The sequence below is a fragment of the Ovoidimarina sediminis genome (assembly GCF_032586175.1).
Lineage (GTDB): Bacteria > Pseudomonadota > Alphaproteobacteria > Rhodobacterales > Rhodobacteraceae > Ovoidimarina > Ovoidimarina sediminis.
Genome location: NZ_JAWHTE010000003.1, coordinates 110,164 through 222,161, shown reverse-complemented (window position 1 = coordinate 222,161; position 111,998 = coordinate 110,164). Strand labels below are relative to the sequence as shown.

Annotated in this window: 108 protein-coding genes, 1 pseudogene and 1 riboswitch (2 of these 110 only partly in view); of the genes and pseudogenes, 49 read left to right on the top strand and 60 right to left on the bottom strand. The window is 66.9% G+C overall.

Annotated features, from left to right (window positions below; translation table 11 throughout):
* The 7 genes from RXV90_RS05615 to RXV90_RS05585 form a co-directional block, all read right to left on the bottom strand.
* On the bottom strand, positions 1–74 hold the start of the coding sequence (locus tag RXV90_RS05615; RefSeq protein ID WP_316647441.1) for a 2-dehydro-3-deoxy-6-phosphogalactonate aldolase. Its footprint begins 532 nt before the window's first position; only the first 74 of its 606 coding nucleotides appear in the window; it begins with the start codon at positions 72–74; the stop codon falls past the left edge of the window.
* Positions 71–970 (bottom strand): 2-dehydro-3-deoxygalactonokinase, encoded by a 900-nt coding sequence (locus RXV90_RS05610; protein ID WP_316647440.1) that lies wholly within the window; start codon positions 968–970, stop codon positions 71–73. The genes RXV90_RS05615 and RXV90_RS05610 overlap by 4 nt, the downstream gene beginning before the upstream one ends.
* Positions 970–1,737, bottom strand: coding sequence for an SDR family NAD(P)-dependent oxidoreductase (locus tag RXV90_RS05605; protein WP_316647439.1), 768 nt, complete (start codon positions 1,735–1,737; stop codon positions 970–972). Before RXV90_RS05605 ends, RXV90_RS05610 begins: the two co-directional genes overlap by 1 nt.
* Positions 1,738–1,815: 78 nt before the next feature.
* Positions 1,816–3,894, bottom strand: a complete 2,079-nt coding sequence (locus tag RXV90_RS05600) for an alpha-galactosidase (protein ID WP_316647438.1) — start codon at positions 3,892–3,894, stop codon at positions 1,816–1,818.
* Positions 3,894–4,742, bottom strand: coding sequence for a carbohydrate ABC transporter permease (locus RXV90_RS05595; protein ID WP_316647437.1), 849 nt, complete (start codon positions 4,740–4,742; stop codon positions 3,894–3,896). The genes RXV90_RS05600 and RXV90_RS05595 overlap by 1 nt, the downstream gene beginning before the upstream one ends.
* Positions 4,743–4,858: 116 nt before the next feature.
* Complete coding sequence (locus tag RXV90_RS05590) at positions 4,859–5,800, bottom strand: carbohydrate ABC transporter permease (protein WP_316647436.1); 942 nt, start codon at positions 5,798–5,800, stop codon at positions 4,859–4,861.
* A gap of 109 nt (positions 5,801–5,909) precedes the next feature.
* Positions 5,910–7,166 carry an ABC transporter substrate-binding protein gene (locus RXV90_RS05585; protein ID WP_316647435.1) on the bottom strand — a complete coding sequence of 419 codons (1,257 nt, stop codon included), beginning with the start codon at positions 7,164–7,166 and terminating at the stop codon, positions 5,910–5,912.
* Between the two features lie 154 nt (positions 7,167–7,320).
* Between RXV90_RS05585 and RXV90_RS05580 the strand changes: the two genes are divergently transcribed.
* Both RXV90_RS05580 and RXV90_RS05575 read left to right on the top strand, forming a co-directional pair.
* The gene (locus tag RXV90_RS05580) at positions 7,321–8,133 is read left to right on the top strand and encodes an IclR family transcriptional regulator (RefSeq protein WP_316647434.1); all 813 of its coding nucleotides are present in this window, start codon (positions 7,321–7,323) and stop codon (positions 8,131–8,133) included.
* Positions 8,134–8,135: 2 nt separating this feature from the next.
* Complete coding sequence (locus RXV90_RS05575) at positions 8,136–9,191, top strand: ABC transporter ATP-binding protein (RefSeq protein ID WP_316647433.1); 1,056 nt, start codon at positions 8,136–8,138, stop codon at positions 9,189–9,191.
* A gap of 62 nt (positions 9,192–9,253) precedes the next feature.
* Here RXV90_RS05575 and gabT read toward each other — a convergent pair whose 3' ends face one another.
* Positions 9,254–10,624, bottom strand: a complete 1,371-nt coding sequence (gene gabT / locus RXV90_RS05570) for a 4-aminobutyrate--2-oxoglutarate transaminase (protein WP_316647432.1) — start codon at positions 10,622–10,624, stop codon at positions 9,254–9,256.
* 228 nt (positions 10,625–10,852) lie between these two features.
* Between gabT and RXV90_RS05565 the strand changes: the two genes are divergently transcribed.
* The 4 genes and pseudogenes from RXV90_RS05565 to RXV90_RS05550 form a co-directional block, all read left to right on the top strand.
* Complete coding sequence (locus RXV90_RS05565; protein ID WP_316647431.1) at positions 10,853–11,416, top strand: cupin domain-containing protein; 564 nt, start codon at positions 10,853–10,855, stop codon at positions 11,414–11,416.
* 85 nt (positions 11,417–11,501) lie between these two features.
* Positions 11,502–12,470, top strand: coding sequence for a carbon-nitrogen hydrolase family protein (locus tag RXV90_RS05560; protein ID WP_316647430.1), 969 nt, complete (start codon positions 11,502–11,504; stop codon positions 12,468–12,470).
* 50 nt (positions 12,471–12,520) lie between these two features.
* On the top strand, positions 12,521–15,280 hold the full coding sequence (locus tag RXV90_RS05555; RefSeq protein WP_316647429.1) for an aminotransferase class I/II-fold pyridoxal phosphate-dependent enzyme: 2,760 nt from the start codon (positions 12,521–12,523) through the stop codon (positions 15,278–15,280).
* A gap of 28 nt (positions 15,281–15,308) precedes the next feature.
* Positions 15,309–16,763: pseudogene (locus RXV90_RS05550) on the top strand (biotin carboxylase); the annotation flags it as partial.
* A gap of 67 nt (positions 16,764–16,830) precedes the next feature.
* On the opposite strand, the gene RXV90_RS05545 reads toward RXV90_RS05550, so the two are convergent.
* The gene (locus RXV90_RS05545; RefSeq protein ID WP_316647428.1) at positions 16,831–18,768 is read right to left on the bottom strand and encodes an acyl CoA:acetate/3-ketoacid CoA transferase; all 1,938 of its coding nucleotides are present in this window, start codon (positions 18,766–18,768) and stop codon (positions 16,831–16,833) included.
* 99 nt (positions 18,769–18,867) lie between these two features.
* On the opposite strand from RXV90_RS05545, the gene ybeY reads away from it, so the two are divergent.
* The 4 genes from ybeY (at position 18,868) to metK (ending at position 23,102) form a co-directional block, all read left to right on the top strand.
* Positions 18,868–19,350: an rRNA maturation RNase YbeY gene (gene ybeY, locus RXV90_RS05540; protein ID WP_316647427.1), complete on the top strand. Its 483-nt coding sequence runs from the start codon at positions 18,868–18,870 to the stop codon at positions 19,348–19,350.
* A gap of 40 nt (positions 19,351–19,390) precedes the next feature.
* Positions 19,391–20,302: a hemolysin family protein gene (locus RXV90_RS05535; protein WP_316647426.1), complete on the top strand. Its 912-nt coding sequence runs from the start codon at positions 19,391–19,393 to the stop codon at positions 20,300–20,302.
* A 5-nt stretch (positions 20,303–20,307) separates the two neighbouring features.
* Positions 20,308–21,831: an apolipoprotein N-acyltransferase gene (lnt, locus tag RXV90_RS05530; RefSeq protein ID WP_316647425.1), complete on the top strand. Its 1,524-nt coding sequence runs from the start codon at positions 20,308–20,310 to the stop codon at positions 21,829–21,831.
* A gap of 33 nt (positions 21,832–21,864) precedes the next feature.
* A riboswitch (SAM-SAH riboswitch) is annotated at positions 21,865–21,914 on the top strand.
* A 6-nt stretch (positions 21,915–21,920) separates the two neighbouring features.
* A complete protein-coding gene (gene metK / locus RXV90_RS05525) occupies positions 21,921–23,102 on the top strand; it encodes a methionine adenosyltransferase (protein ID WP_316647423.1) in 1,182 nt (393 codons plus the stop codon).
* A gap of 88 nt (positions 23,103–23,190) precedes the next feature.
* Here the strand turns inward: metK and rpsD are convergent, their stop codons facing one another.
* The 4 genes from rpsD to RXV90_RS05505 form a co-directional block, all read right to left on the bottom strand.
* Positions 23,191–23,811 carry a 30S ribosomal protein S4 gene (gene rpsD / locus RXV90_RS05520; RefSeq protein WP_316647421.1) on the bottom strand — a complete coding sequence of 207 codons (621 nt, stop codon included), beginning with the start codon at positions 23,809–23,811 and terminating at the stop codon, positions 23,191–23,193.
* A 203-nt stretch (positions 23,812–24,014) separates the two neighbouring features.
* Positions 24,015–25,085 (bottom strand): Hint domain-containing protein, encoded by a 1,071-nt coding sequence (locus RXV90_RS05515; RefSeq protein WP_316647420.1) that lies wholly within the window; start codon positions 25,083–25,085, stop codon positions 24,015–24,017.
* Positions 25,086–25,565: 480 nt separating this feature from the next.
* On the bottom strand, positions 25,566–26,528 hold the full coding sequence (locus tag RXV90_RS05510) for a GSCFA domain-containing protein (RefSeq protein ID WP_316647418.1): 963 nt from the start codon (positions 26,526–26,528) through the stop codon (positions 25,566–25,568).
* A 158-nt stretch (positions 26,529–26,686) separates the two neighbouring features.
* Positions 26,687–29,242, bottom strand: coding sequence for an adenosylcobalamin-dependent ribonucleoside-diphosphate reductase (locus RXV90_RS05505; RefSeq protein WP_316647417.1), 2,556 nt, complete (start codon positions 29,240–29,242; stop codon positions 26,687–26,689).
* A 118-nt stretch (positions 29,243–29,360) separates the two neighbouring features.
* Between RXV90_RS05505 and RXV90_RS05500 the strand changes: the two genes are divergently transcribed.
* The 4 genes from RXV90_RS05500 to RXV90_RS05485 all read left to right on the top strand — a co-directional run bounded on the left by RXV90_RS05500 (position 29,361) and on the right by RXV90_RS05485 (position 32,068).
* Complete coding sequence (locus tag RXV90_RS05500) at positions 29,361–29,795, top strand: DUF1489 family protein (RefSeq protein WP_316647416.1); 435 nt, start codon at positions 29,361–29,363, stop codon at positions 29,793–29,795.
* Positions 29,796–29,937: 142 nt separating this feature from the next.
* Positions 29,938–30,651, top strand: coding sequence for an aminoacyl-tRNA hydrolase (gene pth, locus RXV90_RS05495; protein ID WP_316647415.1), 714 nt, complete (start codon positions 29,938–29,940; stop codon positions 30,649–30,651).
* Complete coding sequence (locus tag RXV90_RS05490) at positions 30,648–31,688, top strand: DUF2332 domain-containing protein (protein WP_316647413.1); 1,041 nt, start codon at positions 30,648–30,650, stop codon at positions 31,686–31,688. Before pth ends, RXV90_RS05490 begins: the two co-directional genes overlap by 4 nt.
* The gene (locus tag RXV90_RS05485; RefSeq protein WP_316647412.1) at positions 31,685–32,068 is read left to right on the top strand and encodes a DUF2237 family protein; all 384 of its coding nucleotides are present in this window, start codon (positions 31,685–31,687) and stop codon (positions 32,066–32,068) included. Before RXV90_RS05490 ends, RXV90_RS05485 begins: the two co-directional genes overlap by 4 nt.
* Here the strand turns inward: RXV90_RS05485 and RXV90_RS05480 are convergent.
* The 10 genes from RXV90_RS05480 to RXV90_RS05435 all read right to left on the bottom strand — a co-directional run bounded on the left by RXV90_RS05480 (position 32,065) and on the right by RXV90_RS05435 (position 41,730).
* Positions 32,065–32,541: a helix-turn-helix transcriptional regulator gene (locus RXV90_RS05480; protein ID WP_316647411.1), complete on the bottom strand. Its 477-nt coding sequence runs from the start codon at positions 32,539–32,541 to the stop codon at positions 32,065–32,067. The two genes, RXV90_RS05485 and RXV90_RS05480, sit on opposite strands and share 4 nt — an antisense overlap.
* Before the next feature lie 27 nt (positions 32,542–32,568).
* The gene (locus tag RXV90_RS05475) at positions 32,569–32,991 is read right to left on the bottom strand and encodes a hypothetical protein (RefSeq protein ID WP_316647409.1); all 423 of its coding nucleotides are present in this window, start codon (positions 32,989–32,991) and stop codon (positions 32,569–32,571) included.
* Positions 32,992–33,092: 101 nt separating this feature from the next.
* On the bottom strand, positions 33,093–33,602 hold the full coding sequence (locus tag RXV90_RS05470; RefSeq protein WP_316647407.1) for a hypothetical protein: 510 nt from the start codon (positions 33,600–33,602) through the stop codon (positions 33,093–33,095).
* 136 nt (positions 33,603–33,738) lie between these two features.
* Complete coding sequence (trpB, locus tag RXV90_RS05465) at positions 33,739–34,959, bottom strand: tryptophan synthase subunit beta (protein WP_316647602.1); 1,221 nt, start codon at positions 34,957–34,959, stop codon at positions 33,739–33,741.
* Positions 34,960–35,618: 659 nt separating this feature from the next.
* Positions 35,619–36,377, bottom strand: coding sequence for an SDR family oxidoreductase (locus RXV90_RS05460; protein WP_316647406.1), 759 nt, complete (start codon positions 36,375–36,377; stop codon positions 35,619–35,621).
* Complete coding sequence (locus RXV90_RS05455) at positions 36,378–37,301, bottom strand: carbohydrate ABC transporter permease (RefSeq protein WP_316647405.1); 924 nt, start codon at positions 37,299–37,301, stop codon at positions 36,378–36,380.
* Between the two features lie 9 nt (positions 37,302–37,310).
* Positions 37,311–38,417 carry a carbohydrate ABC transporter permease gene (locus RXV90_RS05450; RefSeq protein WP_316647404.1) on the bottom strand — a complete coding sequence of 369 codons (1,107 nt, stop codon included), beginning with the start codon at positions 38,415–38,417 and terminating at the stop codon, positions 37,311–37,313.
* A gap of 56 nt (positions 38,418–38,473) precedes the next feature.
* Positions 38,474–39,076: a bacteriochlorophyll 4-vinyl reductase gene (bchJ, locus tag RXV90_RS05445; protein WP_316647403.1), complete on the bottom strand. Its 603-nt coding sequence runs from the start codon at positions 39,074–39,076 to the stop codon at positions 38,474–38,476.
* Positions 39,069–40,694, bottom strand: coding sequence for a magnesium-protoporphyrin IX monomethyl ester anaerobic oxidative cyclase (gene bchE, locus RXV90_RS05440; protein ID WP_316647402.1), 1,626 nt, complete (start codon positions 40,692–40,694; stop codon positions 39,069–39,071). The genes bchJ and bchE overlap by 8 nt, the downstream gene beginning before the upstream one ends.
* Positions 40,695–40,815: 121 nt before the next feature.
* Positions 40,816–41,730 (bottom strand): transferrin-binding protein-like solute binding protein, encoded by a 915-nt coding sequence (locus RXV90_RS05435; protein ID WP_316647401.1) that lies wholly within the window; start codon positions 41,728–41,730, stop codon positions 40,816–40,818.
* Between the two features lie 161 nt (positions 41,731–41,891).
* Here RXV90_RS05435 and RXV90_RS05430 point away from each other — a divergent pair, with 161 nt between their 5' ends.
* Complete coding sequence (locus tag RXV90_RS05430) at positions 41,892–43,169, top strand: tetratricopeptide repeat protein (protein ID WP_316647399.1); 1,278 nt, start codon at positions 41,892–41,894, stop codon at positions 43,167–43,169.
* A 6-nt stretch (positions 43,170–43,175) separates the two neighbouring features.
* Here the strand turns inward: RXV90_RS05430 and RXV90_RS05425 are convergent, their stop codons facing one another.
* From RXV90_RS05425 to RXV90_RS05415, 3 genes are read right to left on the bottom strand one after another with little or no spacing between them, the layout of a single operon-like run.
* Positions 43,176–44,753 carry a GMC family oxidoreductase gene (locus RXV90_RS05425; protein WP_316647398.1) on the bottom strand — a complete coding sequence of 526 codons (1,578 nt, stop codon included), beginning with the start codon at positions 44,751–44,753 and terminating at the stop codon, positions 43,176–43,178.
* 11 nt (positions 44,754–44,764) lie between these two features.
* Positions 44,765–46,702, bottom strand: coding sequence for a DUF2207 domain-containing protein (locus RXV90_RS05420; protein WP_316647396.1), 1,938 nt, complete (start codon positions 46,700–46,702; stop codon positions 44,765–44,767).
* 2 nt (positions 46,703–46,704) lie between these two features.
* Complete coding sequence (locus RXV90_RS05415) at positions 46,705–47,268, bottom strand: LemA family protein (RefSeq protein WP_316647395.1); 564 nt, start codon at positions 47,266–47,268, stop codon at positions 46,705–46,707.
* A gap of 394 nt (positions 47,269–47,662) precedes the next feature.
* On the opposite strand from RXV90_RS05415, the gene RXV90_RS05410 reads away from it, so the two are divergent.
* The gene (locus RXV90_RS05410; protein WP_316647601.1) at positions 47,663–48,130 is read left to right on the top strand and encodes a type II toxin-antitoxin system PemK/MazF family toxin; all 468 of its coding nucleotides are present in this window, start codon (positions 47,663–47,665) and stop codon (positions 48,128–48,130) included.
* A 170-nt stretch (positions 48,131–48,300) separates the two neighbouring features.
* Here RXV90_RS05410 and RXV90_RS05405 read toward each other — a convergent pair whose 3' ends face one another.
* The gene (locus RXV90_RS05405) at positions 48,301–49,068 is read right to left on the bottom strand and encodes an NAD kinase (protein WP_316647394.1); all 768 of its coding nucleotides are present in this window, start codon (positions 49,066–49,068) and stop codon (positions 48,301–48,303) included.
* 178 nt (positions 49,069–49,246) lie between these two features.
* Here RXV90_RS05405 and glyA point away from each other — a divergent pair, with 178 nt between their 5' ends.
* Both glyA and RXV90_RS05395 read left to right on the top strand, forming a co-directional pair.
* A complete protein-coding gene (gene glyA, locus RXV90_RS05400) occupies positions 49,247–50,539 on the top strand; it encodes a serine hydroxymethyltransferase (RefSeq protein ID WP_316647393.1) in 1,293 nt (430 codons plus the stop codon).
* Positions 50,540–50,555: 16 nt separating this feature from the next.
* Positions 50,556–51,302 carry an alpha/beta fold hydrolase gene (locus RXV90_RS05395; protein ID WP_316647600.1) on the top strand — a complete coding sequence of 249 codons (747 nt, stop codon included), beginning with the start codon at positions 50,556–50,558 and terminating at the stop codon, positions 51,300–51,302.
* A gap of 264 nt (positions 51,303–51,566) precedes the next feature.
* On the opposite strand, the gene RXV90_RS05390 is transcribed toward RXV90_RS05395, so the two are convergent.
* From RXV90_RS05390 to RXV90_RS05380, 3 genes are all read right to left on the bottom strand, one after another.
* Positions 51,567–52,487, bottom strand: coding sequence for a trypsin-like peptidase domain-containing protein (locus RXV90_RS05390; RefSeq protein WP_316647392.1), 921 nt, complete (start codon positions 52,485–52,487; stop codon positions 51,567–51,569).
* Between the two features lie 132 nt (positions 52,488–52,619).
* Entirely contained in the window at positions 52,620–54,419 is a 1,800-nt protein-coding gene (gene lepA, locus RXV90_RS05385) for a translation elongation factor 4 (RefSeq protein WP_316647390.1), read from the bottom strand.
* 52 nt (positions 54,420–54,471) lie between these two features.
* Positions 54,472–55,293, bottom strand: coding sequence for a class I SAM-dependent methyltransferase (locus tag RXV90_RS05380; RefSeq protein ID WP_316647388.1), 822 nt, complete (start codon positions 55,291–55,293; stop codon positions 54,472–54,474).
* Between the two features lie 87 nt (positions 55,294–55,380).
* Between RXV90_RS05380 and RXV90_RS05375 the strand changes: the two genes are divergently transcribed.
* The 3 genes from RXV90_RS05375 to RXV90_RS05365 all read left to right on the top strand — a co-directional run bounded on the left by RXV90_RS05375 (position 55,381) and on the right by RXV90_RS05365 (position 57,437).
* Positions 55,381–56,277, top strand: a complete 897-nt coding sequence (locus tag RXV90_RS05375) for a sulfotransferase domain-containing protein (protein WP_316647386.1) — start codon at positions 55,381–55,383, stop codon at positions 56,275–56,277.
* Positions 56,274–56,549: an acylphosphatase gene (locus RXV90_RS05370; RefSeq protein ID WP_316647384.1), complete on the top strand. Its 276-nt coding sequence runs from the start codon at positions 56,274–56,276 to the stop codon at positions 56,547–56,549. Before RXV90_RS05375 ends, RXV90_RS05370 begins: the two co-directional genes overlap by 4 nt.
* Before the next feature lie 129 nt (positions 56,550–56,678).
* Positions 56,679–57,437 (top strand): hypothetical protein, encoded by a 759-nt coding sequence (locus RXV90_RS05365; RefSeq protein WP_316647382.1) that lies wholly within the window; start codon positions 56,679–56,681, stop codon positions 57,435–57,437.
* 6 nt (positions 57,438–57,443) lie between these two features.
* On the opposite strand, the gene RXV90_RS05360 is transcribed toward RXV90_RS05365, so the two are convergent.
* Complete coding sequence (locus RXV90_RS05360) at positions 57,444–57,578, bottom strand: hypothetical protein (protein ID WP_316647381.1); 135 nt, start codon at positions 57,576–57,578, stop codon at positions 57,444–57,446.
* Between the two features lie 1,236 nt (positions 57,579–58,814).
* Between RXV90_RS05360 and RXV90_RS05355 the strand changes: the two genes are divergently transcribed.
* Complete coding sequence (locus tag RXV90_RS05355) at positions 58,815–59,147, top strand: DUF6455 family protein (RefSeq protein ID WP_316647379.1); 333 nt, start codon at positions 58,815–58,817, stop codon at positions 59,145–59,147.
* Positions 59,148–59,157: 10 nt separating this feature from the next.
* Here the strand turns inward: RXV90_RS05355 and RXV90_RS05350 are convergent, their stop codons facing one another.
* From RXV90_RS05350 to RXV90_RS05340, 3 genes are all read right to left on the bottom strand, one after another.
* Positions 59,158–59,661 carry a BrnA antitoxin family protein gene (locus tag RXV90_RS05350; protein ID WP_316647378.1) on the bottom strand — a complete coding sequence of 168 codons (504 nt, stop codon included), beginning with the start codon at positions 59,659–59,661 and terminating at the stop codon, positions 59,158–59,160.
* A gap of 9 nt (positions 59,662–59,670) precedes the next feature.
* Positions 59,671–60,057: a type II toxin-antitoxin system Phd/YefM family antitoxin gene (locus RXV90_RS05345; RefSeq protein ID WP_316647377.1), complete on the bottom strand. Its 387-nt coding sequence runs from the start codon at positions 60,055–60,057 to the stop codon at positions 59,671–59,673.
* A 146-nt stretch (positions 60,058–60,203) separates the two neighbouring features.
* Entirely contained in the window at positions 60,204–60,620 is a 417-nt protein-coding gene (locus RXV90_RS05340) for a VOC family protein (protein ID WP_316647375.1), read from the bottom strand.
* A gap of 332 nt (positions 60,621–60,952) precedes the next feature.
* On the opposite strand from RXV90_RS05340, the gene ihfB reads away from it, so the two are divergent.
* Genes ihfB through RXV90_RS05320 form a run of 4 tightly spaced genes read left to right on the top strand, consistent with a single transcriptional unit; the run spans position 60,953 to position 62,711 of the window.
* Positions 60,953–61,240, top strand: a complete 288-nt coding sequence (gene ihfB / locus RXV90_RS05335; protein WP_316647372.1) for an integration host factor subunit beta — start codon at positions 60,953–60,955, stop codon at positions 61,238–61,240.
* 16 nt (positions 61,241–61,256) lie between these two features.
* A complete protein-coding gene (locus RXV90_RS05330) occupies positions 61,257–61,607 on the top strand; it encodes a lipopolysaccharide assembly protein LapA domain-containing protein (protein ID WP_316647370.1) in 351 nt (116 codons plus the stop codon).
* A gap of 19 nt (positions 61,608–61,626) precedes the next feature.
* Positions 61,627–62,262: a phosphoribosylanthranilate isomerase gene (locus RXV90_RS05325; RefSeq protein ID WP_316647369.1), complete on the top strand. Its 636-nt coding sequence runs from the start codon at positions 61,627–61,629 to the stop codon at positions 62,260–62,262.
* A complete protein-coding gene (locus RXV90_RS05320) occupies positions 62,262–62,711 on the top strand; it encodes a GNAT family N-acetyltransferase (RefSeq protein ID WP_316647599.1) in 450 nt (149 codons plus the stop codon). Before RXV90_RS05325 ends, RXV90_RS05320 begins: the two co-directional genes overlap by 1 nt.
* Here the strand turns inward: RXV90_RS05320 and RXV90_RS05315 are convergent.
* The 3 genes from RXV90_RS05315 to RXV90_RS05305 are packed head-to-tail and all read right to left on the bottom strand — an operon-like array spanning position 62,708 to position 66,089.
* Positions 62,708–64,201: an FGGY-family carbohydrate kinase gene (locus RXV90_RS05315; RefSeq protein WP_316647368.1), complete on the bottom strand. Its 1,494-nt coding sequence runs from the start codon at positions 64,199–64,201 to the stop codon at positions 62,708–62,710. The genes RXV90_RS05320 and RXV90_RS05315 overlap by 4 nt on opposite strands.
* Positions 64,198–65,286 (bottom strand): M42 family metallopeptidase, encoded by a 1,089-nt coding sequence (locus RXV90_RS05310; protein ID WP_316647367.1) that lies wholly within the window; start codon positions 65,284–65,286, stop codon positions 64,198–64,200. Before RXV90_RS05310 ends, RXV90_RS05315 begins: the two co-directional genes overlap by 4 nt.
* Complete coding sequence (locus RXV90_RS05305) at positions 65,283–66,089, bottom strand: BtpA/SgcQ family protein (protein WP_316647366.1); 807 nt, start codon at positions 66,087–66,089, stop codon at positions 65,283–65,285. Before RXV90_RS05305 ends, RXV90_RS05310 begins: the two co-directional genes overlap by 4 nt.
* 92 nt (positions 66,090–66,181) lie before the next feature.
* Between RXV90_RS05305 and RXV90_RS05300 the strand changes: the two genes are divergently transcribed.
* On the top strand, positions 66,182–67,207 hold the full coding sequence (locus RXV90_RS05300; protein WP_316647365.1) for an aldo/keto reductase: 1,026 nt from the start codon (positions 66,182–66,184) through the stop codon (positions 67,205–67,207).
* Positions 67,208–67,218: 11 nt separating this feature from the next.
* Complete coding sequence (locus RXV90_RS05295) at positions 67,219–68,052, top strand: amidohydrolase family protein (protein WP_316647364.1); 834 nt, start codon at positions 67,219–67,221, stop codon at positions 68,050–68,052.
* Between the two features lie 207 nt (positions 68,053–68,259).
* Here RXV90_RS05295 and RXV90_RS05290 read toward each other — a convergent pair whose 3' ends face one another.
* The 5 genes from RXV90_RS05290 to RXV90_RS05270 form a co-directional block, all read right to left on the bottom strand.
* A complete protein-coding gene (locus tag RXV90_RS05290; RefSeq protein WP_316647363.1) occupies positions 68,260–68,970 on the bottom strand; it encodes a CDP-alcohol phosphatidyltransferase family protein in 711 nt (236 codons plus the stop codon).
* A 69-nt stretch (positions 68,971–69,039) separates the two neighbouring features.
* Positions 69,040–69,639, bottom strand: a complete 600-nt coding sequence (locus RXV90_RS05285) for a cytochrome P460 family protein (protein WP_316647362.1) — start codon at positions 69,637–69,639, stop codon at positions 69,040–69,042.
* Between the two features lie 108 nt (positions 69,640–69,747).
* Positions 69,748–70,686 carry a tyrosine recombinase XerC gene (locus tag RXV90_RS05280; protein ID WP_316647361.1) on the bottom strand — a complete coding sequence of 313 codons (939 nt, stop codon included), beginning with the start codon at positions 70,684–70,686 and terminating at the stop codon, positions 69,748–69,750.
* Positions 70,686–71,384: a DUF484 family protein gene (locus RXV90_RS05275; RefSeq protein ID WP_316647359.1), complete on the bottom strand. Its 699-nt coding sequence runs from the start codon at positions 71,382–71,384 to the stop codon at positions 70,686–70,688. The genes RXV90_RS05280 and RXV90_RS05275 overlap by 1 nt, the downstream gene beginning before the upstream one ends.
* Positions 71,385–71,530: 146 nt before the next feature.
* On the bottom strand, positions 71,531–72,235 hold the full coding sequence (locus RXV90_RS05270) for an O-methyltransferase (protein WP_316647357.1): 705 nt from the start codon (positions 72,233–72,235) through the stop codon (positions 71,531–71,533).
* Positions 72,236–72,439: 204 nt separating this feature from the next.
* On the opposite strand from RXV90_RS05270, the gene RXV90_RS05265 reads away from it, so the two are divergent.
* Positions 72,440–73,132: a hypothetical protein gene (locus RXV90_RS05265; RefSeq protein WP_316647356.1), complete on the top strand. Its 693-nt coding sequence runs from the start codon at positions 72,440–72,442 to the stop codon at positions 73,130–73,132.
* 290 nt (positions 73,133–73,422) lie between these two features.
* Here the strand turns inward: RXV90_RS05265 and fsa are convergent, their stop codons facing one another.
* Positions 73,423–74,076, bottom strand: a complete 654-nt coding sequence (gene fsa, locus RXV90_RS05260; protein ID WP_316647355.1) for a fructose-6-phosphate aldolase — start codon at positions 74,074–74,076, stop codon at positions 73,423–73,425.
* A gap of 109 nt (positions 74,077–74,185) precedes the next feature.
* Positions 74,186–74,590 (bottom strand): hypothetical protein, encoded by a 405-nt coding sequence (locus tag RXV90_RS05255; protein ID WP_316647354.1) that lies wholly within the window; start codon positions 74,588–74,590, stop codon positions 74,186–74,188.
* A gap of 283 nt (positions 74,591–74,873) precedes the next feature.
* Between RXV90_RS05255 and RXV90_RS05250 the strand changes: the two genes are divergently transcribed.
* From RXV90_RS05250 to RXV90_RS05215, 8 genes are all read left to right on the top strand, one after another.
* On the top strand, positions 74,874–75,518 hold the full coding sequence (locus RXV90_RS05250; RefSeq protein WP_316647353.1) for a LysE family translocator: 645 nt from the start codon (positions 74,874–74,876) through the stop codon (positions 75,516–75,518).
* Positions 75,519–75,525: 7 nt separating this feature from the next.
* Positions 75,526–77,715: a primosomal protein N' gene (locus RXV90_RS05245; protein ID WP_316647352.1), complete on the top strand. Its 2,190-nt coding sequence runs from the start codon at positions 75,526–75,528 to the stop codon at positions 77,713–77,715.
* A gap of 93 nt (positions 77,716–77,808) precedes the next feature.
* On the top strand, positions 77,809–78,012 hold the full coding sequence (locus RXV90_RS05240) for a hypothetical protein (RefSeq protein WP_316647351.1): 204 nt from the start codon (positions 77,809–77,811) through the stop codon (positions 78,010–78,012).
* A 351-nt stretch (positions 78,013–78,363) separates the two neighbouring features.
* A complete protein-coding gene (locus RXV90_RS05235; RefSeq protein ID WP_316647350.1) occupies positions 78,364–79,593 on the top strand; it encodes an MFS transporter in 1,230 nt (409 codons plus the stop codon).
* Positions 79,594–79,658: 65 nt separating this feature from the next.
* A complete protein-coding gene (gene msrA / locus RXV90_RS05230; protein WP_316647348.1) occupies positions 79,659–80,309 on the top strand; it encodes a peptide-methionine (S)-S-oxide reductase MsrA in 651 nt (216 codons plus the stop codon).
* Between the two features lie 7 nt (positions 80,310–80,316).
* On the top strand, positions 80,317–80,874 hold the full coding sequence (locus RXV90_RS05225; RefSeq protein ID WP_316647347.1) for an AAA family ATPase: 558 nt from the start codon (positions 80,317–80,319) through the stop codon (positions 80,872–80,874).
* A 35-nt stretch (positions 80,875–80,909) separates the two neighbouring features.
* Entirely contained in the window at positions 80,910–81,773 is an 864-nt protein-coding gene (locus RXV90_RS05220) for a 50S ribosomal protein L11 methyltransferase (RefSeq protein ID WP_316647345.1), read from the top strand.
* Positions 81,774–81,899: 126 nt separating this feature from the next.
* A complete protein-coding gene (locus RXV90_RS05215) occupies positions 81,900–82,244 on the top strand; it encodes a hypothetical protein (RefSeq protein WP_316647344.1) in 345 nt (114 codons plus the stop codon).
* A 106-nt stretch (positions 82,245–82,350) separates the two neighbouring features.
* Here RXV90_RS05215 and RXV90_RS05210 read toward each other — a convergent pair whose 3' ends face one another.
* Positions 82,351–84,630, bottom strand: a complete 2,280-nt coding sequence (locus RXV90_RS05210; RefSeq protein WP_316647343.1) for an NADP-dependent malic enzyme — start codon at positions 84,628–84,630, stop codon at positions 82,351–82,353.
* A 149-nt stretch (positions 84,631–84,779) separates the two neighbouring features.
* On the opposite strand from RXV90_RS05210, the gene RXV90_RS05205 reads away from it, so the two are divergent.
* Positions 84,780–85,868: a cupin domain-containing protein gene (locus RXV90_RS05205; protein WP_316647341.1), complete on the top strand. Its 1,089-nt coding sequence runs from the start codon at positions 84,780–84,782 to the stop codon at positions 85,866–85,868.
* 137 nt (positions 85,869–86,005) lie between these two features.
* Positions 86,006–86,164, top strand: coding sequence for a hypothetical protein (locus RXV90_RS05200; RefSeq protein ID WP_316647340.1), 159 nt, complete (start codon positions 86,006–86,008; stop codon positions 86,162–86,164).
* Between the two features lie 5 nt (positions 86,165–86,169).
* Here RXV90_RS05200 and RXV90_RS05195 read toward each other — a convergent pair whose 3' ends face one another.
* Positions 86,170–87,186 (bottom strand): ribose-phosphate pyrophosphokinase, encoded by a 1,017-nt coding sequence (locus tag RXV90_RS05195; RefSeq protein ID WP_316647339.1) that lies wholly within the window; start codon positions 87,184–87,186, stop codon positions 86,170–86,172.
* A 109-nt stretch (positions 87,187–87,295) separates the two neighbouring features.
* On the opposite strand from RXV90_RS05195, the gene RXV90_RS05190 reads away from it, so the two are divergent.
* Entirely contained in the window at positions 87,296–87,895 is a 600-nt protein-coding gene (locus RXV90_RS05190; RefSeq protein WP_316647338.1) for a 2-hydroxychromene-2-carboxylate isomerase, read from the top strand.
* Positions 87,896–87,920: 25 nt separating this feature from the next.
* Here RXV90_RS05190 and RXV90_RS05185 read toward each other — a convergent pair whose 3' ends face one another.
* Complete coding sequence (locus RXV90_RS05185) at positions 87,921–88,097, bottom strand: hypothetical protein (RefSeq protein WP_316647336.1); 177 nt, start codon at positions 88,095–88,097, stop codon at positions 87,921–87,923.
* Positions 88,098–88,247: 150 nt separating this feature from the next.
* On the opposite strand from RXV90_RS05185, the gene RXV90_RS05180 reads away from it, so the two are divergent.
* The 3 genes from RXV90_RS05180 to RXV90_RS05170 are packed head-to-tail and all read left to right on the top strand — an operon-like array spanning position 88,248 to position 92,559.
* Positions 88,248–90,167 (top strand): BTAD domain-containing putative transcriptional regulator, encoded by a 1,920-nt coding sequence (locus RXV90_RS05180; RefSeq protein ID WP_316647335.1) that lies wholly within the window; start codon positions 88,248–88,250, stop codon positions 90,165–90,167.
* A 59-nt stretch (positions 90,168–90,226) separates the two neighbouring features.
* Positions 90,227–91,054: an MBL fold metallo-hydrolase gene (locus tag RXV90_RS05175; protein ID WP_316647334.1), complete on the top strand. Its 828-nt coding sequence runs from the start codon at positions 90,227–90,229 to the stop codon at positions 91,052–91,054.
* A 38-nt stretch (positions 91,055–91,092) separates the two neighbouring features.
* Positions 91,093–92,559: an FAD-binding oxidoreductase gene (locus RXV90_RS05170; protein ID WP_316647332.1), complete on the top strand. Its 1,467-nt coding sequence runs from the start codon at positions 91,093–91,095 to the stop codon at positions 92,557–92,559.
* A 72-nt stretch (positions 92,560–92,631) separates the two neighbouring features.
* Here RXV90_RS05170 and RXV90_RS05165 read toward each other — a convergent pair whose 3' ends face one another.
* The gene (locus tag RXV90_RS05165) at positions 92,632–93,174 is read right to left on the bottom strand and encodes an adenine phosphoribosyltransferase (RefSeq protein ID WP_316647331.1); all 543 of its coding nucleotides are present in this window, start codon (positions 93,172–93,174) and stop codon (positions 92,632–92,634) included.
* A gap of 80 nt (positions 93,175–93,254) precedes the next feature.
* On the opposite strand from RXV90_RS05165, the gene RXV90_RS05160 reads away from it, so the two are divergent.
* The gene (locus RXV90_RS05160) at positions 93,255–94,001 is read left to right on the top strand and encodes a DsbA family protein (RefSeq protein ID WP_316647330.1); all 747 of its coding nucleotides are present in this window, start codon (positions 93,255–93,257) and stop codon (positions 93,999–94,001) included.
* On the opposite strand, the gene RXV90_RS05155 is transcribed toward RXV90_RS05160, so the two are convergent.
* Positions 93,993–94,661: an MIP/aquaporin family protein gene (locus RXV90_RS05155; RefSeq protein ID WP_316647329.1), complete on the bottom strand. Its 669-nt coding sequence runs from the start codon at positions 94,659–94,661 to the stop codon at positions 93,993–93,995. The genes RXV90_RS05160 and RXV90_RS05155 overlap by 9 nt on opposite strands.
* 110 nt (positions 94,662–94,771) lie before the next feature.
* Here RXV90_RS05155 and phaR point away from each other — a divergent pair, with 110 nt between their 5' ends.
* Positions 94,772–95,332: a polyhydroxyalkanoate synthesis repressor PhaR gene (gene phaR / locus RXV90_RS05150; protein ID WP_316647328.1), complete on the top strand. Its 561-nt coding sequence runs from the start codon at positions 94,772–94,774 to the stop codon at positions 95,330–95,332.
* A gap of 11 nt (positions 95,333–95,343) precedes the next feature.
* The gene (locus tag RXV90_RS05145; protein WP_316647327.1) at positions 95,344–96,414 is read left to right on the top strand and encodes a hypothetical protein; all 1,071 of its coding nucleotides are present in this window, start codon (positions 95,344–95,346) and stop codon (positions 96,412–96,414) included.
* On the opposite strand, the gene RXV90_RS05140 is transcribed toward RXV90_RS05145, so the two are convergent.
* From RXV90_RS05140 to RXV90_RS05115, 6 genes are all read right to left on the bottom strand, one after another.
* A complete protein-coding gene (locus RXV90_RS05140) occupies positions 96,372–96,518 on the bottom strand; it encodes a hypothetical protein (protein ID WP_316647326.1) in 147 nt (48 codons plus the stop codon). The two genes, RXV90_RS05145 and RXV90_RS05140, sit on opposite strands and share 43 nt — an antisense overlap.
* A 27-nt stretch (positions 96,519–96,545) precedes the next feature.
* Positions 96,546–96,746 (bottom strand): hypothetical protein, encoded by a 201-nt coding sequence (locus tag RXV90_RS05135; RefSeq protein ID WP_316647325.1) that lies wholly within the window; start codon positions 96,744–96,746, stop codon positions 96,546–96,548.
* 51 nt (positions 96,747–96,797) lie between these two features.
* Positions 96,798–97,388: a hypothetical protein gene (locus RXV90_RS05130; protein ID WP_316647323.1), complete on the bottom strand. Its 591-nt coding sequence runs from the start codon at positions 97,386–97,388 to the stop codon at positions 96,798–96,800.
* Positions 97,375–100,347: an isoleucine--tRNA ligase gene (ileS, locus tag RXV90_RS05125; protein WP_316647322.1), complete on the bottom strand. Its 2,973-nt coding sequence runs from the start codon at positions 100,345–100,347 to the stop codon at positions 97,375–97,377. The genes RXV90_RS05130 and ileS overlap by 14 nt, the downstream gene beginning before the upstream one ends.
* 180 nt (positions 100,348–100,527) lie before the next feature.
* Positions 100,528–101,535, bottom strand: a complete 1,008-nt coding sequence (locus RXV90_RS05120; protein WP_316647320.1) for a YcjF family protein — start codon at positions 101,533–101,535, stop codon at positions 100,528–100,530.
* Positions 101,532–102,947, bottom strand: coding sequence for a YcjX family GTP-binding protein (locus tag RXV90_RS05115; RefSeq protein ID WP_316647319.1), 1,416 nt, complete (start codon positions 102,945–102,947; stop codon positions 101,532–101,534). The genes RXV90_RS05120 and RXV90_RS05115 overlap by 4 nt, the downstream gene beginning before the upstream one ends.
* 87 nt (positions 102,948–103,034) lie before the next feature.
* On the opposite strand from RXV90_RS05115, the gene truA reads away from it, so the two are divergent.
* Both truA and RXV90_RS05105 read left to right on the top strand, forming a co-directional pair.
* The gene (truA, locus tag RXV90_RS05110) at positions 103,035–103,823 is read left to right on the top strand and encodes a tRNA pseudouridine(38-40) synthase TruA (protein WP_316647598.1); all 789 of its coding nucleotides are present in this window, start codon (positions 103,035–103,037) and stop codon (positions 103,821–103,823) included.
* A gap of 330 nt (positions 103,824–104,153) precedes the next feature.
* Positions 104,154–104,297: a hypothetical protein gene (locus RXV90_RS05105; RefSeq protein WP_316647318.1), complete on the top strand. Its 144-nt coding sequence runs from the start codon at positions 104,154–104,156 to the stop codon at positions 104,295–104,297.
* A 45-nt stretch (positions 104,298–104,342) separates the two neighbouring features.
* On the opposite strand, the gene RXV90_RS05100 is transcribed toward RXV90_RS05105, so the two are convergent.
* Complete coding sequence (locus tag RXV90_RS05100; protein WP_316647317.1) at positions 104,343–105,155, bottom strand: DUF4198 domain-containing protein; 813 nt, start codon at positions 105,153–105,155, stop codon at positions 104,343–104,345.
* A 55-nt stretch (positions 105,156–105,210) separates the two neighbouring features.
* Between RXV90_RS05100 and RXV90_RS05095 the strand changes: the two genes are divergently transcribed.
* Complete coding sequence (locus RXV90_RS05095; protein WP_316647315.1) at positions 105,211–106,386, top strand: HupE/UreJ family protein; 1,176 nt, start codon at positions 105,211–105,213, stop codon at positions 106,384–106,386.
* 191 nt (positions 106,387–106,577) lie between these two features.
* Here the strand turns inward: RXV90_RS05095 and RXV90_RS05090 are convergent, their stop codons facing one another.
* The 4 genes from RXV90_RS05090 to glgC form a co-directional block, all read right to left on the bottom strand.
* Complete coding sequence (locus RXV90_RS05090) at positions 106,578–108,209, bottom strand: alpha-D-glucose phosphate-specific phosphoglucomutase (RefSeq protein ID WP_316647314.1); 1,632 nt, start codon at positions 108,207–108,209, stop codon at positions 106,578–106,580.
* A 21-nt stretch (positions 108,210–108,230) separates the two neighbouring features.
* Entirely contained in the window at positions 108,231–110,315 is a 2,085-nt protein-coding gene (gene glgX / locus RXV90_RS05085; RefSeq protein WP_316647313.1) for a glycogen debranching protein GlgX, read from the bottom strand.
* Complete coding sequence (glgA, locus tag RXV90_RS05080; RefSeq protein ID WP_316647312.1) at positions 110,315–111,739, bottom strand: glycogen synthase GlgA; 1,425 nt, start codon at positions 111,737–111,739, stop codon at positions 110,315–110,317. Before glgA ends, glgX begins: the two co-directional genes overlap by 1 nt.
* 71 nt (positions 111,740–111,810) lie before the next feature.
* Positions 111,811–111,998, bottom strand: partial view of a glucose-1-phosphate adenylyltransferase gene (gene glgC / locus RXV90_RS05075; protein ID WP_316647311.1) — the final stretch only. The gene runs 1,078 nt beyond the window's last position; only the last 188 of its 1,266 coding nucleotides appear in the window; its start codon lies beyond the right edge, outside the window; its stop codon occupies positions 111,811–111,813.

Sequence of the window (111,998 nt, the reverse complement as noted above, 5' to 3'; positions counted from 1 at the left end):
ATGAGGGCGGCCGCGGCGGGCACGGCCTCTTCCGGGGTGATCCCGCGCAAGATGGCGATGAGCGGTCGGGTCATACGGAATCTCCCAGTTTTACCAATGCGTTGGCGAGGCCGAGGCGGGTCATCGCATCACCGTCGCGGCGGGCGCAGTCGACGCCCTGCCCGCCCAGCGCCTGTGCGTATGGGGCCGAAGACGCCTCGGATCCCACGATCAGGATCCGCTGGCCCAGCCAGTAGGGCCGCGCGGCGGCCAGTTCCGCCCCGATCAGCAGGCCCGACAGGCGGGCGCGCGCGGCGGGCTTGTTTTCGCCTTCGAGAAGGGCGGTGGCGCGGATCGAGAAGAAGCGGCTTGCAAGCGCCTCGGGCCGGCTCATGGCGTCTGCGACGGCGGCCTCGAAGGCGTCCGGGTCCCAGCCCTCGCCGATGGAGTGGCGCAGAACCGAGGAATGGGCGAGAAGCGCGAAGAGTTCGCCGGTCATAAACGTCCGGAAAGACACGATTTCTCCGGCCGAGATCTGTGCCCACTTGGTATGCGTGCCCGGCAGGCAGACCACCCCGTCGAAGCCCGGATCGGCCGTCAGAACCCCCGCGATCTGGGTTTCCTCGCCCCGCATCACATCCGCCGGGCTGTCCTGTTTCACGCCGCCCAGAACGCTGACGCGAAGGCGCGGATCGCGGGCCGGGGCGCGCACGCGGCGCACCTCGCGCGGGTCGCAGGGCACCGGGGTGTAGGGCGCTTCGACCCAGCCCTGCCGCGCGCCGACCATGCCGCAGGCGACAACATCGACCGGGCCGGAAAGCCAGCCCTCGACGAGATCCAGGAGCGCAGGCTCGAAGCCGGATTTTTCAAGCGATCCCATACCCTTATCGGATCGCGCCTCGGCCAGAACTTCGCCCGAGCCTGATATCGCCCAGGCCCGGAGCGCCGATGTGCCCCAGTCCACCGCGATCCGTTCGGGCGCGATCGCCATCAGCCCGTCACCACCACGCCGCCATCGACGACAAGCGCCTGGCCGGTCATCGCGCGGCTGGCCGACGAGGCCAGAAACAGGCACGGCGCGACGATGTCGTCGGGTTTGAGATGTTCCTTGAGACACATGCGTGACATGTGCGCGGCCAGATCATCTTCGGTCGCCCACATTTCCAATTGCTTGTCGGTGAGAACCCAGCCCGGCATCAGTGCGTTCACCCGCACGCCGTCGGGCCCCCATTCGCGCGCCAGAGAGCGCGTCATCCCGTTGATCCCGGAATTCGCGGTGGTGTAGGAAACGTAGCCGGCGTTGCCCATCATGTAACTGATTGAACTGAAATTGATAATCGAGCCGCCGCCGGCCGCGATCATGCCCGGGGCGACGGCCTGGCAGGCGAAGAAATAGGCCTTCAGGTTGATGTCCTGCGCCCAGTCCCAGAATTCTTCGTCTATTTCCAAGGCCTTATGGCGCTTGTCATTGGCCGCGTTGTTGACGAGGGCGGTGATGGGCCCGTGCGCCTCCGCCGCCTCGCCGATGCAGGCCTTGAGCCGCGGGATGTCGGTGATATCGCATTGTAAAAACAAGGGCTTGTTGCCGTGCTTGTCGCCCATCTCCTCGGCGAAGCCCGACGCGTCGGAGCGTTGGACGAAGGCCACGCGCGCGCCCTGGGCCAGGAAGCCTTCGGTCAGCGACGCCCCGATGCCGGAACCGCCGCCGGTGATGAAAACCGATGCCCCGTCGAGATCCGTAAAGCGATAGTCCGTCATGTTAACCTTCTCTAGCTGTCTGAATCCGGCTGTACACTCGGCGTACACACCCCGTACACCGGGCGTACACAGATTTGTCTATCGTCGCCCGTTAACCACCCAAATCGACCCCGGAAAGGCCCACGGAAGGGATATCCCGTGGCTCATAAGATAGCGACTCGACACTATCTCGGCCCCCGCCTTCAGTGCCGGCTGCCCCCGTGACAGCCCCGTCACGTCGTCACGGTTGAGAAGCGTGATCTCGTAGGACGCCTCCGGATCGAGCCCGGTGAGCCGCAGGGGCCGGGGCGCGATCTGGGCCGAACTGGCCGCGCGGCCCGCGAAAACCACGAACTGCCCGCCATCGCGCGAGATGTGCTGTTCGGCGATGATCGCGGGGTCCGGGCTGTCGAGGCGATGAATGTCGGCCGTCATCAGCCAGCCGCGATTGTCCGTCCACCAGGCCGTGACGCGGGCCAGAACGTCGGCCTCGTGATCGGTGAGTTCGCGGGGGTCCATCTCGAACCCCATGTGCCGCATCGCCGCCACCCAGGCGCGGAACGAGATGTCGAGGATGCGGCCCGAGGTGTGGCAGGTGCGGGGCCCCACATGCGATCCGGTAACGGCGGCGGGCAGGAACATCGCCGCATCGGCCTGCATCCTCAGCCGTTCGAGCGCGTCGTTCGAATCCGACAGCCACAGGCGCTGGGTGCGGCCGAGGATGCCGAAATCGATGCGGCCGCCTCCGCTTGCGCAGCTTTCGATCTCGACCGTCGGAAACGCGGCGCGGAGCCTGTCGAGAAGCGCATGGGTGCCGCGGGTCTGGGCCGCGTCGGGGTAGGGCAGAACGCGGTTGTGATCCCACTTGATGTAGTCGATCGCGTAGCGGCCGAGGAGGGCGGAGATCTGGCCGAAAAGCTCTTCCCGCACATCGTCGCGGCTCATGTCGAGCACGTATTGCTGGCGGCCCGGGATCTGATCCGCGGCCCCGAGGCGCCAGTCGGGATGGGCGCGGAAGGCCGCGCTGTCGGTGTTGATCATCTCGGGCTCGAACCAGAGGCCGAAGGTCATGCCAAGCCCGTGGATGTGATCGATCAGGGGGGTGAGGCCGTCGGGGTATTTGCGGGGGTCGATCGTCCAGTCGCCGAGCGACGTGGTGTAGTCGTCGCGTGTGCCGAACCAGCCGTCGTCCAGCACGAAGCGTTCCGCGCCAAGCCGGGCCGCGCGGGTGGCGATATCCTTCAGTTCCTCGAGGTCGTGATCGAAATAGACCGCTTCCCAGCAGTTGTAATGCACCGGGCGCGGGGCGTCCGGCCTGGCCCATGTCACGATCCGGTCGCGCAGGTGGCGCTGGAAGCTCACGGCGCAGCCGTTCAGGCCCTTGGCGGAATAGACGGCGTAAAGCGGCGCGGTTTCGAACCGCGTGGCGGGGGTGCGTTCGGTGCCGGGGGCGTGGCCCCACTGGATCTGGCGGCGGCCATCGGGCAGTTCCTCGGCGATCATGCGGTGCCCGCCGGACCAGCCGTAGTGAAAGCCCCAGGCCTCGCCCCCGGTATGGGTCGCGCCGCGGCCCGGGACGATCAGGCCCGGAAAATGCTCGTGCCCGGTGCGGCCCGTGCGGTTTTCGCGCAGGCGGATGCCGGGGGACCAGGGGGTGCGGATCGGCTGGAACTCTCCGCACCAGCGGCCGGCGAGGTCGATCATCTCGTCGGAAAGCTGGGGGGCGGGGAGGACGGGGGCGGCGAGCCAGTGGAGACGAACGGGCGCATCGGCGGCAAGCGCCGTCGTGGCGGTAAGGATGTGGGTGCCGCGGTCGATCGCGAAGCGCGCGGTCAGGGTGAGGCCCAGCGCGGTGTCGCGGCTGACCAGCGCAAGCGTTCCGTCGCCGGTTTCCGCCGCCTCGAAGCGGAAGGCGGGAAGAAGCGGCGCACCGTCTTCGGCGTGAAGCACGAGGCCCGGCTGGCCGGGAAAGCTTTGCGCGGCTTCGGGGCAGATCGAGAGCGGCGGGGTCCGGTCGAGCATGCCGCCGGTCATGTCGATCTCGCCGGCGCGGGCGATCACGGCGAGGTCTTCGCTGTCCGGAAGCGGCGGGCCCCAGTAGATAACCTCGGGCAGCCCGCCCGCGCGCATGGCGAGGGCGAGCGTCTGGCGCCCGTCATCCAGACGCCAGCACTCCATTACTTCACGGCGCCGAGGGTGAGGCCCGCGATGAAATGCTTCTGCATCAGGAAGAACATCGCGACCGGCGGCAGGGCGGCGACGATCGAGCCCGCGCTCATCAGGTGATAGGCGGCGCGGTATTGCGCGTTGAACGAGGTGATGCCGGCCGTCACCGGCTGGCTTTCGACGCCCTGGGTCAGCACCACGGCCCAGAAGTAATCGTTCCAGATGAAAGTGAAGATCAGCACCGACAGCGCGGCGATGGCGGGTTTCATCAGGGGCAGGACGACGAACCAGAAGATCCGCCATTCGGAAATGCCCTCGACCCGCGCGGCCTCGATCAGGGGGAAGGGAAGGGCGCGGATGAAGTTGCGCATGAAAAGGGTGCAGAAGCCGGTCTGGAAGGCGATGTGGAACAGGACGAGCCCGGTTTTCGTGTTGTAGAGGCCGAGATCGAGGGTGAGGTCGCGCACCGGGACCATTAGGATCTGGAACGGCACGAAATTGCCCGCGACGAACATGAAGAAGATCCAGAGGTTCGCGCGGAACTTGTAGATGCCGAGGGCGAAGCCGGTCATGCAGCTGAGCGCCACCGCGCCGATCACCGTGGGCACGGTGATGAAGACCGAGTTCAGAAGGTAGCGCGGCATATCGCTTTCGAGGAAGACCTTGCCGTAATTGGTGACGCCTTCGAAGGTGGAGGGCAGGCCCCAGTAATTGCCGGTGGTGAAATCGGCGTCGGGTTTCACCGAGAACACCGCGACCGCGAGAAGCGGCGCGAGCCAGAGGATCAGCGCGACGGGCAGAAGCGACTGGTAGGTGATCTGCCAGCTGCGCGATGTCTTTTCGATCGGGGTGGGAAACATCTTTTACGTCTTTCTGGCTGCGGAGGGGGCGACATGAGTATTTCCGCCAAAATGAAGATCAGGCGCGGCGCCCCCCTTCATTTTGGCGGAAATACTCAAACGGCCGGACGGTGCCATCAGCGGGCCCCCTTCTCTTCGCGGTACATCGACCACAGGAAATAGGCGATGAAGCAGAGCATGATGAGGAACAGGACGACCGCGATGGCCGCGCCATAGCCCATGCGGAAGCCGTATTCCGAGAGCGCCACCTCGAACATGTAGAAGGCGAGCACGCGGGACGAGCCGAAGGGCCCCCCTTGCGTCATGATCGAGATCAGATCGAACGAGCGGAGCGCGCCGATGATCGTCACCACGAAGGCGATGAAGGTGGCGGGCTTCAGCTGCGGGACGATGATGTACCAGAGCATCTTCCAGCCCTTGGCGCCGTCAAGCCGGCCCGCCTCGATCTGTTCGGGATCGACGGCGTTGAGCCCGGTGAGATAGAGGATCATGCAATAGGCCGTCTGCGGCCAGAGCCCGGCGGCGATGATCCCGTAGGTGACGAAGCGCTCGTCGCCGAGCACGTTGATCGGCCCCAGCCCGACCCAGCCGAGGAAGGTGTTCAGAAGCCCGAAGGTCGGGTCGTAGAACCAGGTGAAGACGAGGCCGACGACGACCTGGCTGATCACGAAGGGGAAGAAGAAGAGCGACTTGTAAAGCCGGATGCCCACAACGGTCTGGTTGAGGAAGAGCGCGATGAGAAGCCCCGCGGGGATCGCCAGCAGGTAGAGCACGAGCCAGATGATGTTGTTCTTTAGCGAGGTGTAGAAGGCGTCGCGATCGACGAATTCCCAGTAGAGATCCTCGTAATTCTGCAAGCCCACATATTCGGCGGGGCTGAGCCCGTCCCAGTCGTAAAGCGAGATGTTGAAGGACTGGAAGACCGGGAAGATCACATAGAAGAGGAAGAACAGAACGCCGGGGGCGAGAAACAGCCAGGGCGTGATCGCGATCTGGTTGCGGTGGAACCAGGAGCGGTTGTCGAGCGCGGCGGCCTCGGAGACGGTGGCGACGGTCATCTGCTGTCCTCCCAGCGAACCCTTCCCGAAAGTCGTGCCGACGTCCGGTTCCGGACGTCCGGCATGTGCGCGCGCGCCCCGGTCCAGGGGCGCGCGCGGCTGGCTTGGCTTACTTGTAGATCCGCTGGCGCGCGCGCTCGAGGCGGGCGAGGATCCGGTCGAGGTTGTCGGGCTTGACCATGAATTCCTGGAAGCCTTCCATCGACGCCTTCGCCATTTCCGCCGGTGCGTCGCGATCCCAGAACTGGGCCACGCCGCCGGGCGAGTTGGACGAGAGCATCGCGAAGCCTTCGTTCAGGAACTTGTCGTCATCGACCGAGGACTGCGCGTTGACGGGCAGCTGCCCGAGGTTCGCGCCGTTGTTGATCTCGGTCTGCACGTCGGCCGACACGACGAAGCGCAGGAACTCGCGCGCCGCCTCCTTGTTCGCGGCATTGGCCGGGATGTGGAAGGTATCGGTCGGCGCGTCTTCGGCCAGTTCGACATCGGGGTTGATCGCCGGGAACTGGTAGAAGTCGATCTGATCGTCGGTAAGCCCCGCGTCGCGGAGCGGCGCCACCACGAAGTTGCCCATCAGGTAATGGGCCGCGTCGCCATTGACCATGAAGGGCAGGGCTTCCTGCCAGGAATAGGTCTGGTGGTTGTCGATGAAGGCGCCCATGTCGATCAGTTCGCGCCAGTTGGCGAAGGTCTGCTTCACCCGGTCGTCTTCCCAGCTGATTTCGCCATTGGCGAGCGCCATGTGGAAATCGAACCCGTTGGTGCGCATGTTCAGGTAGTCGAACCAGCCGCCCGCCGTCCAAAGGAACTTGGTTCCGATGGCATAGCACTTGCGGCCCGAATCGAGGATCTTCTGGCAGTTCGCCTTGAACGCGTCCCAGGTCGACGGCTCGGACAGGCCCAGCTCGTCATAGATGTCCTTCCGGTAATAGACGCCCCACTGGTAGTAGGTATAGGGCACGCCCCACTGCTTTCCGTCGATCGTCATCGCCCCCTTGGTCGAGGCGAGGTTTTCGGCGATGGCGGGTTCGGCCCAGAGATCGGAGACGTCTTCGAACAGGCCCGCATCCACGTAGGGCTTCATCCGGTTCGCGGCGTACCAGGTCGCCACGTCGGGCGGGTTCGCCGTCAGGAAGTTGCGGATCTGGGTCTTGTATTCCTCCCGGTCGATGACGGTGGTCTCGATCTTGAGATCGGGGTGCATCGCCTGGAAATCGGAGATCATCTTTTCCATCGTCGCGCGCGGGGCGGGGTTCGACGTGTCGAGGAAGATCTTGAGGTCGCCGGTCAGTTCGGCCTGTGCCGGCCCGGCCATGACCGCAGCCGCGGTCAGCGCCGCAAGCGACGCCGTGAAGATGGAACGCATGGTGTCCTCCCTGTGTGTTCCAATCGTGCGAGCTTCAAGGTTTCATTATTTGAAACTCGGTTTTGGATATTGAAATCATAACCCGACTGTGCCTAGACTTGTCAACAGCCGCGAGAGGAAAAGCGTATCACGATTTCCGCGGCGGGGAGGGCAGATGGCGAAAGCGGCGCCGGATGGCGGCACTGTCGGCAAGGCACTGGAGGTGCTGGATCGGGTCGCGGCCTATGGGCGGCCGGTGCGCTTTGGCGAACTCCTTGAAAACAGTCCCTTTCCCAAGGCTTCGCTCTACCGCTTCCTGCAGACGCTGACGGGGCAGGGGATGCTGGCCTACGATCCGGACCGGCAGACCTATGCCCCGGGCATCCGGCTTGTCCGGCTGGCCCATGCCGCCTGGCAGCAATCCTCTCTCGCCCCCGTGGCGCGGCCGCATCTGGACGCGCTTTCGGCGCGAATCGGGGAAACCGTACACCTTGCGCAGCTGGATAACGGCCACGTGCTTTACGTCGACAAACGCAATGCGCGCGACCCGATCGAGATGTTCAGCCAGGCCGGCAAGGTGGGCCCGGCCTATTGTACGGGCGTGGGCAAGGCGATGCTGGCCCACCTTGACGAAGAGGCGCTGGATCTGGCGCTGTCGATGCAGTCGTTCCACCGCTTCACCGAGCATACGCTGACGACGCGGCGGGCGCTGAAGGACGAGTTGAAGGCCATTCGCGAGCGCGGCCATGCCTATGACCGGGAAGAGCACGAGCCGGGGATCATCTGCATCGCCAAGCCCATTCTCAGCCGGTCGGGCCGGGTGCTGGGGGCCCTGTCGGTCACCACCTCGACCGAGCGCACCGATCTTCAGGGGCTCGACCGGCTGGCGCCGGATCTGACGCAGACCGCCGAAGCCATCGCCCGGGAGGCCGAAAGCTGGCAGTTCCCGGATCAGAAACTTTCACCACAGTCAAAGGGGGCGGCGTAGCCATGTCCGGCGTAACACTGGAAAATGTGATCAAGCGCTACGGCGAGACGCAGGTGATCCACGGGGTCGACCTGACGATCGAGGATGGCGAGTTCTGTGTGTTCGTCGGCCCCTCGGGCTGCGGGAAATCCACGCTTCTGAGGATGGTGGCGGGGCTTGAGGAAACCAGCGCGGGCACGATCCGGATCGGCAGCCGCGACGTGACGCGGATGGATCCGGCGGAACGCGGCGTGGCGATGGTGTTTCAGACCTACGCGCTTTACCCGCACATGACGGTCGAGGAAAACATGGGCTTCGGGCTGAAAATGACCGGGCATCCGAAGGATGAGATCAGGACGAAGGTGACGGAGGCGAGCCGGATCCTGAAGCTGGACGATTACCTGAAGCGGAAGCCCGCGGCCCTGTCGGGCGGGCAGCGGCAGCGGGTGGCGATCGGGCGGGCGATCGTGCGGGGGCCGGAGGTGTTTCTGTTCGACGAACCCCTGTCGAACCTCGACGCGGAACTGCGCGTCGAGATGCGGGTGGAGATCGCGCGGCTTCACAAGGAAATCGGCGCGACGATGATTTACGTGACCCACGACCAGGTGGAGGCGATGACCTTGGCCGACAAGATCGTGGTGCTGAGGGGCGGGAATATCGAGCAGGTGGGGGCGCCGCTCGATCTCTACCGCGACCCCGACAACCGGTTCGTGGCGGGGTTCATCGGCTCGCCGTCGATGAATTTCCTCGACGCGGTGGTGACGGGCGGCGCGGTTGAGGTGCCGGCGCTGGGCCGGCACGTCGAGGTGGCGGCCAGCCTGCCCGCCGAAGGCACGGCGCTGACGATCGGGCTGAGGCCCGAGCACCTTGAGCTTCGGCCGGGCGACACGATGAGCGTGGAACTGACCGAGGCGCTGGGCGGTGTCTCCTACGCCTATCTGAACGCGGGCACGGGCGAGCGGCTGATCGTGGAGGAGCGGGGCGACGAACGATCCTCTGCCGGGGATCGCGTGGGGCTGAGTTTCGAGGCGTCGCGGGCCTATCTCTTCGAGCGGGAGAGCGGGCTGCGCATCCGCTGAGCCGATCCCCCGGACGGAAAGACGCCCCGAAGACCCGCCGGTCTTCGGGGCGTTTTCATGTCTCAGGCGTTGTTCTCGTCGGCGATGGCATCGGCGAGCGCGGCCTCGAAGATCGAAAGCCCTTCGTCGATGATCGCGTCGGAGGCCGTGAGCGGCACCATGATGCGCACCGCGTTGCCGTGCATCCCGCAGGAGAGCAGGATCAGCCCGCGCTTCAGGGCGTGGGAGATCACCGCCTTGGTGAAGGCGGCATCCGGCGTGGTGGTTTCGAAATCGGTGACGAACTCGACGGCGAGCATCGCGCCGAGGCCCCGGATATCCCACATCCGGTAGGGGGCGACGCGGGCGCCCATGTCGGAGAGCCGCGCGCGGAAGACCTCGCCAAGGGCCGTCGAGCGGGCGAGGAGGTTTTCACTCTCCAGCGCCTCGATCGCCGCAAGGGCCGCCGCGCAGGCGACGGGGTTGCCGCCATAGGTGCCGCCCAGGCCGCCCGGATCGAGCGCGTCCATCACATCGGCCCGGCCGATCACGCCGGCCAGCGGATAGCCGCCCGCCATGGATTTCGCGACCGTGATGAGATCGGGCACGACGCCGGAATGTTCGATCGCGAACCAGGTGCCGGTGCGGCCGAAGCCCGCCTGCACCTCGTCCGAGATCAGGAGGATGCCGTGCTTGTCGCAGACCGCGCGAAGGGCCTGGAAAAGCTCTGCCGGAACCGGGTGATAGCCGCCTTCGCCGAGCACCGGCTCGAGGATGATCGCGGCGACGCGATCGGGCTGGGCGTCGGTCAGAAACAGCATCTCGAGCGCGCGGAGGCTGTCGTCGACGGTGATCTGATCGCGGGTCGACGGGAAGGGCACGCGGAAGATATCGGCCGGGAAGGGCCCCACGTCCTTCTTGTAGGGCGAAACCTTGCCGGTCAGCCCCAGCGTCAGAAGCGTGCGGCCGTGATAGCCCGCGGTGAACGCGATGACGCCCGGCCGCCCGGTATGGGCGCGCGCGATCTTCACCGCGTTTTCCACCGCCTCGGCGCCCGTCGTCACCAGAAGCGATTTCTTCGGGAAATCGCCCGGGGCGAGCGCGTTCAGCTTTTCGGCCAGCGCCACGTAGGGTTCGTAAGGCACGACCTGGAACGAGGTGTGGGTATAGAGATCTTCCTGCGCCTTCGCGGCCTCGATCACCTTCGGGTGCCGGTGGCCGGTGTTCAGAACCGCGATGCCGCCGGCGAAATCGATGAAGCGGTTGCCTTCGACATCCCAGAGTTCGCTGTTCTCGGCCCGGGCCGCATAGACCGGCGCGGCGGAGGCCACGCCGCGCGCGACGGCGGCGTCGCGGCGCTTGATGAGCGACGCGTTGGTGAGCGCGGGCGCCGGGGCCGGCGCCGTCGCTTTCTTTTTCGGGGCTTTGGGTTTCTTGGCGGTGGTGGTGGCCATGGCGCTCTCCGTTTGGTGAAGCCTGTCGCAAATGATTAGAATTTCGTGGCAGCGTTTAAGATACTTGTCAATATCGACGCCTGCGGCGCCGATCCGCGCGCGCCGGGCTGACGCCCGCCGCGCTTTTGAGCATTTGAGCCAAAATGAAGGGGGCAGTTTTTTTCTGGCGTTTTCCGGAAGCGGGGTTATTCTCATCACGAGTGTTTGATATTCTTAACGGAAGCGGGCATGGAAATCGGAACACGGCTTCGGAGCGTGCGCGAGGCGCGGGGCCTGTCGCAGCGGGAACTGGCGGCGCGGGCGGGGCTGACGAACGGCACGATCTCGCTGATCGAACAGAACAAGTCCTCCCCTTCTGTGGCGTCGCTGAAGAGCCTTCTCGATGCGATCCCCATGTCGCTGTCGGAGTTCTTCGCCGAGGTCGAGGAGGCCGATGCCGCGCCGAAATACTTCTATGCCGCGGGCGAGTTCACCGAACTCGGGCCCAGCGATCACGGGCTCGACGACCTTCTGAGCCTGCGGCAGCTGGGCAATGCCGCGCGCCACAGCCTTCAGATGCTGCACGAAACCTATCCGCCCGGCGCCGATACCGGGCCCGACATGCTGAGCCACGAGGCCGAGGAGGCAGGAATCGTGATTTCCGGCATCATAGAGATCACCGTGCGCGATCAGCGGCGCGTTCTGAACGCGGGCGACGGATACCTGTTCGATTCGCGCCTGCCGCACCGGTTTCGCAATATCGGCGACGCCCCTTGCGTGATTGTCAGCGCATGCACGCCACCCACCTTCTGAGGAACCTCCCGGCAATCCGGTTGTTCCCCCTTTCCAAGCTGTTAGAGTCGATGCCCATGCATCAGACCGTCCCGGAGTTTCCAAAATGACCCCTTTCGCGATTGCCGGCGTCCAGATGCACGTGGCCGCGCTTCATTCCAACGTCGAGGCCATGCGCCACCGGATCGAGGTGCTGATGGCACGTTTTCCGTGGACCCAGATGGTGCTGTTTTCGGAACTGGCGCCCTATGGCCCCCTCGACCGTTATGCCCAGCCTTTTCCGAACGAGGCGCTGGCGGCCTTCCAGGAAGATGCGCGGCGGTTCGGGATCTGGCTGATCCCCGGATCGATGTTCGAGAAGCGCGAGGACGGGCGGATCTTCAACACCTCGGTGGTGATCAACCCCGAAGGCCAGATCGTGGCGAAATATTCGAAGATGTTCCCCTTCCTGCCGTATGAGCACGGCATCGCCTCGGGCACGGAATTCTGCGTCTTCGACGTGCCGGAGGTGGGGCGGTTCGGCTTGTCGATCTGCTATGACATCTGGTTTCCGGAAACGACGCGGCAACTGACGAGCCAGGGGGTGGAGGTGCTGTTGCACCCCGTCCTGACCGGGACGACCGACCGGGATGCCGAGCTTGCCATCGCGCGCGCCACGGCGGCGCAGTTCCAGTGCTACGTCTTCGATGTGAACGGCCTTGGCGCGGGCGGCGTGGGCCGGTCGCTGGTGGTCGACCCGGCCGCCACCGTGCTGCACCAGTCGGCGGGGCAGGAAGACATGTTCCCGATTGAGGTCGATCTCGACCTTGTACGGCGGCAGCGGGAGACGGGGCTTCGCGGCCTCGGCCAGGTTCTGAAAAGTTTTCGGGATCGTGCGGCCGATTTTCCGGTCTATGATCGGGGCAGCGGGGCGGATGCCTATCTGCAGACGCTGGGGCCGCTTGAGATCCCCAGGCAGGGCTCGCGCGCCGGCACCGCGGCGGCGGATCCGCGCACGGCGCTGGCCGGAGACAGCGAAACACCGGTTGGGGCGGAACCCATCGCCATGTTCAAGGGGCGCACCGGGTCGGATTGACAGGGGCGTGCGGGGCGGAAGACCCCGGCGAACCGGAACGGGAGGAAGACATGAACCTTCACGATGGCGCAACCGATCTGCCGTCGATCGGCGATTATTTCAGTGCCTCGCAGCTGAGGTCGGACCGGTGGAGCGCGCTGCGCGAAGCCGTCGAGGCCCTGAGCCACGGCGAGTTGAAGGATGCCGCGCGGGAGCGGCAGCTGCTCAGGGCGCAGAGCCTGTTCGAGGCGCTGGCCCCGATCGAGGATTACTGGGCCTTCCCCGGCAAGGCCGCGTTCGAGCATATGCGGCGCCTGCTTGAATCGCGCAACATCGACGACCTGGCGGTGTCGGTGCGGCGGGCGAGCCGGGCGCTGGCCTCGGGCGCCTACCGGCGGCGGACGATCCCCCTGATGGCCGACGAGGTGGATGGCGAGGATTTCGAGGATGAATCGAGCCTCGCGCCAGAGGCGCGGGCGCTTGGGCGGCCCTATTTCGAGGTGCTGATCGTCGACAACGTGAACGAGCACCAGGACAGGTGGCTGCGCGCCAGCCTGCAGCGGATGCGGCGGACCGAGGACACGTTCATCTATGAACCCGTGGTGGTGCCGTCGCTGGAAGACGCGCTGATCGCCATTCTCTTCAACCACAACATCCAGGCCGTGGTGGTGCGGCCCGGCCTGATGCTGAAATCGAAGAACGCGCTGCCGATCCTCACGCGCTATATCAGCCAGGCGTCGAATGACGAGGCCGTCGATGGATTGCAGCCAAGCCAGTACGGGCCGGAATGCTGCCGGCTGATCGCAAAGGTGCGGCCCGAGCTTGACGCCTACCTGGTGACCGACCGGTCGGCGGAGGATATCGCGGCGCTCGATTTGGGCAAATGCCGGCGGGTGTTCTACAATCAGGAAGATTTCCTGGAACTGCACCTGAACATCCTGCGCGGTGTGAACCGGCGCTACAAGACGCCGTTCTTCACCGCGCTGAAGGAATATTCGAAACAGCCCACCGGCGTGTTTCACGCGATGCCGATCAGCCGGGGGAAATCGATCAGCCGGTCGCACTGGATCCAGGATATGGGCGCGTTCTATGGGCCCAACATCTTCCTGGCGGAAACCTCGGCCACGTCGGGCGGGCTCGACAGCCTTCTGGAGCCGCGCGGGCCGATCAAGGAAGCGCAGGATATGGCTGCGCGCGCCTTCGGCGCGAAACAGACCTTCTTTGCCACCAACGGCACCTCGACCTGCAACAAGATCGTGGTGCAGGCGCTGGTCAGGCCCGGCGATATCGTGCTGGTCGACCGCGACTGCCACAAGTCGCACCATTACGGGATGGTGCTGGCCGGGGCGAGCGTGGCCTACATGGACAGCTATCCCCTGCACCAGTATTCGATGTACGGGGCGGTGCCGCTGCACGAGATCAAGCACACGCTTCTGAAATACAAGGCGTCGGGGCAGTTGGACCGGGTCAGGATGGTGCTTCTGACGAACTGCACCTTCGACGGGCTGGTCTACAACGTCGAACGGGTGATGGAGGAATGCCTTGCCATCAAGCCCGACCTCATCTTCCTCTGGGACGAGGCGTGGTTCGCCTTCGCCCGGTTCAGCCCGTTCTACCGCCAGCGCACCGCGATGAATGCCGCGAACTACCTGCGCGAGCAGTTGCGCACGGCGGATCACGCGGCGGCCTACGAGGCGCAGCAGCGGGATCTGAAGGATGCCGATGAAGAGACGCTTCTGAACACCCGGCTCATTCCGTCGCCGCAGGCGCGCGTGCGGGTCTATGCCACGCAATCGACGCACAAGACGCTGACGTCGCTGCGGCAAGGCTCGATGATCCACGTCAATGACCAGATGTTCAAAGGCGAGGTCGAGCAGGCGTTTCACGAAGCCTACATGACCCACACCTCGACCAGCCCGAATTACCAGATCATCGCGTCGCTCGACGTGGGCCGGCGGCAGGTGGAGCTTGAAGGGTTCGAGTTCGTGCAGCGGCAGGTGGAAAGCGCGATGGCGATCCGCCGTGCGGTGGCCTCGCACCCGCTTCTGTCGAAATATTTCAAGGTTCTGACACCTGCCGACATGATCCCCGACAGCTACCGCGAAAGCGGGATCGAGGCCTATTACAGCGCCAAGAACGGCTGGTCAGATGCCTGGGATATCTGGACGAAGGACGAGTTCGTGCTGGATCCGACGCGGGTCACGCTGGCCGTGGGCGGCACCGGATGGGACGGGGATACGTTCAAGACCCGCATCCTGATGGATCGCTACGGCATCCAGATCAACAAGACCTCGCGGAACACCGTTCTCTTCATGACGAATATCGGCACGACGCGGTCGTCGGTCGCCTACCTGATCGAAGTGCTGGTGGAGATCGCCAAGGAACTCGACGATCTGATGGACGACGCCTCGAAGATGGAGCGCAAGGGCTTCGAGCGGCGCAAGAAAAGCCTGGTCGAGGACGTGCCGCCCCTGCCGGATTTCTCGCGCTTCCACGATGCGTTCCGATCGACGAGCGGGGAAACGCCCGATGGCGATATCCGATCCGCCTTCTTCCTCGCCTATGACGAGGAGAAATGCGACTACCTCGATCTGCATGGGGAACTGACGGAACGGGTGAACGCGGGCGAGGAGCTTGTTTCGTCAAGCTTCATCATCCCCTATCCGCCGGGCTTTCCGATCCTCGTTCCGGGGCAGGTGATCAGCCCCGAAATCCTCGAATTCATGCGCGCGCTCGACGTGAGCGAGATCCACGGCTACCGGCCCGACCTGGGCCTGCGGGTATTCACCGCCGAGGCGCTTGAAGAACACCAGTCGGCCCGCGCAAACTGAGACCAGATAAAGGGACAGGGAGAGACAGGACATGCCGAAGAAGACATTGAAGAACATCTCCGAAATCCGGAGATACTTTCACACCAACACCGACCCGATCTATTTCGTGTCGGCCACCAACTTCAACCTGCTGGGGCTGGATGAGTGGGTGAAAAACTTCAAGTATATCAGTTACATGGACTGTTTCGACGGGCGACATCCGAACGTTCTGGTGCCGTCCGAAATCCCCCATGACGAGTTTCAGTCGATCGAGGACATCAACAACTACCTGCTTCAGCACAAGGAAGTGGTGGATTACGTGAAGACGCGCGGCGGCAAGCCCAATTTCGTCTTCCTGATGTTCGATGAAGAGACCGAGAAGCTGGCCAAGCAGCTGGGCGGCAAGGTGTGGTTCCCGAAGGCGAAGCTTCGGACCTCGATGGACAACAAGATCGAAACCGTCCGCGTGGGCAACAAGGCGGGCGTGCCCTCGGTGCCGAACACGCTGGCGGAGGTGAAAAGCTACGAGGATCTGCAGAAGATCTGCGAGAAGGCGGGGCTGGGGAACGACCTCGTCCTGCAATCGGCCTTCGGCGACAGCGGGCACACCACCTTCTTCATCAAATCCGAGGCCGACTTCCGCAAGCACGAGCACGAGATCGTCGGCGAAGGCGAGATCAAGATCATGAAGCGGATCGATTGCCGGGGCTCGGCGATCGAGGCCTGCGCGACAAGCCAGGGCACCATCGTCGGCCCCCTAATGACCGAACTCGTGGGCTTCAAGGAACTGACGCCTTATCGCGGCGGCTGGTGCGGGAACGAGATCTTTTCCACCGCCTTTCAGCCCAAGCAGCGGCAGAAGGCGCGGGAGCTGACCTTCAAGTTCGGCGAACAGCTTCGGAAAGAGGGCTATCGCGGGTATTTCGAGCTGGATTTCCTGATCGACAAGAAATCGGGCGAACTTTACCTGGGCGAGCTGAACCCGCGCATCACCGGCGCGTCCTCGATGACGAACCACGCGGCGTTCGCCCATGCGGATGCGCCCCTGTTCCTGTTCCACCTGCTCGAATTCTCGGGCAAGCCCTTCAAGCTCGATGTCGAGGAGCTGAACGCGCGCTGGGCCGATCCCGACATGATCGATTCCTGGTCGCAGATGGTGATCAAGCACACCGACGACAGCGTGGATATCATCACCCATGCGCCGGAATCTGGGATCTACCGGATGAACAAGGACGGCACGGTCAGCTATGACCGCTTCGACTATCACCGCCGGGCGGTGGAAAGCGAGGACGAGGCGTTCTTCCTGAGGATCCTCGCGCCGGGGGATTACCGCTACGAGGGCGCCGATCTGGGGATCCTGGTCACCCGCGGGCGGTCGATGACGAACAGCTTCAAGCTGACCGAGAAGTCGAAGCGCTGGATCGACGGGATCAAGAACGCCTATTCGGCGCGGCCGCTGCCATCGGCGCAGGCGCTGGCGGACCCGGCGTTCAAGATCATGTAAGGGCGGGGGGGGGGGCGCGCGCCCCCGGGGCGACGGGGCCGGGCCTCGCCCGGCGCCGCGCCCCGCCTTACCGCTTCAGAAAGGCCTGCGCCTCCTCCGCCGTCTCGAACACATGCGGCGCGCGGTCCCGCTCGAAGGCCTGCCCCAGCTTTCGCCGCATGAAGGCCGATCCTGAATAGCGCGTCACAGTGCGATAGAATCGGTCCTCCAGCCCGTTCACCATCGCCACGTAATCGCGTTCCACCTCCTCGTCGATCCGGGTGCCGTCATAGTTCACGATCACGTCGACCCGGGCCTTGAGCGGGGCGCAGATCTCCTCAACCCGCTCCCGGATCGCCTCGATATCGGCCATGCCGCGCACCCGGAACTTCTCGAAATTGATGAAAAGCGTCCCGCTGTCGCGGTCGAGCGCGATGCGGTCGGCAAGATCGAGGTGCAGAAGCTCCGCCGCCAGCCCCATCGGCGCGTCGCGGAAGATCCGCGCATCCATTTCCGCGATCTCCCCGATTTCGGGCCGGAAGGTGAGCCGCGCCAGCACATCGCGCTCCACGTCGATCCCCGGCGCAACCTCCACCAGCGTCACGCCTTCGGGGCGAAGCTCGAACACGGCGCGTTCGGTCACGTAGAGCACGGGCTTTCGCTGCCCCTGCGCCTCGGCGCCTGAAAACGTGATCTGCCCCACCGCATCGACGAACTTGCCGGTGCGGCCCTCGGCGGTGATCCGTGCGCGCCCGTCCTCGGCCACGAAGCCGAGGCCCCCCGCCGTCAGCGTGCCGGTGAACACCACCCGCCGCGCGTTCTGGCTGATGTTGATGAAGCCGCCCGCGCCCGCAAGCCGTGGCCCGAAGCGCGAGACGTTGACGTTCCCCGCCCGGTCCACCTCCGCCATCCCCAGAACGGCAAGGTCGAGCCCCCCGCCATCGTAGAAATCGAACTGCGCGTTCTGCGGCACGATCGCATCGGTGTTCACCGCCGCCCCGAAATCAAGCCCGCTCGCGGGTTGCCCGCCGATCACCCCGGGCTCGCAGGTCAGCGTGATGTGGTCGAGCATGCCTTCCTCGCCCACCACCGCGGCCACGCCCTCGGGCATCCCGATGCCGAGGTTGATCACCCCGTTCACCGGCAATTCGAACGCCGCGCGCCGCGCGATCACCTTTCGCGCATCCAGCGGCATCGGCTGCGTATCGCCGGGATCGGCGCGGTAACGCCCTGAAAACGTGTGGGAATAGGGGGTGGCAAAGGTTTGCATGTGGTGTTCGGGTTCGGCCACCACCACCGCATCCACCAGCGCGCCGGGGATCACCACGTCGCGCGGGTTCAAGGCGCCCCGCGCCACCGTCCGCTCCACCTGAACGATCACCACGCCGCCCGAATTCCGGACCGCCATCGCCTGGGCGAGGTTGTCGATCACCAGGGCCTCGCGCTCCATCGTGCAATTGCCCGCCGGATCCGCCGTGGTGGCGCGCAGCAGCGCCACGTTGATCGGGCGCGCGGGGTAGAACAGATAATCCTCGCCCTTCAGCGTCATCCGTTCCACCACTGGCTCTGTCACCGGCTCCGTGATCGGGCCGCCGCCCACCCGGCCGCCCTCGCGCGCGGGATCGACGAAGGTGCCAAGCCCCACCCGCGTCACCTGCCCGGGCCGCCCGGCGGCGATGTCGCGGTAGAGGTGGCTGATCACCCCCTGGGGCAGGTTGTAGCCTTCGATCTTCCCCTCGACGGCCAGCGTCGCGACCTTCGGGATCAGCCCCCAATGCCCCCCGATCACCCGCGCCAAGAGGCCCTCATGGGCCAGGTGATTAAGCCCCCGGTCCTTCCCGTCGCCCTGGCCCGCGGCGAAGAACAGCGTCAGGCCGCGCGGCGCGCCTGTTTCGACGAACCGCTGTTCCAGCGCGATCAGAAGCGCCTCGGGCACCCCGATCCCCACGAAGCCCGAGGTCGTGACGGTATCCCCGTCATGGATCAGCTCGGCCGCCGCCGCCGCGCTTACGATCTTCTTCTTCATGGCCGCTCCCCCCGACACCTGCCTGTCCCGAGGCTAGCGCAAGGCGGCCCGTCCCGGAAACCGCTTTGCTCCCCCCGCGCCGGGCGCTACTGGGGGGGAATGATCGACGTCGTTATCGAAGATCCGCGCTGGCAGGCGCTGGGGCTCGAACCCCTGGCCACCCGCGCCGTGGCCGCCACGCTCACCCGTCTTGGGCTGGGCGAGGAATGGGAGGTCGTGTGCCTCGGCTGCGACGACGCGCGCATTGCCGCGCTCAACGCCGATTTCCGCGGCAAGCCGCGTGCCACAAACGTGCTGTCCTGGCCTTCCGCAGAACGCGCCGCCGATCGGCCGGGCGGGGCGCCGGTGCCCCCCGATCCGCTGGAGGGCGAGGAGCTGGGCGATATCGCGCTGGCCTACGACACCTGTGCGCGGGAAGCCGCCGAGGCGGGCCTGTCTCTCGATCACCATACCACGCATCTTATTGTTCACGGAGTGTTGCATCTTCTCGGCTACGATCATGAAAGCGAGGCCGATGCGGCCCTTATGGAAGGTCTTGAGGTCGAAATACTTGCCACACTGGGGGTGTCGAACCCATATTAGGGCAATTGGCGCCCCGGGCGCCGCTTCTTGGAAAGGACAGATGGGCGAAGGACAGGACGGGTCTTCTAGCGCGGCGCGGGGCGCGCCGATGTCAGAACAGACCGGGACAGGCGACGACGCGTCGGATGACAGTCAGTCGCAAGGTTTATTAACGCGATTCTTTTCAGCGTTCTCCGGGCCGGAGGACACAGAGATCGCCGGGGCCGAGGCCGAAGACAGGCCTGCGCCCAATGGCGTGGCCCTTCCCGGCATCATGAACCTGCACCGCATGCGCGTCGAAGACGTGATGCTGCCGCGCGCCGATATGGTCGCGGTGCCGGTGGATATCGACAAGTCGGAACTGGTGGAAATCTTCCGCAAGACCGCGCTTACGCGCATACCGGTCTATGAAGGCACGCTCGACACGCCGCTTGGCCTCATCCACCTCAAGGATCTGGCGCTGAAGCACGGCTTCAACGGCAATGGCGAGATGAACCTGCAATCCATGCTGCGCCCGCTTCTTTTCGCGCCGCCGTCGATGCCGATCGGCGTGCTGTTGCAGAAGATGCAGTCCGATCGCATGCACATGGCGCTGGTGATCGACGAATACGGCGGCGTCGACGGGCTTGTCACGATCGAGGATCTGATCGAACAGGTCATCGGCGAGATCGAGGACGAACACGACATCGCCGAGGGCAAGTTCTGGACGGAGGAAAAGCCCGGCTGCTACCTCGCCCAGGCCAAGACCCCGCTTGAGGAGTTCGAGGCCGAAATCGGCATGCGCCTTCTCGACGATGACGATGACGAGGAGATCGACACGCTGGGCGGCGTCGTCTTCATGCTTGCGGGCCGCGTTCCGGCGCGGGGCGAGGTGATCCGCCACCCCGACGGGCCGGATTTCGAAGTCGTCGACGCCGATCCCCGGCGCATCAAGCGCCTGCGGGTGCGGATGAACGCCGGGGCGAAGGGCTGAGGCCAGTGACCCCCGACAGGGTAAGCCAGCGGCTCCTCGGGTTCGGGCCGCGCGCCCGGCTGGGGTTCGCGGCGCTTCTGGGCGCGCTCGCGGCCCTGGGCCAGGCGCCGTTCGATCTCGCCTTCCTCGCCCTCGCGGCCTGGGCGGGTCTTTTCGCCCTTCTCGCCACCGCGCCCACGGCCCGCCGGGGCGCCGCCCTCGCCTGGGCCTTCGGGGCGGGGCATTTCGCCCTGGCGCTTCACTGGATTGTCGAGCCGTTCTTCGTCGATGCCGCCCGCCACGGCTGGATGGCGCCCTTTGCGCTTGTCTTCCTCGCCGGCGGCCTTGCGCTTTTCTGGGGCGGGGCCGGGTGGGTCGCCCTGCGCCTTGCGGGCGACCGGCCGATCCCCCGCGCCATCGCCGCCGCCGGTGCGCTTGCCCTCGCAGAATGGCTGCGCGGCTGGGTTTTCACGGGCTTTCCCTGGGCTGCGCCCGCGCAGATCTGGGCCGACGGCCCGGCCCGCGCGATCTTCGCCTGGACGGGCAGCGAGGGCTTCACGCTTCTTACCCTCCTTGCCGCCGCGCTGACCGGCGCGTGTCTCGCCCGCCGCCCGGCCCTCGCCGTTCCGGCCGGGGCGGCGCTCGTCCTGCCCGCCCTCGGCATCGGCAGCCTTCTGATGCCGCCGCCTGTCACGCTGCCCCCGGGCCAGCCGGTGATCCGCCTTGTCCAGCCCAACGCGCCCCAGCACGAGAAATGGGATCGCGACCACGTTCTGACATTCTACCAGCGCCAGCTGTCCTTCACCGCCGCGCCGGGCCGGCCCGACCTTGTCGTCTGGCCCGAAACCGCGATTCCCTGGTCGCTCGACCGCGCGGACGAGGCGCTGCGCCAGATCACCACGGCCTCGAACGGCATTCCCGTCGCCCTCGGGCTTCAGCGCCGGGGCGAAGACGGGGGCTGGCACAACAGCATGATCGTGACCGACGGGGCAGGGCGGGCGGACGCGGTTTACGACAAGCACCACCTCGTGCCCTTCGGGGAATACATGCCGCTTTCGGGCCTCGCCCAGGCCGCCGGTATCGCCGGGCTCGCGGCGAACAGCCTCGCGGGCTTCGCCCCCGGCCCCGGCCCCGTCACCCTCGATCTGGGCCGCGCGGGCCGGGCCCTTCCGCTCATCTGTTACGAGCTTATCTTTCCCCGCAACATCCGAGGCGCGGCGGAGCGGCCCGATTTCCTGCTTCACATCACCAACGACGCCTGGTTCGGTGAAACCGCGGGGCCGCAGCAGCATTTCGCCCAGGCCCGGATCCGCGCGGCGGAATTCGGGCTTCCCGTGCTTCGGGCCGCCAATACCGGCATCTCGGCGCTCATAGATCCGGCCGGCCGCGTGCTTGTCAGCCTGCCCTTGGGCGAAGAGGGTTACATCGACGTCGCCCTGCCCGCGCCCTATGCGCCCACGCTTTATGCACGATCTGGCCCGCTTCCCTGGGTGGCCGCAGCACTGTTTCTTCTGCTGCTCGCAGGGCGTCCCCGCAGAAAACCGGATTGACCGCGCCCGCGCGCTTCTCTAACCCGTTGATCTGCACCGTCACAACGGCTTCCTGGCGTGGCGGATCGAACTCTAATGGAGCACCATTCATGTCCCGCCAAGATTACATCTTCACCTCCGAAAGCGTTTCGGAGGGTCATCCCGACAAGGTCTGCGACCGTATCTCCGACGCCGTCCTCGATGCGTTCCTCACCGAACAGCCCGACGCCCGCGTCGCCTGTGAAACCTTCGCCACCTCGTCGCTCGTGGTCATCGGCGGCGAAGTCGGCCTGAAGGATCAGGAACGGCTAAAGGATTACATGGGCCGGATCGGCCAGATCGCCCGCGATTGCATCCGCGACATCGGCTATGAACAGGACAAGTTCCACTGGAACACCTGTCACGTGCTGAACTTCCTGCACGAACAATCCGCGCATATCGCCCAGGGCGTCGATGCGAAGGACAACAAGGACGAGGGCGCGGGCGACCAGGGCATCATGTTCGGCTATGCGGTGAACGAAACGCCCGATCTGATGCCGGCCCCGATCCAGTATTCCCATGCCATCCTGCGCCGCCTTGCCGAGGCGCGGAAATCCGGCGCCGAGCCGACCCTGCGGCCCGACGCGAAATCGCAGATCTCGCTGCGCTACGAAGGCGGAAAGCCGGTCGAAGTTACCTCGATCGTGCTCTCCACCCAGCATGAAAGCGAGGATCAGTCTTCCGACGATATCCGCGCGATCGTCGAGCCCTACATCCGCGAGGTCGTGCCGGGCGAATGGCTGACCGACAAGACGGAATGGTGGATCAACCCCACCGGCACCTTCGTGATCGGCGGGCCCGACGGCGATGCGGGGCTCACGGGCCGCAAGATCATCGTCGACACCTATGGCGGCGCGGCCCCCCATGGCGGCGGCGCGTTTTCCGGCAAGGATCCGACGAAGGTCGACCGGTCCGCGGCCTATGCCGCGCGGTATCTCGCGAAGAACGTGGTGGCGGCGGGGCTTGCCGATCGCTGCACGATCCAGCTCAGCTATGCGATCGGCGTGTCGAAACCGCTGTCGATCTATGCCGACCTGCACGGCACGGGCGAAATCGATCCGGTGGCCATCGAACAGGCGATCCCGAAGGTGATGGATCTGAGCCCCCGCGGCATCCGCGAGCATCTTGACCTGAACCGCCCGATCTACCAGCGCACCTCGGCCTATGGCCATTTCGGGCGGAAGCCCGATGCCGATGGCGGGTTCAGCTGGGAAAAGACCGATCTCGCCGAGGCGCTGAAGAAGGCGCTCTGAGCGGGCCGGTTCGCCGCCCCGCCCCACCCGAACGAAAAAGGCCGCGGCAAACGCCGCGGCCCTTTTTTGTCCCGACTGACGGCGTGCGTCAGTTCTTCGCGTAATATTCGACGACGAGGTTCGGTTCCATCATCACCGGGTAGGGCACGTCGCCCAGCGCCGGGGTGCGCACGAAGGTCGCCACCATCTTCGAATGATCCGCCTCGATGTAATCGGGCACATCGCGCTCGGGCAGCTGAACGGCCTCCAGCACGACGGCAAGCTGCTTCGACTTGTCCCGCACCTCGATCACATCGCCTTCCTTCACGCGGTAGGAGGGGATGTTCACGCGGCTGCCGTTCACCTTCACGTGGCCGTGGTTCACGAACTGGCGCGCGGCGAACATGGTCGGCACGAATTTCGCGCGATAGACCACGGCGTCAAGCCGGCGCTCCAGCAGGCCGATCAGGTTCTCGCCGGTGTCGCCCTTCACCCGGGCCGCTTCGGCATAGATGCGCTTGAACTGCTTTTCGGTCAGGTCGCCGTAATAGCCCTTCAGCTTCTGCTTGGCGCGCAGCTGGATGCCGAAATCGCTAAGCTTGCCCTTGCGGCGCTGGCCGTGCTGGCCGGGGCCGTATTCGCGGCGGTTGACCGGGGATTTCGGACGCCCCCAGATGTTTTCGCCCATCCGGCGGTCGATCTTGTACTTGGCAGACGTGCGTTTCGTCACGGCTGATCTCCTTCTCATTCAAGTCCACTTCACCTTGCCCGAAAAAGGTATCCGCTTTTCGGGGTGAAGCGCGTGGAAGGGCGTTGTCCTCCTCCCCGGATTTTGCCGGGGCGACAGGCATCCCCTCGCGGGGGCCACCAACACCAATGAAGCGGCGCTTATACAGGGGTTCCGGGGCATGTCAACAGCGCCGGAGGCGGGGATCAGAACGCCGCCGCCTCGTGGCGCAGGATCGCGGCTTCCGACCGCGTGAGTTCCCGCCGGGCCGCGGCGCCGTAGCCGTGCGGATCGCTTTCGATCCCCGGCACGATCTCGGCCAGCCGCGCCCTCTGATCCGGGCTTACCGTGTCGAGATTGGTCGAGGCCGGGTGGAAGCTTTCGGTTTCCACCCCGTTCGCCCAGACCACGTGGTGCCGGGGCAGAAGCAGATGCACGTATTCCACCTCGCGCAGCGTGTGGTCGCGGGAGATCGTGCGATCGTTCATCAGGTCGTCGGCGGCCACCAGCACCTCGTCGGTGTTGAAAAGCGCGCGCGCCACGGCGCCCCGCACCAGCACCTTGTGCCGCGGCGAGACGACAAGATCGTCATTCGGGTCGCCCGAGCCCAGCGCGCCCGCGCGGATCCGGATGGGTCTGAGTTCGGGCATCGCGTAAAGCCGCGCGCCGCTCATCCGGCGGCGGCCGATCCAGACGATCTCCTGCGCGCCGCCGTCGACGGTGTCTATCCGGTCGCCTTCCGCCAGATCCTCCACCGGCACCTCGCCCGCAGGCGTGCGAAGCCGGGTGCCGCGGGTGAAGCAGATGACGCCGGTGGGGCTTTCGGTGATCCGGTTGAAATGGCCGCTATGGGCGATGCCCTCGGCGACCCAGAGCATGCGGCCCGAGGGCGGCATCGCGCCCACGAACATCAGAAGGGGGCGGGCAAGCTCGGCCACCTCGACCAGCATGGCCGACCAGATCCGGCGGCCATCGGTCACCTTGAAGGCATGGTTCAGAAGCGCGTCGTCGAAGGTGCCGCCGCTCTGGGCGCGCAGCGGCGCCATGTCGGCGCCGAGGATCCGCCGCGCGGCGGCGGCGGCGCGGGCCTGAAGCGCCTCCTGTCCAAGCGGATGATCGAGCGGCAGGATATCGGCGGGCCCGTCCACCCGTGTGGGGGTTCCCGTCCAGCTCCATGTCACGCCCGGTTCGAGCGCCGAAAGCGGCGCGCCGCGCAAGCCGTCGACTTCGGTTTGCGACCATGAGATGACAAACGTGCAATCCCTGCCCGTTCGCATTGCCTGAATATCCGCCTGCTATTTTCTTTTTTGTTGTCCCCTCTTAGCAAACCCGGGGCGATCTGTGAATCCCCTGAAGCGAACAATCTGCGGGTTTGACTCTGCGGCAGGCCCGTACGGGCGTCTGACCGAACCGCCGCCGTCCCCGCCCGGGCCGCTGGCGTGCCTGTTCGACGCGCTGCCGCGCTCTCCCGCGTCTGTCCGCGGTGCCGCCGCAAGCGCCTCGAGCAGGGGCTGCTCTTCCAAGGCAGCTGTCTGTCCGTCCGGTGTTCTGCCGTGTTCGCCCCCGGCGCAATCTCGTTTGCCCGAACCACGCCCATGCCCGCCCGGGCCGCTGCCGCGTTCTCTCGAGGCAACCGGGTGCCCGTCTTCGACGCCGCCGCGCCTGCCCCAGCGGCCGCATGGCTCGCCCAGGGCGCCGCCGGGCCGGTCCGCCGGCCGCAACTGGTTTCAGCGGCGGCCCCTCTCTGCCTTCCGCCCTCAGGCCTCCGCCATCAGGGGCGCTTCCGCCGGGGCCGCGGCATAGGCCGTCAGCATCCGTGCCACCACCGTCTCGACGACCTTCGGGCGCACATGCACATTGTCCTCTCCGAAGGCGCTGAGGCCCGCCGTCGTCACGGTCTCGTAGCTCGGGAAATAATCGACGCCCGGAAAGGCCCCTGCCACCTCTTCCGCCACCACGCGCAGAAGCGCCTTGGAATAGGCATTGGCCGTCACCGCGTCGCCGCCGGTGAACGTCAGCTGCAATGGCACGGGCGAAACCGTCAGAACCACATTGCGCGCGCCCCCCGACCGCAGCCGCCCGACAAGATCGAACACCAGCGACTGGCAGGCCGCATGCCCCAGGCGCCGGAAGGCGAACCGCCCGGGATGGGCGCGCAGGAACCGCGCGGGCGGCGCTTCGTTCAGCCAGATCGCGTCTTCCAGATCATACCAGCATTCGATCAGCCCGAGCGTCACGATCGCCGTCCCGGCCCGCGCCAGCCCGGCTTGATAAAGCGCCGCGATCTCCGCCCGCCGCGCCAGCGCGCGCTCTTCCGTCACGGCGCGCGATCCGGTGGCCAGAAGCGCATCCACCACCTTGCCGCCTGGGGCCGGGTAAAGCCCCCTGCGGCCCTCCACCCCGCCAGAGACGCAGGCCAGCATGGTGCCCGGGTTGTACTGGTTCAGAATCCGGTTCGGCCGCCCCGGTGCCTCTTCTGGCGGGGCGCGGAACCTTGCGGTGGGCACATCCATGCCCGCCGCGATCAGCGCCTCTTCCACGTTCCGTGCGAAACAGGATCCGATGGTGAACACCGTGCTGCCCCGGGGAATGGCGAAGCCCGGGCGCAGATCGGGAAAGATCAGCCCGCCGGGGATGAACCGGGGATCGCCCCGGTCGGGATATTTCCGGCTGTCGTTCTTCAGGGTTGCGGCAAGGGTGGCGGCGCCTTCGGCATCCATGGGCAGATCTCCGGTCTGATGACCGGCGGTCTAACCCAGATACCCTATGGTAAGGTTAACGCCGCCCCGCCCTTCATGTGGCCGGAAATATCCCGGGGGAGGGCCGGATCCGCGATCCGGACCGGGGGCAGAGCCCCCTCAGATCGCCGCATCCACCCTCAGCCGCATTTCGAATGCCCGCAGGAGCGGCAGGTCATGCAGCCCTCGATCATCACCATGTCGTACTGGCCGCAGGCCGGGCAGGCGGCGCCGCGGCTGCCGGGCAGGTTCACCACCTGAGCGCGCGGGTCGGATTTGAGCCCCATGCCCTCGCCTTCGAGAAATCCGATCGACACCATGTGCCGCTCGATGACCCCGCCAATGGCGGCGAGGATCGACGGCACGTATTTGCCTTCCATCCAGGCCCCGCCGCGGGGGTCGAACACCGCCTTCAGCTCCTCCACCACGAAGGACACGTCGCCGCCCCGCCGGAATACGGCCGAGATCATCCGGGTCAGCGCCACCGTCCAGGCGAAATGCTCCATGTTCTTCGAATTGATGAAGATCTCGAAGGGCCGCCGCTTGCCGCCCACGATCACGTCGTTGATCGTGATATAGATCGCGTGGTTCGAATCCGGCCATTTGAGCTTGTAGGTCTGGCCTTCCAGCGCCTGGGGCCGGTCGAGTGGTTCGGTGATCCAGACGACATCGCCATGGGGCGTGGCGGGTTCCGCCGCGCTGCGCGAGACCACCTCGGGGGCGGCAGATGCCGGGCCATGAGTATTTTCGCCAAAATGAAGGGCAGGGCCGTCCCCTTCGCCGAAGAGAAGCCAGCGCGGGGTGACGCCCAGCGCCTCGGCCACCGCGCGGGCGTCGCGGTTGGTGGGTTTCTTGCCGTCGTCCCAGGAGGCGATCCGGTCGGGATCGACCCCGGCATTGGCCGCGAGCGTCGGGATGTCGGTGATCCCCACGGCGGCCGCGGCGGCCTCGATCCGGCCCGCGATCGTGTCGGGCTTCGGCGCCGGTTTCGGCGTTTCCTCGGCGGCCACGCTCAGCACCGAACCGGTCACCGCGTTCGGCCGGTAGGTGGTGCAGCCCTTGCAGCCCGTCTCATAGGCCTGCAGGTAGACATCCTTGAACGCCTCGAAGGAGATATCGGCCGGGCAGTTGATCGTCTTCGAGATCGAGCTGTCGACCCATTCCTGCGCCGCGGCCTGCATCTTCACATGCTCCGCGGGCGTCAGTTCCTGGGCGTTGACGAAATACCCGGGCAGGTCCGCGTCGCCGTGAAGATCGCGCCACATCTGAACGGCGTAATCGACGACCTCCTCCTCGGTGCGCGAGCCGTCCTTCTGCAGGACCTTGCGGGTATAGGCATAGGCGAAGACGGGCTCGATCCCGGAAGAGACGTTGCCGGCATAAAGGCTGATCGTGCCGGTGGGCGCGATCGAGGTGAGAAGCGCGTTGCGGATGCCGTGATCGGCGATCGCGGCGCGCACGTCCTCGTCCATCGCCGCCATCGCGCCGCTTGCCAGGAATTTCTCGGCATCGAACAGCGGGAAGGCCCCCTTTTCCTTCGCAAGCTCGACCGAGGCGAGGTAGGCCGCGCGCGCGATGCGTTTCAGCCATGCGCCGGTCTGCGCCGCCGCGTCGTCGGAGCCGTAGAGCAGCCCCGTCATCAAAAGCGCGTCGGCCAGCCCCGTGACGCCAAGCCCGATGCGTCTCTTGTTCGCCGCCTCCTCCGCCTGCTGGGGCAGGGGGAAGCGCGAGGCGTCGACGACATTGTCCATCATCCGCACGGCGGTGGCGACAAGCTCGTCGAGCGCGTCTTCGTCCAGCGCGGCCTCTTCGGTGAAGGGCGCCGTCACCAGCCGGGCGAGGTTGACCGAGCCCAGAAGGCAGGCGCCGTAAGGCGGCAGGGGCTGTTCGCCGCAGGGATTGGTGGCCGCGATCGTCTCGGCATAGGCGAGGTTGTTCATCGCGTTGATCCGGTCGATGAAGATCACGCCCGGTTCGGCATAATCATAGGTGGCCCGCATGATCCGGTTCCACAGATCGCGGGCGTCGATGGTGCGGTAGACCTTGCCCTCGAAGACAAGATCCCATTGCTTGCCGGCCTTCACCGCTTCCATGAACGGATCGGTGACGAGGACCGAGACGTTGAAGTTCCGCAGCCGCGCGGGATCGGATTTCGCGGCCACGAAATCCTCGATATCGGGGTGATCGCAGCGCATCGTCGCCATCATCGCGCCGCGGCGCGAGCCGGCGGACATGATCGTGCGGCACATCGCATCCCAGACATCCATGAAGGAGAGCGGCCCCGAGGCGTCGGCGGCCACGCCCTTCACATCCGCGCCCTTGGGCCGGATGGTCGAGAAATCATAGCCGATGCCGCCGCCCTGCTGCATCGTCAGCGCGGCCTCTTTCAGCCCTTCGAAGATGCCCGACATCGAATCGGGGATCGTGCCCATGACGAAGCAGTTGAAGAGGGTGACCGAGCGGTTCGTGCCCGCCCCCGCCACGATCCGGCCGGCGGGGAGGTAGCGGAAATCCTCAAGCGCCGCGTAGAACCTGTCTTCCCAGGCCTTCGGATCTTTTTCGCCTTCGGCCAGTGCCCGCGCGATCCGCCGCCAGGTATCCTCCACCGTCCCGTCGAGGGGCGTGCCCTCGGCATCCTTCAGGCGGTACTTCATGTCCCAGATTTGCTCGGCAATGGGGGCGGCGAAGCGGGTCATGCGGGTGTCTCTTTGTTCTGAAAGGCCCTCAAAGATAGCGGCTGCCCGCGATTCCCACAAGAACTTGCAGCCACCGTCTGGTGGACTACGATATACGGTGTGGCATGTGGACGACTCTGTGGATAACTACGTCAATCTTCTGAAACTCTGCGTGGGGGCCGAGACGGTGAAGGATCTCACCGACTGGCAGGCTTCGGCGCGCGCGAAAGGGCCCGACGGGCTGCCGCGCCACGTCACGCGGATGTGGCCGAAGCGGGCCGAGGAAATCCTGAACGGCGGCTCGCTTTACTGGGTGTTCAAGGGCGTGGTGCTGGCGCGCCAGCGGATCCTCAGGCTCGACGAGGTGGACCGGGGCGACGGCATCACCCGCTGCGGGCTTGTGCTGGAGCCCCAGGTGGTGCGGACCGAGGCGATGCCGAAACGACCCTTCCAGGGCTGGCGCTATCTTGCGCCGAAGGATGCGCCCCGGGATCTGACCGGGGCGCGGGCGGCGGACAGCGCGCAACTGCCGCCGAAACTTCTGGCCGCGCTTGCGGATATCGGCGTGCGGTGAACGCGGGGCCCTGCCGGTCGCCAGTGTCGCCCGGAGCAATGGCGCTCCGATGACGACCCCGGGATATGTCCGGCCACATGAAGGGGGGCGTCGCGCCCCGGGGAAGACGGTGCTATGACGCGCTGACAGCTTCGGAGGCCCCATGCAACTCTTCGTCGGGCTCGGCAATCCCGGGCCGAAATACGCGATGAACCGCCACAATATCGGCTTCATGGCGCTCGACCGGATCGCCGGGGATCACGGGTTCTCGCCCTGGCGGGCGAAGTTCCAGGGCGTGATCGCCGAGGGCCGGCTGGGGCGCGAGAAGGTGGTGCTTCTGAAGCCCGAGACCTTCATGAACCGCTCCGGCCAGTCGGTGGGCGAGGCGATGCGGTTTTTCAAGCTGACGCCCGGGGACATCACCGTCTTTCACGACGAGATCGACCTGGCGCCCGGCAAGCTGAAGGTGAAATCGGGCGGCGGGCATGCGGGCCATAACGGGCTCAGATCGCTGCATGGCCATATCGGCGAGGGCTATGCCCGGGTGCGGATGGGCGTGGGCCATCCCGGCCACAAGGATGCGGTGGCGGGCTATGTGCTGAGGGATTTTCCGAAGGCCGACCAGGACTGGCTGGATGACATGCTGCGCGGGATTTCCGACGGGGCGGCGGCCCTGGCGGAGGGCGATGCGGGGCGGTTCATGAACGCGGTGGCGCTTCGGCTGAACCCGCCCCGGTCGGGAACGGGCCGGAAGGCGGCGGATGCGCCTGATCCTGGCCCCGCGCCGGAGGCCGAGGCCCAGCGCGAGGTCCAGCGCGAGGCCCCGCCGGAGGCACCCAAATCCGCGCTGCAGCGGTTGGTGGAGAAGTTCCGGTGAATGCGCTCAGGGCCGTGTTCAAGCGGCAGGCGGGGGCCTGCGCCGATCTCGATTCGCCCTTCATGGCAAGGCTCATGGGCCTTTTCGCCGCGCGGCTTGCCCCCGGCACGGCGGTGGCCGACCGGATTCTGGGCTGGGAGGGCGATCCCTCGCCCTTGGGCGATTCCGTGCCGCTTCGGATCGCGGGCGGGCTTCATGCGCTCAGGCGCGCGGGCTATCCCGGGCTTCTGGCCGTCTACCCGCCGCAGGAGGCGGATGACGATATGCTCTGGGCCGCCGTGATGCGGGCATTCGAAAGCGAAAGCGCGCATCTTCTGGCCTGGCTCGACCAGCCGCCGCAGACGAACGAGGTGCGGCGCGCCGCGGCGCTGATCCCGGCCCTGCACCTGGCCGCGGCGCGGTTCGGGATGCCGGTGCGGCTGACGGAAATCGGCACCTCGGCGGGGCTGAACCTGCGCGCCGATGCGTTTCACCTGGAGGCGGGCGGGGAAAGCTATGGCCCCGCCGATGCGCCCGTGCGGCTTGCCCCGGACTGGAGCGGGCCGACGCCCCGGCGCGCGCCGGTGGAGGTTGTCGCGCGCACCGGGATCGACATCGCGCCGATCGACCCCGAGCGCGAGGGCGCGCGGCTTCTGGCCTATCTCTGGCCCGACCAGCCCGACCGGATCGCACGCACCTCGGCCGCCATCGCGCTTGCGCGCCGCATCCCGGCGGAGATCGTGGCGCAGGACGCTGCCGATTGGCTGGCCGGCCCCGGGCTCGCCCCGGTGCCCGGCGCGCTGCACCTGTTGTTTCACACCATCGCCTGGCAATACCTGCCCGCCGACGCGCGCGCGCGGGGCGATGCGCTGATCGCCGAAGCCGGGGCGCGGGCCACCGAAGAGGCCCCGCTCGCGCGTTTCGCGATGGAGGCGGGGACGGGCGGCGCGGCGCTGAGCTTGCAGCTTTGGCCCGATGGGCGCAGGATCGACCTGGGCCTGGCGGATTACCATGGCCGCTGGGTGCGCTGGTCAGACGACGGGGGACAGATCCGATGACACCGGATGCATCGCTGAATGTTCTGGGCGAGCCTCTGGAAAGCTGTTCGCGCGAGCCGCTGACGGGGTTTTTCCGCGACGGGGCCTGCAACACCTGTGCCGAGGATCGCGGCTCTCACACTGTCTGCGCGGTGATGACGGCGGAATTCCTGGCCTTTTCGAAATACGTGGGCAACGACCTGTCGACGCCGCGGCCCGAATACGGGTTTCCGGGGCTGAACCCGGGGGATCAGTGGTGCCTCTGCGCCGGGCGGTTCCTGCAGGCCGCCGACGAGGGCGTGGGCCCCGAGATCCGGCTGGCGGCGACCCACAGGAAGGCCCTGGAGATCGTGCCGATCGAGATTCTGAAGCGCCATGCGCGGGATGCGGGCGAAGGCTAGTTCGCCATCAGATCGTCGATGAAGAGGCTGAGAAGCTGGGGCCGGCCCGAGACTCCGGCCTTGCGGTAGATCGCGTTGGTTTGCGCCTTCACGGTGCCTTCGCTGGTTTCCCGGAGTGCGGCGATTTCCTGGGTCGACATGCCCTTGATGGCGAAAAGCGCCACGTCGCGTTCGGCCGGTGTGAGCCCCCAGTCGTCGAAGCGTTCTTCGAGAACCTCCATGAAGGCGCCCGAGGCCACGCGCAGCGCCTCTTCCGCGCGTTCGCTGCGCAAGGTGGCGCTGCGCAGGGCCAGAGCGCCGAGCACGACGCCGAGGATCAGGCCGATGGCCGCGCCGATCTCGATCAGTTCGAGGATCTGCCAGCTGATCGGGGCCGAGACGAGGCCGAGGACGGAGGCGAGGATTTCCCACACGAAGATCGCGGCGCAGAGCGCCTGAACCGCGATGAGCAGGATAAGCCAGTGCCGCCGCATTACCGGCTGCCTCCGCCGCGGGGGCCGTCAGTCATCGTCGTCGCTGCCCCCGCCGCTGCCGGAGTTGTCGTCGCGGTCATCCCTGTCGTCGCGATCATCCCGGTCGTCGTCGCGATCGTCGTAATCGTCATCGTAATCGTCGCCGTCGTCCCAATCCCCGTCGCCGTCTTTCAGAAGGCGCTGATTGTCGTCGTCGCCGCCGTTCGAGGGGTAGAAATAATCACGTAATATCAGTCCATTGCGCGGATTTATCACGATCTCGCGCCGCCCGCGCTGGTTGCGGGCCACGATCCGCACGCGGCCCAGAAGGGTGCGGGCCGAGGTGATGCGGGTATAGCCGAGTTCCTGAAGCTGGCGGACGACACTGTCCGCGACCGAGGATTGCGCCAGCGCGGCCGACGGCAGGGCGGTGGCGGCCAGAAGAAGGGACAGGGCCTGTCTGCGGTTCATCTCGGTACCCCCAAACGCACGGGAGCACCCGGAACACAACGCTCCGGGTGCCCGATACTCATACGATCACCGGCGGCCCGAGGGCCAGCCCGTTGCGGCGATCAGTCGTCGTCGCTGTCGCGGTCATCGTCCTTGTCGTCGTCGCGGTCATCATCGTCATCATCGCGGTCGCCGCCCTTGTCATCGTCGCGATCGTCGTCGTCGTCATCATCGCGATCGTCGTCGTCATCGTCGTCGTCATGATCGTCGCCGTGATCATCATCATCATCATCATCATCATCATCATCATCGTCATCGTCATCGTCGTCGTCGTCGTCGTCGAGATCGTCGTCTTCGTTTCGGAACTCCTCTTCCGAGCGGGTGACGGCGCCGAGGCCGTTTTCGTCCAGCGCGTAGGAGCGTTCGACTTCGAGGGTGTCGCCCTCGGCCTCGACCCGCACGCGGTTCTTGCCGATGGACACCTTGATTTCGGTGAATTGCGACAGGCCGTAGGTGGCTTCCAGATCGGCGCGGACGGCGTCGACGATCTCGTCGGTCGAGGCGGCGCCGGCGACGAGGGCGGTGGTGCCCCAGAGGGCGGCTGCCGTGGCGAGGGTGCGTGAGGGTCTCATGGGTGATCGGTCCTTTCAGATCAGTGATATCCACTGACCCCAAATTGCCAGACACCGCGGCGCACGCGCTATCCGCACCGGGTTTATTCGGCGCGGTTAAGCCGTTGGTTTGCGGCCATAAACCTGAGTTTATGCCTTAGATTTCCACGCCCAGGGCGCGGGCGACGGTAAAGATATCCTTATCGCCGCGGCCGCACATGTTCATGCAGATGATGTGATCGGCCGGAAGATCCGGCGCGATTTTCGCCACATGGGCCAGCGCATGCGACGGTTCGAGGGCGGGAATGATGCCTTCCGTTTCGCAGGACAGCCGGAACGCCTCCAGCGCCTCCCTGTCCGTGATGGCCACGTATTCGGCGCGCCCGATGTCGTGCAGCCAGGCGTGTTCGGGGCCGATGCCGGGGTAGTCGAGACCGGCGGAGATCGAGAATCCCTCGAGGATCTGGCCATCGTCGTCCTGAAGAAGATACGTCCGGTTACCGTGGAGCACGCCGGGCCGCCCGCCGGTGAGCGAGGCGCAATGTTCCATCTTCTCGTTCACGCCCTTGCCGCCCGCCTCGACGCCGATGATCCGCACGTCGGTGTCGTCGAGGAAGGGGTAGAACAGCCCCATCGCGTTCGAACCGCCGCCGATCGCGGCGATGATCGTGTCGGGCAGCCGGCCTTCGGCCTCGCGCATCTGTTCCTTCGCTTCCTTGCCGATGATCGACTGGAAATCGCGAACCATGGCCGGGTAGGGGTGCGGCCCCGCCACCGTGCCGATGCAATAGAACGTGTCGCGCACATTCGTCACCCAATCGCGCAGCGCGTCGTTCATCGCATCCTTCAGCGTGCCGCGGCCCGAGGTGACGGGCACGACCTCGGCCCCCAGAAGCTTCATCCGGAAGACGTTGGGCTGCTGGCGTTCGACATCGTGCGCGCCCATGTAAACCACGCATTTCAAACCGAATTTCGCGCAGGCCGTGGCCGTGGCGACGCCGTGCTGGCCAGCCCCGGTTTCGGCGATGATCCGGGTCTTGCCCATGCGGCGGGCGAGGATGATCTGGCCGAGCACGTTGTTGATCTTGTGCGCGCCGGTGTGGTTGAGCTCGTCGCGCTTCATGTAGATTTTCGCGCCGCCCAGCCGTTCGGTCAGCCGCTCGGCGAAGTAAAGCGGCGAGGGGCGGCCGACATAGTGTTTCCAGAGAAACTCCATCTCGTCCCAGAACGACTGATCGGTCTTGGCCTTTTCGTATTCCGCCTCGAGATCGAGGATCAGGGGCATCAGGGTTTCGGAGACGAAACGGCCGCCGAAATCGCCGAACCGGCCCTTTTCGTCGGGGCCGGTCATGAAGGAGTTGATCAGGTCTTCGGGCATCATCGGATGGGTCCTCCCACGCACATCCGCCGGGGTGTAGCGTCTTCCCGGGCAGGGGTAAAGATGACCGGGGCGCGCGGTGGGGCAGGATTTCGGCGGGTCCGGCGGGTTGGGGCGCACAGGGCGTACACTGCGCGTACACAGGGCGTACACAGGCGGTACGCCGATTTTGCGGTTAACGGGGCGGACGGTGCCGGGAAGTGATAGCGAGTCGCTATCATCCGGGGAGATGGTAGCGAGTCGCTATCAGTTTGGGGGGGACCGGCCCGGAACAAGGCCCGCAGGGCCGCCGGGCCAGCGCATGCCCGTCCGGGCGGGCAGGCGCTTCTTGCGCGGTGGTTTTGCCGCTTTGGGTCTTTCGGGGTTGCGGGATAAAGCGCGCCGCTCGGAGGCCGGGCGCGCCTGCCCACGGGCATGCCCTGGCCCGGCTTCGCGCGAGGGGTCGACGGGGCGGTGACCGGCCCGGAACAAGGCCCGCAGGGCCGCCGGGCCGGCGCATGCCCGTTCCGGCGGGCAGGCGCTTCTTGCGCGGTGGTTTTGCCGCTCTGGGGCGTGCGGGGTTGCGGGATAAAGCGCGCGGTTCGGAGGGTGGGGGCGCCAGCCCACGGGCATGCCCTGGCCCGGCTAATTGCGAGGGGTCGACGGGGCGGCTTCGCGCTTCAGGGTTTGGGGTCGGGGTTCTCCGTGTGCCCGTCGACCGCGATGATCTGGCCCGATACGAGCCGCGCGGCGGGGGAGGCGAGGAAGACGGCCATTGCCGCCACATCCGCCCCCGTCACGAAACTGCGCATCGAGCTGCCCGCGACATAGCCCGCGCGGATCGCCTCGGGGCTGACGCCCTTGGCCGCCGCCTCGCGGTCGATCACGCCGTCCATCCGGGGCCCCTCGACCGGGCCGGGGCAGATCGCATTCGCGCGGATGCCGTAGGGCCCGAGTTCCATCGCCACCGTCTTCATCAGCCCGTTCACCCCCCATTTCGCCGCCGCATAGGGCGCGCGGTTCGGGAAGCCGTATTGCCCGGCGGTCGACGAGGTGAAGATCATCGCGCCCGCGCCGGCCGCCTTCATCATCGGCGCGGCGTATTTCGCCGAGAGGAACGCGCCGCCCAGCGTCACGCCGAGGCAGGCGTTCCAGCCGTCGAGCGGCTGATCCTCGATCAGCGCGGTGGGGCCGGCGGTGCCCGCGTTGGCGCAAAGCACGTCGAGCCCGCCCCAGATCTCGGCAATCGCCGCGAAGAGGGCGGCGACCTGATCCTCGTCCGACACATCGACGTGGGAGCCGCGCAGGTCGCTGACCGCGCCGAGGGCGGCGGCATCGGCATCGGCGATCCAGACCTCCGCCCCCGCCGCCTCGAAGGCGCGGGCCATGGCGAGGCCGATCCCGCTGGCCCCTGCCGTGATCAGAACCCTCTGGGCCATCTATTTCACCGCGCCGGCGGCCATGCCCTTGATGATGTAGCGTTCGAGCAGGACGCCCACGACGATCAGCGGCAGGATCGCCGCCGCCGACAGCGCGGCCATCGACCACCAGTTGATGCCCTGGCTGCCGGTCTGGCTGGCGACCATCACGGGCAGCGTCTTGGCGTCGCTTGCGGTCAGAAGCGCGGCGAAGAAATATTCGTTCCACGTCAGCACGAGGCAGAGGATGAAGGCCGCGACCATGCCGGGCAGCGCGATGGGCAGGACGATCGTCAGGAACGCGCCCCAGATCGACAGGCCGTCGACCAGCGCGGCCTCTTCGAGTTCGACGGGGATCGACAGGAACTGATCCCGCATGATCCAGATGACGATGGGCAGGACGGTGAGCGCGTAGAGCAGGATCAGCCCGATCCGCGTGTCGAGCAGCGCCAGTTCCCGGTAGAGGACGAGGAAGGGCAGGGCGAGCACCACCGGCGGCAGGATCAGCTGGCTGAGGAAGAAGAACGAGATATCGGGGTTCCGCATGAAGCCGAAGCGGTAGCGGAAGCGCGAGAGCCCGTAGGCCGCCATCGAGCCCAGCGCAACCGCAAGCGCCGAGGCCGAGAGCGCGGTGATGGCGGAATTCATGAAGCGCAGGAGAAACTCCTCCCGCACCGTGGATTCCTGGCCGATCAGGCGGGGCGACAGCCCGAGGCTTTCCCAGCCGCGCCAGTTCGGCTGGAAATCCACGAAGGGGATCATGTGGCCCTGCATCACGTTCGGGGCCATCTTGAAGCTTGTCGTGATCGTCCAGTAGATCGGGAAGAGGCACACGACCGTCCAGAAGATCAGGATGCCGTAGATCGCGATGCGCGAGGCCCACCATTTCACGGGGGGCGGCCGGTCATCGGGGTGATCGTGGAAGATCTGGGTGCTGTCTGCCATGGCTGCGGCCTAGTATTTCGGGTTCATCCAGCGATCCACCAGCTTCATGAACACGGTGATCGCGACGACGATGAGGACGAGATAGACGATCGCCAGAAGCGTGCCGTAGCCCACGTTCGAACGGTCGCGGTATTCGCGGAAGATGAAGCTTGTGACGCTGTCGGTCGCGCCGCCGGGGCCGCCGGAGGTGACGTTGATGATGATATCCGCGAGCTTCAGCTTGAAGATGATGCGAATGAGGATCGCGGTGATCGAGACCGGGAGCATCAGGGGAAAGGTGACTTCCCAGAACCCGCGCCAGCCCGAGGCACCGTCGACGCGGGCGGCCTCCTGCACATCCTTCGGGATCGCCTGCAGGCCCGCCAGAAGCATGATCATCATGAAGGGAATATAGGTCCAGGCATCCATCATCATGATCATGGCGCGGGCCATTTCGGGATCGCCGAAGAACGAGGGCCGGTCCCATCCAAGCCAGCGGGCGAGGCGGGCGAGGGGGCCGAAGCGGATTTCCATCATCGACTTGCCGACCATCCAGCTGACCGCGACGGGCGAGAGCATCAGGGGCATGAGGAAGGCCACGCGGAAGAACTTGCGCGCCTTGATCTGGCTGGCGAGGATCAGGGCGAGGCCGAAGGCGATGGCATATTCCACGAGGATCGCCAGCGTGTAATAGACCATGTTTTTCAGGGCGTTCCAGTAGAACGGATCGCCCCACATCTGGCGGATGTTGTCGAGCCCGTTGAACTTGCGGCCATCGGGGCTTGAGAGGTTCCAGTCGGAGAATGCGATGCCGAGGGCGAAGATCAGCGGGAAGATCACCATGGCCACGACGAAGAGCGTGGCGGGCAGGATGAAGAGGGTGCGCTTGCCCTTCTCGCCGTAAAGCACCACCTGCGCGATGCAGAGGCAGGTGGCCCAGAAGAGATAGGCGTAGAGCGCGGGCCGCCAGTTCTGAACCTCCATCGCGATGCGGCCCGTCTCGGCCAGCCCGAGGATCAGGAAGGCCGCGACCATCACGCCGAAGGAGCCCCATATCAGCGTCTTGCCCAGCGCACGGCGCGCCGGGGTGATTTCGTCGGATGTCACGACGTGCAGAAGATCGCCCTCACCAGTCATGCTAGCATGTTAGGTAGCTCTGCGCCGGCGGGGAAGAGGTTTTCGCACTCAGTGCGTCAGCGGGACGGCACCGACAGCTCGAACCGGCAGGCATGGCCTGGCCCCAGCGCGCCGCAATCGACCTCGCGGCACATCGCATCGGGGTGGACGAGGACGGCGTAGAGCCGGGCGAAGACGCCCGAATGCCAGTCGCAGAGGCAACCCGCGCTGGCCTCGCCCCGGATGATCGGGTTGTTCGCGATCTCGAAGGACCAGGGCGAGAGCACGGTGAACCGGCCCGAGCCCGCGAAGGTCCAGGCGTGGCGGGCGATGGCGTGGCTGAGCGCCCGGGCCGAGGGGCCGGGGGGCAGGCATTTCAGCAGCATCCGCGCCGGGGCCGGGATGCGGTGGGCGAGGATGTAATCGGCGGTGCGGTAGCCCGCCTCGGTCGCCATGCGGGGCGCGAGGTCGGGTTCTTCGATGCGAAGCTGGCGGTGCAGGCGGGCGGCGTCGCCTTCGGGGATCATCATGCGCCCGTCGGGCACGGAGAAAAGCCCCGCGCGGGTCATCATCGCGACGACCCGTTCGGTGCCGCCCAGCGCCTCGATCACCGGGATCATCTGAAGAATGGCGTTCGGGCCGATCAGCGCGCCGGTTGCGGTGCGGCCATCCTCAGGCATCCTCCATCTGCTGATCGCCGCCGCCGCAGGCGCGGGCCGCCGCGCGCTCTTTCATCTGGGCGCGCACCGCCTCGCGGCGTTCGGCGGCCTTTGCGGCGCGGTCGGCCGAGGCCTCCCAGTCGTCAAGCTGGGCTTCGGCGATCGTGCGGGTTTCGTCGAAGTGGAAATCGACCGTACCTTTCGTCTGGGGGCCCCAATACCCGGCCTTGCCGAGATCGTAGAAGCTGCGCCGGACGCCCGCGCGGAGGAAGGCGTAGAGGCAGCCCAGAAGGTAGCGGCGGCGGAAGCCCGTGCCGCGCCAGGGGTAATGGAAGAGCGCCTTTCGCGAATAGAAGCGGCGGTAGTTGTTCATCACGCCGTCGAGGAGTTCGCCGCGTTCCATCGCCGCGGGTTTCATGATCGGGGTGACGAAGTTGTATTTCGAGAAATCGTAGATCTCGACCTGATCCTTGAGTTCCTGGAAGAGCGGCGTGAAGGGCCAGGGCGTGTACATCGACCAGTTGGCGAGATCGGGCTGCCAGTCCCAGGCCATGCGGTAGGTTTCTTCGAGCGTCTCGGGCGTTTCGTTGTCGAGCCCGACGATGAACTGGGCCTCGACGAGGATATCGGCCTCACGCAGAAGGCGGATCGCCGTCTTGTTTTCCTCGACCTTGGTTTCCTTGTTGAAGATGTCGAGCTTCATCTGGGCCGCGGCCTCGGTGCCGAGGGAGACATGGACGAGCCCCGCCTTGCGGTAGAATTTCAGCAGATCCTTGTCGCGGTAGATATCGGTCACGCGGGTGTTGATGCCCCATTTCACGCGGCGCGGCAGGTCGCGGGCGATCAGCTCCTCGCAGAAGGCGACGAATTTCTTCTTGTTGATAGTGGGTTCCTCGTCGGCGAGGATGAAGAAGCCGACGCCGTGGTTTTCCACCAGATCCTCGATCTCGTCGACGACGTCTTTCGGCTCGCGCACCCGGTAATCGCGCCAGAACTTCCATTGCGAGCAGAAGGAGCAGGTGAAGGGGCAGCCGCGGGCGAGGTTCGGGATCGCGACGCGGGTGTTCAGGGGCAGGTAGATGTATTTCGACCAGTCGAGGATCGCCCAGTCGGGTTTGATCTTCGAAAGATCCTTGACGGTGGAGGCGGCGGGGGTGGCCACGATCTCGCCCCCGTCGAGGAAGGCGAGGCCGCGGATCCTGTGGCGGTCGGCGGGCCAGCGGCCGTCTTCGATGGCGAGCATCAGTTCGGTGCAGATCTCTTCCCCTTCGCCGCGCACGATGACATCGACCCAGGGGGCTTCGGAGAGAACCTGTTTGAACATGAAGGTGGCGTGGACGCCGCCCAGGACGCGGACCGCACCCGGCACGGTATCGCGGGCGAGTTTCAGCACCTCTTCGGCGCGGTAGATCGACGGGGTGATGGCGGTGACGCCCACGACGTCGGGCTTCAGATCGGCCATGCGGGCGGCGAGATCTTCGTCGGAGATGTCATCGGTCATCGCGTCGATGAAATGGACGTCGTCGAAGCCCGACTGCCGCAGGTGGCCGGTGAGATAGGCGACCCAGGCCGGGGGCCATGTGCCCGCGATTTCGGCACCGCCGGACCGATAATTGGGGTGGACGAAGAGAATGCGCATGTCAGACCTCCCAATCTGTCAAGTTAAATTGACAGATGAGTGTCTGCTTGCATTGACATAGATCAATGTCGCAGGGGGCGGTGCGACCCGCCCCCCGGGACCCCCACACAATCCTGTAGGCCTATTTCACGGCGCCGTAGGAGCCGATGTAGTTCCAGTTCGCGGTGCTGGAATCGAAGGTTCCGCCGACCTCGGGCGCGAACTGGCCGTAGAAGGTGCCTTGGGATGTGCCCGAAACCTCGGTGCCGTCGATCGTCGCGATGAAGCCGTTGTTGGCGATATCGGCCGGTGCGGTGCTGGAGAAATCGAGATCGCCGAGCGGCGCGAGACCGGCCGCGGCGTTCAGGCGCTCGCCCGACGTGCCGCTGCTGGAAATCTCGGCCTTGGTGAAGTTCTGCGATGTCGTCACCGCGACGGTGGACTGGGTTTCCCAAAGCTCGCCCGTTGTCTTGTCGACCGCGATGCCCAGGGAGTTGCCCATGTAGGTTCCGTCGGCCGTCTGGGTCGTCGTCGTCTTGACGCCGGTGGTGCCCGCGCCGATCGTTCCGCTGCCGGAGTTGAGCCCGGTGACCCAGGCGCCGTAATTCTGGTATTCGAACCCGTTATTGTAGGGGTTCGCGGTGCGAATGCGCGTGCGATCCGCCGTTGCCGTCGTTTGCGCCACGATGGGGTCGGTGGCGGTGATCGTGCCGTCGGCGGTGGAGACACCGGCCGTCGTCCCCCCGGTCGTGAATTCCATGGAGGTGAGTGCGCCGCTTTCGATCCGCAGCTGGGCGGTGACCGGCTGTGGCCCCGTCGTGCCGGCGGCCGTGATCGGGCCGTCGTCGTTGCCGTCCTTGGCGTTCGTGTTGTTGTTCAGCGCCTGGGTGGTGTCGGCGGCGACGGCGGAGCCCTCAAGCTCGACCTGCGCGTTGGCCGGAACGGCGGACCAGCTTTGGAACGGCATGTATCCGCCCCGGAAGAACACCGAGTTCGTGCCACCGCATCCCGTAAGGGCAATCGCGGTGAGTAGACATAAGCTGCGCGTGACGACCATCGAGCCACTCCTTCTGATTTCTTACGGCTGCGGCGGCCCGATCCGGGGCTGGCGCGGTATCCTGCGGATCGTCAGATCCGGGCCGCCCCAATTCCCCTTTGCAGTTGCCCCCCCCAAACACGCATAGTGTTCGTAAACAAATCATAGACTTGGATGTCGAGTTGAAATTGCGCCAGATCAATTCCCGAAGCTTTTTACCGGTCCTGCGGCTTTGCGCTGCGCTTCTGGTCGCGGCCTGCCTCTGGGGTCAGGCCGCCCCGGGACAGGCGCAGAGCCTGGCGGAGCAGCAGGCCATCGAAGCGCGGTTTGTGCGCGGTCTGACCTTGCTTGACGGCGGCCGGCCCGACGCGGCGATCGCGATCTTCAGCGCGATCCTGGCGGAGGATCCGGGCCTCGTGCGGGTGCGTCTCGAACTGGCGCGAGCCTATTTCGCCGCCGGGCGCTGGCAGGAGGCGCGGCGGGAGTTCTTCCTGGTGCTGTCGGGCGACATCCCCGACCCGGTGCGGCAGACGGTGCTGGGCTTTGTGCGGGCGATCGACGCGCGCCGCGGCTTCGACTGGGATCTGTCGCTGGCGCTGACCCGCGCGGGCGATGGACGCAGCTATGCCTCGGACGTGCTGTTCGCCGATCTGGGCCCCGGGCCGCCGGTGCCCTTCGTGCTGAACCGGCGCGGATCGGGCGGGATCGGCCTGGCCTATGACATTTCCGCCGAAATCCGGGCCGCGGTGCCGGGCCTGTCGGGCCGCGCGTCACGGGTGACGGGGTTCGGCGAGGTCTTCGCCTTCGGGATCGAGGCGCCGGGGCGCCGCTTCGACGACAGGACGCTGGGCCTGCGCACCGGGCTTCGCCTCGCGGCGGCGCGGCGCACCGCGTTCGCCGGCCTGGCCTATGACACGACCCGGGAAGGCGGCGCGACGGTGGAGCGGGAGCTGCGGCTGGAACTGGCCGCGGACCGGCGCGACCGGCGGGGCCGGTCGGTCTTCGGCCGGCTGGAGGCCGGGGTGACCGAAGACCCGAGCCTGACGAGGTCGGACACCCGGTTTCTGCGCGGCACGCTTGGGGTCGGGCGGACGTTCGGCGGCAACCGGTCGGTCGACCTGCGGCTGTTCGGCGAGATCGTCGATGCCGAGCGGGACGTGGAGGACAGCCGCGAAATCGGGCTTCGGATCGGCGGGGCCGCCGACCTGCCGTTCGGCATCCGGCTTGCCCCGTCGGCCTTCGTGTCGCGGAAGCACTTTCCCGATCCGAACCCGGTCTTCGTCGACAGCCCCGACGAGCGGAGCTTTGGCGTGTCGCTGCGGGTGGAGAAGACCGACTGGTTCATCGGCCCCGGGGCGCGGCCCTTCGCCGAGATCGGATATCTGCGCACCGACAGCGATGCCGCCGCCTTCAGCCATGACGAGCTTGTCTATCGGCTGGGGTTCGAGCGGCGGTTCTGAGGGCGCTCAGGGCTCGGACGAGGCGAGGACGTCCGCGATACGGTCGGCAAGGCGAAGGGCGAGGGCGACGATGGTGAGCGTCGGGTTGGCCCAGCCCGGGGTGGGGAAGACCGAGCTTCCGGCGATGTAGAGATTGGCGATGCCGTGGACGCGGGCCTGGGCGTCGACCACGCCCTCTTCGGGCCGGGCGGCCATGCGGGTGGTGCCCATGTGATGCTTGCCGCCGGTGAGGGAGGCGGGCCAGGGCTGGCCCGGCCCGATGCCGGGGCCGGTGATCGTGGTGCCCGTTGCCGCGAGGCGTTGGCGGATCTCGGCCAGAAGCCGGCCGGGCCCGGCCTTGTCGGCCTCGGGCACCTGCCAGTGCACCGCGGCCCGGGGCAGGCCCAGCGCGTCGCGTTCCGCGGAGAGGTGCACGCGGCTTTCGGGATCGGGCGTCGTTTCGGCGAAGAGGCGAAGCGCGGTGCGGCGGCCCCCGCGCGCGGCTGTGAGAGCGCGGAGGGCAATGAGCGCCGCCGTCCGATCGGGCCGCCGGGCCAGTGCGGCGAGATCGCCCCAGGTGTCGGCGTCGCGGAAGCGTTCGCCGCGCGCGATCTGCGCGAGGCGGGCGAGCGCCTGGCCCTGATCCGTGGCGACCCTGGGGTGGAGGACGTAATCGGGCTGTTCGGTGAAGAAGGCGGCGGCGGCGTTCGCGCCTTCGGGCCGGAGGCGCAGGGCAAGGAAGCCGCCTGCCGCCTGCCGCTGTGCCGCGAGCGAGGGGATGGTGAGGCGGGCAAGGGCTGGTGCGGTGCCCGACACCACGCCCGCATCCATATAGGCGTGATCCATGAAGAAGCGGCCCACGAGATCGTGGCCGTTGCCGATGCCCTTCGGCATCTGCCGGTTGGCGGCGAGGAGGAGGCGGGCGTTTTCCACCCCGCCCGTGGCCAGCACCGTCAGCGCCGGTTCGCAGCGGAGGCTGCGGTTGCCGGGGAGGCGGGCGGTGACGGCCTCGACCCGGCGGTGCTGGGCATCGAGGGTGAGATCGGTGACGGCGGCCCCGAGGAGGATGCGGGGCGCGGGGCGGCCGGGCGCGAGGAGGTGATCGGCGAAGTTCCCGACCGCGGTGAGGCGGACTTCGGCCAACGCCGCCTGCCCCTGTGGCAGGGCGTCGCCGGGATCGAGCCGGGCACGGACCGCGCCGTTTTCGGGCAGGTCGAGCAGGCGGGCGGCGCGGGCATAGCCTTCGGCAAGGTCGGATTTCGCGATGGGCCAGGCGGGCACACCGGGGGCGCGGCCCGTGAAATCGGCCTCTTCGAGTTCGACGCACTGGCCTGTCCAGAACACCGTCGACCCGCCCAGCGCGCGGAACCGGCTGTAGGCGTAGGAGTGGTTGGGCGTGCCGCTGCGCTCTGCGCGGCAGGCGGCCTGGCCCGCGCGGTCGGGCCGTTCGCCCCCCGCTTCGAGGATCAGGGTGGGGATGCCGCGTTCGGCGAGTGCCGTGCCGAGCGTCAGCCCCGCCGCGCCCGCGCCGATGATGCAGACCGTCGGGCGCAGCACCTCGCCATCGGACAGCGCGCCCGCGTCTTCGGCAACGGGCGCCGTCACGCGCGCCGCCCCTACCAGCCGCCGCCCCCGCCGCCGCCGCCCCCGCCGCCGGAAAACCCGCCCCCGCCCGAGAAGCCCGAGGAGGAGCTGTCGGTGCGGGGCAGGCTGGCGGTGAAGCTGTCGCTCATCGACGAGGTGAGATTGCCGAGATTGCTGGGGAAGAGGCGCCCGTTGCCGAGGCCGCCGTGGTACCAGGTCGGGGAATAGCCTGTCCCCGCGACCGCGCCGGTCGCCACCGCCGTACGGAGCCAGGACCGGAAGGCTTGCGTCCAGGGTTTCTCGACCCCGAGCGCCATGGCGTAGGGCAGGAGTTTCTCGAAATGGCGGGGCGACATTTCGGGCGCGCCGGCCATGTTCATGCGATCCTCTTCCGCCACCGAAAGGTAGTGGCGGAGCCCCGCGATCTCGGTCGTGCGCTCCTGGCCGAGGGGCGTGGGCGCGCCGAGGAGGTGGAAGAAGAAGAGGTTGACGAGGGCGAGCCCGACGAGGGCGAGGAAGGGCCGGGCATCCTCGACCAGCGGCCAGAGAAGGCCGAGCCCCACCACGACCGCCACGGTCAGGAGCCCGACGAGGAAGAAGCCGACGAAGGCGGCCTCGATCTTGCCGGTGAGGCCCATGGTCAGGCGCTTCACCAGCTTGATTGCGACCGAGAGGAAGATGCTGCCGAAGACCAGCGCGGGGATCATCGTGCCCACCGCGTCGGGATCGAACCCGCCGAAGACCACCGTCAGCACGACGCCAGCGACCGTCAGGACGATGCCGAGGATCACCCAGAACAGGTTGGTGCGGTAGAAGACGTTGCGGTGTTCGTTCTCCATCGCGTGGTTGAAGGCGTAGCCGAGGGCCGCGATCGTCTTGCCGTTCGAGGCGGAGATGGTGAGCGTGCCGTTTTCTTCCCGCAGCTTGCGCATGATCGCGGCCTCGCCCACGGGGAAGGTGACGTTGCGCTGGGGTTTTGCGGTGCGTCTGAGGGTGATGGTGTCGCCGATTTCGCTGAATTCGAGATAGCCCTTTACGGCGAGGCTGACGGCGGCGGCCGAAATCGCCTCGTACCCCCCGCCTTTCAGCCCCTTGTTCCAGACGTAATGCGCGAGCGCCGGCGACACGCCTTCGGGCAGATCCCAGCGCGGCACCATCACGCCTTTCGGCGGATCGCGGCCCACGGCGCGCCAGGCGAAAAGGTAGTAGAGGAACACCACGGCCGTCACGAGGGCGGGGATCACGAGGCCCCGGTTGTCGCGCAGGAACCACGCGCGCAGCTGTTCTGCCGTGGGCGCGGCGATCACGCCCTTTTCGACCGCGACGACGGCGGTCAGCCCTTCGCGTTTCGCGAGGGGGGCGGTGGTTTCGAACGTGACCTCGCGGAGGTCGTTCGAGATCGTCCAGCGGGCGTTCTGCGCGTCGGAGCCGTAGGGGCCGGTATAGGCCGTCGCCTCCACCGCGCCGGGGGCGGGCAGGCGGATCGTGGCGGTGGCGTTCAGGATCGGGAAGGCCCATTCGGTGCCGGTGGCGTTCCAGTAGATCTCATCCCGCCCGTCGAAGAAGCGCACCTGCCGGTCGGTGCGGTAGGTGAGCACATAGGTGTAGACGCCGGGATCGAGGAAGACGTTCGAGCGCCCGAGATAGACGCGGGAAAAGCGGCTGCGCTTTTCGAGGCGGAAGGTTTCGCGCGCGCCGTCGCGGGTGGCGGAGAGCACGGTGAACCCGGCATTCGCGACCTGCCCGCCCCGATCGGTGAAGGTGGTGGGGAAATCGCGGTAGATGCCGCGGCGGATCGATTTGCCCTCGGCCCGGACGCGGACGGTTTCGGTGACGAGGAAATCGCCGTTTTCCTGAACCTCTACGAGGCTGTCGAAAGACAGGATCTCTTCCGCCGCGAGCACGGGGAGGGCGAGGACAAGCCAGGCGAGGCTGGCCGCAAGCCAGAGGAGCGCGGGGCGAAGCGTCACGTTCAGAAGGCGACCTGGGGCAGGGCGCGGTCGGCGGGATCCTCGAGTTCGAAATATTCCGCCTGCTGGAAATCGTAGCGGTTGGCCACGAGGTTCGAGGGAAACGCCTCGACCTTGACGTTCAGTTCGCGGACCGAGCCGTTGTAATAGCGCCGCGCCATCTGGATTTCGCTTTCCAGCGTTTCGAGCGACGTCTGGAGATCGCGGAAATTCTCGTTGGCCTTCAGGTCGGGATAGGCCTCGGCCACCGCGAAAAGCTTGCCCAGCGCCTGGGACAGCATGCCTTCGGCCGCCGCGCGATCGGCCACGTTGCCTTCGGGGATGGCGGCGGCGCGGGTGCGCATTTCCGTCACCTCGCGCAGCGCATCCTTTTCGTGGGCGGCGTAGCCCTTCACCGTCTCGACCAGGTTCGGGATCAGATCGGAGCGGCGTTTGAGCTGCACGTCGATCCCGCTCCAGGCCTCGCGCACCATCTGACGGGCGCGGACGAGGGCGTTGTAGAGGACGATGCCGTAAAGGACGATCAGGGCGGCGAGGCCGAGAAGGACGAGGAGGGTCGTCAGCATGGGCGGGGGCTCCCACTTCGGGTTGTTCGGCGCGAGTTTAGCGGAGGTTCGGGGGGGCGGGCCACCGTGTTCGGCAAGAAGCGGGCGGCTGTGGCGCGGGATCCGCAAAGGGGGCCGTGGGGCGGGAAATGTGGCAAATGTGAGGCGGATTACATACGCGAGGGGCGCGAATCGGCAAAGTGGGGACAGATTGTTTCGATACCGTGGAGAGCACCGATGACCGCCAGCACCGCCTTCAAAGTGATTTCGGCCGGGGCCGCGATGTATTCGGTCTTCTACTTCGGCCTCGTCCTGCAGACGGCGCTGGGGCAGGCCACGGCCATCGTCTTCTGATCCTGTTTCGTTTCCTCCCTGCACTGGATGGGCCGGCTTTGTGCCGGCCCTTTATTTCGCTATGGGAGAAGTCCCGTCGTCAAACCAGGGAACTTGCGTGGCTCTTACCTACCATCCCTCCCGGGGATCGATTGTAACGGTTCGGTTCGAGCCCGGTTTCGTTCCGCCCGAGATGGTCAAACGACGACTGGCGGTCGTTCTTTCGCCCGCGATCCGCAATCGACCCGGCCTTTGCACCGTGGTTCCGTTGAGCACCACCGATCCCGAGGAGGGAAAGGTGATGCCCTATCACTACAAGTTTCGCGCAGGGTTCGAGATGCCCAAGGAATGGGGGGATATCGAGCGATGGGTGAAAGGCGACATGGTTTGCACCGTTGGATGGCATCGAGTGGATTTGTTGAGGTTGGGCAAGCGCTTGGATGGCTCGCGGATCTATCAGAAGAGCACGATTTCCGATGCGGATTTCGCGCAGGTGCAGCGCTGCGTTCTGCATGGTCTCGGTCTCTCAACTTTGACAAAGCACATATGACTGCCTATATTCTTTCGCGTGGCGGCTCTGCTCTTGTCATCCGCATTAAGACCCCACCAGGGGCCGCTGGCCGAGGCGGCGAAAGCAAGCTGCAGGCCAGCGCTGTAAGGCCCCGCTCCGGCGGGGCCTTTGCTTTTCTGGCTGGGTGGCCGGACTTCCGGACGCCCCCCTCACGCAAACTGCTCCCTTATCAGCCGTTCCTCGAGCCCGTGGCCCGGGTCGAAGAGGATGCGGTGGCGGATCTCGGGTTCGCTGCGGATCTCGACGGTTTCGACGTCGCGGACGGGGCGGCCGTCGGCGTCGGCCATGACCGGGCGCTTGGCGGGGTTCAGCACCTCGAACTTCACATGCGCCGCCTTCGGCAGGATCGCCCCGCGCCAGCGGCGGGGGCGGAAGGCCGCGACCGCCGTCAGCGCCAGAACGCCCGAGCCGATCGGCAGGATCGGCCCGTGGGCGGAATAGTTGTAGGCCGTCGAGCCCGCCGGCGTGGAGAGCAGCGCGCCGTCGCAGACAAGCTCTTCCATCCGCACCCGGCCATCGACCGAGATTCGGAGTTTCGCCGCCTGCGGCCCCGCGCGCAGAAGCGAGACCTCGTTGATCGCGAGCCCTTCGTGCACCGTGCCGTCGGTGGTGACGGCGCGCATGGCGAGCGGGTTGATCACCGCCTCTTCCGCCGCAGAGAGGCGTTCGATCAGCCCGTCTTCGTCGAATTCGTTCATCAGGAAGCCGATGGTGCCGCAGTTCATGCCGTAGACCGGCGTGTCGCGATCCATCGTGGCGTTCAGCGTTTCCAGCATGAAGCCGTCGCCGCCCAGCGCCACGATCACATCCGCCCGGTCGGGATCGGCCTGGCCGTAGCGCGCCGTGAGGCGGGCGAGGGCGGATTGCGCCGTCTCGGTTTCGCTGGCGCGGAAGGTGATGGATGTGGCGCCCGGCATGTCCCTCTCCCCGAGGGGCAGAGGCCCCGTCGTCTGGCCCCAAGTCTTTGCCCCTTCGCCCGGGATTGGCAACCCGCGCGGGGCGGCGGGGCGTGCCAAAGCGTCGGATTCGCCCCTTTTGCGACCCCGCCATCCGCGATATAGCGGCGCGAGCCCAGACCTCCCAAGGAGTGACGCCATGAACGCCCCCCATCGCGATGCCGGTTTCTTCACCGAGCCCCTGTCGTCCCGCGACCCCGAGCTTTTCGGGGCGATCGAGAAGGAATTCGAACGCCAGCAGACCGAGATCGAGCTGATCGCGTCGGAAAACATCGTGAGCCGCGCCGTGCTGGAGGCGCAAGGCTCGGTGCTGACGAACAAATATGCCGAGGGCTATCCCGGCCGGCGCTATTACGGCGGCTGCCAGTTCGTCGATATCGCCGAGGAGCTGGCGATCGAGCGGGCGAAGCAGCTGTTCGGCTGCGGGTTCGCGAATGTGCAGCCGAATTCGGGAAGCCAGGCGAACCAGGGCGTGTTCCAGGCGCTGATCCAGCCCGGCGACACGATCCTGGGCATGAGCCTCGACGCGGGCGGGCACCTGACCCATGGCGCGAAGCCCAACCAGTCGGGCAAGTGGTTCAACGCCATTCCCTATGGCGTGCGCGAGGATACGCTGGATGTGGATTACGACCAGATCGCGGATCTGGCGCAGGAACATCAGCCGAAGCTGATCATCGCGGGCGGATCGGCCATCCCGCGCCAGCTTGATTTCGCGCGCTTCCGCGAGATTGCCGACAGCGTGGGGGCCTGGCTTCTGGCCGACGTGGCGCATTACGCGGGGCTGATCGCGGCGGGCGTCTACCCTTCGCCCTTCCCGCATGTGCATGTGGCGACGACGACGACGCACAAGACGCTAAGGGGCCCGCGCGGCGGCATGATCTTGACGAATGACGAGGCGATCGCGAAGAAGGTGAATTCGGCGATCTTCCCCGGCATCCAGGGCGGGCCCTTGATGCACGTGATCGCCGCGAAGGCCGTGGCCTTCGGCGAGGCGCTGCGCCCCGAGTTCAGGAGCTACCAGGAACAGGTGATCAAGAACGCCCAGGCGCTGGCCGCCGCGCTTGTCGAGGGCGGGCTTGATATCGTCACCGGGGGCACGGACAGCCACCTTCTTCTCGTCGACCTGCGCCCCAAGAGCGTGAAGGGCAACGCCACCGAAACCGCGCTGGGCCGGGCCCATATCACGGTGAACAAGAACGGCATTCCCTTCGACACCGAGAAGCCGACGATCACGAGCGGCATCCGCCTTGGTTCGCCCGCCGGGACGACCCGGGGCTTCGGCGAGCCCGAGTTCCGCCAGATCGGCGCGTGGATCGTGCGGGTGGTCGACGGGCTGGCGAAGACCGCCGGCGAGGGCGACCTGATGGCCGAAGAGGCGGTGAAGGCCGAGGTGCTGGATCTGTGCAGGAAATTCCCGATCTACGGGGGGTAGGGCGATCGCGCTTGCGCTGAACAGCGTGACGGAAGGGTCGGGCCCCCGGGTTCTGATCGCGCACGGGCTTTACGGGTCGGCGCGGAACTGGGGCGTGATCGTCAGGCGGCTGAGCGATGCCTTCACCGTGACGGCGGTGGATATGCGCAACCACGGGCAAAGCCCCTGGGCCGAAAGCCATGGCTACGAGGATATGGCCGCCGATCTGGCGGAGGCGATCGGGGGGCGCGCCCATGTGGTGGGCCATTCGATGGGCGGCAAGGCCGCGATGGTGCTGGCGCTGACGGCGCCGGAGCGGGTGGATCGGCTGATCGTGGCCGATATCGCGCCGGTGGCGTATTCGCACACGCAGATCCAGTATATCGAGGCGATGCGGGGCGTGGATCTGTCGCGGGTAGAGACGCGGGGGGATGCTGACCGGCAACTGGCCGGTGTCGTGCCGGAGGAGGGCGTGCGGGCGTTCCTCTTGCAGTCGCTTGACGTGAAGGGGCGGCGGTGGCGGCTGAACCTCGACGTGCTGGCGCGCGAGATGGACCGGATCATCGGGTTTCCCGGGGATCTCGGGGGCGTGTTCGAGGGGCCGGCGCTGTTTCTGTCGGGGGCCGAGAGCGATTACGTGCGGCCGGAACACCGGGAGCGGATCAAGACGCTCTTTCCCAACGCGAAATTCGCGAAGATCCCGGGGGCGGGGCACTGGCTTCACGCCGAGAAGCCGCGGGAGTTCGAGGCGGCGGTAAGGGCGTTTCTGGGGGGGATGGGGTAGAGGCCGGGGGATGAGCCGCGGCAGCGCCAGACCGTGGGGTGGCGATCCGGAATGTGAGCGGCTTGGTTTATCCCCGCGGCCCCGGACGACGTATGGGCGGTGCGCCCGGCGGTGAGATATCGCCAGCCCGGGGGACGGTCTGGCGATGGCGCGGCGGCTGCGCCGCTATTCGCGCTGGGGAGAGTGAGTGAAATTACGTATGAAAGTGTTTCCTAGGTTAAGTGTGAAACTTGGCGTTCACAAAAAGGAAACGCCTGGAGCGAGCTAGTCATAGACGAAGCTTGGTTCTGCGACGAGCGGATCTTCGGGAATTCTCGCCAACAAGTACCTCAGAAGATCCACTGGCCATACGCAACCTAATTGTACACCTAATTCGTCTTCGCCAATGCGTCCGGAATAAACCCCCATCAAATAGTCCTCGTGTTCAAGTTCAACTCGTGACGGAACTTCGGTTAAAACCTTGTAAGTTCCCTTTCTTAGTATTACCGGTGATCCCGACATGCCTTCTCGAGTAGCAGTGTCCAGAAGAAATTTGTTATCTCCAGCGTAAGTGTTGTTTGGTTCTGACGCAATTGAAGCCCGCTTCCATATCGGGACACGCCCATCACCACGCATTCCGCGTGGGTAGCCGACAACAAAGCACTCATCGGTGACGTTGATGTGAGGTTGTGAATCAAGAAATCCGAAGGCGTTGTGGTCACGGTGTATTCGCGAACCTCCGACGTCGGGGACTTGATCCGGCATCTTGATCGGGAGAATTGCCAAATCACCTCTCAAGTTGCTCTCTGCTTCAGAGGCTAGATGGAAAAAATTGGCATTCTCCCCTCCATCAAGTAGCCTGTAACGAAATTTGCATGATGAAATTAGTACAAAACCCTCGCGTTCTGACGGGGTTGAAAACCTAAACTCAATATCAACAAAGTTCGGAAAGAATGAGCCAATCTGTCCACCATCTAGATCCATTCCAGAGAGGCAGTGAAAGTTTGTTACAAGAAACCAGCAACGATGGCTGTAGGAAAATATTCCAAAGCCAGTGCCTATGCTGTGTTTTTCGTGCTCTGAGCTATCGTCGAAAATACGACGCATGGTCAGTGGAAATACCGTGTCTGTAATTTTGTGATAGTCTCGCCACATCATGCGGCGAGATAAATCTGTCTTAATTTCAGTTTTTGGATCTCGCGCCAAATCCCAGTCTCCGCGGTTGAGGCAAGTGTCCTGCATGATATCGACAGAGACTCTTTGCTCCAACGAACTGTGTGGGCCCGCAATTGGCCTACGGCCAATCGCTTTCGCCCACTCGCCCTGAAGATGGACAGCTTAGCTGTCCATCTTCAGGGCGTTAATAAATGCCTCTTGAGGTATCTCGACCTTGCCGAACTGCCGCATCCGCTTCTTGCCCGCCTTCTGCTTCTCCAGCAGCTTCTTCTTCCGGGTCGCGTCGCCGCCGTAGCATTTCGCGGTCACGTCCTTGCGGAGGGCCGACAGGGTTTCGCGCGCGATTACCTTTCCGCCGATCGCCGCCTGGATCGGGATCTTGAACATGTGGCGGGGGATCAGATCCTTCAGCTTCTCGCACATCGCCCGGCCGCGCATTTCCGCACGGTCGCGGTGGACCATCATGGAAAGCGCATCCACCGGCTCGTCGTTGACGAGGATCTGCATCTTCACCAGGTTGTCCTGCCGGTAGCCGTGCATCTGGTAGTCGAAGGAGGCGTAGCCCTTCGTCACCGATTTCAGCCGGTCGTAGAAATCGAACACCACCTCGTTCAGGGGCAGATCGTAGACGACCATGGCGCGGGCGCCCGCATAGGTCAGATCCTCCTGGATCCCGCGCCGGTCCTGGCAGAGTTTCAGCACATCGCCCAGGTAATCGTCGGGCACGAGGATGGTGGCCTTGATCCGGGGCTCCTCGATATGGGCGACGGTGGTGGGGTCGGGCATGTCGGCGGGGTTGTGCAACTCCCGCATCGTGCCGTCCTTCATATGCACGTGGTAGATCACCGAGGGCGCGGTGGTGATCAGGTCGATATCGTATTCGCGTTCGATCCGGTCGCGGATCACCTCGAGATGGAGAAGCCCGAGAAACCCGCAGCGGAAGCCGAAGCCCAAGGCGGCGGAGGTTTCCATCTCGTAGGAAAAGCTCGCGTCGTTCAGCGCCAGTTTCTCGATCGCCTCGCGCAGATCCTCGAATTCGGCGTTGTCGACGGGGAAGAGGCCGCAGAACACCACCGGCTGCGCGGGCTTGAAGCCGGGAAGCGCCTTTGCGGTGGGTTTCTTGTCATGGGTGATCGTGTCGCCCACGCGGGTATCGCGCACCTGCTTGATCGAGGCGGTCAGAACGCCGATCTCGCCGGGGCCGAGTTCGGGGATATCCTTCATCTCGGGCTTCAGGACGGCGAGCTTGTCGACGCCGTACTTCGCGCCCGTCTGCATCATGCGGATCTGGTCGCCCTTGCGGATCACCCCGTCGATCACGCGGATCATGACGACGACGCCCAGATAGGCGTCGTACCAGCTGTCGACGAGCATCGCCTTCAGCGGCGCGTCGCGGTCGCCCTTCGGGGCGGGGAGGCGGGTGACGATGGCTTCCAGCACATCGGGGATGCCGAGGCCGGTTTTCGCCGAAATCTGCACCGCGTCGGAGGCGTCGATACCGATCACGTCCTCGATCTGTTCGGCCACGCGATCCACATCCGCCGCGGGCAGATCGATCTTGTTCAGCACCGGCACGATCTCGTGATCCGCGTCGATCGCCTGGTAGACATTGGCGAGCGTCTGCGCCTCGACCCCCTGGGAGGCGTCGACCACCAGAAGCGAGCCCTCGACGGCCTGCATCGAGCGCGACACCTCGTAGGCGAAGTCCACGTGCCCCGGCGTGTCGATCAGGTTGAGGATATAGGTCTGGCCGTCCTGGGCGGGGTATTCGATCCGCACCGTGTTGGCCTTGATGGTGATGCCGCGCTCGCGCTCGATATCCATGGCGTCGAGAAGCTGATCCTTCATGTCCCGCTCGGCCACCGTGCCGGTGAGCTGAATGAGCCGGTCGGCCAGGGTGGATTTCCCGTGGTCGATATGGGCGACGATGGAAAAATTGCGGATATGCGAAAGCTCGGTCATGGGCGAGGATATGGAGGGGAACGCGGGGGTTGGCAAGCGTCCGCGAGAGGCCCTAGCCCGGCTTTCGCCCAGTGCCGATCCAGGCGGTCATGGAGAGCGATGCGGGGAAGGGGCCGGCGGTGCGGTCGAGGGCGGCGAGGGCCTGCGGGCGGCGGGCCGTCCAGGTGGCTTCGCCCAGCGCCTCGCGCATCATCCGGACGGGGACGGCGCCCTTTTCCATGTCGCTCCAGAGCGCTTCGGCGGAGGCGAGCGTGGCGGTGTCGCTGATCCGGTGGACGGTGACATCGGCAAAGCCCGCACCCTGAAGCTCGGCCCTCAGGACATCGGGGTTTTCCAGCGAGGCCATGTCGGGATCGGGGGCGGGCAGATCCGGCTTCATCGCCTTCAGCCCCGCGAAGAGGGCCGTCATGAGGCTTGACTGATCCACCGGCGCCCAGCTTGCCACGCAGACGCGGCCGCCGGGTTTCAGGATGCGGAAGAGTTCGGCATGGCCCCGTGCCCGGTCGGGGAAGAACATGAGCCCGAACATCGAAAAGGCGGCGTCGAAGCCTGCGGCCGCATAGGGCAGGTTCTGGCCGTCGCCTTCGGTGGCGGTGACGCCGGTGAGCCCCTGTTCGGCAAGGGTGGCGTTCAGGACGCGGATCATCCCGGGCGCGAAATCGAGCGCCGCGACCGTGGCGCCGCGCGCCGCCGCCGCCAGCGCGAGGGTGCCGGGGCCGCAGGCGATATCGGCCACATGCTCTTCGGCCCTGACATCGAGCAGGTCGAGCGCGCGGTCGATATAGCTTGAGAACAACCGCATCGTCGTTTCGGAATAGCCGTCTGCGACGCTGTTCCAGGGGGCGGGGGTGCTGAGGGGGGCCGGGTCTGCCATGGGCGCAGCCTGCCACGGGCGCGCCCCGCTGTCAGGCCCGGATGCATCGGCTTGCACGGCGCCGCAGAGGGTGGAATCATCCGCACCATGAGGGATGCGCCCATGATCTCGCCCGCGCTGCGGGCCTATAGCGGTTCGCGAACCGACCCGTCGCGCTGGGCGGCGTGGCGGCCCCGGCGGGGGGATATCCTTGTCTGCACGCCCTCGAAGGCGGGGACGACCTGGACGCAGACGATGATCGCGATGCTTCTGAACGGCGGGGCCGATCTCGACCGTCCGCTGAACGAGATCTCGCCCTGGATCGATGCCGATCTGGGAACGCCCGCCGAAGAGGTGGCGCGCGACCTTGATCGCCAGCCCGGGCGGCGGGTGGTGAAGACCCATACGCCGGGCGACGGCGTGCCGGTCTGGGAGGGGGTGAGCGTTGTCGCGGTCTATCGCCATCCGCTGGATATCTTCATCTCGCTCAGGAACCACGCGCTCAACATGAAATCGCGCCCCGATCACCCGATGGCGCGGGAGATGAGCGTGGCGGTGCACGATTTCCTGACCGACCGGGCGACGGTGGACGATATCGACCACGATTCGGTGGAGATCTTCGCGCTGCATTACCGCGAGACGGTGGCGTCGGGGCGGTTCGCCGATCTCGTGTGCCTGCATTATGCCGATATGGTGGCGGCGGGGCCGGCGATCGTCGCGCATCTCGACCGGGCGCTTCGGATCGGCGCGGGGGAGGACGCGATCGCGCGGGTGGCGGAAGCGACGACGCTGGCGGCGATGCGCGATGCCGCGGCGCGGTACGTGCCCGCAAGCGGCAAGGGTTTCTGGCACGACGAGGCGGCGTTCTTCCACTCGGGCGGAACGGAGAAATGGGCGGGGCTGCTGTCGGAAGCCGATCTCGCGCTTTACGAGGACCGGATGGCGGCGGCAGTGCCCGACCCGGAGTTGCGGCGCTGGCTGGAACGGGGATCGGGGCGGCTGTGACCGAGGTGGCGGTGTTCGTTCGTGTGGCGGGCCGGGTGCAGGGCGTGGCCTTCCGCGCCTGGACGCGGGAGACGGCGCGGAAGCTTGGCGTGCGGGGCTGGGTGGAGAACTGTGCCGACGGATCGGTGGCCGCGCATCTCGAAGGGCGCGAAGAGGCGGTGCAGGCGATGCTGGCGGCGATGCACGAGGGCCCGCGCCATGCGGCGGTGCATGGGCTGGAGACGGAGCCGTCGGAGCCTGTGGGCTGCGCGGGGTTCGAGATTTTGCGGTAGGGGTGACTAGTTCCGGGGAAGCGTTGAGGCGGGCCGCCCTTTCCTTGCTCAGCGCCGCCTTAGCCAATAGCCTTCGCCGCGACCCATTCGGCAGGACGAGCGTGTCATGATACAATTCGGGCGGCCCCCGTGGCCTTCATCCCCCTTCATTCGTGGCGCCGCGACGCCGTGACTGCGCTGTTGATGTCCTACCCCCGAAGCGGCAGCCACATGGTGCGCGCCGTGCTGGAGGCGGCGAGCGGGCGGCCGACACTGGGGTGCCCCGGCAATCCCGCGGATACGCCGATCCGCGACCGGTTTCCCCCGAGCGCGGAAACGCCCTTTGCACGGGAAGCGGAGGCACCGATTGCCCAGAAGATCCACTGGGTGTCCGAAGAGCTTGCCTTGCGGCGCGGCGGGGTGGAGGTGGAGCGGATCTGTCTTGTCATTCGCGACCCGGCGAAATGCGTGGTGTCGCAGATGGTGCGGTCTCTGGACGAAGCGCGCGGGGTGTCGCGGCTTAGGCAGCGGCGGCGGATGGCCCGGCCCGGGCGGCTGGAGAGCATGCTGTTTGGCGAGCTTGCGCACTGGATGGCACTGGTCGACCGCTGCGCGGCGAGTGATTTGCCAAAGCTTGTGCTGGGCTTCGAGGATCTTGTCTCGCCGGATGGTCTTGCGATGGTGAACGAGGATCTTCTGCCGTTCTTCGGGCTGGAGCATCGGTTTTCCGACCGGGCCGCGCTCGATGCCGTGCTGGCTTTCGGGCGGGAAAGCCAGGTTGCGCGCAAGAAGACGCTGCCGCCAGATGTCTATGCTCGGAATGCAAGGGCTAGCGAGATCGTACGAGAGGCGGTGGATTACGCGGAGGTTCGCAGCCGTCTCGGGCTTCCGCCGTTGGTATCGGATTAGGCCTGCTCAGAACAGCCCGTCGTCGCCGTCCTGTTCCATCACCTGATCGGCGATGACATAGGCCGCGCCGCCGACGACCACCGGGGTGCAGGCCGAAAGCGCGAGGCTGGCGAGAAGCGCGAGGGTCAGGGCGCGTGGCATGGGCGGTCTCCGGATGCGTGCTGGGGCGAAGATGGGGCGGATCGGGCCGGGGGGCAAGATGCGCGCGGCAGTTTGGCGCCGGGCGCGGGAAATGGGTGACGCGATGGAGGTGCGGGGCCGGCGCTTTTGTTCCGGGTGCGGGGGTGGCCGGAGACGGCACGGGCGCGCCCCGGGGTGAGTCGCGCCTCTGGGCGGTGAGGCGCCGCCATTGCGGCCTTCGCAGGTGCAGAAAACGCGGGTCTGGCGGGCGCGGGCGCCGGGCCGGTGTCATCCCGTGGCAAGGGTGCGGAACTGCATCAGAATCCGCACTTATCCACAGGAAATCCCCAAGTGATATCAACACCTTATCCCCAGTAAATTTTCATGCTGCACTGCTTTTTTGTTGCGGGATCGAGGGGCTGGTGGGAAGGTGTTTCTACCGCAACGAAGCGCAAGCGACGGGGCGGGGCGCAAAAGGCCCCACGGGAGCCGGAGCGGACCAAACCGGAACATGTGTCCGGGGCGGATCGCGAAGGATCTGGGAGGCCGGGCGGAAGCGGGGCTCTTCGGAGTGTCCGTGGAAGGCCGGCAGACCGGGACTTGGGCGCGCCGGGTCAGGCCTTCGGGTCGGGACCGGCAGCCGCGGCGGGCCGCAAGGTGCGCAGCGGTGATCCGGAAGAGGCTTCGGCCCCGGAAGGATCGCGCAGGCCTGGCGACGGGTCGGCGCAACTGGGCCGAGACACCCTCGGGTGAACAGGTTCAGGAAGGCGTCAGGGGCCTCCGCAAGGGGGCGATGCGAGGACCGCGTCTGAGCACCTGGCGCCTTTTCCTGTTTCCCTTCGCGGGAACCCGACGGTCTTGGTTCACCTGGTACCCCCACACACTCCAGAACGACACGGGGCTCGGATGGCATGTTGCCCCCGAGCCCCGCTCAGCGTCAGCTGATGCATGTTTACCGCGTCTATGCACCTGTGAGGGGAGAGGTAGCGCGCTCCCCCGGCGAAAGCAAACAAAATCTCGTATGCTTTTTCCGAAATTCCGCAACATTCCGGGGTGTGTGGCAAATCTAGCGGGAGGGGGCGCAGGGGAATTCCAGATTCGCCCTGAATGTCAAGAATTGACGACAGACTAAATGTCAGGAAAAGTTGACAGGCGGGACAGTAAAAACCATCCCGTCACCGGCCCGGCATAAGCGGCCCGGCGGCGCGGGAACGGGGAGAGGATCATGGCCGGATCCAGGATGCCGATGGGCGCCAGATGACGGGCCTCTTGCGACATGTGGAGCGATCCTTCGACCGGCGGATGGCGCTCAGGCGCAGGATGCTGGCGGCGCTGGGGCTTCAGGCGGTGGAGGACGAGACCGATGCGCTGTGCGGCCATGTCGAGGAGCTGCGCCAGACGCTTCTGGGCTGTGCGGCCTGCACGCGCACCGATCTGTGCGCGGGATGGCTCGACCAGGGGCAGATGGGCGTGCCGCTCTTTTGCCGGGCGCGGGAGGCCTTCGGTAGTCTGCAGGAGGCGAACGCGGCGCAGTGCAGCGCGGGGCGGGCCGCCCGGCCGGAGCGCGTATTGGAAGCGGTGAACGAGTGAGGGCCGGGCGCTAGGCGCCGTCGGTTTCCCCGTCGTCCTCTTCTTCCCCGTCGTCGTCCTCGTCGTCTTCGCCGCCGCCGAACGCGTCGTCTCCGAACATCAGCTTTTCGAAGCGGCCGATCTCGGGCCGTTCGCCGATCCCGGCCAGGAGGCTTTCAAGGCTTTCCGGCCCGTCGATCAGGCTGGCCATGCGGGCCTTCAGATAGGCGCGCAGGACGGAGTTCAGAAGCGGCTGCCACCCCGTGCCGTAGGTGCGGAAGAACTTCACCAGATCGGCATCGAGCCGGATCGTCACGCGGGTCTTGGCCTGGGGCGGTTCGCTTGCCAGCAGACCGTGCCAGGCGCTGGGCACGATCCGCCCGTCGAGGACCGCGTGGCGCAGATCCCATTCGAATTGCAGCATCTGGTCGCGCATGAAGCGGTATTCCAGCCGCTGCCGCGGCGTGAGGCGCGGCCCGACGGGGCCGGTGGGCTTCTTCGGCGCCGTCTTCTTCTTGATGGGGGGCTGGATCATGGCGGCGCGTCAGCTGGCGAAGGGTTCGGCGCGCATGTCGCCCTGAAGGCTGTCGATCCGGCGGAGGAGTTCGTCGACATCGGGCATGGGGGCGTCGGCGATCTCGATCTGAAGCGGGGGCGGGGCCCCCCGGGGGCCAAACATGGATTTGTGTTCCGGCGCGCGGGCCGATCCGGTTTCGATCGCCGTGCCGATGCCGTCCGGCGCGGTGTAGCGGAGCCGTCCGCCGCCGCCGTTCGCGGCCTCGAGCAGCGACCAGATCAGGTTGATCGAAACCATCGCCGCCACCGGTTCGCCATGGCGGGTGATGATGATCCAGCGATCCGGCTCGGACAGGATATCAAGGGCTTCGGACATCCGCTTGCGGACTTCCGAGGTGGAAATGCGGCCTCCCATTCTGGCCTCCTTCATGCGCGGTTCCCTACGCCGGAAGGTGGCCGGAATTCGTAAATACATGGCGAGCGCTGCGTACGGTTTTGTACAAAGCGCGTCCTGCCCCCGCTCATGGCCTGCGGTGTTTGCGGGGCGGGATTGTACGTTTCTCAGACCCGCTGGTTGATCTCCAAAAGGTTGCCTTCGGGATCCTCGACATAGACGTTGCGCAGGTTCGGGATCGCGAAGACGCCGGCGTCGGAATAGGGGATGCCGGCGGCGCGAAGCCGGGCGAGGACCGCCTCGAGATCATCCACCTCGATCGCCACGTGGCCGCCGACCGAAGGGTTGTGGCCAAGGTTGTTGCGGCGGGCGAAATCGGGATCGGCCTTGATGAGGTGAAGCCCCGTGTGGCTTTGCCGCCGGTCGCCGAAGAGGGCGAGCCTGTCGGGCTCTGCCGGGATGTAGCCGCGGGCGGGCGGGAACGTCCAGGCCACCTCCGTCATGCCGAGGATCGTTTCGTAGAACCGCGCGGCGCGGCGGACGTCTTTCGCTTCGAGGTTCACGTGATGGATCGACCAGGACATCGGGGCTCCTTCCGGATGGGGTGGTTCGGGGGCCAGCCTAGGGCATGTCCGGCAGAGGGACGACCGGGATTTTCCGGGGTGCCGGGAGCGCAGACCGGGCGCGCCGAATCACACCCGCGGCCGGGGAGCGGAAAAGGCGGGGCCGCGCGGCCAAAAGCGGATCGTTTGCAGGCCGGTGCGCCGAAATCCGCCCCATCTCAGCTATTTACGGGGCAGATTCATCGCTCCGGCCTGTCTCTCACCGTTTAATGTTTTGGCAATTGGGCCTATAGTCTGCCCATCAACAAGGGCGCGCCGCTGCCAAAAAGGGCGCCTCACAAGGGAGGTTATCCATGATCCGTTCGGAGTTGATCCAGAAGATTGCGGACGAAAACCCCCACCTCTACCAGCGCGACGTCGAGCGGATCGTCAACACCATCTTCGAAGAGATCATCAACGCCATGGCGCATGGCAACCGGGTGGAGCTTCGGGGGTTCGGGGCGTTTTCGGTCAAGAAGCGCGACGGGCGGATCGGGCGCAACCCGCGCACCGGCGAGGCCGTCGAGGTCGAGGAAAAGCACGTGCCCTTCTTCAAGACCGGGAAACTTCTGCGCGACCGCCTGAATTCGGACGATCACTGAAGGGCTGCCCCCACACATGCGTTACATCCGTTACCTGTTTCTCGCCACCGTCGGCCTTATCCTGCTGATCGTCGCGCTCGCCAATCGCGGGCCGGTGACGCTGACGGTTCTGCCCGAAGAGCTGGCCGCCTTCGCGGGCTGGAACGCGCAGGTCACGCTGCCGATCTTCGCGGTGATCCTTGCGAGCATCGTGGTCGGGCTTCTGATCGGCTTCGTCTGGGAATGGATGCGCGAATACAAGCACCGGGCGGCGGCGAGCCACCACCGGCGCGAGCGCGAGCGGCTGGAAAAGGAAGTGGACCGGCTGAAGACGCCCGCCGACGGATCGGGCGACGACGTGCTGGCGCTTCTCGACAAGGCGAGCTGACCGCGCTAGGCCAGCCCCCATGCAGATCCGGGTCAAGATATGCGGGCTTCGCACGGCGGAAGACGTGCGCGCGGCGGTGGATGCCGGGGCGGCCTATCTCGGCTTCAACTTCTTTCCTAAATCGCCGCGCTTCGTGACGCCGGAAGAGGCGCGCGATCTGGCCGTCGAGGTGCCGCCCGGGATCGCGAAGGTGGCGCTGGTGGTGGATGCGGGTGACGCGCTGCTGGACCGGCTGACCGAGACGGTGCCGCTGGACATGCTTCAGCTTCACGGATCGGAAACGCCGGAACGGGTGGCGGAGGTGCGCGCGCGTTACGGCCTGCCGGTGATGAAGGTGGTGGGGCTGGCCGACGCGGCGGATCTTGCGCGGCTTGATGCGCATCTGCCGGTGGCGGACCAGATCCTTGTGGATGCGAAGGCGCCGAAGGGCGCGGAATTGCCGGGCGGCAACGGCGTGCCGTTCGACTGGCGGCTTCTCGAGGGGAGGCGCTGGCCGATCCCGTGGATGCTGGCGGGCGGGCTGACGCCCGAAAACGTGGCCGAGGCGATCCGGCTGACCGGCGCGCGGCAGGTCGACGTGGCCTCGGGCGTCGAGCGGGCGCCGGGGGAGAAGGACGCGGATCTGATGCGCGCCTTCGTGGAGGCCGCGCGGTGATTGTGACCTTCCGCGATGCCACGCGGGAGGACGTGCCCGCGATCGTCGCGCTTCTGAGGGACGACACCTTCGGCGCGGCGCGGGAGACGGCGGAAGAGGCCACCTATCTTGCGGCCTTCGAGGCGATGGCGGGGGAGACCGCCAATCACCTGATCGTGGGGGTCGAGGATGGGCGGATCGTCGCGACCTACCAGCTGACGCTGATCACGGGCCTCAGCCACCGGGGCATGCGGCGGGCGAATATCGAAAGCGTGCGGGTGGCCGCGGACCGGCGCGGGCAGGGGCTGGGCCACAGCCTGATGCGGGATGCGGAGGCGCGGGCGCAAGCGGCGGGCTGCGGGATGCTGCAGCTCACGACCACGGCGGAGCGGAGCCGGGCGCGCGCTTTCTATGACAGGCTGGGCTATACCCCGAGCCATATCGGCTTCAAGCGGGTGCTGGGGCCCTAGCTCCCCTTCAGCGCGTGGGCGATGTCCTTCGTGTCGCGGTAGAGCTTCTTGAACAGCGCGAACTGCGTGGCGTAGGCCGGGTGATCTTCGGGCGGCACCTCGCGCGCGGGCGGGTTCCAGCGGTCGATATCGCCCGGTTCCGCCGCGCCGACGGCGCAGGCGGCCAGGAAGGCGTCGCCATAGCTGGCGCCCACCGTCTTATCGCAGACGATCTGCGTGAGCCCGGTGATGTCGGAGGTGGCGCGCAGCCAGACCTCGTTCTGCACCCCGCCGCCGACGGCGAGGATGCGGGCGGGGGCGGCGCCCGCCTCGGCGAAGGTTTCCGTCACATGGGCCGTGCCATAGGCGATGCCTTCGAGGATCGCGCGGTAGATGTCGCCCCGCGTGTGGGTCATGTCGAGCCCGAAGAGCGCGCCCTTGGCCAGCGGATCGTGGATCGGGGTGCGTTCGCCCGAGAAGTAGGGCAGGAGCAGAAGCCCGTTCGCGCCCGGCGGCGACGCGGCGGCCTCTGCCGCCAGCGTGGGGAAGGCGGTGTCGCGGGGAAGCTCCTGCGCGAAGCGATCGCGGAACCAGTGCGTGAGCGTGCCCGAGGTGGCGAGGCCGGCCATGGAGGCATGGGTGCCGGGCGCGAGCCAGGGCGCGTACCAGAGGCGCGGGTCGGAGACGCGGGCATCGGTGACCTCGATGATGAAGATGGTGGAGCCGTACATCATCATCAGGTCGCCCGCATGGCGGACACCGACGCTGACGGCCTCTGCCGCCGCGTCGATGGTGCCGGTGGTGACGGGGGTGCCGGGGGCGAGGCCGGTGGCCTCGGCTGCGGCCTCTGTCACCTCGCCCGCGATCTCGCCCGACCAGAGCAGGCGGGGCAGGTGGCGCGGTTCGCAGATGTCGCCCGCAAGGTCGAACGTCCAGTCCTGCGTGGCGACGTCGTAAAGGGGCGAGGTGTTGGCGGCGGTGTAGTGATCGATCACGATCTCGCCCGTCAGGCGGTGGACGAGGAAGCTGGTGGAGGTGTGGATCGTCGCCGTCTTTTCCCAGATCTCGGGGTGAGTGCGGCGCAGCCAGAGGATCTTCGGCCCCACGGATTGCGAGGTGAGCGCGTTGCCGCAGCGGGCGAGGATGGTATCGGCGCCGATCCGGGCCGTCAGCTCGTCGATTTCCGCCGCCGCGCGGGTATCGACGCCGTAGAGGACGCCGTTCATGAGCGGCGCGCCCTGCGTATCCACCGGCAGCATGCAGGGGCCGATGGCGGAACAGGCGACGGCCGCGATCTCTTCCGCCGGGATGCCGGATTGGGCCAGCACCGCGCGGGTGACGTGGACGAAATCGCCCCACCAGTCTTCCTCCGCCCGGTGTTCGGCCCAGCCGGGGCGGGGCACGATCATGTCGTGGTCGCGGCGGGCCTCGGCCAGGATGGTGCCGCTTTCGTCCACCAGTACGCCCTTGGTCTGGTAGGTGCCGATATCGACGCCGAGAAAGCAGGTCATCGGGTGTATGCGTCCCTGTCGAGGGTGAAACCGGGGCCGATGGCCTGAAGCGCGGTGTGCAGAAGCGTCGTCAGCGCGTCGAGATCGCGCAGGTCGCAGATTTCGCGGGCGGAGTGGGAATGGCGCATCGGGTAGCCCGCGTCGATCGCCGCCGTGCCGCCGTTGGTGAGCTGCACGTAGGACAGATCGGTCAGGATCCCGGTCGAGGCGGAGCGCTGCAGCGGCAGGCCCGCCGTTTCCGCCGCGCCTTCCATCAGGGCGACCATGGCGGGGTGGGGGATCACGCCGTTGAGGGTGCCGCGCCCGTGGAAGGAATAGAGGCTGATGCCCGGGCCGCCGCCGAGGATCATCTCGCCCCGCCCCGCCATGTCTGGGGTGTCGGAGGCGAGCATCAGATCGATCTGGATCGCCATGTCGGGTTTCAGCCGCTCGGCCAGGGGGGCCGCGCCGCGCAGGTTGAATTCCTCGAGCACGGTGAAGGCGACGTGGATCGTCGGGCGGGCGGGGCTACCCGCGAGCCGTTCGATAAGCGCGATCAGAACGGCGCAGCCCGCGCGGTCGTCGATGGCGGGGCCGGCGATCAGGTGGTCGCCCATCGGCACCGCGCCGGGCGCGTAGACCACGGGGGTTCCGATCCTGATGCCCGCCGCGTCCGCCTCTGCCGCGCTGGAAAGCCCCGCGTCGATGTAAAGTTCGGGCACCGGAAGGACGGTGTATTTCTCGTCCGGCGTGGTGGCGTGGTGGCTTTTGTTGGCGATGACGCCATAGACGTCGCGGCCCTCGCCCACGCAGAGGATCACCTCCTGCGCCGGCAGCGCGCGTTCGGGGACGCCGCCCATGCGCTCGATCCCGATCGTGCCGCCGGGGTCGATCCGGCGCACGATGAAGCCAAGCTGATCCATGTGGGCAAAGAGCATCACCGAGGGCAGACCGGGGTCGCCCGGAAGCGTGGCCCAGAGGTTGCCGAGGGTATCGGTTTCGGTGGGCACGCGGAGGCGTTGGGCGATCCAGCGGCGGACGCGATCTTCGTGGCCCGAAAGGCCGGGAATGCCCATGAGGGCGGTGAGATCGTCGCGGAGGGTCATGCGCGGGCGGCCTTCGCGCGGGCCATGAAATCGGCGGCGCGGTCGGGATCGACGGGTTTCCACGTGTCGCCGCCCACTTTCAGGGCCGAGCCCACGACGCAGCCATCGGCCAGTGCGAGCACATCGGCCACGGTATCGTGTTTCACGCCGGTATTGGCGAGGACGGGTGTGCCCGGAAGCGCGGCCTTCACGGCCTCCAGATCTTCCATCTTCGCCGCCTCGCCGGTGATCTGGCCCGAGACCAGCACCGCGTCGGGGATCGACGAGAAGACGGCCGAGCGCGCGCGATCGGCGAGCGGCCTTCGGTCGAGCGAATGGGCGAATTCGGCCGACACGTTGTAGAGCATCAGCGCCTCGCCCGCGCCAAGCCGGTTGCGGTAGCGCATCGCCTTCCCGGCATCGGGGGCCCAGTGGCCCATGTCGGAGGCATAGGTGCCGGTGAAGATTTCCCGCATGAAGGCCGCGCCGGTGGCGGCGGCAAGCGCCACGGTCGACATCGGATCCCACAGCACGTTGACGCCGAAGGGCAGGGTGATTTCGGAACGAAGCTGCCCGATCACATAGGCCATCGTGGCGGTCGAGGCGGTATCGACGGCGAATTCATAGGGCCGGTCGTTTTCGTTGCCGAACATCACCGCGTCGAAGCCCGCCGCCTGAAGCGCGTGCAGATCGGCGCGGGCCGCGGCGACGAGGCCCGCGACCCCGGCCCCGGCATCGTAAAGCGGCGTGCCGGGCAGCGCGCCGAGGTGGACCATCCCGATCACCGGCTTCGCGGTTCCGAAGGTTTTTTCAAAGGCCGTCATCGGCACCTGTCCTTTTGAAGTACCCGTCCCTCTTGGGTCTGGCACCAGTTTCATACTAGCATGTTAGTAACGCAAGTGGGGGAGGCGCTGAAATGACGCTGAAAACACGCAAATGGGACAGGCTGGGCAATGGCGGGCTGACATTCACCGAGCTTGGGTTCGGCACAGCCCCTCTCGGCAACCTCTACCGGGCGATTACGGATGCGGAGGCCGATGCGATCCTCGATGCCGCCTGGGAGGCGGGGGTGCGCTATTACGACACCGCGCCGCTTTACGGGCTGGGGCTGTCGGAGACGCGGCTGAACCGGTTTCTGCGCGACAAGCCGCGCGACGCGTATGTGCTGTCGACGAAGATCGGGCGGCTCTTGAAGCCCACGACGCCCGACAAACGCGACGGGTTCGGAAAGTGGTTCGACGTGCCCGCGCGGAACGAGGTTTACGATTACACCTATGACGGGGTGATGCGGTCGCTGGAGTTTTCGCTGGAGCGGCTGGGGACGCACCGGGTGGATATCCTCTTTGCCCATGATCTCGACGTGTTCAACCACGGCTCCTGGGCCAACCTGGAACCGAAGCTCGAAGAGCTGATGGCGGGGGGCTACAAGGCGCTGACGGAGCTGCGCGACCAGGGGGTGATCGCCGCCTTCGGGGCGGGGGTGAACGAATGGCAGCCCTGCCAGTGGATGATCGAGCGGGGGGATTTCGACATCTTCCTGCTGGCAGGCAGGTACACGCTTCTGGAACAGGAGGCGCTGCATTCCATGCTGCCCCTGTGCGTGGAGCGGGAGATCGGGGTGGTGATCGGCGGGCCCTATAATTCGGGGATACTCGCGACCGGGGCGACGCCCGGGGCGTTCTACAACTACGATCCCGCGCCCGGGGATGTGTTGGAGCGGGTGGCCAGGATCGAGGCGGTGTGCGACCGGCACGGGGTGCGGCTTGTCGATGCCGCGTTTCAGTTCGCGTTGCGGCATCCCGCCGTCGTCTCGGTCATCCCGGGCGGGCAGGGGCCGGCGGAAATGGCCTCGAACCTGGAGGCCGCGCGGGCGGAGGTGCCGGCGGCGCTTTGGGCCGATCTGAAGGCCGAAGGGCTGTTGCGCGAAGACGCGCCGGTATGAGGGGCGGCGCGATGAGGATAGATGCGCATCACCACCTCTGGCAGCCCGGGCGGGGCGATTATGGCTGGATGCCGAAGGACAACGCGATCCTGAACCGGCGCTACGGGCCGGAGCACCTGGCGGAAACGCTCGCCGGGCGGGGGATCGGCAAGACGGTTCTGGTGCAGGCGGCGGCGACGGTCGACGAGACCGAGTACATGCTGGGGCTTGCGGATGCGACGGAGTGGATCGCGGGCGTCGTCGGCTGGGTCGATTTCGAGGACAAGGGCGCGCGGGCCACGCTGGAGCGGCTGGCGGGGCATCCGAAGTTCAAGGGCGTGCGGCCGATGATCCAGGATATTCCCGATGTCGACTGGATGCTGAGGGATGAGGTGCAATGGGGGTACGCGGCCGTCACCGAACTGGGGCTGACCTTCGATGCGCTGGGATACCCCGAGCATCTGGGGAATTTCCTGACGATCCTCACGCGCTATCCGGAAATGCGCGTGGTGGTCGATCACTGCATGAAGCCCCGGGTGCGGGACGGGTCGGAGGCGCATCTGGCGGAGTGGGCCGAGGGTATGCGCCGGATCGCGGGTGAGACGGGGGCGTTCTGCAAGTTCTCGGGCCTCGTGACGGAGGCGGATGAGGGCGTGGGCGTCGGGGATCTGCGCCCTTATGCCGAGGTGGTGCTGGAGGCGTTCGGGCCGGACCGGGTGATGTGGGGGTCGGATTGGCCGGTGTGCCGGCTGAGGGCGGAATATGACGATTGGCTGACCATGGCGGAAGCGCTGACGGAGGGTTTCGGTGCCGCGGAGCGGGCCGAGATCTTCGGCGGGTCGGCGGCCCGGTTCTACGGGCTTTGAGGCAGGCCGGGGCAGGCCCCGTGCTTTTTCCCATGGCCGGTTAACAGCGGCGCCAGCCGCCCGGCCAGCGCAGGCCCGTCCGGCGGGTCTGCGCTTTTGCCGATGAAGGCGCGCAGCGATGCGGCGGGAGAGCTTGCGCCATAAAGCGCCCAGGCGCGCGGCCGGGGCGCAGCCCCACGGGCCTGCGCCGGCCTCTGCGGGAACAGCCTACAGCACCTCGCGCCAGATCAGCTGTTGCAGCGCGCCCGCGCCGACGAGGTAGAGCGACGTCACGATCAGCCCCCAGTGCGCCCAGCTTTCGGGGTGAAACTCCACCCAGGCCGCCCAGCCCGCGAAGAACGTCCAGGCCACCGCCATCGGCAGGGTCAGCCAGCGCCAGCGCGCGGTGCGCACGGGATGGACGAATTTCACCGGCAGGAACATCAGCGCCGCCAGGATCACCACGATCGCGAGGCTGACCCAGAAGTTGGGCTCGATCGCGAAGAGGACGAGCACCACCATGTTCCAGCAGCCCGGGAAGCCCGAAAAGCTGTAATCGGTGGTCTTCATCCGGGTGTCGGCGAAATAGAGCGCCGAGGTATAGGTGATCACGATGATCGCGCACCAGCCCGTCCATCCCGGCAGCAGATCCGACGAGAACAGCGCATAGGCGGGGATGAAGACATAGGTGAGGTAATCGATGATCAGATCCATCAGCACCCCGTCATAGCGGGGCGCGTTGTCCCAGACCTTGTAGTGGCGGGCAAGCGGCCCGTCGATGCCGTCGACGAAGAAGGCGACGACGAGCCAGAGGAACATCATGCTCCAGTCTTTCTGGGAGGCTTCGAGCATGGCGAGCATGGCGAAGACCGCGCCGCTGGCGGTCAGGAAGTGCACGAAGAACGCGCGCAGGATGGGGCGGCCGCCGGGTGCTGTCATGAAACCGTCATGACGAAAAAGCCCGGCCACCTCAATGGCCGGGCTGAAAATGCGTGCGGTTCTTCGGGGCTAGTTGCCGGGCGTCACGCGCACCTCTTCCAGCGGATAGGCGAGCGCATCCTGATCTTCCCAGCCCGCGTGGCAGTCATGGCAGAAGCTTTGCTTGAACGTCATCGGCTTGCCGTTCGGCTGCAGCGCGGAATAGACCCAGCCCATCGTGTCGGGCGCTTCGCCCGCGGCGACCTTCGTCATGATGAACAAGGGCCCGCGGCGCAGCATGTTCGTCTTGGCATTGATGCCGAAGCTTTCCTTGGCGAGGACCGAGCCCACCGGCATGGTGACGCCTTCGGTTTCGAACTTCAGATACTGTTCGGCGGCGATGTCGTTGGCGAAGGTCTGCAGGAACCGCTCGGAATGGGCGCCGGCGACGGCGGGGCGGGTGGCGGTGACCGTCCAGCTTCGGTAGGTCGCGCCGATTTCATCGCCCTCGCTGGCATAGCTTTCGGCCATCCAGTCCTTGATGCAGTCGTAAAGCGCCAGAACCTCTTCGTCGTTGAGCGGGAAGCGGTCGGTCCCTTCGGCGACCGGGCAGTCGACGGCCCGGGCGGCGGGCGCGGTCAGGAAAAAGGCGGCCACGGCGGTGGCGGCCAGGGGTGCGGCGATGCGCATGGGTCTTGGTCCTCCCTTTGATGTCAGGTCATCCGGGCCCGGGACATGGCCAGTAAAGCGCGTTCGCCGCCGGGCGCGAAATCACGGCGCTGCACGATGCCGTGAGGGTCAGTTCCGGGTGGCGGCCCTGGGATGCGCGCGGGCGTAGACCTCCATCAGCCGGGCCGTGTCGACCGCCGTATAGGCCTGGGTGGTGGAGAGGGAGGCGTGACCGAGCAGTTCCTGGATCGCGCGCAGATCGCCGCCGCCGGCAAGAAGATGGGTGGCGAAGCTGTGGCGCAGCGCGTGGGGCGTGGCGCTGGCGGGCAGGCCAAGGCGGTGGCGCACGCCTTCCATCGCCTTCTGGACGAGGCGGGGGCTCAAGGGCCCACCCCGGACGCCGCGGAAGAGCGCGTCTTCGGGGCCGAGATCGAAGGGGCAGAGCGAAAGGTAGCGGTCGACGGCGGTGCGGGCGACGGGCAGGACCGGCACGATGCGTTCCTTGCCGCCCTTGCCGGTGATCCGCAGCACCTCGGGCAGCGGCGCGTCGCGGCGGGTGAGGCCGAGCGCCTCGGAAATGCGAAGGCCCAGCCCGTAGAGGAGCGTCACCACGGCGGCATCGCGGGCGCCGACCCAGGGCGCCTCGGGCGCCTCGCCCGCGAGGTCGAGCACCGCGCGGGCGGCATCGGGCGAGAGCGGGCGGGGCAGTTTCTTCTGGAACGAGGGCGCGCGGACCGACAGGGGCTTCGTCGCGTCGAAGCCGTCGCGGTCCGACAGCCAGCCGAGGAAGTTCTTCACCGCCGAGAGTGCCCGGGCGAGCGAGCGCGGAGAGATGCCGCCTGCGCGTTCATGGGCCATCCAGCTGCGCATGTCGGAAACGGTGAGGTCGCGCAGCGCGGCGGGGGCGACGGGCGTATCGAGATGGCTGCCGAGGAAGGCGAGAAAGCCATAGACATCGGTGCGATACGCCTCGGCCGTCGCCGCCGCGCGCCCGCGCACGGACGTCAGCTGGGAAAGCCAGGCCTCGACGGCGTCGGCGGCGGCGGGGCTTATGGCCCCGGGCGGCATCACGCGATCCAGCGCCGCATGGCCCGCTCCACCGCGCCGCCGAAGAAGGTGAGAAGATCGGTGCCCTGCGTCGGCGCGAAGGTGTGCGGATCTTCGGCGGCAAGGGCGAGAAGCCCCGGCAGCCGGCCCTCGCCGAAATTCAGCACAAGGCAGGCCTCGGACCGCATCCAGGCGCTGCGGCGGCCGTAGATGCCGCTTTCATCGGTATCGATCTGGCGCAGGGTGACGGGGCGGAGCGGCAGGTTGCGCCCGCGCGTGACATAGTCTGCGACGAAGCCCACGGGGCGGAGTTCGATCAGCCCCGACACCGTGCCGTCGGCCTCGGGCGCGTCGCTTTCAAGAACGAGGGTGGCCGCGTCGACCCGCAGGATATCGGCCACCGCGCCGCCCAGATCGAGCAGGAATTCGTCGAAGGTGACGGGTTCGAGCATCCTGAGCACCGCGCGGTGGATCTGGTTCGTGCCCGCGAGGTTTTCATAGGCCGCCGCGACGACGCCCTTATGCGCATCCTCGAGCCGGCTGAGCCGCGCCTCGAGCCGTTCCATCGCGATGCCGCGCAGATCGACGATGTTCGAGCCGAGCGCCTTTTCATTGGCGAGAACGAGCGCGCGCATCACGTCGGGATCTTCGAGGATCACGTCGGGTTCCGCGAGAATCCGTTCCCGCACGTCATCGCGCTTCTTGGCGATCTCGCTCATACCCACCCCTCTTGGCCCGTCTTTTCGCGGGTCCCCTGAACTGCCGTCGCGGGCAGAATGCGGCAAGGGGCGGGATGCCTCAAGCGCGAAGATCATCGCGTGCCCCGGGCGCGGCGAATGGGCAACGCCCCGGGCCAGAGGCGGGCTTAGGGGTTCGCCATCCCGAGCACGTGCTTGTGCGAGCTGCGGCCTGCCTTCGAAACGCGGGAAAAGGCCTGCGGGTTTGTCATCAGCAGGCAGTCGGGCCGGGGCTCGAAAAAGATCGAGGTCGTCCAGGTGTAGGTGTTGAGCGGCCCGTTGCCGTGGAAATCGACCTGCAGGAAGCCCGCCTTGCGCAGCTTTTCGCATTGCGCCGGTAACCAGTCGGAATTGTCGAAGATGATGAGCCCGCCGGGGGTCAGCTTCTCGATCGCGTTGTCGGTGCAGCGGGGCTGCGAGATCAGCTTGCCGTCGTTCGAGATGACGTCGAACCCGCCGCTTTGTTCGAGGATCGCGTCGGCGAAGGCGCGCACGGCCGCGTCTTCCTCGTTGCCGCGCCGATCGAATTCGCGCAGGAGCAGCGTCTGGTTGTCGTTGAGCCCCGCCAGGCCCATGTCGTACCACCGCGCCTCGGATTCCACCGAGATGACGGAGGCGAAGCGGCGCGAGAACCAGGCCGAGGAATTGCCAGATCCCCATTCGAAGACGGTGTTCTTCGAGAAATCGAATTGCGAGAGGTATTCGACGGCCGGATAGGTCATCCAGGGGACGGGGTTGCCGTAGCTGTCCACGCGGGATTTTTCCCGTGCGCTGCCGTCGACTCCGTAGGCCGCGCGGGCCTTTCTGTTGATCACCTGTCCTGCCTCGCTCAACTGCCGGTTCTTTTTTGTGTTGAACGCCGGGGCCGGGGGCGCCCGCGTCGGGGTGAATCGTAGGGCCATTTCCGGCCTGCTGGCAGGGGGCGGCGGCCCCGCGCCGGGCGCTTTCACGTCTTCGCGATGTGGGCAGGCCTTTCTGGACGCGGCGGGGGCGGGCCCCTAGCGTTTTCCCACAACAGAGAAAACGGGAGGGTCGGAATGTTCAGAGTATCCAAGAGTGCTGCGCTTGCCGCCGGCGTTGCGGCGGCCTGCCTGTTCGGGGCCGTGGGCGCGAGCGCGCAATCGGCCGGCGAGATGAGCTTCTTCATCTCCAGCGTTGGCTCGGGCGACGGGGCGAATTTCGGCGGGCTGGAGGGCGCGGACGCCCATTGCACGGCGCTGGCCGAGGCGGCGGGATCGTCGAAGACCTGGGCGGCCTATCTGAGCACCAGCATGGTGATCGACCGCAGCAGCGGCAGCCCCCAGATCACCGACGGGGTGAGCGCGCGCGACCGGATCGGCAGCGGCCCGTGGTACAACGCCGCCGGCGTGATGATCGCGAAGGATGTCGACGACCTGCACAGCGCCAGCGTGAACCTGAACCTCGAGACCGGGCTTGACGAGAACGGCAACCAGGTGAACGGGCGCGGCAGCCAGCCCAACAAGCACGACATCCTGACGGGATCGGATTCGGCTGGGCATTTCTCGACCGCGGGCGGCGACACGACCTGCTCGAACTGGACGAGCAATGGCGAGGGGTCGGCGATCGTCGGCCATCACGACCGGCTGGGCCTGAACAGCTCGCGCAACATGCTGTCGTGGAATTCGTCGCACGGGACGGCGGGGTGCAGCGAGGAGGCACTGCCCCGGACGGGCGGCGCGGGGCTGATCTACTGCTTCGCTACGGACTGATGTGACAGGCGGCCCGCGCCTTGGGGTGCGGGTGCGCCGATGAGAGGAGCCGGGCGGGGCCCGGCCGGGGGGGCTGACGCCTCGTGTTCCGGGCGAAGGAAGTGGGGCTCTGCCCGTCGCCATTGTCGCTCGGACCAATGGCGCTCCAATGACGACCCCGGGATACTTGAGGCCACATGAAGGGGCCGGTCGGTGAGAGCGGGCCCTGCCGGGCGCAGGGGCCGGGGCGGCGGAGAGAGCCGCAGTCCCGGACATGATCCGGGACCTCGCGGGCCGGTTCGGCCGAGGCGTTACAGGATCGACTGCCCCGTCGCCGCCCAATCCTTCAGGAAGCCTTCGAGCCCCTTGTCGGTCAGGGGATGCGCCGCCATCTTGCGGATCACGTCCGGCGGGGCGGTGGCCACGTCGGCGCCGATCTTGGCCGCTTCGGTCATGTGGTTGGCCGACCGGATCGATGCGGCGAGGATCTGGGTTTCGAAGCCGTAATTGTCGTAGATCTCGCGGATATCGGCGATCAGATCCATCCCGTCGAGGTTGATGTCGTCGAGCCGCCCGATGAACGGCGAGATGAACGTCGCCCCCGCCTTCGCCGCCAGAAGCGCCTGGTTCGCCGAGAAGCAGAGTGTGACGTTCACCATGTGCCCGTCGCCCGACAGCTTCTTGCAGGCCTTCAGACCGTCCCAGGTGAGCGGCACCTTGATCGCGATGTTTTCGCCGAGCTTCTTCAGCTCCAGCCCCTCGGCGATCATGCCGTCCGCGTCGGTGGCTACCGTTTCGGCGCTGACCGGGCCCTCGACCATCTCGGCGATCTCCTTGATCACTTCCTTGATGTCGCGGCCGGATTTGTGGATGAGCGAGGGGTTCGTTGTGACCCCGTCGACCATGCCAAGCTCGTGCAGGTCGCGGATGGCCGCGGTATCGGCGGTGTCGACGAAGAATTTCATGGGCGTCGCTCCTGTCTGTCCTCGGTGGCGTTGTCGCGCGGAGGGATATCCCAGCACGAGGGAAGTTTGAAGGGGAAAGCGGGGCCGCCCCGGTTCGGGCGCGGCCCCGTCAGTGGAAGAGGCGGGGGTGATCGCGATCCGGCAGGGCCACGATCTGATCGGCATCCGACCACAGGATCGTGCCCGGCGCGTCCGACCGGATCTGGCGCACCGGCACGCCCATCTCTTCCAGAAGCCAGGCGAGATACCAGGCATGCCCGATCGGCGCGCCCGCGCGGTCGCGGAACCAGCAGATGCCGTTGCGCTGCCCGCGGTGGCGGGCGCGCTGCACGGTGAATTCGGGCGGCACCGCGAGATGCCGGTCGAACCAGCAGATCTCTCGGTGGATCTCGTGCACCTGCCAGGGCGCGTCCGACGGGCGGTATTGCCCGCGCAGGTCATAGGCGGGGCCGAACAGCCCGATTTCGGCCCGCGCCCGCGCATCGCGCGAGGGCGTGACAAACCGGATATACATGATGGCGATCCGAAGCGGGCTTCGGATCCTTTCGTTTCAGGAAGATGCGGGATTGGGGAAAGAGGCCGTCCGCTCAGCCGAGCGGCGGGGGCGCTGTCTTTCTCGAGCTTTCGTGGGCGCGGTGCATCGTGGCGCTCCGGTCTGGTTTCCGTCCGCAGGGGCGGGGGCTTAGCCGATCGCGCCCCGCCCGGTCAAGGAAAACCGTTGCAGCCCCCGATCCGCTGTGCCTTCCTATGGCGCGGCGCCGATGCCCGGCCCGCCCTTGCCTGCCCGGAGGCCGTTCATGGATTTCTCGCTCTGGCTTGCCTTCGTCGCGGCCTCGACCGCGCTTCTGCTGATCCCGGGGCCCACGGTGCTTCTGGTGCTGGCCTATGCGATCGGGCAGGGGCGGCGGGTGGCGGTGCCGACCGCGCTGGGCGTGGCGAAGGGCGATCTGATCGCGATGAGCGCCTCGCTTGCCGGGCTGGGGGCGCTGGTGCTGACCTCGGCCACGCTGTTCACGGCGCTGAAATGGGTGGGCGCGGCCTATCTCGTCTGGCTGGGCATCCGGATGCTCAGGGGCGCGGGCGCGGGCGCGGGCGCGGCGCGGTTCGACCTGGCCGCCGCGGAAGGCGCGATCGGCGTGCGCACCGCCTTTCTGAATGCGGCGACCGTGACGGCGCTCAACCCGAAATCCATTGTCTTCTTCATCGCCTTCGTGCCCCAGTTCCTCGATCCCGGGCGGCCCTTTCTGCCGCAGGCGGCGATCCTGATCGCGACTTTCGTGGCCCTCGCCGGGATCAACGCACTGGCCTATGCGATCGCCGCCGGCCGGCTGCGCGACACGATCCGGCGGCCCGCTGTCATCGCCTGGCTGACGCGCGCGGGCGGGGCGACGCTGATCGGCGTGGGGGTGGCAACGGCGGCCGTCCGGCGCGCCGCGTCGTGAGGCCCCGGTGATCCAGCATTTCGACGCGGGCGATCTTGTCGCGGTTCTGACGACCCAGCCGCTGGACCGGACGCTGGATTACAAGGCGCCCGAGGGCGGCTGCCTGACCGGGGCCTTCGTGGAGGTGCCGCTGGGCCCCCGCAAGGTGATCGGCGTGGTCTGGGGCCCGGGCCGGGGCGATTTCGACCGGGCGAAGATTCGCAGCATCATCCGCGTGCTCGACGCCGTGCCGATGCGGGACGAGATGCGGGAGTTCCTGACGCGGGCGGGCGATTACACGCTGACGCCGATGCCCGCGATGCTCAGGCTGGCCACCCGGTCGCCCGGCCTGGGCGATCCGCCTTCGATGCGGTCGGTCTACCGCCTGGGCGACGGCGCGCCCGACCGCCAGACGGACGCGCGGCGGCGGGTTGTCGAGACGCTGCACGACTATGGCGGGCTGGCCTTCACGCTGAAGGAACTGGCCGAGATGGCCGGGGTCTCGACCTCGGTGGTGAAGGGGCTGGTGGCGCAGGGCGTGGTGCGGGAAGAGCAGAGCCCGCGCGATCTGCCCTATCCAAGGCTCGACCCCGGGGAAAGCCAGTACGACCTGACCGCCGAACAGGCGGCGGCGGCCGCGGCGCTGGCGGCGGGCGTGCGGAGCGGGGCCTACGGCACGACGCTTCTGAAGGGCGTCACGGGATCGGGGAAGACGGAAGTCTACCTCGAGGCCGTGGCGGCGGCGCTGAAGGCCGGGCGGCAGGCGCTGGTGCTTCTGCCCGAGATCGCGCTGACGGCGGAATTCCTGACCCGCGTCGAGGCGCGGTTCGGCGCGCGGCCCGCCGAATGGCATTCGGGCGTCACGATGACCGAGCGCCGGCGCTGCTGGCGGATGGTGGGGGAAGGGGGCGCGTCGCTTGTGGTGGGCGCGCGCTCGGCGCTGTTCCTGCAGTTCCGGGATCTGGGCCTCATCGTCGTCGATGAGGAACACGACACCTCCTACAAGCAGGAGGACGGGGTGCTTTACAACGCGCGCGACATGGCGGTGCTTCGCGCCTCGATCGCCGGGGCGCAGGTCGTCTTGGCCTCGGCCACGCCATCCCTGGAAAGCTGGGCCAATGCCGAGGCCGGGAAATACGCGCGGCTCGAACTCACGACGCGGTTCGGCGAGGCCACGCTGCCCGAGATGCGGGCGATCGACATGCGGGACGAGTACCTGCCCGGGGCGCGCTGGATTTCCCCCACGCTGGAGGCGGAGGTGCGGGCGCGGATCGAGGCCGGCGAGCAGGCGCTTTTGTTCCTCAACCGCCGGGGCTATGCCCCGGTCACGATCTGCCGGGCCTGCGGGCACCAGATCGGCTGCAAACACTGCGACGCGCGGCTGGTGGAGCACCGGTTTCTGAAGCGCCTCGTCTGCCACCAGTGCGGGGAAACCGTGCCGATCCCCGAGGCCTGCCCGGAGTGCAAGGCCGAAGGCCGGCTGGCCCCCGTGGGGCCGGGGGTGGAGCGGATGGCGGAAGAGGCGCAGGCGCTGTTCCCCGAGGCGCGGCTGGCGGTTCTGTCGTCGGATCTGTTCGGATCGGCCCGCGCGCTCAAGGCGAAGATCGAGGCGATCGCGGCGGGCGGGGCGGATATCGTGATCGGCACGCAATTGGTGGCGAAGGGCCACAACTTCCCCTTGCTGACGCTCGTCGGCGTGATCGACGCGGATCTGGGGCTTCAGGGATCGGATCTGCGCGCGGCGGAGCGGACGTTTCAGCTGATGCGCCAGGTGGCGGGGCGGGCGGGGCGCGCGGAGCGGCCCGGCACGGCGCTGTTGCAGACCTATCAGCCCGAACATCCGGTGATCCGGGCGATCCTGTCGGGCGCGGAAGAGGCGTTCTGGACGGCGGAGGCGGCGGAGCGGCGGGCGGCGGGGGTGCCACCCTTCGGGCGTCTGGCGGGGATCGTCCTGTCTTCGCCGGATGTGCAGGAGGTGTTCGACCTCGGCACCCGGCTCGCACGGGCCGATGCGCCCTTGCGCGCGATCGGGGCGCAGGTTTACGGCCCCGCGCCCGCGCCGATCGCGCGGATCCGGGGGCGGCACCGGGTGCGGCTTCTGGTGAAGGCGGCGAAGGGGGCGCCGATCCAGGAGGCGCTGGCCCGATGGATCGGGCAGGTGAAGCCGGGGCCGAACCTCAGGCTCTCGGTGGATATCGATCCGCAGAGCTTCTATTGATCAATTTTACTGATGGGTAAGCTCAAAAACATTCGTTTCACTGATTAATGGTGGAGGATTAGGTGTGGTGTCCCAGAAGAAGGACCCATTCCCATGACCCATCACGATCTGATCCACACGTTCCATCTTCCCCGCGCGGCGGGCCAGACCGCGCTTCACGATCTTGCCCGGGTGCTTGCCCTGCTGGTGCTGTTCCTGGCCGTCGGCATCGCGGCGGGCTTCGCCGTCGAGATCCCGGCCGACACGACGCTGCCCGACTGGCACGGCAATGTCGCGGTGTCGGGCGAGGGCGGGTGAGGCGCGTCGCCCCTGCGGTCGGACGCAGGCCCGGCTAAGCGCAACAGGTCGGCGAGGCGGTGAATGGCCCGGAACAAGGGCCGCAGGCCCGCCGGGCCAGCGCATACCCGTTCCGGCGGGCAGGCGCTTCTTGTGCGGTGGTCTCGCTGCCTTGGGTCGCTCGGGGTTGCGGGATAAAGCGCGCCGGTCGGGTGTCGGAGGCGCCTGCCCACGGGCATGCGCTGGCCCGGCTATGCGCGAGGGGTCTGCGTTGCGCCTGCCCACTGGCATGCCCCGCCTTCGCACCCCGGCCCGCCGCCTGCTTCCATCTTTCCGCTTCCCCGCCTGCCGTTCGAGGCGTAGGGAGGACTTATGCGCACCGTCCCGCTCGACACGGCCCGGGGGTATCCGTTCTGGAAACGCCCCGAGACGCTTCTCTTCCTGATGGCGGCGGCGATGCCTCTGGCATTCGCCACATGGTCGGCGCTTCTGAACAATTACGTGGTCGAGATCGTGGGCTTCACCGGGGTCGAGATCGGCTGGCTGCACACGGTGCGGGAGATCCCGGGCTTCTTCGCGATCGGGGTGATCGCGCTCATTCTCTTCATCCGCGAGCAGGTTCTGGGCCTCGTTTCCCTTCTGATGCTGGGCACGGCCACTGCCGTGACCGCGTGGTTTCCAAGCCTCGCGGGGCTTCTGACCGTCACCATGATCTCGTCGATCGGCTTTCACTATTACGAAACGGTGAACCAGTCGCTGCAACTTCAGTGGATCGAGAAGGAGCGCGCGCCGCAGGTGCTGGGCTGGATCGTGGCCGTGGGATCGGGGGCGAGCCTTCTGAGCTATGGCGCGCTGGTCGTCACGTGGAAGACCTTCGATCTGAGTTACAACTTCGTCTACCTGATGTCGGGCGGGGCCTGCGCGGTGATCGCGATCTACTGCATGATCGCCTTTCCGCAGTTCGAGGCCCCGAACCCCCAGACGAAGAAGCTGATCCTGCGGCGGCGTTACTGGCTGTACTATGCGCTGCAGTTCATGTCGGGGGCGCGGCGGCAGATCTTCCTCGTTTTCGCGGCCTTCATGATGGTCGAACGGTTCGGGTTCGAGGTGCACGAAGTCACCGCGCTGTTTCTGATCAACTTCGTCGCCAACATGGTGTTCGCCCCCCTGATGGGCCGGGCGGTGGCGCAATTCGGGGAACGCAATGCGCTGGCGTTCGAATATACCGGGCTGATCTGCGTCTTCCTCGCCTATGGCGGGATCTACTGGCTGGGCTGGGGAGTGGTGCTGGCGGCGGGGCTTTACGTGCTCGACCACCTGTTTTTCGCGCTGGCCTTCGCGCTGAAAACCTATTTCCAGAAGATCGCCGATCCCGCCGATATCGCGCCCACCGCCGCCGTGGCCTTCACGATCAACCATATCGCGGCGGTGTTCCTGCCCGCGATGCTGGGCTATCTCTGGATCGTGTCGCCGGGGGGCGTGTTCCTTCTGGCCGCCGGGATGGCCTCGACCTCGCTGATCCTCGCGCTGATGATCCCGCGCCATCCCGCGCCGGGGAATGAAACGATCTTCACCCGCCCGCTCGCCGCCCCGGCGGAGTGAGGCGCTGGCGAAGCCACCCTTCCGCGCCTATCTATGCGGCAGAGACAAAACGGAGACCGACGCCGATGTTCCTGTTCCAGAAGAAGAAGTCAGAGATGGTCGCCCCCGAGGATGCGCTGCCGGGGCGCGAGAGCCCGATTCCCACCGCCCGCGAGCATGCCGTGTTCGGCGTGCCGCTGACGCTTGAGGTGCCCGAGGGGCACGAGGTGGCGATGTTCGGCATGGGATGTTTCTGGGGCGTGGAGCGGATGTTCTGGAAGGTGCCCGGCGTCACGCTGACGATGGTGGGGTATGCGGGGGGCTATACCCCGAACCCGACCTATGAAGAGGTGTGTTCCGGCCGGACGGGGCACAACGAGGTGGTGCGCGTGGTCTATGACCCGGGCCAAGTCGGCTATGACGAGCTGCTGCGCGTCTTCTGGGAAGGCCACGACCCGACCCAGGGCATGCGCCAGGGCAACGACATGGGCACGCAGTACCGGTCGGGCATCTACACCTATTCGCCGGAACAGACGGCCGCCGCCGAGGCCACGAAGACGGAATTCCAGCCGCGGCTGAAGGCGGCCGGATACGGTGCGATCACGACCGAGATCGTCGACGCGCCCGCCTTCTACTGGGCCGAGGATTACCACCAGCAATACCTGTCGAAGAACCCCGGCGGCTATTGCGGGATCGGCGGGACGGGCGTGACCTGTCCGATCGGCACCGCGGCCTGAGGGCGGGGTGGGCCGGCGCATCCATATCACCGGGGCGAGCGGCACGGGCACCTCGACGCTGGCGCGGGCGCTGGCCTCGCGGCTGGCAAGCCAGGCCTTCGATACCGACGATTTCTACTGGGTGCCGTCCGATCCGCCGTTTCGCGAAAAGCGCGCGGTGCGCGAACGCCTTCACCTGATGGAAGAGGTGTTTCTGGGCCGGCCCGACTGGATCCTGTCGGGGTCGTGCCTGGGCTGGGGGGCGCCTATCCTGCCCCGGGTCACGCACGTGATCTTCCTGACCCTGCCGCCGGGCATGCGGCTGGCGCGGCTGCGCCAGCGCGAGCGGCAGCGGCTGGGCCCGCGGATCGGGCCGGGGGGCGATCTGGAAGGCGCCTATCGCGGCTTCCTCGACTGGGCGATGGGCTATGACGACCCCGGCTTTTCGGGGCGAAGCCGGGCGGCGCACGAGGCCTGGCTCGACAGCCTGTCGCAGCCGGTTCTGCGGCTCGAGTCCTCCGCGCCGGTGGACGAGCTTGTTTCGCAGGCGATGGCGGAGCTTGACGGCAGGCGCGGCGCGGCTTAGCGCCGAAGGCGATTTCGCCGCAGAAGGCCCGCGACATGCCCACCTGGACCGTTTTCACGACATTGCCCGACGCGCGCGCGGCACAAACCCTGAGTGATGCGCTGGAGCGGCTGACGCCCGAGCCGATGGGCGTGGGCGTCTTCGAGATGGAGGACGGTTCGGGGCTTTGGGAAATCGGCGGGTATTTCGAGGAAAAACCCGATCCGGCCCAGCTTGCGCTTCTGAGCGCGGCCTTCGGGACGGCGGAATTCGTGGTGTCGGAGGTGCCCGAAACCGACTGGGTCGCCCATGTGCGGCGCGAGCTTCAGCCGGTCGAGGCGGGGCGGTTCTTCGTCTATGGCGGGCATGACGCCGGGAAGCTGCCCGACGGGCGGATCGGGCTTAGGATCGAGGCGGCGATGGCCTTCGGCACCGGGCATCACGGCACGACGCTGGGCTGCCTTCGCGCGCTGGACGACCTGGTGAACCGGGGCGTGGAGGCCGAGCGGGTGGCCGATATCGGCTGCGGCACCGCCGTTCTGGCGATGGCGGCGGCGCGGGTCTGGCCCGAGGCCGAGGTGATCGCGTCGGATATCGACGCGGTGGCCGTGGAGGTGGCGGACGCGAACCTGCGCGCCAACGGGCTCGAAGGGGCGATTCGCTGTGTCGAGGCCACGGGGTTCGATCATCCCCTGCTGAAGGGCCCCTTCGGCCTGATCTTCGCGAATATCCTGAAAGGCCCGCTGATCGATCTGGCGCCGGATATGGCCGCGGTCGTCGCGCCGGGGGGGCAGGTGATTCTCTCCGGCATCCTGAATTCGCAGGCCGAAGAAGTTTCTGCGATTTATGGTGAATATGGCTTCAATCTTGTCTCGCGGACGGAGATTGTCGACTGGACGACGCTATTGCTACGACATTAATAAAATTCCTTCACATTCAAGCGCTTGATTGTGGCGAAAATGCCCAAGAAAGGCCGCAATTCCTGAAGAAACTACCTTCGCGCCGCTCGGGAACGGCGTAACGGCCAGACGACATGGAGCATTCGCATGGCAGACGCAAATTTGCGCAGCTTTGACAAGCGCATGGAAAGGATCATCGCAAAGCACTCCCGCCTCGCGCGGGGGTATGTCCCTGCACTCACCGAAGACGGGCTTATCGTCGCACAACCCAAGCGGAGCATCTGGGTACCGTGGCGGTCGGTTCTGTTCATTCTGGTGGTTGGAATGGGGTTCAAGATCTTTCTCCACGCCACAATCGGCGCCGGCGCCTATGACGCCCGGGTCGCGCGGCTTGCCGCGGGATCCGAGATCGAGCAGGTCGGTGCGTGGATCATGGCAGCGGATCCGATCACTCTGGCAGCCTCCGCGCAGGTCGCGGCATTTCTCGACTGACCTACGCTCAGGTAGGCCCGGGACCACACCTCGTCACTCCCCGGGCAAAGAAAGAAGCGGCCGCGACCCCCAGGATCGCGGCCGCTTCACCGTTTCGGGGCAGTCCTCAGCCGTAATGGGCCACGGGCGTGCCGGCGAGGGCCGACATGTTCAGAAGCCCGCGCGCGGTGATGGACGGCGTCACGATATGGGCGCGATTGCCCATGCCCATCAGGATCGGCCCCACTTCAAGCCCGCTGGCCTTCATCTTGAGGATGTTGCGCACCGCCGAGGCGGCATCGGAATTCGCGAAGATCAAGACGTTCGCCGCGCCGTTCAGGCGGCTGCCGGGGAAGATGCGGTCGCGCAGGTCGACATCAAGCGCGGTGTCGGCGTGCATTTCGCCTTCGTATTCGAAATCCCGGCGGTGCGCGTCGAGGATCGCGACGGCCGCGCGCATCACCCGGCCCGACCCGCAGTCGAGATTGCCGAACTGGGAATGCGAGCAGAGCGCGATCTTGGGCACGATGCCGAAACGGCGGACATGGCGGGCCGAGGCGATGGCGGTGGCCGCGACCTGTTCGGGCGTGGGTTCGGGGTTCACCTGCGTGTCGGCGATGAAGAGGGGCCCCTCGGGCATGATCATCAGGCTTAGCGCGCCGATCGGGCAGAGTTTCGGCGTGGCGAGGATCTGGCTGACATAGTTCAGGTGCCAGAGGTACTGGCCGAAGGTGCCGCAGATCAGGCTGTCGGCCTCTTTGCGGTGCACCATGACCGCGCCGATCGCGGTGGTGTTGGTGCGCATGATCGCGCGGGCGAGATCGGGGGTGACGCCCTTCCGCGCCATCAGCTTGTGATAGGTCGTCCAGTAATCGCGGTAACGGGGATCGTTCTCGGGGTTCACCAGATCGAAATCGGCACCGGGGCGGACGGGGATGCCCAGCCGCTCGGCGCGCGCTTCCACCACCTCGGGCCGGCCGATCAGGATCGGCTTGTCGGTGGTTTCCTCGATCATCGCGAAGGCGGCGCGCAAGACGCGGTCATCCTCGCCCTCGGCGAAGACGATGCGGCGCGATGCGGTGGCGGCGGCCTCGAACACGGGCCGCATGATCAGGGCGGAGCGGAAGACCGAGCCGTCGAGCTTCTGCTTGTAGGCGTCGAGATCGTCGATCGGGCGCTGGGCCACGCCGGTTTCCATCGCCGCTTCGGCCACGGCGGAGGCGACGACGCCCATCAGGCGCGGATCGAAGGGTTTGGGGATCAGGTAATCGGGGCCGAAGGTGAGTTCCTCGCCCGAATAGGCCGCCGCGGCCTCGGCGCTTGTCGTGGCGCGGGCGAGGGCCGCGATGCCTTCGATGCAGGCCAGTTCCATCTGGTCGTTGATCGTGGTCGCGCCCACGTCGAGCGCGCCGCGGAAGATGAACGGAAAGCACAGGACGTTGTTGACCTGGTTGGGGAAATCCGAGCGCCCGGTGGCGATGATCGCATCGGGGGCCACCTTGCGGGCCTCGTCGGGCATGATTTCGGGCGTGGGGTTCGCAAGCGCGAAGATGATCGGGCGGTCGGCCATCTTCTTCACCATCGCGGGGCTGAGGACACCGGGGCCCGAAAGGCCGAGGAAAAGATCGGCGCCCTCGATCACATCGGCCAGCGTCCGGGCCCCGCCGGGCTGGGCATAGGCCGCTTTCTGGGGCGTCATGTCTTCTTCGCGGCCCTCGTGCACAAGGCCGTGAAGATCGCAGAGCCAGACGTTTTCGCGCTTCACCCCGAGTTTCAGAAGCATGTCGAGGCAGGCTATGCCCGCCGCGCCGCCGCCGGTGGAGACGACCTTGATTTCGGAAAACGCCTTCTTCGCGACGCGCAGCGCGTTGGTGGCCGCCGCGCCCACGACGATGGCCGTGCCGTGCTGATCGTCGTGGAAGACGGGGATGTTCATCCGCTCGCGGCACAACCGTTCAACGATAAAACAATCCGGCGCCTTGATGTCTTCGAGGTTGATTGCGCCGAAGGTGGGTTCGAGCGCGCAGACGATATCGGCGAGTTTTTCGGGATCGCTTTCGTTCAGTTCGATGTCGAAGCAATCGATATTGGCGAACTTCTTGAAGAGGACGGCCTTGCCTTCCATCACCGGTTTGGAGGCCAGCGCGCCTATGTTTCCAAGGCCCAGAACCGCCGTACCGTTGGTAACCACGGCGACGAGGTTGCCGCGGGCGGTGTAATCGCGGGCGGCATCGGGATTGGCGTGGATCTCTTTCGAGGCCTCGGCCACCCCGGGGCTGTAGGCGCGGGCAAGGTCGCGGCCGTTGGCCAGGGGCTTCGTCGCGCGGATTTCGAGCTTCCCCGGTTTGGGGTTGGCGTGGTACTCGAGCGCCGCCGTGCGAAGCGCGTCGTTCGGTGAATCCTTCATCAGAAACCCTCCCTGCCCGGAATATAGTTTAGCGTTAAACTAATTTCCGGATCGCTTATCCTTTCCCCTGCCGTCTTGCAAGCGGGGGCCGTTTTTCTCACCATGCGCTTTCGGCCGCGCGGGATCAATGACGGATGGGAGAGCGGGGGATGAGCGACATTCGGGGAGAGATCGTTCTGCCCACGGCGGATCTGGCGGCGGAGATCGCCTTCTGGACCGGGACGCCGGGGTTCCGGATGGATGTGATCTATCCCGCCGACGATCCGCGGGTGGCGGTGCTGTCGGGCCACGGGCTTCGCCTGCGGCTGGATGTGGCGGCGGATGCGCCGCCCGGGGTGATCCGGCTTCTGAGCGACGATGCGGACGCTTTGGCCGGTGGCCCGCTTACCTCGCCCGGCGGCACGCGGATCGAAACCGGGCCGCTGACGCCGCCCTTCGCGGTGCCGCCCACCGAACACGCCTTCGTCGTCCGCCGCCTGCGCGACCAGGCGCCCTGGGTGATCGGGCGCGCGGGAATGCAATACCGCGACCTGATCCCCGACCGGCTGGGCGGGTCGATCATCGCAAGCCACATCCGCATCCCCGATGGCGGGCCGGTGCCCGACATGGTGCATTTCCACACGGTCGGGTTTCAGCTGATCTTCTGCTACCGGGGCTGGGTGGATCTTGTGTACGAGGATCAGGGGCCGCCGTTCCGGCTTCACGCCGGCAACTGCGTGATCCAGCCGCCCGAGATCCGGCACCGGGTGCTTTACGCCTCGGACAATATCGAGGTGATCGAGATCGGGGTGCCGGCGGAGCATATCACCACGATCGACCACGAGATGACCCTGCCGAACGACCGGGTGAACCCCGACCGGCGGTTTCAGGGCCAGCGCTTCGTGCATCACGAGGCGGAAGGGGCGCTTTGGGCGCCCCACCGCCTGCCCGGGTTCGTGGCGCGGGATACGACGATCGGGGAGAACACGGGCGGGGTGGCGGGCGTGCATGTGGTGCGGCGCGGCGAAGGGGAGGCCGGGTGGACGGTGCACGGGGGCGACATCCTTTTCAGCTTCGTGATGGAAGGGCGGATGGTGCTGGAAGGCGATGGGCAGGTGCCCCATGCGCTTGAACCCGGCGATGCCTTCGTGATCCCGCCGGGGCTGGCCACGCGCTATGCCGAGGCGTCGGAGGATCTGGAAATCCTGGAGGTGGCCTTGCCGGCAGAGGTGCCGACGGAGACCGTGCCGGGGCGCTGAGCCGCGCGGTCGCCAGCCCGCGGGCTGGCAATCGCGCGTCTTGTCCCCCGACTGGAAACGAATTGTTCACCCTGTTCCTGTGCGGTTTCGCGGCCGATGCCGCTACACTTCCCGCCAACCATCTGACTGGGGGCTGGATGGAACGGATTATCAACTCGCTCTGGCGAGGCTTCTGGATCACGCTCTGGCGCATCCGCCGCTTTATCGACGGAACCCATGACGGGCCGCCGGCGGATTACCTCATGGCGCTTATGGTCGTGCTGATGATGATGGTGGTGACGGTCGTCACCATGTGACGCGCTCAACCACGGGCGTACATGCCTTCATAGATCGGCTCCAGCGTCGCCGGGTCGAACAGCGACGACACGCTTGTGCCGTTCCAGATGTTCAGCACGGCTTGCGCGAACATCGGTGCCACCGGCACGATGCGGATGTTCTTCGCCGCCTTCACCGCCGCGGTCGGCTGGATCGAGTCGGTGATCACCAGGCTTTTCATCTTCGACGTCGTGATGCGTTCCACCGCCGGGCCCGACAGGACGCCGTGGGTGATGTAGGAATGCACTTCCTTCGCGCCGTTTTCCAGAAGCACGTCGCCCGCCTTCACCAGCGTACCGGCGGTGTCGCAGATATCGTCGACGATCAGGCAGGTCTGATCCTTCACGTCGCCGATCACCGTCATCTCGGCCACTTCGCCGGGCTTCTCCCGCCGCTTGTCGACGATGGCGAGCGCGCAGCCGATCCGCTGCGCAAGCTCGCGCGCCCGCGCCACGCCGCCCACATCCGGCGAGACCACGGTGATCTTCGCGGGATCCTTGAACTGGTTCTTGATGTCGAGCGCGAAGACCGGCGAGGCATAGAGGTTATCGACCGGGATATCGAAGAAGCCCTGGATCTGCGCGGCGTGCAGATCCATAGTCAGCACGCGTTCGATCCCGGCGGAGACCATCATGTTCGCCACCATCTTGGCGGTGATTGGCGTGCGCGCCTTGGTGCGCCTGTCCTGCCGTGCATAGCCGAAATAGGGGATGACGGCGGTGATCCGGCTGGCCGACGAGCGCCGCAGCGCGTCGGTCATGATCAGAAGTTCCATCAGGTTGTCGTTCGCCGGGTTCGACGTCGACTGGATGATGAACATGTCCTCGCCGCGCACGTTCTCGAACACCTCGACGAAGATCTCTGCATCGTTGAACCGCTCCACCCGCGCCTCGACGAGGCCCACGGAAACCCCCCGGTGCATGGACATGCGCCGGGCCATGGCCTCGGCGAGCGGTCGGTTGGCATTGCCGGAGATGAGTTTCGGTTCGCTCTGGTGAGGCATGTGGCAGCAGTCCCTCTGTTCCGCCGGTTTATGACGGATTCGTAACGTTGACACCGCTTAGCATGGGCCTAGGGTCGCGCAAACCACACATCAGGAAAGTCGCATCGAAATGGCGCATATCGACTATTACTTCTCCACCTTCTCGCCGTTCACCTTCTTTGCCGGGCTGAGGATGGAGGCGATTGCCGAAAAACACGGCGCGACGGTGACGTATAAACCGCTCGATCTGATGGCGCTTTTCGCGCGCACCGGCGGGACGCCGCCGAAGGACCGGCATCCCAGCCGGATCGAATACCGCAAGCAGGAGCTTCGGCGGCAGGCGAAGAAACTGGGGATCACGATCAACCCGATGCCGCCGGGCTATCCGCCGAACCCCGCGCCGTCCTCCTACGCGCTGATCGCGGCGCAGAAGGCGGGGGGCGGGAACCTGGGCGAACTGGTGCAGGCCTATGGCCGGGCCTGCTGGATCGAGGAGCGGAACATCGGCGAGGATGACGTGATCGCCGATTGCCTGGGGCAGGCCGGGTTCGATCCGGGACTTGCGGGCGGCATGATGCTTACCGAGGCCGAGGAATATGCCCGCAACCTGGAGGACGCGGTGAACGCGGGCGCCTTCGGGGCGCCGTTCTATATCACCGACGGGGATGAACGGTTCTGGGGGCAGGACAGGCTTGACGACCTCGACCTGCACCTGGCCGGAAAGCTTTAGCGCCCCCCGGCCTTCCCCGGTGGCCTCAGCCGACGAGGCCGGTGCCGAGCACGATCACCGAGGCCGCGGCCAGCGTCGCGATGGCCGCAAGCACGGTGCGCATGCTGCCGCCTTGGGGCGCAAGCGGGCGCTTCTGCGGGGTGAAGGCACGGTCGATGTCGTTCAGATGGGCGGTGTGGATGATGCGGTCGCTGTGGAACATGATTTTTCCCTTCGTGATCTTCTGTGACTGCCGCTTGGCGGTTTCGATGGGTTCACGTTAGGCTTTCCCCGTGATTGGCCCGTTCCGGCCAGCGTGAACGGTGCGTGAAAACGACAAGAGGGACAGATTCACGCCGATCTGACGATATCCGTGCTTGGGCCCTTCACGGTCCGGGCCGGCGGGCAGCCCGTGCCCGCCCCGCCGAAGAAGGCCGGGGCGCTTCTGGCCTATCTCGCACGGCGGCCGGGCGTGGCGGTGCCACGCGAGACGCTGGCGGCGCTTCTGTGGGCCGAGAGCGGGGAAGACCAGGCGCGCGGCAGCCTGCGGCAGGCGCTGAGCGCGCTGCGCCGGGGGCTGGGCGACGGGGCCGGTGCGATCGTGGCGGACGGGGCAGCGGTGACGCTGGACACGGGCCGTGCCGCGCTCGATGTCGCGGGGTTCGAAGCGGCGGCGGAGCAGGATCCGAAGGCGGCGCTCGCGCTTTACGGCGGGCCGTTCCTGGAAGGGTTCGGGCCGGTCAGCCCCGAATTCGATCGCTGGGCGGAGGCGGAGCGAAGCCATCTGGAGGCGCTTTTCGCCGCGACGCTTCTGAAGGAAACCGACCGGGCGGAGGCCGAGGGCCGGGGCGAGGATATGGCGGCGCTGGCCGCGCGGCTTCTGAGCATCGATCCCTTGCAGGAACATGTGCACCGCCGCCTGATGCGGGCGCATCTGCGCGCCGGGCGGCATGATGCGGCGCTCAGGCAGTTCAACGAACTGACGCGGGTTCTGTCGGCGGAACTGGGGGTGACGCCCGAGAAACCCACGCTCGATCTGGTGGCCGAGATCCGGGCCGCGCGGGCAGGGCGGGGGGCGGCGGCAGCGCCCGCGCCTGTGCCCGTGGCACCCGGGGCGCCCGAGATCCCGGGGCGGCCCTCGGTTGCCGTGCTGCCGTTCCGGGCGCTCAGCACCGACGAGGAGGCCGCGTTCTTCGGCGAGGGGATCGCCGAGGATGTGATCATCGAACTGTCGCGCAACAAGAGCCTGATGACCGTGGCGCGCCAATCCTCGTTCCGGTTCTCGGAAGAGGAGACGGGGGCGGAGGAGATCGGCCGCCAGCTTGGGGTGCGGTTCCTGCTGGGGGGATCGGTGCGGATCGCGGGCGCGCGGGTGCGGGTGGCCGCCCATCTGGTGCGCTGCGACAGCGGGCGCGAGATCTGGGCGGAACGCTTCGACCGGGAGTTGACGGATATCTTCGATATCCAGACCGAGATCGCCCGCACCGTGACGGCGACCGTGGTGGGGCAGATCGAGGAAGAGGAAATCTCGGGCGCGCAGGGCAGGCCCGCCGAGGGGCTGGAGGCGCATCTTCTGATCCTGCGCGCGACGCGGGCCGCGGACCGGATCAGCCGGGAGAGTTTCGCCGAGGCCACCGGGCATCTGGAACGGGCGATTGCGATCGAACCGGGAAATGCGCGGGCGCTGGGGCTTCTGGCGCTTCTGAAGGTCTATGACGAATGGTATTTCGAGATCGGGCAGAACGTGGGCCCGGCGGTGGAGCTTGCGGGGCTGGCGCTGAAGCACGACCCGCGCGAGCCCAAGGCCCATTGCGCGCTGGGCGTCGCCCTGACCATCGCGCGGGATTTCGAAACCGCGAGCCACCATTTCCAGGCCGGGCGGAACGCGAACCCCAACGACGCGCAGCTTCTGGTCGAATACGGGCGGCACCTGATGTATGCGGATCGCCCCGAGGACGGCATCCGCACGATCCGCGAGGCGATGCGGCTTAATCCGTTTCATCCAAGCTGGTACTGGTCGATGATCGGGCGGTGCCTGCACACGCTGGGCCGCTTCGACGAGGCGGTCGAGGCGTTCCGCCGGATGGAGGAGCCGCCGTTCTATGTGCATGCCTACCTGGCCTCCTGCCTGACGATGCTGGGGGACGAGGCGGGGGCCGCGCGGGCGCGCGAGGCGCTTTATGCCATGCGGCCCGATTTCAGCCTGGAAAGCTTCGCCCGGATCTTCCCCTACCGGAACCCCGAGACCGCGGAGCGGTTTTTCGGGACGTTCCGCGCGGCCGGGATCGTCTAGACGGCTTTGCGGGGCGGCGATCCGCGCTAGGTTAACCGTCGTTCGATGGAGGACCGCCGATGGCCCGCTTGATTGCCGCCCTTGCCCTTTTCACATGTCTGCCCCTTGCCGCGCTGGCCCAGGACCGGCGCCCGAGCCACTGCATCGCCATTGCCGATGCCGCGCCGGGGATCGAATACCTGCACCTTGCCAGCACGCGGCCCGCGCTGCCCGAATATACCGTCAGGATCAGCTATCTCGCCCACGCGATGTTCCTGATCGAGACGGAAGGCGGGCTGTCGGCGGTGACGGATTACACCGGGTTCATCGGCAATACCGATCACGTGCCCGACGTGGCGACGATGAACAACGCGCACGGCACCCACTGGACGGCCTCGCCCGACCCGCGCATTCCCCATGTGCTGGAAGGCTGGGCCACGGGCGGCGAACGGCGCGATCATCACGTGGATCTGGGCGAAATGCTTGTCAGGAACGTGCATACCGACGTGCGGGGCGGGGATTTCGGGGGCACGTCGCGGCCCGACGGCAATTCGATCTTCATCTTCGAGGTGGCGGGGCTGTGCATCGGGCATCTGGGGCACCTGCACCATTATCCCGGGCCCGAACAGCTTCCCGCGATCGGGCGGCTTGACGTGGTGATGGCGCCGGTCGACGGCGGCTACACGCTCGATCTGCCGACGATGATCCGGCTCTTGAAGCGGCTCAGGTCTTCGGTGGTGATCCCGATGCACTGGTTCTCGGATGCCTCGCTTGGTTTCTTCGCCGCCGGGATGGCGGAGGATTTCGCGATCGACGACAGTTTCCCCAGTTCGATCGAGATCTCGCTTGCCACGCTGCCCGACCGCCCGACCGTGATGCTGATGGCGCCCGCCTATCTGAGGGAGTGACTGGACGGGGCCGCGCGGCGCTGTCAGAACCCGGTGTCATGACGGTGCTGACCCCCGTGACCGACGACCTGCGCGCGGCGCTGCGCGAGACGCTTCCGGCGGAGGCGTTTCGCGATATCGCGCCCGGCTATCTGGAAGAACCGCGGGGGCGGTGGCAGGGCCGGGCGGGGCTCGTCCTGGCGCCGGGCACGGTGGCGGAGGTGTCGGCGATCCTTTCGGCGGCCGCGGCGGCGGGCACGCCCGTCATCCCCTATGGCGGGGGCACGGGACTTGTCGGCGGGCAGGTGGCCGAAGACCTGCCCGATCCGATCATCCTGTCGCTGGAGCGGATGAACCGGATCCGCGCCGTTTACCCCGAAGAGAACGTGATCATCGCGGAAGCCGGCGCGACGCTTCACGAGATCCAGACGGCGGCGGCGGAGGCGGGGCGGTATTTTCCCCTGTCCTACGCATCGGAGGGCACGGCGCGGATCGGCGGCGCGCTTTCGGTGAATTCCGGCGGGCTTAACGTGCTGCGCTACGGCACCGCGCGGGATCTGTGCCTGGGGATCGAGGCCGTTCTGCCCGACGGGCAGGTGATCGGCGGGCTGAAGCGGCTTCGCAAGGACAATACGGGCTATGACCTGAAAAGCCTGATGATCGGGTCGGAGGGCACGCTGGGGGTGATCACGGCGGCGAGCCTTCGGCTGTTCCCCGTGCCCGGGGCGCGGGCCACCGCGCTTCTGGCCGTGCCGTCGCCCGGGGCCGCGCTTTCGCTGCTGGCGCGGGCGCAGGCGGTGACGGGGGGCGCGGTGTCGGCGTTCGAGCTGATTTCGGGCATGGGCCCTGCGTTTCTCGACGAGGTGGGGATGGGGCCCGCACCGGGGCTTTCGCCCTTTCCCGACTGGGCGGTGCTGGCCGAGATCGCGACGGCGACGGCCGCGGGGCCGGAGGCGATGCTGGAAGAGGTGTTTGCGCAAGGCTTCGAGGCGGGCGAGATCACCGATGGCGTGCTGGCCGCCTCCGAAGCCCAGCGGGCGGAGCTGTGGCAGATGCGTGAGGCGATCCCCGAGGCGAACCGCAAGGTGGGCGCGGTGGCGAGCCACGATATTTCGCTGCCCCTGTCGCGGATCCCCGCCTTTCTTACCGAGGCCGCGCGGCGGGTGGCGGCGGTGGCGCCTGTCAGGATCAACGCCTTCGGGCACCTGGGCGACGGCAACCTGCACTACAACCTCTTCCCCCCGGCGGGGGAGACGCGGGCGGCCTATGACGGGGTGCGCGGCGCGCTCAGCCGCGTGGTGCACGATCTGGTGGCCGAGATGGAGGGGTCGTTCAGCGCCGAACACGGGCTGGGGCGGCTGAAGACGGGCGATCTGATGCGTTATGGCGACCCGGTGAACCTGGCGCTGATGCGGCGGATCAAGACGATGATGGACCCGAAGGGCATCATGAACCCCGGGGCGGTTCTGCCGATAGCGGAACGGCCGGGCGCAGGTGAGGAAAACCCGGCGCCCGGCCGAACCTGAGCATCAGAGGAAACTAAGCGACAGGCATGGCCGCTTGGCGCCCGATTTACGCCCAACCCCCTAACGGGCGGTTTACAAACCTTCGAATTCGCAGAGCGTATGCACATCCATGCCGAGGGCTTCGAGCTTCTTGCGCCCGCCCAGATCGGGCAGGTCGATGACGAAGGCGCAGCCCACGATCTCTCCCCCCAGCCGTTCGATCAGCTTGATGCCCGCCTCCGCCGTGCCGCCGGTGGCCAGAAGATCGTCGACCAAGAGGATCTTTTCGCCGGGCTGGATCGCGTCGTCGTGGATATCGACGACCGCCTCGCCGTATTCAAGCTGGTAATCCTCACTGATCGTCGTGCCGGGCAGCTTGCCTTTCTTGCGCACCGGCACGAAGCCCACCGAAAGCTGGTGCGCGACCGCGCCGCCGAGGATGAACCCGCGGGCCTCGAGGCCCACGACCTTGTCGATTTCCTCGCCCGCATAGGGGTGCAGAAGCTGGTCGACGCACATGCGGAAGCCGCGCGGATCGGCGAAGAGCGTGGTGACGTCGCGAAAGAGAATCCCCTCATGGGGAAAATCCACGATCGTGCGCACATAGTCTTTCACACTCTTGCGTGTTTTCTGCATCGGGGGTCTCCTAGAACGCGGACGATCGGGCCCGAGTTCAGGCGATCGGGCCGGCGAGTGCAAGGGTCTGGAGCGAGACTGTGAGCAAAAACCGAACGCGGCGCGCGCTTCTGACGCTGAGTGCGGCGGGGCTGTTCGTTTGGGGCGTGAACACCGGGCTGCGGCGCTGGGGCGGGCCGGGGCTTGCCTTCGAGCCGCTGGAGGACCCGAAGGGCTTTCGCCGGGTGGTGGCGGGCGAGGTTTCGCGGGGTGCGTTCAATCCCCTTGTCGGGCTCGAGCCTGCCGAGCCGGGGCCGCCGCGGCTGGACGATGCGCGGCTTTGCGATGCGCTTTTCGCCGAGCGGCGTGAAGGCACGGTGCCGGTGGCGGCGTTTTCGGATTACTTCTGCCCCTATTGCCGGGTGCTGACCGAGGAACTGGCCGCGCGCCACGCGGCCGGGCGGATCACCATCACCTGGCACGAATTGCCGCTTCTGTCGCCCCTGTCGGAGCCCGCGGCGCGCGCGGCGCTGGCCGCCGGGCTTCAGGGCGAATACCCCGCCTTCCACGCCCGGCTGATGCGGTCGCGGGTGGCGGCCGAGGCCGATTACCTCAGATCGCTGGCCGACAGCGCGGGGCTCGACGCGGACCGGCTGATCGATGATCTGACCTCGGAAGAGGTGACGCGGAAACTGGTGACGGCGCAGCAGCTGGCCGACCGGTTTCGGCTTTACGGCACCCCGGCGATCGTGGTGGGGCAGACGCTTGTCCTGGGATCGGTGACGCCCGCGACGCTGGACGACCTGATCGCGATCGAGGCCGATCTGCCGCCCGTCTGTTCAGCCTGAGCGGCGCAGAAGCCAGCCGAAGACGGCCGTCGCCAGCGCCGCGCCAAGGCACTGGGCCAGGATGAAGGCGGGCACATCGGCGGGGCGGATGCCCGAAAACGTATCGCTCAGCGCGCGGGCGATGGTGACGGCGGGGTTCGCGAAGGATGTCGAGGCGGTGAACCAGTAGGCCGCCGTGATGTAAAGCCCGACGACCCAGGGCACCGTGGCCGGCCGGGGCAGGGCCGCGAGGATCACGCCCATGAGCCCGAAGGCCGCGACGGTTTCGGCGAACCATTGCGCGCCGCCGGTGCGGATCGTGACGGAGGCCTGAAGTGGCGGCAGCGCGAACATCAGATGCGCGGCCACGGCGCCGAGGCAGCCGCCCGCAATCTGTGCGGCGGCATAGGCCAGCGCGGGGCCGCCCCCGATCTCGCGCCGGAGCGCGAAGCCCAGCGTCACGGCCGGGTTGAAATGCGCCCCCGATATGGGCCCCAGCGTCGAGATCAGCACGACGAGGATCGCCCCCGTGGGCAGCGTGTTGCACAGAAGCTGAAGTGCCACGTCATCGGTCAGCCGTTCGGCCATGATGCCGGAGCCCACGACGGCGGCCACGAGGAACCCCGTTCCCAGCGCCTCGGCCACCAGCCGGCGCGGCATATCTGGAATGCGATCCGTCATCTCGGGGCCGTCATGTCGCAGTGCAGCCGTTACGGCAACGCCTGAGAACACTTTCTTTTTCCACCTTGGGGCCCTAAGCTTCGCTGCACCGCGTCGAGAAGGAGACCTTCGTGGCCGATAAGTCAGCGCCGCTTCTGATCAAGCGCTACGCGAGCCGCCGGCTCTATAACACCGAAACCAGCGACTACGTGACGCTCGAGGATATCGCCGCCTTCATCCATGCGGGGCGCGAGGTTCAGATCGTGGATCTGAAATCGGGCGACGACCTGACGCGCCAGTACCTGTTGCAGATCATCGCAGAGCACGAAAGTCGGGGCGAGAATGTCCTGCCGCTCGAGGTGCTGACCGATCTGGTCCGGAGCTACACGAGCCAGGCGCAGTCGATCGTGCCGCAATTCCTGGCCATGAGCTTCGAGATGCTGCGCGACGGCCAGTCGAAGATGATCGAGAACATGGCGAACCCGCTGTCGGCCATGCCCGGTTTCGACGCCATGCGCGCGCAGCAGGAAGCCTTCATGAAGGCGATGACCGGCGGCATGTCGGGCTGGTCGGCGCCGCATTCGGAAGACGACGACGAGGAGGAGGGCGGCGACAAGACGAAGGACGAACTGGCGGCGATCCGCCAGCAGTTGTCCGATCTTCAGTCGCAGCTCAAGAAACTCGGCAAATAGCGTCGCGCGGAATGCGGCGGCTTTCCCTGATCGCATGCCTCGCGCTTCTGGCGCAGCCGGCGGCGGCGCGGGATCTGAACATCTCGCTGTTCGTGTTCCGCGATCTCGACCGGAACGGGATGTACGATGCGGGGGAGATGCCCCTCTCGGGCACCCAGGTGGTGCTGGAACAGGACGGCCGCGACCGGATCGTGCAGAACGCGAATCTTTCGGGCTTCGCCAATTTCCAGATGTCGGATGACGAGGATCTCGATATCCGCACGCCGGGGCCGGTGTCGTTCACAGTGGTGCCGCCCGAGGGCTATGAGATCACGACGGGCAACCGGGTGCAGGCGGGCGAGATCCGCGCGCTGCCACAGGCGCCCGCGGGGCTGGTGCTCGACCCGCCGAACGATTTCGTGGGGCTTGCCCCCATCCTGACGATCGAGGCCGCGGCGGACGGCGTCGATGCGATGGTGTGTCTTTCGGAAGACGGCGAGGTTGTCGTGGGCGCCGAGGAGGGGGACCGCTTCGTCTGCACCCTCGGCGCGCCCGGCACCTGGTCGGTCGGCTGGTCGCTTGATGGCGACGGGATGGTGCAGCGGATCGTTCAGGTGGGCGACTGGCCCGTGCGCATTCCCGTGGCGGAGGGCGGCGCGACGGGCGACGCTGACCTGGTGGAACGGTTCGAGGGCCGGATCGCGAGCGAAAACATCGTCGAGATGGGGGCCGCCGACGGATTTGTCTGGCACAACCTCATCGCGACGCACAACAAGTTCTACGGCGGCTGGGGCTATATCAACGGCACGTCGTCGGGGGAGTTCGTGGGCTACAACTCCTCGGGCCATCCCGTGACGCTGACGTCAGACGCGCCGTTCGATTTTCACGGCGCGCTTGTCGGCGTCGCCTGGGCCGGGGCGCTTGATGCGCCGGTGCGGTTCCGGGCCTATCGCGACGGAGAACTGGTGGGAGAAGATGCGTTCATCGCCTCGAATTACCGCCCCGTCTGGTTCGATGCCGGGTGGACCGGGATCGACCGGCTGGAGATTTCGCACGATCACTACTGGCAGATCGTGCTGGACGATATCACGCTGTCGCGCTGATCCCGGCTCAGAAGGCCCCGAAGCGTATCGATCCGCGACGAGCGCGCGCCGCGCCGCCAGATCAGCCGCGTGTCGAGCATCTCGAACGGGGCGGGCGGCCCCACCCGTCGCGGGCCGCGTCCTTCCTGCGATCAGGATGCGGGCACGTAGGCGCCGCGCGCCGCCTTGGCGCGCTTCATGGCCGACATCGTCTCCGGCACCGTCATCGGCTTGGTCCTGCGCCCGCCGGCCATGGCCCCCGAGGCGGCTGCCGCCCGGTCCTGCGGGTTTTCGACGACCATGGCGTTGAGTGACGCGGGGGTATGACGGCCCCGGAACATGTACAGTGGCATGAGAGAGCCCCTCTCCCGCCGCGCGGTGTGGCACAGTCTGATGCACGGCGCTCAGTCCCGCAGATGAATCTCCAGGACTTCGGAATCTCCGCCGACGATCCGCCCGGTCGCGGCGTCAAGCTCCACACAGAACCTGCGCTCTTCCTCGATCCACGGCAGATAGCCGGTGCAAAGCAGACGCCCGCCTTTCACCTCCACGCCGGAAATATTGGCGTCGAACAGCCCGACAGAGCGCCAGATCATGCCCCCCTCGCCAAAACACGCGACGAACCCGTGATCGTGAAGGATCAGCCCCGGTCCGGCCGCGATGTGCCCCAGCACCGGAAAGATCGGCGCGCGCTCGAGGTTCTTGGGCCGCGCCACGTCGATCAGCCATTCACCGACGATCACCTGCCGCCCACACGGCAACGGCACGATTTCATCGGCCCGCACCCGCTGAACCGCAAAAGTCCACACGCTGTCATCGGTGGCATGCACCCGCCCGATCAGATCCTCGTCGCTCAGAAAGCTCGACCCGCCCGGCACTCGTTCCCGGACATCGACCGCGCCGATGCTCGGCGGAAAGCCCAGCACCACGCGTCCGCCGCAGTGCCGGGTCAGGTCAAGCCGGTCATAGCCTTCGACGATGTCATCCCAAAGCATCGTTGCAGCGTCCGCAGGTGGCGGCATGGGCGTGCGTGCCGACATCCGGCAGGATCTTCCAGCAGCGCTGGCATTTCTCGCCGTCCGCATGTTCGAAGACGACGCCCACGCCCTCGACCTCGGGCATCCGGAACGCTTCTGCCGGGACAGGATCGCCGGTGAGGCCGATGTTCGAGGTGATGCAGATATCCTCGAACGGCACCGATTTCACCGCTTTCAGCGTGTCTTCGTCGCGCACATGCACGACCGGCGCGGCCTCGAGCGAGGCGCCGATCACCTTGTCGCGGCGCTGGATTTCGAGCGCGGCTGTCACGACGCGGCGCACCCGACGGATCTTCTGCCATTTCGCCGCAAGCGGTTCGTCGCGCCAGTCGCCCGGTGTGTCGGGGAAATCGGTGAGGTGGATCGACGAGCTGTCGCCCGGGAACCGTTCAAGCCAGACCTCTTCCATCGTGAAGACGAGCACCGGCGCAAGCCAGGCCGTCAGCCGGTGGAACAGGATATCAAGCACCGTGCGCGCCGCGTTCCGGCGCTGGGACGGCCCGTCACAGTAAAGCGCGTCTTTCCGGATGTCGAAATAGAAGGCCGAAAGATCGGTGGTGGCGAAGTTGAAAAGTGCCTGGAACACCCCCTGGAAATCATAGGCCGCATAGCCCTTCCGCACCGTGTGATCGAGTTCGGCGAGCCGGTGCAGCACCCAGCGTTCCAGTTCCGGCATATCCGCCGGGGCCACGCGTTCGGCTTCGGAAAACCCGCTGAGGTTGCCCAGGAGGAAGCGGAAGGTGTTGCGCAGACGGCGATAGCTGTCGGCCACGCCCTTCAGGATCTCGGGCCCGATCCGCTGATCGCCCGTGTAATCGGTCTGCGCCACCCAGAGCCGCAGGATATCCGCGCCGTATTGCTTGACGACCTCCTCGGGCACGATCGTGTTGCCGAGCGACTTCGACATCTTGTTGCCCTTCTCGTCCAGCGTGAACCCGTGGGTCAGCACGCCGCGATAGGGGGCGCGGCCCAGCGTGCCGCAGGCCTGAAGCATCGAGGAATGGAACCAGCCCCGGTGCTGGTCGGTGCCTTCGAGGTAGAGATCGGCAATGCCGTCTTCCGACCCGTCCGGCCGGTCGCGCAGCACGAAGGCGTGGGTGGAGCCTGAATCGAACCAGACATCGAGGATGTCGTCGACCTTTTCCCAGTCGTCGGCGCTGTAATCGTTGCCGAGGAAGCGTTCCTTCGCGCCCGGCTTGTACCAGGCGTCGGCCCCTTCGGCCTCGAAGGCTTCGAGGATCCGGGCGTTGACGGTGTTGTCCTTCAGAAGGAAATCGTCATCGGTGGGCAAAGCGCCCTTCTTCACGAAGCAGGTCAGCGGCACGCCCCAGGCGCGCTGGCGCGACAGAACCCAGTCGGGCCGCGCCTCGATCATCGAATAAAGCCGGTTGCGGCCCGTTTTCGGCGTCCAGGTCACCAGTTCGTCGATGGATCTGAGCGCGCGTTCGCGGATCGTGGTGCCGTAGGTGTCCTGCCCGTCGCCAACTTCCTTGTCGATGGCGGCGAACCATTGCGGCGTGTTGCGGTAGATGACGGGGGCCTTCGAGCGCCAGCTGTGGGGATAGCTGTGCTTGATCTTGCCGCGCGCCAGAAGCCCGCCCACTTCCACAAGCTTGTCGATTACCGCCTTGTTGGCGGTGCCCTCGCCGCCCTTGCGGCTGAGGATGTAATGGCCGCCGAAGAACGGCAGGGTGTCGCGGAATTTGCCGTCGTCTTCGACGTTGTAGGTGATGACCTGGGCAAGCTCGCCCCGGTCGCGGAACAGCTCGTATTCCTCCATCCCGTGGGAGGGCGCGCAATGGACGAAGCCCGTGCCTTCCTCGTCCGAGACGAAATCGGCGGGAAGGAAGGGGCGGGGGTCGTCCCATTCGCCGTTCGAGCCTTCGGTGCCCGCAAGGGGGTGGGCCAGCGACAGGCCCGCGAGTTCTTCGGCGGGCACGTCGCGGACGCGGGTGTACATCGACGGCTCAAGGCGCGCGCGCGTCATCACGTCTTCGGCGCGGGTGTCGGCGAGGATGAAGCGGTCGCCCACCCTGGCCCAGCTTTCCCCGGGCGTGCCGGTCACTTCGTAGAGGCCGTAGGAGATGTCTTGACCGTACACCACGGCCTTGTTCGACGGCATCGTCCAGGGCGTCGTCGTCCAGATCACGACACTTGCGCCAACCAAATCGGAGGCCACGCCGCCCCGGACCTGATCCGGGGCCTCGCCGCCGGAGGTCCCGGCGCCCTGGCCGGGACTGCGCTCGGGCAGCACCCCGAACTTCACCCAGATCGTGAAGCTTTCCTTGTCGTGATACTCGACCTCGGCCTCCGCCAGCGCCGTCTGTTCCACCGGCGACCACATCACCGGTTTCGAGCCCTGGTAGAGCGTGCCGTTCATCAGGAATTTCTGGAACTCCTCGGCGATCACCCGCTCGGCATGGAAATCCATCGTCACGTAGGGCTCGGCCCAGTTGCCGGTCACGCCCAGGCGCTTGAACTCCTCGCGCTGGATGTCGATCCAGCCTTCCGCGAACTTGCGGCATTCCTGGCGGAAGTCGACCACGTCGACCTCGTCCTTGTTCTTGCCCTTCGCGCGGTACTGTTCCTCGATCTTCCATTCGATCGGAAGCCCGTGGCAATCCCAGCCGGGGATATAGCGCGCATCCTTGCCCATCATCTGCTGCGAGCGCACCACCATGTCCTTCAGGATCTTGTTCAGCGCGTGCCCGATATGCAGGTGCCCGTTCGCGTAGGGCGGCCCGTCATGGAGCGTGAAGGGCGGGCGGCCTTCGGTTTCGCGCAGGCGATCGTAAACCCCGATCTCTTCCCACCGCGCCAGCCAGTCGGGCTCGCGCTTCGGCAGGCCCGCACGCATCGGAAACTCGGTTTCGGGCAGGTTCAGGGTGTCTTTGTAGTCAGGGGTATCGGCACACATGGGAGGTGTTCCCGGAATTCAGTCGGATGGAAGGGGCGAGGGGGCGGCGCGATGGCTCAAACGCCTTGTCCCGGCGGCTCATGGGTCAGAGCGCCGGGCCCGTAATTCGAATGATGATGGCGGTCCGCATCGTCATGAGACCGGCTTATAGGCGCGAAGACGGGGCGCGGCAAGGCGCTGTCAGCGGGGGCCTGCCTCGCCGGTGGCGAAGAGGCCGGTGAGCGCGCGCTGCACCACGCGGGTGACCGAGGGCCGGCGTTCGGCGTGGAAGGGCAGGGGGCGGCAGACTTCCATCGCCGCGATGCCCACCCGGGCGGTCAGCGCGCCGTTGACCAGCCCCTCGCCGAACCGGCGCGACAGCTTCGACAGAAGGTGCCCGCCGCCGACCGAGCCCAGAAGATCGTCGCCCACCGCCACGGCGCCCGTGGCCACCAGATGGGCGAAGACCGCGCGGGTCAGCCGCCAGGCCCCGAGCGTACCGCCCCGCCCGCCATAGATCTCGGCAATGCGGCGGATCATCCGCAGGTTCGCGGTGAGCGCCGCCACCACATCGGCCAGCGCGATGGGCACAAGCGCGGTGACGGTGGCGACCTGGCGGGCCGCGCCCTCGATCTCCACCCGGGCGCGGGCATCGAGCGGGGCCAGCAGCGTGCGTTCCACGTGGTCGAACAGCGTGTCGGCATCGAGGATCTCGCCCGTGTCCTCGGTCAGCCGGGCCTCGGCCCATGTCATGTCCGGGCGACCGGCATAAAGCTTGCGCACCCGCTGGGCCACGCCCCGCGCCGCCATGAGATCGCCCGCCGCACGCGCCGCGTCCGCATCGTGGTGCAGGCTGTCGAGCCGCGCCAGCCGCGCCAGCGCCGCCCATTCGCGCAGGATGATGGCAAGACAGACGGCAAGAAAGAGGCCCAGAAGGGCAAGCGCGACATAGCCGAGGACGGCGTTCCGCGCGATCAGCCCGGTCACGAAATCCCAGGCCCAGAGCGACAGGCCGAAGGTGACGATCGCGCCCAGAAGCCGCCAGAACCAGCGCGCGAGCGCCGAGGGCTTCCGCGCCGCGAACCCGGCGGCGGCCTGCATCGCCGCGCCTTCGGGGGCGGGGGCGTCGAGGACGGGCGGCGCGGCGGCAGGCGAGGGGCCGGTATCCTCGGTCTCGATCAGGACGGGGCCGTTCCGCGGGTCTGTCACAGCCGGTCTCCCACAAGAAACTGAAGCGCCCGGTCGAGCCGGATATGGGGCGGGCCCTCGCCGGGTTTCAGCGTGAGCGGCCGGGGCGCGAAATCCATGATCGCGTAATCGGCATCAAGCCAGCGTTCGGCCCCTTGCCGCGCCGGTGTCAGAAGGTGCGAGGGATCTTCGGGCAATTCGCCGGGATAGAAGGCCGCGGGCTTGCCCGTTTCCTTCAGAAGCCCGCGCACCATGGGCAGGGTGCGCCCTTCATGGGCCACCTCGTCTTCGGTCGTGGCGCGCAAGGCGGCGATCGACATCGCCTCGGTCGCCGCGCCCGCGTAATCGGCGCGGGCCTTCGCGTCGGCCACCAGCGCCTCCATGATCGCGGTCAGGCGGGGGTGCTGGCTATGATGCAGGTGGTCGGCCTTCGTCGCGGCGAACAGGATCTTCTCCACCCGTTTTCCCAGGAACAGCTGTGACAGAAAGGCGTTCCGCCCGGGCCGGAAGGCCCCCAGGATATCGCCCATCGCCTGCCGCAGGTCATCAAGCGCGGCGGGGCCGGCATGGATCGCGCCCAGCGCGTCGACCAGCACCACCTGCCGGTCGATCCGGGCGAAATGTTCGCGGAAGAAGGGTTTGACGACCTCGCGCTTGTAGGCCTCGAACCGGCGGTCGAATTCGCGCCAGAGGCTGCCCCGCCGCGGGGTGTCGGCGACGGTAAGGGGCGCGAAGGTGAGAACCGGCGAGCCCGCCAGATCCCCGGGCAGGAGGAACCGGCCGGGCGTGCAATCCGACAGCCCCGCCTCGCGGGCTTGTGTCAGGTAAGCGGCATAGGCGGCGGCCAGCGCCTTGGCCTCGGGCTCGTCGAGCCGCGCGGAAGGATCGGCGGCCTCCACCGCCTGCAGGAAGGGCCCCGCGATCTCGCGGGGCCGGGCGCGGGCCAGCGTTTCCTCCGACCATTCGCGATAGCTCTTGTCGAGAAGCGACAGGTCCAGAAGCCATTCGCCCGGGTAATCGACGATATCGAGATGGATCGTGCGGGGCCCCGACAGCCCGCCCAGAAGCCCCGAGGGCAGAACGCGCAGCGACAGGCGCAATTCGCTCACCGTCCGCGTGCCGTCGGGCCAGTGGGGATCGGGGCCGGTCAGGGCGGCCAGGTGGGTTTCATAGTCGAAGCGGGGCACGGTATCGTCGGGCTGGGGCTGCAGATAGGCCATCTGAAGCCGCCCTTCGCCTTGCGCCTGAAGCGCGGGCATCCGCGCCCGCCCGATCAGGTTCGCCACCAGCGAGGTGATGAACACCGTCTTGCCCGCGCGCGACAGCCCCGTCACGCCGATCCGGATCACCGGTTCGAAAAACGCTTCGGACACCGTGTTGCGGGTGGATTCCGCCACCCGCGTCAGCCCGTCCGCAATATCACCGAGTATCAAATGGGTCGCCTCGCCGTTCAGGGTCAGAACATAGGCGCGGGCCTCGCCGGTTGCCAGACCCGGGTGCCGCGCGCTATGGGCCGGGCCATGCCGCGCTATGCACTGAAGATCGAATATGTGGGCACGCCCTTCGCCGGATGGCAGCGCCAGACGGGGCCCGAGACCGTGCAGGGCGTGCTTGAAGCCGCGCTGGCGCGGCTGGAGCCCGATGTGCCCTCGGTCGCCGCCGCCGGGCGGACGGATGCGGGTGTTCATGCCTGGGGGCAGGTGGCGCAATGCGATCTTTCCCGGGAGTGGGAGCCGTTCCGCCTGTCGGAGGCGCTGAACTATCATCTGAAGCCGCATCCCGTCGCCGTGACGGCGGCGGCGCGGGTGGAGGGTGACTGGCACGCGCGGTTTTCAGCGGTGGGGCGGGCCTATGTCTACCGGATCGTGGCGCGCCGGGCGCCGCTCACCCATGACCGGGGGCTGGCCTGGCGGGTGCCGCAGCCGCTCGACGTCGCGGCGATGCGGGAAGCGGCGGGGCATCTCGTCGGGCGGCACGATTTCACCACCTTCCGGTCGGTGGAATGCCAGGCCGACAGCCCGGTGAAGACGCTCGACCGCCTCGATATCAGCGAAGTCGAGGGGCGCGGGGGCCCCGAATATCGCTTCGACGTCGCGGCGCGGAGCTTCCTGCACAACCAGGTCAGGAGCTTCGTGGGCACGCTGGAGCGGGTGGGAGCCGGGAAATGGCCGCCCGACCGCGTGAAAGGGGCGCTCGAAGCGCGGGATCGGGCGGCCTGCGGGCCGGTGGCGCCGCCAGATGGGCTTTATCTGGCGCATGTGAGCTATCCGGACGATCCGTTCCGAACGAGCAGGCCGGGTGCGGGGTGACGGGGCCCGATCGCGGGGGCTTCCAGCCCCCTGGCCCCCCGGGAGTATTTTCGCCAAAATGAACCAGGCGCACTTCATTTTGGCGAAAATACTCCGGGGTGTGGGGCGGAGCCCCACATCGGTCGGCGCGCCGGAGGCGCGGCGAAACGCGTGCCCGAATGGCCTGATCTTCCCCGAATCGCCCCGTCCGTCACGGTTTTGCCCGGTTTCGGGGGGGCTTGTGTGATCCAGATCGCGTAACTTCCGCAAAACTCCCCGATGACCCCGCCCGCGCGCCACTTTCGCGCCCCGATCCGGGGCTTTATTGGCATCATCGAAATGGAGGGTCCGATGGACTGGTTGTTTGCCGTATCGTTCGACACTGTTGTGATGAGTGCCATCACCTGTCTCATGCTGCGCGAGGTGATGATCCTCGCCCTTCCCGATGAGATCGCAGGACCCGGCGGCTGGCTTATCGATAGCGATCCCGAGTAACGCCCTGCCCCTTTCCCTTGTCCCGAGGGAAAGGGGCGGCGCGCGTCACTCGTCCGGCACCGCGAAGGTGAGATTGGCCCACAGGCTTTCCCACACCGCGCCGGTTTTCTCCGACACTTCTTCCCCCGGTTCCCGAAGCTTCACCGCGTCCAGCATGTAGCGGTGGCCCGGCCTGACCGGCACGATCGCCTGCCCGCCGGCATCGGTGCGCACCGTGCTGATCGCCACGCTGTCATCGGCGGCCTTTTCGAACACCTCGATCTGTGCATCGGCCCAGGGCGCGCCCTGGTAGTAGAGCGTCACCGGCAACCCGCCCGACAGATCGTCGGTATAGGGATTGAGCCCCGCGACAAGCTCTGTCTCAAGCCCCACGGCGCGGTCACTTCCCTGCCCGTCGCCCACCGCGACGAGGGATTTGGCGTAGCGCGAATAGACCTCCTTGAAATCGGTCTCGGGCAGGCCGCGGGCGGCATGGGCGTCGAGCACCCAGGCGGCATCCTTGTGGCGCACGAAGGCGTCGAACTTGTCGAATTCCCGGTAGGTCAGATCGTAGTCGCGGGTTTCGTGCACGAGGATCGCAAGGCCTTCGGGCGCGGTCTGCGCCAGCGCCGGAAGATCGCCGATGCGCATCTCCACCGGGGCCGTGGCCTCGCCCGAGAGGATTTCGAACCGGCGGAAGTTCTTCGGAAAGAAGCTGTAGGCGGTGCCGTCAAAGGCCTGGCCCACGCGGATATTGGCCACGATCTCTTCGCCCTGGGGCACGGCGGTGTCGACCGGATCGATCCAAAACTCGTGGCCGAGCGCGGGGACTGTGCTAAGTGCGACCACGATGAGAGGTGCAAGGGATTTCAGGGTCATGGGCGGACAGGCTCGAACAACTGCGGATGGGTTCAGGGTGATGTGCGGGGGCCTGATGTCAACCCTTGTGCTGATCACGGTTTTGCTGGTCTCCGGCGTCACGGGCGCGCGGGCCCACGAGGTGCAGCCCGCCGTGGCCGATTTCGTGATCGGGGAAGAGCGGCTTGATCTGACCATCCGCATGACGCTGGAGGCGCCCCTGGCCGGGGTCGATCTGGCCGGGCTTGCGGACACGAACGAGGCCGCGAATTCGGATCTTTACGACGAAAAGCGCCGGATGTCGCCCGAGGAGATCGCGGCGGAGCTCAACCGCTCCTGGCCCGCGATCGCGGCGCGGATCACGCTGATGGCGGGCGAAACCCGGCTGGCGCCCGAGCTTCTGGGCGCCGATGTGCCGCCCGTGGGCAACCCGGAGGTGGCGCGGTTCTCGGTTGTGCGGATCGCCGCCGATCTGCCGCCGGGGGAGGAGCCGCTGGTGATCGGCTGGGACGGCTCCCTTGGCGGGCTGATCCTGCGCCAGCAGGGGATCGACGACGGCTATACCGCCTATCTGCAGGATGGCGATCTGTCCGATCCGATCCCGCGCAGCGGCGGGTCGGGGCAGACGGCGTGGAACACCGCGCTCGATTACGTGCTGTCGGGCTACGATCACATCATCCCGAAGGGGCTTGACCATATCCTTTTCGTGCTGGGGCTGTTCTTCTTCGCGCTCGCCTGGCGGCCGCTTCTCTGGCAGGTGTCGGCGTTCACGCTCGCGCATACGGTGACCCTGGCGCTGGCGACACTGGGGATCATCCAGATCCCGGCCGAATGGATGTGGCTGGTCGAGGCCTTCATCGCGCTGTCGATCTCGTGGGTGGCGATCGAAAACCTGTTCCGCCCCGCGCTGGGCTGGTTCCGGCCGGCGATCGTGTTCGGGTTCGGGCTGTTGCACGGGCTGGGCTTTGCAAGCGTGCTGGGTGATGTGGGCCTGCCGCAGGGGCAGTTCGTGGTGGCGCTGATCGCGTTCAACGTGGGGGTGGAGCTGGGGCAGCTTTCGGTGATCCTGGCGGCGTTCCTGGTGATCCTCGCGGCTGGCTGGGCGGCCTCGGTGGCGCGGCTCGACGACGAGGAGCTTGTCGTCGTGGACACGCCGGTGATGTACCGGGCGGTGGCCCTGACGGGATCGATCCTGATCGCGATCGTGGGGCTTTACTGGTTCTTCGAGCGGATCGGGGTGCTGAACCTCTGAGGTTTTCCCCGGCACGGAATCAAGGCCCGCAGGGCCGCCGTGCCAGCGCATGCCCGCCCCACGGGCAGGCGCTATTTGCGCGGTGGCCTCACCGCTTCAGCGCTATGCGGGATTGCGGGATAAAGCGCGCCGCTCACCTGTTGGAAGCGCCTTCCCACGGGCATGCGCCGGCACGGCTCAGCGCCAAATGATCAGGTGATCACATCCGGCGCGTCCCGCCCCGTGGCCGCCCTGATCCCGGCCAGCGTTTCGGCGGCGTCGATCATGCCCGCAAGCGCCTCCTGCGGGTCGCGGCCAAGCGCGCCCGCGTCGGTTTCCACGTCTTCGAGATAGACCCGAAGCGTCGCGCCCACCGTGCCCGTGCCCGACAGCCGGAACACGACGCGTCCGCCGCCCTCAAACCCGATCCGCACGCCCTGGTGCTCTGACCGGGAGCCGTCGACCGGATCGTCATAGGCGAATTCCTCGGCCATCTCGATCTTGCGGCCCGCGACGGTTTCGCCCTCAAGCCCCGGCAGGCGGGCGATCAGCCCCTCCATCATCGCGTTCGCCGCATCGGCATCGACGCCCTCGAAATCGTGGCGCGAGTAATAGTTGCGCCCGTATTCCGCCCAGTGACCCTTCAGGATATCGGCCACGCTTTCGCCCCGGACGGCGAGGATGTTGAGCCAGAGAAGCACGGCCCAGAGCCCGTCTTTCTCGCGCACGTGATCCGATCCGGTGCCCGCGCTTTCCTCGCCGCAAAGCGTGATCTTCCCGGCATCGAGAAGGTTGCCGAAGAACTTCCACCCCGTGGGCGTTTCGTAGCAGGACAGCCCCTTCGCCTCCGCCACCCGGTCGAGCGCGCGGGAGGTGGGCATCGAGCGCGCGACGCCCGCAAGCCCGCCCGCGTAGCCCGGCGCGAGATGGGCGTTGGCGGCCAGCACCGCGAGGCTGTCCGACGGCGTCACGTAGATCCCGCGCCCGAGGATCATGTTGCGGTCGCCGTCGCCATCGGAGGCGGCGGCGAAATCGGGCGCATCGGGGCCCATGACGAGATCGACCAGCGGCTTGGCCCAGATCGGGTTCGGATCGGGGTGGCCGCCGCCGAAATCGGGCGAGGGCACGGCATTGCGCACCGCGTCGCCGCCCGCGCCGAGGCGCTTGATCAGGATCTCGGCCGCATAGGGCCCGGTGACGGCATGCATGGCATCGAAGACCACGCGGAAGCCGCCCTTCAGGTGGTCGCGGATCCGGTCGAAATCGAACAGCGTCTCCATCAGTGCGGCGTAATCGGTGACGGGATCGACCACCTCGATCTCCATCGAACCCAAGGCCGTGGTGCCGGGGCGCGTCAGGTCGATGTCCTGGCTTTCCAGGATGTCGTAGGAGGTGACGGTCTTCGTGGCCTCGAAGATGCGGTTCGTCACCTCTTCCGGCGCCGGGCCGCCGTTCGGCGTGTTGAACTTCACGCCGAAATCCTCTTCCGGGCCGCCGGGGTTGTGGCTGGCCGACATGATGATGCCGCCATCGGTGCCCCGGCTGCGAATGAGGTTCGAGGCCGCGGGGGTCGAAAGAATCGCGTTCTGCCCCACGATCACCTTCGCCGCGCCCGAGGCCGCGGCCATGCGCAGGATCACCTGCGCGGCACGGTCGTTGAAATAGCGCCCGTCGCCGCCCAGAACGAGGGTCTTGCCCCGAACGCCGCCCGCGCCCGCCCAGATCGCCTGCACGAAATTCTCAAGGTAATGCGGGCCCATGAAGACGCGGGTCTTCTTGCGCAGGCCCGAGGTGCCGGGCTTCTGTCCCTCGATCGGCTGGGTCTCTACGGTCATCGGGGTCATGGGGCGTTCCTTCGCTTCGGGTCAGGTCGCGGGTTCAAGGACGAAAACGGCAAGGCTGTCGGCGGCGATGGGGGCCGGTCCGGCCTCGGCCCGCGCGGGGGCGGCATCGGGCGCGGCGGTGTCGACATGTTTCGACCAGCGCTGGCCCGGCGGCGGTTCGGGCAACTGGCACGACAGCGCCTCGCCCGCGTTGAATACCAGGAAGATCGCATATTCGAGGGCGGCGTAGTGGGGCGTGCCCGAGGCCGTCCGGATTTCGACGCAGATCGTCCTCAGATCGGGGTCCAGCCAGTCCTCCTGCCCCATCGCCGCGCCGTCGGTGCGGCGCCAGAAGATATCTTCGAACCCGTCGATGGCGCGTTCGCGGGAATGGAGGAACATGGCCTGCCGCACGATCGGGTGGGCGCGGCGGAACGCGATCATCCGGCGGACGAAGCGGTGAAAGACGGGATCGCGATCGGTCCAGTCGATCCAGCCCGTTTCGTTGTCCTGATTGTAGGCGTTGTTGTTGCCGCCCTGGCTGTTGCCCAGTTCGTCGCCGCCGAGGATCATCGGCGTGCCCTGGGACAGAAGGAGCGTCGCGATCATGTTGCGCTTGCGGCGGGCGCGGTCGGCGCGGATCCCGGCCTTGTCGGTCGGCCCTTCGACGCCGAGGTTGTCGGAATAGTTTTCGCCGTGCCCGTCCTTGCCGCCCTCGCCGTTCGCGGCGTTGTGGCGGTGGCGGTAACTCACCACATCCTCGAGCGTGAAGCCGTCATGCGCGGTCAGGAAATTGACCGACGAGGTGGCCCGCCGCCCGGAATGATCGAACAGATCCGCCGAGCCCGAGACCCGGGTTGCAAGATCGGGCGCGCGGCCCGGATCGCCGCGCCAGAACCGGCGCACCCCGTCGCGGAACTTGTCGTTCCAGCTGAGAAAGGGGGCGGAGAAGTTGCCAAGCTGATAGCCGCCGGGCCCGATATCCCACGGCTCCATGATGAGTTTCAGCTGCGACAGCACCGGATCCTGCCGCATCGCCTGCAGAAGCGGGGCGTTCCGGTCGAAGCCGTGTTCGGTGCGCGCCAGCGAGGCGCCCAGATCGAAGCGGAACCCGTCGACGCCCATGCTGGTCGCCCAGTAGCGCAGGCTGTCCATCACGAGGCGAAGCACCATGGGGTGATCGGTCGCCAGCGTGTTGCCCGTGCCGGTATCGTTCACGAAATAGCGGGCGTCGGGCATCAGCCGGTAATAGCTTGCATTGTCGAGCCCGCGGAACGACAGGGTGGGGCCCAGATGCCCGCCCTCGCCGGTGTGGTTGTAGACGACATCGAGGATCACCTCGATCCCCGCGCCGTGGAACCGGTCGACCATGCGGCGGAAGGCGAAGATATCCTCGCCGCCCAGATAGCGCGGATCGGGGGCGAAATAGCCGATCGGCTGATAGCCCCAGTAATTCACCAGCCCCTTTTCGACGAGGAAGTGATCGTCGAGGAAGAACTGGCAGGGCAGGAATTCGATCGCCGTGATGCCAAGCCGGGTGAGGTGATCGAGGATCGGGTCGGAGGCCGCGGCGGCGAAGGTGCCGCCCGCGCCCGCGAGCGCCGGGTGCGCGGCGGTGAGGCCCTTCACATGCGCCTCGTAGATCACGGTGTCCGACAGCCGCGTCGCCGGGCGGCGGGGATCGTGCGGCCAGGCCTCGGGCGCCACGACCGCACGCGGCATGAACGGCGCGCTGTCGCGCGGGTCGAAGCTCAGATCCTCGGCAGGGGCCTTGCGGGTATAGCCGTAAAGCGCCCCGTCCCAGACCGGCGCGCCGGTGACCTGGCGGGCATAGGGATCGAGCAAGAGCTTGTTGGGGTTGAAGCGGTGGCCCTCGTCCGGGGCGTAGGGCCCGTAGGCACGGAAGCCGTAGGCCTGCCCCACCGTCAGCCCCGCGACATGGCCGTGCCAGATGTCGCCCTCGCGTTCGGGCAGGTCGATCCGGGTTTCGCGCCCGTCCTCGTCGAAGAGGCAAAGCACCATGCGCGTCGCGTTGGCCGAGAAGACGGCGAAGTTGACGCCCGCCTCGTCGGGCGTCGCGCCAAGCGGGGCCGCGCGGCCGGCTGATACCGAAATTCGATGCTGCATCACCTGCGTGCCACGCTGTCATAAAGCGCCGCGTAGGCGGGGGCCGAACTTTGCCAGCCGACCTGCTGGCGCATGCCGTTTTTCTGAAGATCCGCCCAGGCGCCCGGTGTCTTGTAAAGCGCGACTGCGTCGATCAGCGCGCCTGCGAGCGCATGGGCGGTGGCGGGGTGAAACTGGATGCCGGTCGCCACGCCCGCGCGCATCGCCATGGGGCTTGCCGGGATCACCGTGTCAATGAGCCCGCCGGTATAGGCCACGATCGGCACCGCGCCGTAGCGCAGGCCATAAAGCTGGGTAAGCCCGCAGGGCTCGAACCGCGACGGCACGAGGATCGCATCCGCCCCCGCGATCATCCGGTGCGACAGCGCCTCGTCATAGCCGATATGAACGGCGACGTTCGGATGCTCGGCGGCGGCGCGGTAGCGCGCCTCGAGCGTCTTGTCGCCCGAGCCCAGAAGCGCAAGCTGCCCGCCCCGGTCGACAAGCGCGGGAAGCGCGTCAAGGAGGATATCGAGCCCCTTCTGATCGGAAAGCCGCGAGACGACGACGCATAAGGGGCCGTCGGCCTCGGGCAGCCCGAACTCCTCGCGGAGCGCGGCGCGGGCACGCTTCTTGCCGCCGGGGCTTTTGTAATTCTCGATCGCCGGGTCGGTCGCGGGGTTCCACGTCTCGGTGTCGATGCCGTTCAGGATGCCCGACAGATCGTCGGCCCGCGCGCGCAGAAGCCCGTCCATCCCGGCGCCGAATTCGGGCGTCAGAAGCTCGCGCGCATAGGACGGGCTGACGGTGGTGATCTTGTCCGACCAGACGAGCCCGGCTTTCAGGGCACTGATCTGGCTCCAGAATTCATAGCCGTCGGGGCCGAAGCCCCGGGCCGGCAGGCGCAGGGCGGCCCGCGCGCTGGCCGGGGCAAGCCCGTGGAAGGCCATGTTGTGGATCGTCAGCACCGTGCCGGGCCGGGCCGTGCCCATCTCCGACAGGTAGAGTGCCGCGAAGCCCGCCTGCCAGTCATGGGCGTGGAGCACTTCGGGTGTCCATTTGCCAAGCCCTTCGGCCCCGATCCGCGCGGCGACCCACGACAGGGCCGCGAAGCGGGCGGGGTTGTCTGGCCAGTCGGCGCCGGAGGCATCGGAATAGGGCCCGCCGTCGCGGTCATAAAGATGCGGGGCATCGAGGATGTAGAGCCTGAGCCCCTCATGCCGGACGGAGCGGACGGAGGCGGGGCCCCCGAAAAGATCGTCCTCGGTCATCACGACGCGGCCCTTGCCCGTCGCCTCCAGCACCTTCGGATAGCCCGGCAGCAGCGTCCTGAGATCCCAGCCCTCTTCGGCCAGCGCCATGGGCAGCGCGCCCGCGACATCGGCCAGCCCGCCGGTCTTCACCAGCGGGGCGCATTCGGAAGTGACGGAGAGCGCAGGTCGCATGGATGACGTCTATTCGATGATCGCGGTCAAGAGAAGCGGGGTTCGCGCGGGGCCGCGGGGGCCCCAGCGCCTCACATCGCCGCTTCGCGCCGGTCGAGCATCGGCTGGGTGATCAGCGTCACGCCCCCATCGGTCACGCGGAACCACTTTTCATCCTCGGCGCGGTCTTCGCCCACGACAAGGCCCTCGGGGATCCTCACGCCCCTGTCCACGACGCAATTCGTCAGCCGCGCGTGGCGGGCGATGTTCACGTATGGCA

Coding starts and splice junctions, on each gene's coding strand:
- RXV90_RS05610 (WP_316647440.1), bottom strand. CDS start 970: ATGGCGATCGCGCCCGAACGGATCGCGGTGGACTGGGGCACATCGGCG.
- RXV90_RS05605 (WP_316647439.1), bottom strand. CDS start 1,737: ATGACGGACTATCGCTTTACGGATCTCGACGGGGCATCGGTTTTCATC.
- RXV90_RS05600 (WP_316647438.1), bottom strand. CDS start 3,894: ATGGAGTGCTGGCGTCTGGATGACGGGCGCCAGACGCTCGCCCTCGCC.
- RXV90_RS05595 (WP_316647437.1), bottom strand. CDS start 4,742: ATGTTTCCCACCCCGATCGAAAAGACATCGCGCAGCTGGCAGATCACC.
- RXV90_RS05590 (WP_316647436.1), bottom strand. CDS start 5,800: ATGACCGTCGCCACCGTCTCCGAGGCCGCCGCGCTCGACAACCGCTCC.
- RXV90_RS05585 (WP_316647435.1), bottom strand. CDS start 7,166: ATGCGTTCCATCTTCACGGCGTCGCTTGCGGCGCTGACCGCGGCTGCG.
- RXV90_RS05580 (WP_316647434.1), top strand. CDS start 7,321: ATGGCGAAAGCGGCGCCGGATGGCGGCACTGTCGGCAAGGCACTGGAG.
- RXV90_RS05575 (WP_316647433.1), top strand. CDS start 8,136: ATGTCCGGCGTAACACTGGAAAATGTGATCAAGCGCTACGGCGAGACG.
- gabT (WP_316647432.1), bottom strand. CDS start 10,624: ATGGCCACCACCACCGCCAAGAAACCCAAAGCCCCGAAAAAGAAAGCG.
- RXV90_RS05565 (WP_316647431.1), top strand. CDS start 10,853: ATGGAAATCGGAACACGGCTTCGGAGCGTGCGCGAGGCGCGGGGCCTG.
- RXV90_RS05560 (WP_316647430.1), top strand. CDS start 11,502: ATGACCCCTTTCGCGATTGCCGGCGTCCAGATGCACGTGGCCGCGCTT.
- RXV90_RS05555 (WP_316647429.1), top strand. CDS start 12,521: ATGAACCTTCACGATGGCGCAACCGATCTGCCGTCGATCGGCGATTAT.
- RXV90_RS05545 (WP_316647428.1), bottom strand. CDS start 18,768: ATGAAGAAGAAGATCGTAAGCGCGGCGGCGGCGGCCGAGCTGATCCAT.
- ybeY (WP_316647427.1), top strand. CDS start 18,868: ATGATCGACGTCGTTATCGAAGATCCGCGCTGGCAGGCGCTGGGGCTC.
- RXV90_RS05535 (WP_316647426.1), top strand. CDS start 19,391: ATGGGCGAAGGACAGGACGGGTCTTCTAGCGCGGCGCGGGGCGCGCCG.
- metK (WP_316647423.1), top strand. CDS start 21,921: ATGTCCCGCCAAGATTACATCTTCACCTCCGAAAGCGTTTCGGAGGGT.
- RXV90_RS05515 (WP_316647420.1), bottom strand. CDS start 25,085: ATGCGAACGGGCAGGGATTGCACGTTTGTCATCTCATGGTCGCAAACC.
- RXV90_RS05510 (WP_316647418.1), bottom strand. CDS start 26,528: ATGGATGCCGAAGGCGCCGCCACCCTTGCCGCAACCCTGAAGAACGAC.
- RXV90_RS05505 (WP_316647417.1), bottom strand. CDS start 29,242: ATGACCCGCTTCGCCGCCCCCATTGCCGAGCAAATCTGGGACATGAAG.
- pth (WP_316647415.1), top strand. CDS start 29,938: ATGCAACTCTTCGTCGGGCTCGGCAATCCCGGGCCGAAATACGCGATG.
- RXV90_RS05485 (WP_316647412.1), top strand. CDS start 31,685: ATGACACCGGATGCATCGCTGAATGTTCTGGGCGAGCCTCTGGAAAGC.
- RXV90_RS05480 (WP_316647411.1), bottom strand. CDS start 32,541: ATGCGGCGGCACTGGCTTATCCTGCTCATCGCGGTTCAGGCGCTCTGC.
- RXV90_RS05475 (WP_316647409.1), bottom strand. CDS start 32,991: ATGAACCGCAGACAGGCCCTGTCCCTTCTTCTGGCCGCCACCGCCCTG.
- RXV90_RS05470 (WP_316647407.1), bottom strand. CDS start 33,602: ATGAGACCCTCACGCACCCTCGCCACGGCAGCCGCCCTCTGGGGCACC.
- trpB (WP_316647602.1), bottom strand. CDS start 34,959: ATGCCCGAAGACCTGATCAACTCCTTCATGACCGGCCCCGACGAAAAG.
- RXV90_RS05460 (WP_316647406.1), bottom strand. CDS start 36,377: ATGGCCCAGAGGGTTCTGATCACGGCAGGGGCCAGCGGGATCGGCCTC.
- RXV90_RS05455 (WP_316647405.1), bottom strand. CDS start 37,301: ATGGCAGACAGCACCCAGATCTTCCACGATCACCCCGATGACCGGCCG.
- RXV90_RS05450 (WP_316647404.1), bottom strand. CDS start 38,417: ATGACTGGTGAGGGCGATCTTCTGCACGTCGTGACATCCGACGAAATC.
- bchJ (WP_316647403.1), bottom strand. CDS start 39,076: ATGCCTGAGGATGGCCGCACCGCAACCGGCGCGCTGATCGGCCCGAAC.
- bchE (WP_316647402.1), bottom strand. CDS start 40,694: ATGCGCATTCTCTTCGTCCACCCCAATTATCGGTCCGGCGGTGCCGAA.
- RXV90_RS05435 (WP_316647401.1), bottom strand. CDS start 41,730: ATGGTCGTCACGCGCAGCTTATGTCTACTCACCGCGATTGCCCTTACG.
- RXV90_RS05415 (WP_316647395.1), bottom strand. CDS start 47,268: ATGCTGACGACCCTCCTCGTCCTTCTCGGCCTCGCCGCCCTGATCGTC.
- RXV90_RS05410 (WP_316647601.1), top strand. CDS start 47,663: ATGGGAGAAGTCCCGTCGTCAAACCAGGGAACTTGCGTGGCTCTTACC.
- RXV90_RS05405 (WP_316647394.1), bottom strand. CDS start 49,068: ATGCCGGGCGCCACATCCATCACCTTCCGCGCCAGCGAAACCGAGACG.
- glyA (WP_316647393.1), top strand. CDS start 49,247: ATGAACGCCCCCCATCGCGATGCCGGTTTCTTCACCGAGCCCCTGTCG.
- lepA (WP_316647390.1), bottom strand. CDS start 54,419: ATGACCGAGCTTTCGCATATCCGCAATTTTTCCATCGTCGCCCATATC.
- RXV90_RS05380 (WP_316647388.1), bottom strand. CDS start 55,293: ATGGCAGACCCGGCCCCCCTCAGCACCCCCGCCCCCTGGAACAGCGTC.
- RXV90_RS05375 (WP_316647386.1), top strand. CDS start 55,381: ATGAGGGATGCGCCCATGATCTCGCCCGCGCTGCGGGCCTATAGCGGT.
- RXV90_RS05360 (WP_316647381.1), bottom strand. CDS start 57,578: ATGCCACGCGCCCTGACCCTCGCGCTTCTCGCCAGCCTCGCGCTTTCG.
- RXV90_RS05355 (WP_316647379.1), top strand. CDS start 58,815: ATGACGGGCCTCTTGCGACATGTGGAGCGATCCTTCGACCGGCGGATG.
- RXV90_RS05350 (WP_316647378.1), bottom strand. CDS start 59,661: ATGATCCAGCCCCCCATCAAGAAGAAGACGGCGCCGAAGAAGCCCACC.
- RXV90_RS05345 (WP_316647377.1), bottom strand. CDS start 60,057: ATGGGAGGCCGCATTTCCACCTCGGAAGTCCGCAAGCGGATGTCCGAA.
- RXV90_RS05340 (WP_316647375.1), bottom strand. CDS start 60,620: ATGTCCTGGTCGATCCATCACGTGAACCTCGAAGCGAAAGACGTCCGC.
- ihfB (WP_316647372.1), top strand. CDS start 60,953: ATGATCCGTTCGGAGTTGATCCAGAAGATTGCGGACGAAAACCCCCAC.
- RXV90_RS05330 (WP_316647370.1), top strand. CDS start 61,257: ATGCGTTACATCCGTTACCTGTTTCTCGCCACCGTCGGCCTTATCCTG.
- RXV90_RS05325 (WP_316647369.1), top strand. CDS start 61,627: ATGCAGATCCGGGTCAAGATATGCGGGCTTCGCACGGCGGAAGACGTG.
- RXV90_RS05315 (WP_316647368.1), bottom strand. CDS start 64,201: ATGACCTGCTTTCTCGGCGTCGATATCGGCACCTACCAGACCAAGGGC.
- RXV90_RS05310 (WP_316647367.1), bottom strand. CDS start 65,286: ATGACCCTCCGCGACGATCTCACCGCCCTCATGGGCATTCCCGGCCTT.
- RXV90_RS05305 (WP_316647366.1), bottom strand. CDS start 66,089: ATGACGGCCTTTGAAAAAACCTTCGGAACCGCGAAGCCGGTGATCGGG.
- RXV90_RS05300 (WP_316647365.1), top strand. CDS start 66,182: ATGACGCTGAAAACACGCAAATGGGACAGGCTGGGCAATGGCGGGCTG.
- RXV90_RS05295 (WP_316647364.1), top strand. CDS start 67,219: ATGAGGATAGATGCGCATCACCACCTCTGGCAGCCCGGGCGGGGCGAT.
- RXV90_RS05290 (WP_316647363.1), bottom strand. CDS start 68,970: ATGACAGCACCCGGCGGCCGCCCCATCCTGCGCGCGTTCTTCGTGCAC.
- RXV90_RS05285 (WP_316647362.1), bottom strand. CDS start 69,639: ATGCGCATCGCCGCACCCCTGGCCGCCACCGCCGTGGCCGCCTTTTTC.
- RXV90_RS05280 (WP_316647361.1), bottom strand. CDS start 70,686: ATGCCGCCCGGGGCCATAAGCCCCGCCGCCGCCGACGCCGTCGAGGCC.
- RXV90_RS05275 (WP_316647359.1), bottom strand. CDS start 71,384: ATGAGCGAGATCGCCAAGAAGCGCGATGACGTGCGGGAACGGATTCTC.
- RXV90_RS05265 (WP_316647356.1), top strand. CDS start 72,440: ATGTTCAGAGTATCCAAGAGTGCTGCGCTTGCCGCCGGCGTTGCGGCG.
- fsa (WP_316647355.1), bottom strand. CDS start 74,076: ATGAAATTCTTCGTCGACACCGCCGATACCGCGGCCATCCGCGACCTG.
- RXV90_RS05255 (WP_316647354.1), bottom strand. CDS start 74,590: ATGTATATCCGGTTTGTCACGCCCTCGCGCGATGCGCGGGCGCGGGCC.
- RXV90_RS05250 (WP_316647353.1), top strand. CDS start 74,874: ATGGATTTCTCGCTCTGGCTTGCCTTCGTCGCGGCCTCGACCGCGCTT.
- RXV90_RS05240 (WP_316647351.1), top strand. CDS start 77,809: ATGACCCATCACGATCTGATCCACACGTTCCATCTTCCCCGCGCGGCG.
- RXV90_RS05235 (WP_316647350.1), top strand. CDS start 78,364: ATGCGCACCGTCCCGCTCGACACGGCCCGGGGGTATCCGTTCTGGAAA.
- msrA (WP_316647348.1), top strand. CDS start 79,659: ATGTTCCTGTTCCAGAAGAAGAAGTCAGAGATGGTCGCCCCCGAGGAT.
- RXV90_RS05220 (WP_316647345.1), top strand. CDS start 80,910: ATGCCCACCTGGACCGTTTTCACGACATTGCCCGACGCGCGCGCGGCA.
- RXV90_RS05215 (WP_316647344.1), top strand. CDS start 81,900: ATGGCAGACGCAAATTTGCGCAGCTTTGACAAGCGCATGGAAAGGATC.
- RXV90_RS05210 (WP_316647343.1), bottom strand. CDS start 84,630: ATGAAGGATTCACCGAACGACGCGCTTCGCACGGCGGCGCTCGAGTAC.
- RXV90_RS05205 (WP_316647341.1), top strand. CDS start 84,780: ATGAGCGACATTCGGGGAGAGATCGTTCTGCCCACGGCGGATCTGGCG.
- RXV90_RS05200 (WP_316647340.1), top strand. CDS start 86,006: ATGGAACGGATTATCAACTCGCTCTGGCGAGGCTTCTGGATCACGCTC.
- RXV90_RS05195 (WP_316647339.1), bottom strand. CDS start 87,186: ATGCCTCACCAGAGCGAACCGAAACTCATCTCCGGCAATGCCAACCGA.
- RXV90_RS05190 (WP_316647338.1), top strand. CDS start 87,296: ATGGCGCATATCGACTATTACTTCTCCACCTTCTCGCCGTTCACCTTC.
- RXV90_RS05185 (WP_316647336.1), bottom strand. CDS start 88,097: ATGTTCCACAGCGACCGCATCATCCACACCGCCCATCTGAACGACATC.
- RXV90_RS05175 (WP_316647334.1), top strand. CDS start 90,227: ATGGCCCGCTTGATTGCCGCCCTTGCCCTTTTCACATGTCTGCCCCTT.
- RXV90_RS05170 (WP_316647332.1), top strand. CDS start 91,093: ATGACGGTGCTGACCCCCGTGACCGACGACCTGCGCGCGGCGCTGCGC.
- RXV90_RS05165 (WP_316647331.1), bottom strand. CDS start 93,174: ATGCAGAAAACACGCAAGAGTGTGAAAGACTATGTGCGCACGATCGTG.
- RXV90_RS05155 (WP_316647329.1), bottom strand. CDS start 94,661: ATGACGGATCGCATTCCAGATATGCCGCGCCGGCTGGTGGCCGAGGCG.
- RXV90_RS05145 (WP_316647327.1), top strand. CDS start 95,344: ATGCGGCGGCTTTCCCTGATCGCATGCCTCGCGCTTCTGGCGCAGCCG.
- RXV90_RS05135 (WP_316647325.1), bottom strand. CDS start 96,746: ATGCCACTGTACATGTTCCGGGGCCGTCATACCCCCGCGTCACTCAAC.
- RXV90_RS05130 (WP_316647323.1), bottom strand. CDS start 97,388: ATGCTTTGGGATGACATCGTCGAAGGCTATGACCGGCTTGACCTGACC.
- ileS (WP_316647322.1), bottom strand. CDS start 100,347: ATGTGTGCCGATACCCCTGACTACAAAGACACCCTGAACCTGCCCGAA.
- truA (WP_316647598.1), top strand. CDS start 103,035: ATGCCGCGCTATGCACTGAAGATCGAATATGTGGGCACGCCCTTCGCC.
- RXV90_RS05105 (WP_316647318.1), top strand. CDS start 104,154: ATGGACTGGTTGTTTGCCGTATCGTTCGACACTGTTGTGATGAGTGCC.
- RXV90_RS05100 (WP_316647317.1), bottom strand. CDS start 105,155: ATGACCCTGAAATCCCTTGCACCTCTCATCGTGGTCGCACTTAGCACA.
- RXV90_RS05095 (WP_316647315.1), top strand. CDS start 105,211: ATGTCAACCCTTGTGCTGATCACGGTTTTGCTGGTCTCCGGCGTCACG.
- RXV90_RS05090 (WP_316647314.1), bottom strand. CDS start 108,209: ATGACCCCGATGACCGTAGAGACCCAGCCGATCGAGGGACAGAAGCCC.
- glgX (WP_316647313.1), bottom strand. CDS start 110,315: ATGCAGCATCGAATTTCGGTATCAGCCGGCCGCGCGGCCCCGCTTGGC.
- glgA (WP_316647312.1), bottom strand. CDS start 111,739: ATGCGACCTGCGCTCTCCGTCACTTCCGAATGCGCCCCGCTGGTGAAG.